This window comes from Salinivibrio sp. MA440, from assembly GCF_001996265.1.
In the GTDB taxonomy this organism is placed as follows: Bacteria; Pseudomonadota; Gammaproteobacteria; order Enterobacterales; family Vibrionaceae; genus Salinivibrio; species Salinivibrio costicola.
In genome coordinates this window covers 1-105192 of sequence record NZ_MUFI01000005.1, presented here as the reverse complement: position 1 = coordinate 105192, position 105192 = coordinate 1, and the positions used below count along the sequence as shown (strand labels likewise).

Genomic DNA, 105192 nt, shown 5'->3' with positions numbered 1-105192 from the left:
TTTATATACTCATATTATCCTTAGAGTGATTACTTCAAACAATTGCTAGAAACGATTCACCGTTTTACCGCTCGAAAACGATACTGTCGGTTTTGAAACCTCCCTTTAACAAATCACCATTTACTGCCACGCTTACTCATGTTCAATATCTGCTCGATTGGCGCCTTCCTGGTAGCAGCAGGAAACGACGCCGATGGCAGCTCCAAACATCAAAAAGCTAATCAACATAGGAGTGAGGCGCGCTATGTCATCACTATTTAAGAAATCGCTAGTGGCAACCAGTTTATCTTTGTTAGCCGTACAAGCACACAGTGCCGGCTTTCAGGTATCTGAATCCTCGGTATCGGGTTTGGGGCGTGCTTTTGCCGGTGAAGCCGCTATCGCAGACAATGCCGCCGTCGGCGCACGCAACGCGGCTGCCCTCACCCGTTTTAACACCACCGCATTCTCGGGCGGCTTGACCATTATTGATCCCGATGTGCATGCAGATGTTAAAAGTGCCAATAACGGCACGGTCCCAAAGGCAGCCTTAGAAGCTAATGGGCTGTCGACGGAAGAAAAAGACTTAGCCCCTACTGAATATGTCCCGAACTTTCATTTGATCCAACCGATTGATGATCGGCTCGCCGTTGGCTTTTCAGCCTTCTCTAACTTCGGTCTATCTACGGAATACTCCAAAGACTTTGCCGCAGGCGTTGGCGCAGGTGATACGGCGCTGGTCACCATGAACTTTAATCCCAATATTGCATATAAATTGAATGACCAGTGGAGTATTGGTGCGGGTATCAGTGCCATTTACGCCGATGCTGAGCTGAACCGCTTTGCGGGTGCTGCCGCATCAACTATCAATGGAATGTTGGGTACATCCTTTACAGGAACAAGTCGGATTTCTCACCTAAAAGGCGACGGATGGGGCTTTGGCTGGAACCTGGGAACGCTCTGGGAAATCGACGAGGATAACCGATTTGGTCTTTCTTATCGTTCCCAATCAGATATCACGCTAGATGGTGACTATGAAGGTACATCAACCATAGCCGTCGGAAAGCCTGGACAGTCAGTTTCAGGGGAACTTGAGCTAAGCCTACCGGAGATTATTGAATTTTCAGGCTTCCATCAACTCAATCAACAAATTGCAATGCACTACAGTGCCATGTATGTCGGTTGGGATAGTTTTAAGGAGCTAAAAGCAACGAGTGCAGCGACTAACTGTAACGATGGTACAGCAGGTCAGTGTCTACAAAAAGACGAAAACTGGAATGATAGCTGGCGTTATGCATTAGGTGCGACTTATACCATGGACGACCACTGGGCGTTCCGCGCCGGTTATGCCTATGACGAAAGCCCGGTGGATGCTAAAGATCGCACATTGAGCATTCCAGATTCTGACCGTCATTGGTGGAGTCTAGGAACGACCTACACAGCAAACGAAAATCTCTCTGTGGACGCGGGTTTTGCCTACCTCGACGGCGACCAAGTTGAAGGCACCGAAGACGGATTTGCGTTCTCAGCCGGTGGCGATGCTTACATCTACGGTTTGCAGCTGAACTACTTGTTCTAAGCCCTGCGACTTCGCCATCACTCAACAAGTCGGCCTACATAGGCCGGCTTTTTTCGATCTATGTTCCGCTATGATCGAATAACGCGCCCAAGCCCAACAAGCATGAAAGAAAGTAACCAAAAAAAACGATTTTTCCTCGACACAGACAAAATTTTGCGCAAACTGGGTAGCTTAATTACAAAATCATAGATAACCCCTGCGGCAATGCTGCAGTGATAACCCCTATAACAGGAACGTTTCCATGAACCCGGTAGTCATTTCAGTCTGTGTCATGCTGGCACTGGCCCTTATGCGCGTCAATGTCGTCGTCGCACTCACCTTTAGTGCTGTCCTTGGTGGCCTGGTCGGTGGGCTCAGCATTTCCGAGACCATCAGTGCCTTTGAAGGCGGCCTTGGCGGTGGTGCCACTATTGCGCTCAGTTATGCGATGCTCGGTACCTTTGCGGTCGCAATTAGCCGTTCAGGGATCACCGATGTTCTCGCGCACTCGGTGATCCGCAAGCTTAACGCGCGCCCAACCGATGCCAATACCGCCACCTTTAAATATGTGGTCTTGGTCTTATTAGGCCTTTTGGCTATTTCGTCGCAAAACGCGATTCCGGTCCACATCGCTTTTATTCCTATTGTGATCCCACCTTTATTGCATGTGTTCCAACGCTTAAAGCTCGATCGTCGCCTGGTCGCCTGTGTGCTGACCTTTGGTTTGATCATGCCGTATATGGTGTTGCCGGTCGGCTTTGGCGGCATCTTTTTGAATAATATTTTGCTGAAAAACCTCAATGACAATGGCCTAAACGTGGTCGCTAGCCAGGTGCCGACGGCAATGTTATTACCGGCAGCCGGGATGGTAGTAGGCTTGCTGATCGCGACCTTTATCAGCTATCGCCAGCCACGCCAATACAGTGAAGGGGACGTCCTCACTGCTGAGCCGGAAAACCACGCCATTCGCCCCCGTAACCTGTGGGTTGCAGGCATTGCGATTGTCGCGGCGTTAAGCGTGCAGCTGATGGCAGGGTCGATGATTGTCGGCGCATTGGCCGGCTTTATGGTGTTTACCTTTGGCGGCGTGATCCGTTGGAAAGACACCCAGGATGTGTTTACCAAAGGGGTACACATGATGGCGATGATCGGCTTTATTATGATCACCGCTGCTGGGTTTGCCGCGGTAATGAAAGCAACGGGTGGTGTGGAGTCCTTAGTCGCTTCTTTGTCAGGCTCAATTGGCGATAACAAACCGCTCGCGGCGTTTTTGATGTTGATTGTCGGTTTGCTAGTGACCATGGGGATCGGCTCGTCGTTCTCGACCATTCCCATTATCGCTACCATTTATGTGCCACTCTCACTGGCGTTTGGCTTCTCGCCGATGGCAACCATTGCCTTGGTGGGAACGGCCGCCGCCCTGGGCGATGCTGGCTCACCCGCTTCGGACTCTACTTTAGGTCCAACGTCGGGCCTGAACGCCGATGGCCAACATGAACACATTTGGGATACCGTGGTCCCCACCTTTATCCACTATAACCTGCCATTAATTGCCTTCGGCTGGTTAGCCGCGATGATGCTCTAGGGCGTAAACGCGCTATGTGAGTAAAAAGGCGGTATAGACAAGAAAAAAAGCCACGTTTTATAACGTGGCTTTTTACCTGATACGGCTCGTTTCAGTGATACGGCGAGAGCCGGATAAACGCGAACAATTACTCGTTTTCACTCGCATCACGACGCGCGGCCGCTTCTTTGACCAGTGGCTGTAACTCACCTTTTTGGAACATTTCCAAGATGATGTCACACCCGCCAACCAGCTCTCCGTCAACCCACAACTGTGGGAATGTTGGCCACTGTGCGTAAACAGGTAGCTCTGCGCGGATCTCTGGGTTTTGCAACACATCCACGTAAGCAAACTTCTCGCCACACGACATCAGCGCTTGAGAGGCTTGTGACGAAAAACCACAGCTTGGTAGTTTCGGCGACCCTTTCATGTATAGCAGAATCGCGTTTTCTTCGATTTGCTGCTTAATTTTGTCCATTGTTTCCATTGCTTCCTCGAACACTGTCTGTGAATCTTATTTTGATTCTACTGGTTAACAGGCTGGAAAAAAATGCCTAAATGTTTTGTGGGATTAAGCGTAAAAATTTTGCTGCGATCCTTTTAATAAAGTAAAAACTTGCTAAACTAGACTTAGCAAAACGAAAATAGTAGTCACACTCGATGGTTAGGTGGCGATAACGGCAATGGGTAGTCAGTGATCATCCGTTGTCAGTCATTCGTATTTGCCCCTGCACTGTCAGTGATCGACTACAGGAAGCACTCTCACGATAAAAACGGAGATATATAGCAATGTCATTCCAACTACCTGAATTACCTTTCGCAAAAGACGCACTAGAACCACATATCTCAAAAGAAACACTCGACTACCACTACGACAAGCACCACAACACCTATGTGGTGAAGTTGAACGGTTTGATCGAAGGCACAGATTTCGAAGGTAAATCACTCGAAGACATTATCAAGACCTCGTCAGGTGGCGTGTTCAATAATGCGGCCCAAGTGTGGAACCACACCTTCTACTGGCACTGCCTAAGCCCAAATGGTGGCGGAGAGCCAACAGGTGACGTTGCAGACGCGATCACCAAAGCATTTGGTTCGTTTGACGAGTTTAAAACTCAGTTCACCAATGCTGCTGTGACTAACTTCGGCTCAGGCTGGACTTGGTTGGTGAAAAAAGCAGACGGGTCGGTTGCAATCGTCAACACCTCGAATGCCGAAACGCCCGTAACTCACGATGGTGAAACGCCATTGTTGACTGTCGACGTTTGGGAACACGCGTACTACATCGATTATCGTAACGTGCGTCCAGATTACCTCGCTGCATTCTGGAAACTAGTTAACTGGGACTTCGTCGCGAAAAACTTCGCAGGCTAAACCAATCGCCAATAGACCGAGCGCGAAAAAGGTCTGTTGCAAGCCCTGGCTCTTGCAAACCTAGGTTCTTGTATACCTAGACTCTTGTAAACCTAGGCGCTTGTAAACCCAGGCTTACCAATCACTAGGAGGCGTTTATCGCCTCCTTTTTTTATGCCTGATACGCTTTGCAAACTCGCATTTTAGGCAAAAAAAACCGCCAACTAGGTTGACGGCTTAACAGAACTTGATAAGTCCAAGAGAATTAATCTTGTTCTTTTTCCGACAAGATAATCCTCAGCGTGCGGCGTAGCGGCTCTGCCGCTCCCCATAACAGCTGATCACCCACAGTAAAGGCATTAAGGAAATCATCCCCCATCGCCAGCTTACGGAGACGACCCACTGGCACAGACATGGTGCCTGTCACTTTCGCTGGGCTCAGATCCGTCATGGTCACGTCACGCTCGTTAGGCACCACGCTCACCCAGTCATTGTGCGACGCAATCATGTCTTCAATCTCATCCATCGGCACCGCTTTTTTCAGCTTAATGGTCAGCGCCTGGCTGTGACAGCGCATGGCTCCCACACGGACACAAGTCCCGTCAATAGGAATCGGATTGTTTTGTAACCCTAGGATCTTGTTGGTTTCAACCGAAGCTTTCCACTCTTCCTTGCTTTGGCCGTTGTCACGCTTGACGTCAATCCAAGGGATCAATGAGCCTGCGAGTGGCGCACCAAACTGCTCGCTAGGAAAATCGCTCGAGCGTAGGGTTTGAGCCACTTTGCGGTCAATATCTAGAATAGATGTTGCAGGGCTTGCCAAGTCAGTGTTCACTGAATCATTGATGACACCCATCTGGCTGATCAGCTCGCGCATGTGTTTTGCACCTGAGCCAGACGCCGCTTGGTACGTTTGCGCGGTCATCCACTCAACCAGACCGTTTTGATACAAACCGCCTAAGCCCATCAGCATCAAGCTAACCGTACAGTTACCGCCGACGAACGTGCGCGTGTCGTTATGGATCCCCGCTTGGATATGTTTGAAGTTAATCGGATCCAAGGTGATGATACTATCATCTGCCATTCGTAATGATGACGCTGCATCAATCCAATAGCCTTTCCAACCTGATTCACGCAGTTTTGCGTAAACATCGTTGGTGTAATCGCCGCCTTGGCAGGTGATAATAGCATCGAGGGTTTTGAGCGTTTCAATGTCATAGGCATCTTGTAACATGCCTGCATCTTTGCCGTAATTCGGCGCTGCAATCCCGACTTGTGAGGTGCTAAAAAACACAGGTTCGATATGGTCGAAGTCTTTTTCTTCTACCATGCGCTGCATCAGCACCGATCCCACCATGCCGCGCCAGCCAACTAAACCTACTCGCATCATAATTTTCACACTCCATGTTGTGTGACCGCCGTTAACAACAGCATATGGTTGCCTGACAGTCAGTGAAAAAACGTTTTTGATACTAACACGTCTTATCACGGTCGTCAGGTTAACGCCTCTGCCTGCTTATTAAATGACCTCATTTTCAAGTTTCCGTCACCTATGTCTAACTTGATTTAACGTACAGGCGTCTAAAAAACAAACTGAAAAACACAGACAAAACAAAATATTGAAACATTTAAACACCTTTAAAATAACCATATATTAACTAATTATGTCAGGATGTAACTTAATTCGCGCGCGACTCACATAAGCGACAAAAATGTTTCCCATCACTTTACTCTGTTAGCTAGAGTAGGGCCCCTCACAAATGGAACAAAGGATACTGAAACAAGGACAGTGATGTGAGTTTGGTTGTTGCTTAAGGCATCGCTAAATCGCGCAGGGAGTAGTCGCGCAATCACAGACGATCCACCTTCCGATAATGATATTGACTCGCTCAACGCTATCGGTAACCCGCAAGCGACCGGTTACCCAGCAAGCGACGTGAAGAAGGTTAAGTTATGACAACACAGCAAGCTCGATTACCCTCCATCATTCAGGTGGTATTAGCACTTGGCGCCTTTTTGGCGCTCGCGTTTTCGTTTACCGCCAAATTAGACCTCCCCATTCAACTGGCCTTATTTATCGGCTGGTTTGTGATTATGGGATTGGGGTTAAAACTTGGCCATCAATACAAAGATCTTGAAAGTGCTGCCACGAAAGGAATTTCTAACGGCTTAGGCGCCGTTTTAATACTTCTATCGGTTGGCGCATTGGTAGGTACCTGGATTGCAGGCGGGATCGTCCCCACTATTATTTACTATGGTCTTAAAGCTATCCACCCTTCTATCTTCCTTTTAGCGACCATGTTGATTTGCTCGTTAACCGCTTTAGCGACGGGCACCTCTTGGGGGGCTGCCGGAACCGCGGGTATTGCCATGATGGGGATTGGTCAAGGCCTTGGGATCCCTGCCCCAATGACGGCAGGTGCCGTTCTTTCAGGGTGCTACTTTGGTGATAAAATGTCGCCATTGTCTGATTCAGTGATCCTTGCCTCGTCAATGTCTGGCGTCGAAATCGTTGAGCACATTAAAGGCATGCTGCCGATTGCACTGATCAGTTACATCATTACCGGTATTCTGTTTACTCTGATTGGCTGGCACTACGCAGGTAATGTGGATATGAGCCAAGTAGAGATGGTGAAGCAAGCGATGCAGGATCAGTTTGTGATTTCACCACTATCCTTTGTGCCGGTGCTGATTGTCCTCGCGCTGCTGGCAATGCGATTACCGTCTTTCCCGGTCATTAGTTTTGGTTCATTACTGGGTGTGGTTTGGGCTGTAATGCTGCAAGATATGACCCCCGTGAACGCCATTAATACCGCGTGGGCGCCGTTTTCTATCTCATCGGGTGTCGACTTTATCGATGCCATTCTCAACCGCGGTGGCATGTCTTCTATGCTCGGTTCCGTGGCTGTGATTGTGTTTGGTCTAGGTTTTGGTGGCTTGCTCGAAAAAGTCGGGGTCTTGCATACCATTGCCAGCTTGTTTGAGCGTCGCGTTAACAGTGCAGGTAGCTTGGCAACCTCCACCATCGGCACCGCCTTTATGGGGAACGTATTCGGCTCGGCCATGTATGTGTCGCTGATCTTAACCCCTAAAATCTGTGCCAAAAACTACGACAGACTGGGTTATCAACGTAAAAACTTGTCTCGTAACGCTGAATTTGGTGGCACGTTAACCTCAGGCATGGTGCCATGGAGTGATAACGGTATTTATATGGCCAGTATTCTTGGCGTCGCCACCTTGTCTTATGCACCCTTCATGTGGTTAAGCTTTGTGTGTATTGCCGTCACCATCGTGACCAGCTACTTCGGTTGGTTTGTCGATAAGGTTGAGCCAAACCAGGCCGCGCAAGCGCAAGAAGATACAACCGCAATAGCGTCTGCGCCAGAGCGTGCCTAACGAGCAATAGAAGCGCTTAAAATAAAGCGGGACACGCTAGCCGTGTCCCGCTTTTTTTATTCATCGTCTCGACTGGATAAACGGCGTTGTAGTTGGTCACGCAAATTTGGGGGCGTCCCTTTTATGGTGAGGGTGTCTGTGTCTGGATCGTAGAACACGCGCTCCCCCATCAACATGGCATCAAAGTTGACCGATAAGCCACCCCCCGATCCGACAAATTTAGTTAACTTGCGCATGGTGGTGCGGTCGGCAGGAAATTGCGCTTCCAGTTCATAGCCTTGCTGGTTGGTGTATTGATAAAAGTCCGTTCCTTCGGGGGTCGCTGGCAATTCCTCCGCGAGCTCTTTGACCACCACTTCATCACCCGCTTTAAGCTGATCGTTACAGTAGTCATACACCTGCTTGCGGTAGTTGTTCTTCTCTTCTTTATCCAAACGGGCATCATCACAGTAATCCTCAACCGCCTGCATCAGCACTTGGTTTTGCTGTTTACTGTCCATGCCCACTTCCGCTTGCAAAAAATCAAGGAAGAAGTCTGCAACTTTGCGCCCAACTCGCCCTTTGATAAACGACAAGTAACGATTTGATGCCGGATCCGTCTCCCAGGTAGACAAATCAATCCGTACCGCGATATCCATTTTGCTGACATCTAGGTATTCGGTGGCGTTAACGTCAAGCTCGTCCGTGACACGTAAACTGTGCTTTGATTCCACCACACCAATAAATACGTAGTCAGTGGCTAAGGCACGATAATGCGCCATCACCAAGGTGCCACTATCGGCAAATGGGTATTTCGCGAGCTCAGCGCGCAGACGTTCAACGGCACGTTCAGAAAAGGCTCGAAAGTCCAGTTCGTCAGCGCGGTAAGCCTTTAACCATTGCTGGAATTCACTCTCGGTGTCGAACAACGCAAACCCTTTGCCTGCTTTTGCATGATAAACCCGATGTACATCGGCCATCAGATTTTCGGTTTGTTCGTTGAGCGGTAATGGTCCGTCGCGAAGCTGAACATTAAGCGAATCATCAGCTTGTTTGACAATTTGATGTAATATTACGTTAGAAAGCGTGAGGGTCATGATTGAAAAGATTTTCAGTAAGACTAAAGTGTGGGTTATTATACGCTGCTTTGGTTTTAAGAAGACAAGACGATTTTATGCCTGTAACCTCAAAATATGATGATAAGCAAGTGGAACGTATTATCAGTGATGTTGTCAATGTGTTAGAGCAACACGATGCATCGACGGATTTATCACTGATGGTGATTGGGAATGTCGCCACCAATATCCTTAACCACAATATTCCTGCCGCACAACGTCAGGCATTTGCCGAGAAGTTCGCCCAAGCATTAATGGCATCCATCGATAACCAATAACGCTTGCAGCAGTATCTAATCAGAGAAGAATAAATTTGTATGGTTGATAGCGGAACATCGTATCGCGACAAAGTATCCCAGCTGATCAGTTGGGGGCATTGGTTTAGCTTTTTCAACATCATTGCCGCTATGTTGCTGGGCACCCGCTATATCACCCAATCTGGGTGGCCAGACACCCTATTAGGGCAAAGCTACTTGATCTTTAACTGGGTCGGCCACTTCGGCTTCCTGGTTTTTGCGCTTTATATTCTAATCATTTTTCCAGCCAGTTTTATCATCCCGTCTCAGCGTCTTATGCGGCTTTTTGCGGTAATAGTCGCGACTGTCGGAATGATGGTATTGCTGCTGGATATTTACGCCTATCAAACCTTACACCTACATCTTAACCCCTTGGTGTGGGAGCTGCTTTTAAGCGGCGAAAAAACCGATATGAATGCCCACTGGCAGTATTTATTTATTGCAGGGCCGGTGATCTTTATCTTAGAGCTGGTCATGGCCGAGTGGGTGTGGCGTAAGCTGCGTAAATTAACCCGTAAACGCGTTGGTGTTCCGGTTGCCAGCGTGTTTGCTCTTTGCTTTATTGCCAGCCATTTAATCCATATCTGGGCCGATGCGTTCATTTATAGCCCGGTCACGGCGCAGCGTTCGACCTTTCCTGTCTCGTACCCGATGACAGCAAAAACCTTTATGGAAAAGTATGGCTTGCTCGATCGACAAGAGTATCAACGCCTACGCGAGCAGCGCGGCCAAGAAACCAGCGAGGTGATTCGTTATCCGTTGGAGCCACTGTCGTTTGCGCCAGATGCCAACAAATACCGCCCAAACTTATTGGTGGTGATGGTTGAAGGGTTGCGTGCCGATATGCTTAACCCAGTCACCATGCCTCACCTGCATCGTTTCGCTACCGATAACCTGTGGTTTAAGAATCACTTCAGTAGCAGCAACGATGATATGGCCGGTTTGTTTGGTTTCTTTTATGGACTGCCGGGCAGCTATGCGCAAAGCGCGCGAACTGAGGGTTTGCGTCCTGTATTGATGGATACGCTCAATCAACGTCGCTATCAACTCGGGCTGTTCAGTGGCGATAACTTTTCTAACCCCATTTACTATCAAAGTATTTTTAGTCGCGCACTCGACCGAGATACACAGTCAGAGGCACCGGCTTGGCAGGCCGATGCCAGTGCGATCACCTCGATGCAAAGCTGGCTACAAGGGCGCCAAGCAAATACACCTTGGTTTGGTTATTTAGAGCTCGCCACGGTGAATGAATATGAGCAAGGCGGCGACTACGCGCAACCTTTCCAACCGGCGCTTAACAGTGGAATGGCCGGTGTCGACCAGCAAACAGGCTTGGTCCTCAAAAATAGCTATAACAATGCCGCTCACTATCTGGATGAGCAATTGGGCGAACTGATTCAACAGCTTGAGACTTCGGGAAAGCTAGCCAATACCGTAGTGATGATTACGGCAAACCACGGCATGGAATTTAATGAAACCGGGATGAATAGTTGGGGGTCGAACTCAAACTACAGCCGTTATCAGCTTCAAGTACCGATGGTGATGCACTGGCCTAATCAACCGGCCGAGCAGATCAATCATTACAGTAGCCACCTTGATGTGGCACCGACATTGATGGAGTCGATGCTATCGGTGAGCTCACCCGCCAACAGTTACAGTAGCGGTGTGAATCTGTTTGAGCTCGAGAGCCAATCACGCAAATGGGTGTTGGCCGGTGACAGTCGCGATATTGTGGTGATACAGCCACAAAAAACCACGGTGGTGGATAAATTTGGCAATTATAAAGTCTATGATCGCCACTACACCCCACTTCCCGAAGGCAAGCCCCAGTTGTCACTATTGATGCAAGTGATGCACGAATTAAAGCGTTTCTATTATCCTGAGGATCACGAGCCGCAATAATGGCCAATAAGTGGCGCATAAGTAGCCAAACAATTGAAAAACCGGGAAACAACCGCGTTTAGCAATTGACAGTCATTAGGTCGATTCGTAATATAGCGCTTAGTCGGTCTGTAGCGCAGCCTGGTAGCGCACTGTCATGGGGTGTCAGGGGTCGCTGGTTCAAATCCAGTCAGACCGACCAATACATATAAGCCCGTCGCTCAATGAGTGACGGGCTTTTTCGTATGGTACGTTCAACAAGGATAAACATCCTGTTCGCGGCGGACACTTATTCGGCTTGGCGCCCGACAAACGCGGCAACAATGGTGTCTTCTCCATATTGCCGGGAAAAGACATACGCGCCTGGTTGAGGGATCACTTGGTGCGTGCCCGCGCCTACCGCAGGGTGGCGTTGCCTAAACTGCCCCACTTTTCGCCAATGGTTTAATAACCCCGCCTGCATGGCGTTACGCTGCCACACCATATCCGAACGTGTTCCTTGGTGAAAGTCATCGCCGTAAGGGCCTAAATCACGTCCAACTTCATCGCCGTAATAGACTTGCACCGCACCGGGCGCCAGAAGTAATGCGTTGGCAGCACCGCGTTGCATGCTGGCATCTTTAAAACGGCTGAAAAAGAGCTCGGTATCATGAGACGACATATAGCTAACCGGAATGAAATCCGCTTCTGTTTGCATGGTCTCAGCGTACGCGTGATAAGTGGTTTCCATTTCACTTAAACAATACGCTCCTTTGTCCATCCGCTTTTGCAGATCAAAGTTAATCAGTGCATCAAAGCCTTGGTCAAAATAAGGACTCCGGTAGGCATTGTGTCCCCATACTTCTCCCATCATCCAAAAGGGCTCGCCCGTTTGATTATTAGCGGCGCGCCAGCTTTTCAATGCCTCCGAGGCGTGTGCTTTTAACGCTCGCCAAACCTCACCACCAACATGCTTGACGGTATCAACACGAAAACCATCAATACCAAAACGCGCAACCCACTGGGTTTGCCATTCGAGTAAGTAATCACTCACTGTGTAATTGTCTCGCACCTTTACCCGCGTGCCGGGATTGTTGAGCAACCATTGTGGCGGGGTCACCGGTTGCGAAGATTCAGTTTTAAAGTCAGGCAATCCGGCTAAGGTCAGCGTTTTATCGCTGCTGCCAGGCTCATCGTACCCCGGTAATCCTGCGCGTACCCAGTCTTTTCCCCACCACTGCTGCCAATTCGTGCTCTTATAATCAATCGCATCATGAAAGTCATGCCAGCTTTGTCCGTCACCGGGCTGCCAATTTTGCCATTGCGCCGGTAATTCAGTGTCATTGACTACCTCAATCCCGTCTTGCTGTAAATCCGCGAGTGTTGCGTAACCTGGGTGATTGACGACCGCGTCCAGAAACACCTTTAGTCCGCGTTGATGCGCTTCGTCGATCAATTTTTTTAGTGTGGCATCATCACCAAAGTTGTTGTCTACTTGGGTAAAATCACGCGACCAATAGCCGTGGTAGGCATAAAACGGAAAGTCCCCTTGGCTGCCACCACCGACAAACCCGTGAACCTGCTCTACGATCGGCGATAACCAGATCACATCGGTGCCGAGCGATTGGATATAATCCAATTTGTCGATCACGCCTTGCAGATCTCCGCCATGAAAGGTACCAATGTTTTGCGCTTTATCCTGACGCCGCCCATAGCTGTGATCGTTACTCGGATCGCCATTACTGAATCGGTCAACCATGACAAAATAAATGTTTGCATTGCGATAGGTAAAATCTGGCTCTGGTGCTGTAACCGGGGCGAGCAACACCAACCCACCACTTTCAGAGGCTGGGGTGAGCGTCACGCTGTGATTTTTCACCGTGACAACCTGCCCACTGAGCGCCTCTTTTAATTGCGTGCCATCGGCAAAACTCTCTCCCAAAGAGAGGGTGACCGGCCCACCTTGATAGCGGTGACACTGGACATCGGGCAACGGGCGTTTAAACCTTGATGCGGTCTTTTTCGGTTCACGTTTAACGCGGATTGTTTGCGTCTCTGGCTGATAATAAAACCCATAATCCCCAGCAAAACGCACGGTAAGTTCAAAGTTTGTCTGATCTTGGCAAGAAAGCGGAATAGGCGTATTAAATTTCGCGTTCTCGGGAGACGCGGCCTGACAGTCACCTGCTATCCCTTCCACACTGATTTGGTAGGTGTTCTTACCTAACGGGAAGACCGCTGGGGCGTTGGGATCAAGCGGTCGGTCAGACTGTGTCGTTGCTGTGGTTACCGTGATATGCGGGGCCGCCGCAGTGGAAAACGACGCTGCCATAGTCAACGAGGCCGCTACCGCGATGGCCAGCCGCTGTCGAGGAAAGAAAAAAGTCATGATTGTGCTCCTTGCCATTTTCTATCAGGGTAAAAAAACAGCAAGGCATTGACATCATTCCTGCCTCTGCGCCCTAAAACTGTGAGCAATGACAGTTAGAGGAGGAGCCGATTACGCGCCGCACTCTCCCTCTGGATCCAGACCTAACAATTCGCTCATCTCCACGGCGGGAATAGGACGGCGATAGAGAAACCCTTGACCAAAGGTGCAGCCCAATTCATGCAAAATCGCCTGTTGATGCAAGGTCTCAATGCCCTCAGCAACGACCCCCATCCCAAGGCTATCGGCCATGGCAATCATAGCCGACACAATTGCCACTTCTTGTTCATCGGGTGATTGGCTTTGTATGTCTTTAATGAAATGACGATCAATTTTTAATTTTGAAATGGGGTAGCGCTTGAGATAAGCCATCGATGAATAGCCAGTGCCGAAATCGTCGATCGCAATCCCAACCCCTTTATCACGTAATTGCTCCAGCACTTTTAACGCGTTGGCTTGGTTTTCTATCAAGGTATTTTCGGTAATTTCTAACTCTAAAAAGCGCGGATCGGCGCCGGTGCGGTCCAAGGCCTCAAACACCACTTGCGTAAAGGCCACGTCGGCAAGGTTGCGCGGCGAGATATTCACCGCCATAGACACGTTGAGGCCCGCATCCTGCCAGGCTTTTAATTGCTGACATCCAGTCTCAACCACCCACTGCGTGATATCGTGGATAATAGAGCGCTCTTCGGCGACATCAATAAAGTGAAACGGTGATAACAGCCCCCGCTCTGGGTGATGCCAACGCAATAACGCCTCGACGCCAATAATATCGCCGGTCACCAGATCGACCTGGGGTTGGTAATATAATTCTAACTCTTCATTTTGCACACACTGACGTAGCTCGACCGCCAAACGTAACTTGTGATTCGCTTCTACCGTCAACGCATCATTGTAAAACGCATAGGTGTTTCGCCCCGATTTTTTTGCGTGATACATCGCCGAATCGGCAAAGGTCAGCAGATCATCAGTACTCGCGGTATTCTCTGGATATTGGGCAATGCCGATACTGACACCGATTTGAGCGTCGATCCCACCTTTGAGCATAAACAGGCGATTCATGGCATGGATCACATCTTCAGATAAGCGAATACAGGCATTATCATCAGCATGAATCACCCGTAGGATCACAAATTCATCGCCACCGAGACGGGCTAAGGTATCGCCCTCCTCTAACAGACCATCTAAGCGCTGACTGACTAATTTAAGGAGTTCATCACCGACGGTATGGCCATGGCTATCATTGACGAACTTAAACTGGTCAAGATCGAGAAACATCAACGCCAGCTGGTTACGCTGGACCGATTGCCTATTCATCGCTTGACGAATGCGCGACGTAAGCAGCAGGCGATTCGGTAATCCGGTTAGCGAGTCATTGTGGGCCAAATCAATCAGTTTTTTTTCTGAGTCTTTAAGCTGGGTGATATCAGAGAAAACACCGATATAATTCACCACGTCACCGGCGTCATCTTTTACCACACTGATCGAGAGAAGCTGTGGATACACGATACCATCTTTACGGCGATTCCAGATTTCGCCTTTCCAATGTCCCTCTTGATGTATCTGCTGCCACATTTCGGCGAAAAAATGTGCGTCATGACGGCCCGAATTCAGGATGGATGGCATTGCGCCGACGACATCTTGTTCTTGATACCCGGTGATCGCACTGAAGCCACCATTGACGGCGACGATAGCACCTTGCGCATCCGTGATCAGCACCCCTTCGCTCGATTGCTCAAAGATTTTCGCATTGAGCATCAACTTACGTTCAACCTCTAACCGTTCAGATACATCGTGGATAACCGAGAACAGCAGGCGGGCGTTACCAACGGTGATCGGGGATGAATGAACCTCGACATGGCGACTCTCACCGTTTTTTAGCCGATGTTCAAAAATAAAGCAGTTTTTCTCGCGCTGTCTCGCCTGTGAAAGGCTTTGTTTGAGGGTGCTGTCGACTTGTGTATTAATCTCGCTGATACTCATCGCTGTGAGCGTTGCATGGTCATAGCCATAAAAACGTTGGGCACTGTCATTAGCATCTAAAATTTCGCCACTTTTGGCATCCAGTAACATCATCACCGCATCATGGCGTTTAAAGATACTCCTAAAGCGGTAACTATCATCAACCATGCGACCAATCGACTGCGCAAAGCTGCGTCCAGCATTTAATCGGGCATATAATCCGCCGAGCCAAAACCCTAAGATAATCAAGCCAACTCCCCATACCATGGGGTGAGGGTGCAAACTTTTCCAACCGTCTTGCGGGATCCCCAATAAGCGCCAGTGGCCGGAAGGCAAGCTCACTGCGACGGATTCAGGGGACTGCGTTAAGATCGAAGGCTCACCGTAAATGGGGGTAAACCTCCCCTCGGCGGTCGATTTTTCTTGCAACACCACACGCACTGGATACGCCTCGCCTTCGGCAAAGCTTGCGGAGAAAAGGCTATCAATATCGAGCACCGTGGATAACACGCCCCAGGGTAACCCTGTGTTTTGATTGATGATCGATTGACGTGCAATTAAGGCGGTTCCGCCTTGAAGAAGATCGACCGGCCCTGAAATCACGGGCTCACTGGAGGCATACGCCGCACGTACACTGGCTAATTGCTCAGGCACATCATGGTAACGCGTCCCGACTAACGATGATTTTAGGTTCTCAGGATACACATGGCTGATCACCCAATTACGCGCGGCACCAAAATTGAGGATATGAGGAGATTTGGCTTTTAACTGGCTGGCAAAGCGAGAAAATTGGTCTTGCGTCAGATCTGGATTTAAGCTGATATAGGTGGTCAGTCCATGACTTAAATCGACATTCTGCGTCACTTTAAGCTCAATCCGCGAGCGGTAGGCCAACAAGGCGTTACGAACGTCTTTTACTTCTTGGTCATGGGCTTGTTGATATAGCCAAAACTCCACGGAAACCACCGCAAACATGAAGACCATCACGGAGATAACCACATTATAAATGAATCCGACTCGCGCCGAGCGGCGGGCGACTTTATCAAGTGCCGATGGAACAGCTTGCTGCATGACCTGGTACAACCTTATCTCGCCCTGCTTATGGAGCGAACATTAACCAAAAACCTCAGGTGTAGCACGTGATTATAAAGGGCATAGAGAGAATCGCCAGTGTTACCGGTCAGTTTCACCGCATTACACAGGCTCTGTATGCGTAGGATCAAACGGTTACATACACATATTGGCGATACAATCAAACCGCCTTTATCCAAAAAACACAAGAGATTGCAAACAAGGAGCGTGTATGGCAATCAGCCTCGAATACAGTTTTATCTTGGTGGTTTTGGGCGTGATCGCCGGGATTATCAATACCCTCGCGGGTGGTGGCTCTAACCTAACATTACCTGCATTGATGGTGATGGGCATGCCTGCCGATGTCGCCAACGCCACCAATCGAGTGGCGGTATGGCTACAGTGTGCGTCAGGGATGAGCGGGTTTCGCCAACATGACAAGCTCGATACTCAGGATATCATTCCGGTATTGATACCGAATTTAATCGGGGGCTTGTGCGGCGCATTGGCCGCTGCATGGTTGCCAACCAGTTGGGTCAAACCCTTGCTACTCGGTACCTTGCTGACCATGACGGTAGTGATGCTGGTTAAGCCAGCCACTTTTGGCCCCCCCGCCGGTACGCCAGTCAAAAAGGTGGCTGACACACCCACCGCATGGTTTGGTCTTATGCTCGCAGGCTTTTATGGCGGATTCGTACAAGCAGGGGTCGGATTTGTTTTGCTCGCCGCGCTATGTGGCACCTTACACTACGACTTGGTCCGTGGTAATGCGCTCAAACTGGCATGCACCTTAGCTTTCACCTCTCTTTCACTGTTGGTATTTATTGCTGATGATCTGGTCCGCTGGGCGCCAGGGCTGATCCTGGCGATAGGGACCATGGTCGGGGCACGGATTGCGGTACGATTTGCTATCTCCGCGAATCCCAAGCTATTAAAACTCTTTTTGTTTGTGATGACGTTGGTCGGTTGTCTCGCCGCCTATTTATTTTAGTGACAGCGAGTCTGTTGTCGGGCGAACACTGCATTTTTTGATCGAGTATACTGGTGCGGTTATTGTGCCGCGGTCTTACCCGTTGATTTCGCCGCTCCTTTACGACGAGTGCTGGTGCGCCGTGTTTTACGTTTAAATGTTTTTGCCGGCGCAGCCGGTAAACCTTGCAAAGAGGCAGGCGGTGGTGAGGTTTTTACACTTTCAATCAAGCCCGCGACCTTGTCGGTTAACGCTTGCATAAAGGGGTGATACGCGCATTGTCGATCCGCCATATCTTGCAGCTGCCGCTCCCAATTAGCGGTCATATCCGGGTAGGTCGCACTGTCGGGTAAGGCATCAATTAATCCCGTTCCACTGGCTGTCGCGTGAAGTGTTTTTCCTTGTCGATTCAAAAGACCACGTTTTACCAACAGCTCAATAATCCCAGCCCGAGTGGCTTCGGTCCCGAGCCCATCGGTTTCTCGTAGTATCTCTTTCAGTGCTTTGTTTTGCACATAGCGGCCAATGCCGGTCATCGCTTGTAACAAACTGGATTCGGTAAACGCAGCCGGTGGCTCGGTCATGCAGTCTTTAATGTCGCCACGCTCACACTGCGCTTGCTCACCTTTCTCCATTAAGGGCAAAGGCGTGGCGTCACTGTCTGCGGTTTGCGTGGAGGGCAATAGCGCGCGCCAGCCCGCTTGAGTGAGCACCTTGCCTTTGGCAATAAAACAGCCACCGGCAATATCGAACACCAGTTTTCCTTCTGCATACTCGGCAGGCGGATAAAACTGCATCACATATTGGCGCGCCACCAGCTGATAAATTTTCGCTTCATCGCCTGACAAGCTCGCAGGCGCAGCTTTCGCGGTTGGAATAATCGCATGGTGCGCACCGACTTTGGCATCGTTCCATGCTTTGCCTTTGCGTTTTGGATCCGCATTGTCACAAGCCTGGATCAGTGTCTGACACCCCTTTTTAATCGCTGCCAACACCTTGGGCGCCTCAGCGAAGTGCCCTTTAGGTAAGTAACGACAATCCGATCGCGGATAGGTAATGATCTTGTGGCGCTCATACAGTTGTTGGCACACATCCAGGGCTTTTTGGGCGCTAAAACCAAATCGCTTTGATGCGTCTATTTGCAAGGCTGACAAGTTATAAGGCAGTGGCGCCGCTTGCTTTCGCTGCTGACGTTCCGCGTCAGTGACCGTGGCTGGCTGCCCCGTAATTCGATTGGCGACATTGTCGGCGAGTGACCGAGAAAGTACGCGCCCTTGCTCGTCTTGCCATTTGGCGCAGGCGTCACTGGGCTGCCATCGCGCGCGTATTTCACTCCCTTGATGAGCAATGATGGCGTCGAGCTGATAATACGGATGGGGAATAAAATGTTTGATTGCTTGATCGCGTCGCACCACTAGGCCAAGCACCGGCGTTTGTACCCGCCCGACCGACAATACGCCTTGATAACCGGCCTGTTGCCCTAGCAGGGTATAAGCACGCGTCAGGTTCATCCCATAGACCCAATCGGCACGTGACCGAGCTAACGCGGAAACAGATAAGGGCATGTAACCCTTATTGTCTTGCATGTTGCTGAGCGATTTTTTCACCGCAGAGAGGTTTAAATCACTGATCAAAAGGCGTTTTATATTGGCTTTTTTGCTCTGACTGACCTTCGCATAGTCAATCACTTCATCCACCAGCAGCTGCCCTTCGCGGTCTGGGTCGCCGGCATGAACCAGCTGATCAAATTGCTTAATCAGTTTTTTAACCACGGACAGCTGGCCCGAGGCGGCTTTGCGTGGGCGCAATTGCCATTGTTGAGGCACGATAGGAAGGTCAGCCAGATGCCATTTTTTATAGCGGCTGTCATAAGCCTCGGGCTCGACTTGTTCGAGTAAGTGGCCAATACACCAGGTGACCACATCGCCTTGCCCTGTTTCAATGTATCCTTTCTGATTTTTATGAGGCTTAGGCAGGCCTGCGGCAATTGCGCGCCCTAAACTCGGTTTTTCCGCAATAAATAATCGTGCCATGACAGAGTCTCTTTATCAGTCGCTGTCCGCATGGTATGCAAAGCACGATCGAGGCGCAATAAAAAACCTGTACATATGCACAGGTTTACTCGATTAACCAAGCCCTTCTCGTGGCTTAAAGATAAGAGACAAACTGGCTAGTATCGCGTTTAGGCGCATTAGCCGCCGCACAATCAGGCGTTCCTAAGTACAAAAAACCCACGATATGATCATCGCCTTCAACGGCTAACGCCTCTCTCACAGCGGGGTGGTATGCAAATGCGCCAGTGCGCCAAAAGCCCTGATACCCTTGTGCGACCGCTGCCATTTGCATCGCATGCGTCGCACATCCCGCAGAAATATGCTGCTCAATGGTCGGAACTTTGTCATGCACACGTGTACGCGCAATCACGGCCACCACCATCGGGGCCCGAAAGGGTGCGTTTTTGGCATTTTTCACTGCCGTTTCATCCGCGCCGTTGGCCTGTGCTGCCTCGGCTAAAATGGTTGAAAGCCGCGTCAGCCCATCGCCCTCGCAAATCACAAACTGCCACGGCGTTAGTGCGCCATGATCAGGGGCTCGTAATCCTGCTTGAATAATGTTTTCTAGTGCTTCACCGCTCGGCGCTGGCGCTGCTAATCGTGGCACAGAGCGGCGCTTTAATAGCAAATCAAGTGCGTCCATGGTTTATCCTTTTTAACCGTTTAGTGCTCACTGCATGAGCGGATATCAGCATATTAGCACAGACTCCCGCCGCTAAAGCGCCAAGGCTGTCTCAATCCCCTGGCGAATGGCTCGCTTCGCATCGAGCTCTCCCGCATGCTCGGCACCACCAATTAAATGGTAAGAGACACTGGCATCATCAAGCTGCTCGGCCAACGTATTTACCGATTCTTGCCCCGCACACAAGATGATCTGGGTGGCAGGGATCAGGTGTGCTTCTCCTTTAACACTGATATGCAGGCCTTCATCGTCAATTTTATGGTAGCTCACGCCACCGACAAGATTCACACCACGCTTTTGTAACGTTTTTCGATGGATCCAACCGGTGGTTTTGCCCGGACCTTTTCCGACTCGTCCTTCGCGACGCTGCAATACCCACACCTGCTTGTCGCTAAGCGTATCGTGCCCAGGGTAGAGTCCGCCTTCGTGGGTAATAGTCTTATCGATTCCCCACTCATTGAGCCAAGCGTCCAAGCTTTGATTTTTGGGTTCGGTAATCATGGTCGCGACATCAACGCCGATCCCTCCGGCACCGATAATGGCGATATGGCTCCCCAACTCAGGCTGTTCACGAATAAAGGTTTGATAATCGATGACGCTCGGGTGATCAATGCCTTCAATGGCGGGACGGCGTGGCTTCACACCCGTGGCGACAACAATATCGTCAAACGCACGCAATGTATCGACATCAGTGGCTTGATTAAGCTTGACCGTCACGCCTGCTTTTTCCAATCGTCTGAGGTAGTAGCGAATAGTTTCTTTAAATTCTTCTTTTCCCGGAATCGTCATCGCTAAATTAAACTGGCCGCCGAGCCGATCCGCTTTTTCGAACAAGGTCACGTCATGTCCGCGTTCAGCCGCTTCAGTGGCACAGCTTATCCCGGCCATTCCGCCACCAATTACCGCCACTTGTTTCACTTGGCGTACAGGCGTTGCCACGAGCTCGGTTTCATAACAGGCTTTAGGGTTAACCAAACAACTGGCACGCTTGCCTTTAAAGACATGGTCCAGACAGGCTTGGTTGCAGGCAATACACGTATTAATGTCATTCGACTGATCGGCTTTGGCCTTCGCAACGAATTCAGCATCGGCTAAGAATGGGCGCGCCATGGAGACCATATCCGCTTGCCCCTTGGCGAGAATCGACTCGGCAACCTCTGGGGTATTAATACGGTTACAGGTGACTAACGGCACCGATACCTCGCCTTTTAGTTTTTCAGTGACCCAGCTAAATGCGCCTCGTGGCACCTGGGTCGCGATAGTAGGCACTCGCGCTTCATGCCAGCCAATACCGGTGTTAATAATGGTGACGCCTGCTTTTTCTAGGCCTTTCGCGAGCGTGACTACGTCTTCAAAGGTATTGCCTTGCTCGACCAAATCCAGCATCGATAGACGAAAAATAACAATAAAGTCATCACCGGCCGCTTGACGCACCGCTCGCATCACTTCAACCGCAAACCGCATACGATTGTCGACTGGCCCGCCCCATTGGTCATAACGGCGGTTGGCGCGGTGGCAGAAAAACTGATTGATCAGGTAGCCTTCAGAGCCCATGATCTCGACCCCGTCATAGCCAGCTTCGCGAGCAAGCGCGGCACTGCGGCCAAAGGCTTTAATCGTACGCCAAATCGCCCGCTCGCTCATTTCAAACGGGGTGAACTTACTGATTGGCGCGCGAATCGCTGACGCACTTTGGGCGAACGGATGAAACGCATAGCGACCGGCATGAAGTAATTGCAGCGCGATTTTGCCGCCATTTTCATGAACAGCTTCGGTGATTGCGCGGTGTGCACGCGCCGCGCGTCCAGAGCTAAACTGGGCACTAAATGGGGTCAGACGGCCACGAAAATTAGGCGAAAATCCGCCTGTTACAATGAGCCCCACCTCACCTTTGGCTCGCTCAGCATAAAAAGCCGCCAATTTTTTAAAACCATCGTTTGCTTCTTCAAGCCCGGTATGCATTGAGCCCATCAAGACACGATTTTTCAGGGTAGTAAACCCAAGATCGAGCGGGGCTAGCATGTGGGGATAAGGGTGCTGTTCCATCGCTTGCTCACTTATTGTTGTGGTCTGACCAGACTATAGCGCTGACGGACACGTGATTTCAAACATTCGTTTACAAGCTGGCAACATAAAATCGTGAATTATTGATCTGGGTAGGACTTTCGCTCGGTATTATAGAACAATGACGCGGTTGATAGCCTATCGATCTGAGCTCTGATCAGCTAGGATATCAGCGACATGCACCGATGGACTCACGTATGAAAAAACTGTTTCGCTTTATTGCATCCCTATTCCGATGGTTGTGGCGTATTCTCAGTTTCGCCCGCCAACTTTTGTTAAACGTCCTTTTCATAGGCGTGATCGTGGCAATCTACTTTGCTTTTACTGCCGATACGCCGCTGACCTCAAAGGACCCCGCTACCGCAAAAGTGGCGCAAAGTGAGCCAGAGCCACGGGCGCTCCTACTCAATATTGACGGCCCTATTGTTGAACAACAACAGCGCTTAAGTCCTGTTGATACCTTATCTCGCAATGCGCTCGGACAACCGATAGAAACCGAGAACGTGTTGTTTGATATTGTTGATACCGTGCGCCATGCCGCGACGGATGAACAGATTAATGGCTTAGTATTAAGCCTAGGCGATATGCCTTCTACCAGTCTGACCAAGCTACGATACATCGCCAAAGCCATCGAGGACTTCAAAAACAGCGGTAAACCTGTGATTGCAATTGGCGGCACCTACAGTCAAAGCCAGTATTACTTGGCCAGTTATGCCGATGAAGTCCTGATGTCACCCGATGGTATGGTGATGTTGCAAGGTTACGGCAGTTACAACTTATATTGGAAGGACCTACTCGATAAGCTCGATGTGAGCACACACGTGTTCCGAGTCGGTACTTATAAGTCATTTGTGGAGCCATACACACGCAACAATATGTCAGACGCTGCCCGAGAAGCCAATCAAGCTTGGTTATCTCAGCTGTGGGATGCCTATGTCAGCGATGTGGCGAACAATCGTGGCATCGAGCCGAGTGTACTGTCCCCGAGCGCGAAGCAATTACTGGCCTCATTGCGTGACTTTGATGGCGATTTTGCCGCCCTCTCTGAGCATCTTGGCATTGTCGATAAGCGCATGACGCGTCAGCAAATTCGTCGCTATTTGGCCGATAAATTTGGCAGTGACGGTGAAGACAGCTTCGAATACACCGGCTATTACGATTATCTGCCAAAAATACAAAGCGGCTTTAGCCTGCCAGGCAGTGATAATATCGCCGTCGTGGTCGCCAGTGGTCCGATCATGGATGGACGTCAGCGCCCAGGGACCGTGGGTGGCGATACCACTGCCGCTATGCTACGCGATGCCCGCCTTGACAGCAGTGTGAAAGCGGTCGTGCTTCGCGTCGATAGTCCAGGGGGCAGTGCATTCGCCTCTGAAATTATCCGTAATGAAGTGGATGCGCTACGCGAAGCGGGTAAACCTGTGGTGGTCTCGATGTCGAGTGTCGCCGCCTCTGGCGGTTATTGGTTATCTGCCAGCGCCGATCGTATTATCGCTCAGCCCACCACGATTACCGGCTCAATCGGTATTTTTAGCTTGTTCACCACCTTTGAGAACACGCTGGGTGATCTCGGCGTGCAGTCTGATGGTGTCGGCACCACACCGTTTGCAGGGGTTGGCGTAACGCGGGCACTGCCAGACGAGGTAGGAGATATCATGCAGTTAGGCATTGAGCATGGTTACCATCGCTTCTTGTCATTGGTCAGCAACCATCGCGATATGTCGATGGAAAAGGCAAACCAAGTCGCTCAAGGTCGGGTATGGACGGGACAAGATGCCTTGAATTTGGGATTAGTTGACAGCTTGGGTGACTTTGACGACGCCGTGTCTGCCGCCGCTGAACTGGCTAACCTCGAAAACTATCAACTAGATTGGATGCAACAGCCACTGACGCCGTTTGAGCAATTTATCAACGAAGTGCTGGGGCAAAGCGCCAACGTGCTCGGTGAAGCGGTGCAAGCGACAATGCCATCGATTGCGCGCCAGTTGACGGCATCGCCTCAGTGGCAGTCGTTAACCTTGCTGGAAAAGTTTAACGATCCGCAAGGTCGTTACTTATTCTGCTTAAACTGTGAGTATCAGTAGGAACCACTCGCCCTGGCCGTTCGGTCAGGGCCTCTTCTCTGTTTTTCTTCTATTCTGTGTGTCGCTCGGTATTACCGATGTAATCGTTACATGTATACTGTGCTCACGCTCATTAAATGCAGATTTGACATGATGGAACGTAAACATATTTATATTGCTTACACTGGTGGCACGATCGGGATGCAAAAATCTGATCATGGTTATGTCCCAGTGTCCGGCTTTCTCCAGCAACAGTTGGAAAACATGCCTGAATTCCATCGTCCAGAAATGCCGCTTTTTACTATCCATGAGTACGAACCACTCATTGATTCATCGGACATGACGCCAACGGATTGGCAACGGATTGCGGACGATATTGGCGAAAATTACCACGCATATGACGGCTTTGTGATATTGCATGGCACAGATACCATGGCATACACAGCATCGGCGCTGTCATTTATGTTAGAAAATTTAGAAAAGCCGGTAATAGTCACCGGCTCCCAGATCCCGATCGCTGAGTTGCGTTCCGACGGGCAAGCCAACCTGCTCAACGCACTGCATATTGCATCGAATTATCCGGTGAACGAAGTGACGCTGTTTTTTAACAACCAACTTCTGCGCGGCAATCGGAGCACTAAGTCGCATGCTGACGGGTTTAACGCGTTTACCTCACCCAACTTGCCAGCGTTGCTTGAAGCTGGGATTCATATTGAGGTAAAAGCGGACAAGCTCAATCAACCTTCGCAAGGGCCGTTTAAGGTCCATACTATTAGCGATCAACCGGTTGCCGTGATCATGATGTATCCGGGCATTTCGCCAGACGTTGTCAGAAATGCGCTTAAACAGCCCGTCAATGCGATGATCTTATTAACCTTTGGGGTCGGCAACGCACCACAAAATCCCGAGTTACTCGATTTACTCAAACAGGCTACGGATCGCGGTGTGCTGGTGTTGAATCTCACTCAATGCTTGGCAGGACGGGTCAATATGGGTGGCTATGCGACCGGCTGTGCGCTGGCCGATGCGGGTGTACTGAGTGGCTATGACATGACACCCGAAGCGGCGTTAGCCAAGCTTCACTTCTTGCTCAGTCAGTCATTACCCTTTGAAACCTTGCGAACTTGGGTGCAAAAAGATTTACGTGGTGAGCTCAGCTATTATTAGCGTGTGAACAGAAGTGACAGTGAACGCTATTGTGACGATTACGCCGGCCGAATGCCGGCGTTTACTTTTTAGCGAGGACACGTTCAGCAAAGCATATCCCACAAGGCGTGCCGCCCAATCTATTCGATCAGCATTGGTGCTGATTGGATTAGCACTAGTGCTTGGTCTCAATATCGATGCGCTGCCCATCTTGACCGGCAAATTCACGCTTGAGTTCGGCTTTTGATTTCCAAGTCACCTGACCCCCTTTCGCGACCGTCATATGCTGAGGCTGGCTGTTATGACGTGATTGGTAAAGCATAACGGCTTGCAAGGCTTGATCGCGTTGTGCTTGATTAAGGCTGGTACCATCAGGCCACTTACCGGTTTCTACCGCGTAACACAAACGATCGTATATTTCAGGCGTCATTGCTTTTAAGACTTGTTCTATATCCATGATTACCTCTGTGTGGTCCGGGTCCGACTATTATGCCTGATCTTGGTCGGTAGACGGCATGTTTAGCACAGTGCGCTTTATCACGCTTTTACGCATCAACTACACTCAAAGATAACGTATACTCGACGTAGTTGACTCAGGATACGACAAATAATGAATTTACGATTACTTACTCGCTACGTTTATCGTCTCGGTATTGTCACGAGTTTACTGCTACTCGTCGGCTGCGATGGACAACCGACCACCAATCAAGTGTGCGAAACACACCCCGAATTATGCGAAGGGCTAAACATTGGCGACGGACAATGCCGATTTGAGCGCTCGGATCTGATTTTCGATCGTTTGGCGGTTGACCAAAAGCCAACCGATCTCAATAAACTCACCGAACTCAAGCAAACAAAAGCCTACTTGCGCTGTATGGAGCTGGTAGCTGAAATTGAGCCTACCACACTCAAACAACGCAAAACCAAGCGTACGGAGGCGGTCTACCATGCTTATGATGCGATTGCTCGTTTGGAAGATGAACTGGAAGCCTCTTATCAACCACCGGTGATTTACTACCGTTGGTCTCAGGGTGACAACGGCGCCCTACCCCAGTTTTTAAAGCTTGAAGGCACTCCCCATCTGGAAACGCCCCAGTTACAACTTGGTCTGGCGACCTATTATGTCTCACGGGATAAAGCTAAAACCGTGGAGATTTTATTGCACGCGTTGGAGCTGTATGACGGCCGCGATCTCACCGTAAAGCAAGACGTGATTCCAGAGGTGATTAAATCACTCGCCACCACCAATCATGCGCTTAAACGCTTTGAACATGCGTATTTGTGGGCGAAAGTGGGGCAAAGTTACAATCTTCCCATTGCCAACAGTGATCGTTTGTCTCGACTTTACACACTGAGCGAACAACAGGAGACGTCACTGCAGCGATTGGCATTTGAAATATCAGCCGCGATCGACGATGGCAATTTTCAAGCGTCATTGCTCGCACCCATTACTCAGTAAAAGGCAACCACTCAGTAAAAGGCAACGCTCAATCAAAGGTAAACCGGTCACGTCAAACTTGTCGTACCAGTTTGCCTTTCGTAATTGCCCTTCTGCTTCTACGCTATCAAGTACCAGTTGTTGCGCCAAGCCTGATTGTTCTTTATCCACGGTTGATTAAAGACAACACAGGCATGGCCGTAAGGGCGCCAAATGTTTAGGCGATGTAAAAAAAATCCGTACTTTTTTTTGATTTTAGACAATTTTGGCTGCGATTACCCTTGCATGGCGGGGTCCTATTCTGTAATTTTACTACCAGTTTAATCTCACTAGAAATTAAGTTGTGGAGCAACATAATGACTATCAAAGTAGGTATTAACGGTTTTGGCCGTATCGGCCGTTTCGTATTTCGTGCGTCTGTAGAACGTAACGACATCGACGTGGTAGCAATCAACGATCTTATCGACGTTGAATACATGGCTTATATGCTGAAATACGATTCAACTCACGGCCGTTTTAACGGCACCGTAGAAGTTGAAGGTGGTAACCTGATCGTTAACGGCAAAACCGTACGCGTAACAGCAGAACGTAACCCAACAGACCTTAAGTGGGATGAAGTGGGTGTTGACGTTGTTGCTGAAGCGACCGGTATCTTCCTAACTGACGAAACAGCGCGTCAACACATCCAAGCGGGTGCGAAGAAAGTTGTTCTTACTGGCCCATCAAAAGACGCAACGCCAATGTTCGTTATGGGTGTTAACCACAGCGATTACGCGGGTCAAGATATCGTTTCTAACGCATCTTGCACCACGAACTGCCTAGCGCCTGTCGCGAAAGTACTGAACGACAAGTTCGGTATCGTATCTGGCCTGATGACCACTGTTCACGCAACCACTGCGACTCAGAAAACCGTTGACGGTCCTTCTGCGAAAGACTGGCGCGGCGGCCGTGGTGCATCTCAGAACATCATCCCATCTTCAACAGGTGCAGCCAAAGCGGTTGGTAAAGTACTGCCAGAGCTTAATGGTAAACTGACTGGTATGGCGTTCCGCGTGCCAACTGCCAACGTTTCAGTGGTTGACTTGACTGTTAACCTAGAAAAAGCAGCGTCTTATGACCAAATCTGTGCGGCAATGAAAGAAGCGTCTGAAGGCGAGCTGAAAGGTGTACTTGGTTACACTGAAGATGCAGTTGTTTCTCAAGACTTCATCGGCGAAGTACAAACTTCAGTATTCGATGCTAAAGCAGGTATCGCGCTGACTGACAACTTCGTGAAAGTGGTTTCTTGGTACGACAACGAAATCGGCTACTCAAACAAAGTACTTGACCTAGTTGCACACATCTCTAAGTAAGTAGCAATTACAATAGTATCGATAAAGGCGGCCTAGAGCCGCCTTTTGTGTATCTGGCGCCTATCCAATGAGCCGGTTTTTGTTCGTAGACACTCCCCGAAGAGGTTTAAGCTATGTCCATGTCTTTGCTTTTTGAACGTCAACTCTCCGCCTCGGTCGATTTATGCTATCGGCAATCGGTCCCGATTCTTCGCGTGAGTCACCCATCGTGCGCCGCCACCATCAGTCTTTTCGGCGGCCACTTACTCTCCTTTGCGCCTACAGGTGAATCCTCACTGGTTTGGATGAGTCGCAACGCCGTCTACGATGCGCAAACACCATTACGAGGCGGCGTCCCTATTTGTTGGCCTTGGTTTGGACTATCGGGCTCGCCTTCGCATGGCTTTGCGCGTCGACAGATGTGGCAATTGGCGCAGGTTGACGAGCAACCGGATGGCGTGATTGTGCAACTGAAGCTGTCTGAATCTGCCCAGTCAATGGCACTCTGGCCCCATCGTTTTGAAGCAACCGTCACTTTCACCCTGACACAAAAAGCCACTATTTCCCTCGCCGTCACCAATACCGATCAGCATTATTGGACGATGGGCGGCGCATTACACAGCTACCTGACCGTCGCGGACAGCGAGCAGGCTTATGTAGACGGGGTTGGTAATCAGTACCTCGATAATTTCAGTGCCGGTGCGGCTCAACCTGCTCCGGGAAAGGTCACGTTTGAAAGCCCCGTGGATCGCATTTATACCGGGGCGCGCGATACACTGTCACTCACCGATCCGGCCGGTAACCGTCGCGTTTATGTCACCAACCAAGGCGCGACCAGCGCGGTGATATGGAACCCTGGACAAGCTGCCTCAGTACAAATGGCAGACATGGATGACGATGGCTATCAACATTTTGTTTGCATTGAGGCCGCACTTGAGCAACCAGATACCCTGGTATCGCCAGGGCAAACCTATACCCTGGCCACAACGTTATGTGATGAAAAAGCGCGACGCTAAACAAAGCGGCCACCTTGGTATAAGGTGGCCGCGTTGTTACATAGAGACTTTTTTATATAGAGACTTTTTTATATAAAGACTTGGTTACATAAAGACTTGGCTACATAAAGACATAATTAACACCGAGATAGCCGGAAGCGGCGGTAGATTGGTCCACCATTGGGCTGTTCGCTATTTCATCATCGAGGTTGGTATAGCGCACGCCACCAAGCAGTTGGATGCGCTCGGTCAGCATAAAATAGCCACTGGCACCAACAAAGTAATGGCCCGCAGAGCCTGGCTCATACGCCTCAATGCCTGAAACACGCGATGCTTCAGTGGCGCTGACCCCATAAAGGTGCTTATTTAACTCATGGCTATTGTAGGCATACCCTACTTCCGGAGAGACGCCCCAACGCGGGTGATTAAATCCATATTTCCAACTCACTTCGCCATATACCCCGTCCCTATCCTGGGTCACGCCTTCGCCAACAGCCGCCTGAAAACGTCCGATAGGTGAATGGTATTGGTAGGCAAGCGCTGCCACAATCGATGCATCGCGCTTGTCGAGCTGGCTCAATTGCGGATCGTCGGTATCGGCAGGATCGAAACGACGAGGGTCATAGGTCGCTGATACGACGAGATTGTGTGTCGAGTCTTTCGGTGCCAGACGTGCGCCGGCAGTGAGACCGCGAAAGTAAAAGTGGTCGGTATCAAGGTTGACTGTCGGTACCACAAGTGGGTCGGTATCCGTGTCTTTGTACACCTGGGGTGAAAACGCGCCGATCACCCCTGCTGATACCCGCGTGTCTGCATAAACATTGCCGGAAGTCAGTGCCAACGCACACACTACCCAAGCCGTTTCTCTTGCTATATTCATCATCCTTTCCTTTATTGTTTAACGGCTGGCCAATGTAAGCCCAGTCCCCCTAGCTGGCAAAATAATCACCACCAGCATATCTCACTAGCTTGAACACCCGCTGTCAATATATTGGCAAGACAGGCATACAAATCACTCAACAAAAATTATCGAAAAAACAAACAATTCTTTCACGCAAGATCGAGCAATGCGGTCTAACCTTATAAAAAGGAAAGGGAACATCCAGCCAACTTTGCGCCTTTTCTTTTCGAGTTATCAGACGATTTAGGGGGCAAGACCATGACTATTTTTGATCACTATCGTCAGCGCTACGAAGAAGCGAAAGACGAAGAAATGAGCCTTCAAGCATTCTTGGATCTATGCCGAGATGATCGCGGCGCGTATGCCAATGCCGCGGAACGTTTGCTGATGGCGATTGGCGAACCGGAAAAGGTTGATACTTCGCTCGACCCTCGGCTCAGCCGACTTTTCTCTAACCGTGTCATTTCACGTTACCCAACGTTCAAAGACTTTTATGGTATGGAAGATTCGATCGAGCAAATCGTCTCATACCTTAAACATGCCGCTCAAGGCTTAGAAGAGCGCAAACAAATTCTTTACTTACTGGGCCCTGTCGGTGGGGGGAAATCGTCATTGGCCGAGAAGCTAAAAAGCTTGATGCAGCAGATGCCGATTTATGTACTAACCGCCAATGGCGAACGTAGCCCAGTGAATGATCACCCATTTTGCCTGTTTGATGCGACTGAAGATGGCCACCTACTCGAACAAGAATATGGCATTCCACAGCGCTACGTTCAACATATTATGTCGCCTTGGGCCGCTAAGCGATTAAAAGAATTTGGCGGCGATATCAGCCAATTTAAAGTGGTTAAGCTCCGTCCCTCTATTCTCAATCAAGTTGGCGTTGCCAAAACGGAGCCAGGCGATGAAAACAACCAGGATATCTCTGCCTTGGTTGGTAAAGTGGATATTCGCCAACTTGAACATTATTCACAAGATGATCCTGATGCCTATTCTTACTCCGGTGCGCTTTGCCGGGCTAACCAAGGCATGATGGAGTTTGTCGAGATGTTTAAAGCACCGATTAAAGTGCTTCATCCCCTACTCACGGCAACGCAAGAAGGTAACTACAACGGTACAGAAGGGCTTTCGGCATTGCCATTTGACGGCATCATTCTGGCCCACTCAAATGAATCCGAATGGCAGTCATTCCGCAATAACAAAAATAACGAGGCCTTCCTCGACCGGGTTTACATTGTCAAAGTACCCTATTGTTTGCGAATTTCGGATGAAATCCATATTTACGACAAATTGTTGGCGACCAGTGAATTACGCCATGCGCCTTGCTCGCCAAGCACACTCGATATTCTGGCGCGCTTTACGGTATTGTCGCGCTTAAAAGATCCTGAAAACTCAAGCATTTATTCGAAGATGCGTGTGTATGATGGGGAAACACTCAAAGATACCGATCCAAAAGCCAAGTCTTACCAAGAATACCGAGATTTTGCTGGGGTCGATGAGGGTATGAATGGACTATCAACCCGTTTTGCCTTCAAGATTTTGTCACGTGTTTTCAACTTTGATCACGCCGAGGTCGCGGCTAACCCTGTGCATTTGTTCTATGTCCTGGAGCAGCAAATCGAGCGGGAGCAATTCCCACAAGAGGTCGCCGAGCGCTATTTAGAGCACTTGAAGGGCTACTTAATTCCTAAATATATCGAGTTTATTGGCAAAGAGATCCAAACCGCCTATCTCGAGTCTTACTCTGAGTACGGCCAGAATATTTTTGACCGCTATGTCACGTATGCCGATTTCTGGATTCAAGATCAAGAATTCCGCGACCCAGATACTGGTCAGCTGTTTGATCGTTCAGCGCTTAATGGCGAGTTGGAGAAAATCGAAAAGCCAGCGGGTATCAGTAACCCGAAAGATTTCCGTAACGAAATCGTTAACTTTGTGCTCCGTGCTCGAGCGAATAATGAAGGCAAGAATCCGGCGTGGACCAGTTATGAGAAGCTGAAAACCGTGATTGAGAAAAAGATGTTCTCCAATACGGAAGATCTGCTGCCGGTGATTTCGTTCAATACTAAGACCTCAAGCGACGAGCAGAAAAAACACGACGACTTTGTCGCCCGAATGATGGAAAAAGGCTATACCCGCAAGCAAGTTCGCTTGCTCGCCGAATGGTATTTGCGCGTGCGTAAATCGTCGTAGCCTACGGGTTGACGCAGATGACGGGAGAAAGTTATGGCGCATTTTATTGATCGTCGTCTCAATGGCAAAAACAAAAGCACTGTCAACCGGCAGCGCTTTCTACGCCGCCACAAGCGGCAGATAAAAGAGTCCATTGCCGACGCCGTCAACAATCGCTCGATCACCGATATCGAAAGTGGTGAGGACATTTCGATTCCATCACGCGACATCCGTGAACCCACGTTTCACCAAGGCAAAGGGGGACAGCGGGAGGCTGTCCACCCGGGTAATGACCAATTTAGTCCTGGCGATCGTATCGCTCGCCCACCGGGTGGCGAAGGCGGCGGCGCCGGTGAAGGGCAAGCAAGTCCAGATGGTGAGGGACAAGACGAGTTTGTTTTCCAAATTTCGAAAGACGAATACTTGGACCTGTTGTTCGAAGATCTCGAACTACCGAATCTAAAAAAGAACCAGATGGCGAAAATGGTGGAGTACAAAACACACCGCTCTGGGTATACCTCAAACGGCGTGCCTTCCAATATCGCTATCGTCCGTTCTTTACAAAATTCGCTTGCGAGGCGAACGGCGATGTCAGCCGGAAAACGCCGCGAGCTCGCTGAGCTTGAACAAGCACTCGGACAGATTCAACGTGCTGAGCCTGCTCAACCGTTAGAAGAAAAACGCCTCGAAGAAGAGATCGCGGCACTCAAAAACAAACTTGCTGCCGTGCCGTTTATCGACACCTTCGATTTACGCTACAAAAACTACGAGAAGCGACCTCAGCCAAATAGTCGGGCGGTGATGTTTTGCTTAATGGATGTGTCTGGTTCGATGGACCAAGCCACCAAAGACATTGCTAAGCGTTTTTATATTCTGCTGTATCTGTTTCTCTCACGGACTTACAAAAATGTCGAGGTGGTATTTATTCGCCATCACACGCAGGCGAAAGAAGTCGACGAACATGAGTTCTTTTATTCGCAAGAAACCGGCGGCACCATTGTGTCTAGCGCCCTGCGACTGATGGATGACATCATCAAAGACAGGTACAACCCGACAGAATGGAATGTTTACGCCGCTCAAGCCTCAGATGGCGATAACTGGGCTGACGACTCACCGGGCTGTCGCGAGTTGTTGCAAAAAACGCTGTTACCGGTGAGCCGCTATTACGCCTATATTGAAATAACACGTCGTGCGCACCAAACACTGTGGCGTGAGTATCAGTCACTCGCCGAAAGCCATGACAATTTTGCTATGCAGAACATTCGCTCCGCGGAAGAGATTTTCCCCGTATTTCGCGAATTGTTTAAGCGTCAGGTCGAAGCCTGACGCCATACCGGCATAGACGCATTTTATCAGGGAGGCATGGTATGGCTGTCACCAAAGGTAAACACAAGACTCCACTCCACGATGGGCCGGATTGGACCTTTGACCTGCTTGAGCAGTATCACAAGGAAATTAAACGGGTTGCCGAACACTACAAGCTCGACACCTATCCCAATCAAATCGAAATCATCGCCGCCGAGCAGATGATGGATGCTTACTCCAGTGTGGGAATGCCCATCAACTATAACCACTGGTCATTCGGCAAAAAATTTATTGAAACCGAGCGCAACTATAAGCATGGGTACATGGGGTTGGCGTACGAGATTGTGATCAACTCGGACCCGTGTATTGCCTACCTTATGGAAGAAAACACCATCACCATGCAAGCGCTAGTCATGGCGCATGCCTGTTATGGTCATAACTCTTTCTTTAAAGGCAACTATCTGTTCCAAACCTGGACCGATGCCGGCTCGATCATTGATTACCTGCTGTTCGCCAAACACTACATTAGCGAGTGTGAAGAAAAGTACGGCCTCGCGGAAGTCGAAAACCTGATCGACTCCTGCCACGCGCTGATGAACTATGGCGTCGACAGGTATAAACGTCCGCAAAAGATCTCACTTGCCGAGGAAAAAGCACGCCAGAAAGCCCGAGAAGATTATCTGCAAACCCAAGTTAACGAACTGTGGCGGACCATCCCAGGCGGGAAAAAAGAGCAGGAGGCAGAAACGCGCCGTTTTCCATCAGAGCCACAAGAAAACCTGCTGTACTTTTTTGAGAAACATTCCCCACTCCTAGAGCCTTGGCAGCGTGAGATTGTGCGGATCGTCCGTAAAGTGAGCCAATATTTTTATCCGCAAAAACAAACGCAAGTGATGAACGAAGGTTGGGCGACCTTCTGGCATTACACCATTCTTAACCACCTTTATGATGAAGGCTTGGTCACGGATAGCTTTATTATGGAGTTTTTACATAGCCATACGAATGTGGTCGCGCAGCCGCCCTACAATAGTCAGTTTTATTCCGGCATTAATCCCTACGCGCTAGGGTTTGCCATGTTTCAGGACATTCGCCGCATGTGCGAAGAGCCAACCGATGAGGATAAATACTGGTTTCCTGACATTGCCGGCAAAGACTGGCTTGAGACGGTCCATTTTGCGATGGCAAACTTTAAAGATGAGAGCTTTATTAGTCAGTTCTTGTCCCCCAAGGTGATGCGGGATATGAAATTTTTTGCGGTCAATGACGACGATCGACAAAACTATATTGAAGTCACCAGCATTCATAATGAACAAGGGTATCGTCAGCTACGTGAAGACTTATCAGCACAATATAACCTGAGTAATCGCGAGCCAAACATTCAAGTCTTTGATGTCGATTTGCGCGGTAATCGTTCACTCACACTGAGGTATGTGCCGCATAACCGTATTCCGCTCGCTAACTCTCATGAAGAAGTGTTAAAGCATGTCCACCGACTCTGGGGGTTTGAAGTGGTTTTGGAAGAAGAAACCAGCGAAGGACGTGGAAAAATTCTTAGCAGTTGTCCCAAGCGTCCCCAGTTTGATCCTGATATGTTAATGGGTAGCCATTAGGAACAGCCCCCAGCCTAAGGGACATCCAGCGCCATTAAAAAAGCCGCCCTGATGCTTTCATCACGGCGGCTTTTGTTATGCACGCTCAGGTTTATGTGCCTTTACGCTCAGGTTTATGCGTCTTTACGCCAAGACCTATGCTTCTTCTTCAGCCATGTGAGAGGCAATGGTCTCGCGGTTACTAAACCATAAGCCCCCGCACTCACGTCCGTATTGTTTTACCCGGTCACCAATGGCTGGATGTTGGTTATTGGCCACCATTTCGCGTAGATCACTATAAAAGCTCAGCGCATTTTCACAGGCACGGCGGTCCATAAAGTAATAGCCCCCCACGCGTGAATAAATTTGGCGCATACCATTAATCGTCAACACATAGACTTTATTGCCAGAGAAGTGCGCCATGCCTTGGAACAAGCGATAATCGAAATGATTAAAAGCACGGCCCATACAAATACGCTCACACAGCTCAGGATCCTGCTTACCATATTTGTCCTGAATTTTTTTGACGTCTTTCAGAACTTCGCTTTTCTCATCAATCAGATCTAAGAACTGTTCAAAGCGCTCGCACTCAAGCACTTGTTGGCAGCGCTTAATAACCAAATCAATTAGGTCCAAGCAGTCTTGCGGGCGATTTTTAGCTGCATAACGCATATAGACACCGCTGATGTCTGTCCGCGCCGCAAGTAAATCCTCGAGAACCCCGTGCACGTCCTGCCCTTCCAGGGTCACCAGCGTATCAAGAATACTGAGCCCCGACGTTCGCATGTAATCATTGACCCGAGTAGGTYTGCCATGTTGAATGGTTAACCAACCATCGCGGGCGAGGCGCTGAAGCACCTCCCGTAACGTGGTGCGCGTCACGCCAATGAGTTCAGACAATTCACGCTCTGCGGGTAAAATAGAGCCCTTTGGGAAGTGATTGTTCCAAATACTTTCAATTATATATTTTTCAGCAAATGTTGCTGGGCTATCCGCCTTTATAACCATTGAATCTAAATTCCAATTTGCTTCTTGCTCTGATTAATAAGTCATCATACCACTAGTCATGAGTTGCAGAAACAGCTCTGTGATATCGCCACCAATCGCGTGACATCTGCTATCTTTTTGTACCAGATCAATGAAAATTTGGGCATAACTCGCAAAACTACGTCATACAAGATGTAACAAAATATGTCTAAGGCAAACTGGCGCACACTTACTGTCTGACAAGGCTATCCTTCGTTGCTCTGAACGGGTAACTCATACCGATAGTCGTACCGTCACTTTTAACTGTCACCCTCTCGCGTGCGAGCTTTATGGGCTCGCCACACTAAGCGATGTAGCACGTAACTCGCCCATCCGTGCGCGTTAAGAGACATAGATAACAATGAGACTATCATTATGGCTAAGACCATTACGCTCAGCACCGCGTTTTTAAAGAACTTTCTCGGCAAAGCCCCTGATTGGTACAAGCTGGCCATTGTTGGCTTTTTAATTATTAATCCGATCGTTTTCTCGATTAACCCTTTCATGGCCGGTTGGCTACTGGTGGTCGAGTTTATTTTTACTCTGGCCATGGCGTTAAAATGCTACCCACTTCAGCCTGGCGGGCTATTGGCGATTGAAGCGGTCGCGATAGGGATGACCAGCCCAGATCAAGTTAAGCACGAGCTGGTAGCCAACGTAGAAGTTCTGCTGCTGCTTGTTTTTATGGTCGCCGGCATTTACTTCATGAAGCAGTTGTTGCTTTTTATTTTCACCAAAATACTACTGGGCATTCGCTCTAAAATTGCCCTTTCATTAGCATTTTGCAGCGCGGCTGCAGCGCTTTCGGCCTTCCTTGATGCCTTAACCGTGATCGCGGTGGTGATCAGTGTCGCCGTCGGCTTTTACTCCATTTATCACCGCGTTGCCTCGGGGAAGGAGCTTGGTGCCGCCCATGACCACACCTCAGATGACAGCTTAAGTGATGAGCTTAGCCGCAACGATCTGGAGAATTATCGTGCCTTCTTGCGCAGTCTATTGATGCATGCCGGGGTGGGAACTGCACTCGGGGGCGTGATGACGATGGTCGGTGAGCCGCAAAACCTGATTATTGCCGATCAAGCTGGCTGGCATTTTGGTGAATTTATCCTTCGCATGGCACCGGTGACCCTGCCCGTTTTCTTTGCTGGTTTGTTAACCTGCATAATCGTTGAAAAGTTTGGCTGGTTTGGATACGGGGCAAAATTGCCGAATAACGTTCTAAACATATTGGTCGAGTACGATAAAGTACAACGCGCCAAACGCACGCCACAAGATGAGGCCAAACTCGTGGTTCAAGCATTAATCGCCGTATGGCTAATCGCCGCCCTTGCTCTTCACTTGGCCGCGGTCGGTTTAATTGGTCTCAGTATTATTATCTTAGCCACCTCCTTTACCGGGGTGATTGACGAACACCATATCGGCAAAGCGTTTGAAGAGGCACTTCCTTTCACTGCGCTATTGGCGGTCTTTTTCTCAATAGTCGCGGTGATTATTGACCAGCACTTGTTTGCACCGGTGATTGATCTGGTGCTGTCATTGGAAGGCCATTTGCAACTTACCATGTTTTATGTAGCAAACGGCTTGCTGTCCATGGTGTCTGATAATGTCTTTGTGGGGACCGTCTACATCAATGAGGTGAAAACAGCGCTCCTCAATGGGGTCATTGATCGCGAGCAGTTTGATATGTTGGCGGTCGCTATCAATACAGGGACTAACTTGCCGTCCGTTGCGACCCCTAATGGTCAAGCTGCGTTTTTGTTCTTGCTTACTTCGACGCTGGCTCCCTTGCTACGCCTGTCATACGGGCGCATGGTGTATATGGCACTGCCCTATACCATTGTGATGGGCTTATTGGGCGTGATGGGTATCGAGTTCTTTTTGGTGCCAGCAACCGAGTGGATGCTACACCAAGGCTGGATATCTGAAACCATCCATATGACCCAACAAGCGATACCCAGTGCGCACTAACGCATTTCTATCATTGACCTTCGTCTCAACAAACGATTGAATAGCAAGGCTCTCAGTGTAGAGCCTTGTTTTTTATCAGGAGTGAGTTATGTGGCGCGCCTTAAATCAATTTTCTCGCAGCCGAGCGTCCTGGCTGTTGTTGCTTCTCTGTGTGGTTGGCCTCGAAGCAACCGCGCTGTATTTCCAACATGGCCAAGGACTTGCGCCCTGTGTGATGTGTATTTATGAACGTGTCGCCTTATTTGGTGTGGGCACGGCAGCGTTACTCGGACTGATTGCTCCCGAGGAGCCCTTTTGGCGCACCCTAGGGTTGCTGGCCTATGGCATCACCGCCGCTTGGGGGCTAAAGCTTTCATTAGAGCATGTCAGTTATCAATTCCCCGATCCTAACCAACTCTTTGGCCCCACCTGTGATGTGGCGGTAAACTTCCCTTCTTGGGCCCCTTTAAATCAGTGGCTGCCTCAGGTGTTTGAAGCGTCTGGCGATTGCAGTAAAGTGGTCTGGCAATGGTTAGGTTGGTCCATGCCACAATGGCTGGTGGGCATCTTCTCAGCCATGCTCGTGATCTGGGGGCTGGTGGTTATCGCCCAGTTTATCGGTCGCCCACCGCGTCGGATTTTTTCTTAATAACACGCGGCTATACGCTAAGCACTAGGCACTAGGCACCAAGATAACCGGATAAAAAAAGAAAACGCCGATTTACTCGGCGCTTTGCATGAGTTGATGGTCGCTTACTGAATGACACAACTGACGTATTAACGGCCGATCTGCGGCGCTAAATACCCCGGGGTCAAGCCGCTGGGGGTCGCTCCAGTACACGGCCTGATGCTGTTTCAACGTTAATGGCGTATCCAGGATCTCGCACCAATAGCTGCACAGTAAAATCACCTTGTCACCATAATCGTATTCGGTTTCGACGATGGCTGCGCCGACGTTGATTTCAACGCCGAACTCTTCAAGCCATTCACGCTTAAGTGCCTGCTGGTCGGTCTCGCCTTGCTCGACTTTGCCGCCAGGAAATTCCCACCAGCTGATAAAATGCGAATCTGGCTGTCGTTGCGCCACTAAAACGTGGTGACTGTGCGTGGCCACACCGGCCACTACGCGAATTGCAGTCGTCTGCGCTGCTGATATCATCCGATTAACGCCCGCAGCATTTTTTGAACTTAGCGCCACTACCGCACGGGCAGGCATCATTACGACCAACCGATTTGAACGGATTCACCTGATGCGCACCGTGCGTTCCTTGTTGTGCTTCATCGGCCGCTTTCGCGACTTCTTGGATCATAAGATCTAATTGCTCTACATATTGGCCAGGCTCAACATCAATCCCTACCTCTTTCATTTGCGCTAAGGTGCCGGCCTCGTCATGCAGTAGCAGCATAGTGGTCACTAATGCGGAAAGCATACGGCGGCTACCATCATTGAGTGTGACATCATGCCAATGCGGCTCAATATGGGGCCATACGGCAAGAAACCCTTCCGAAAAGGCTTGTGCGAGCTCGCCGCGCATCGCAATCATTAACGCGTCAGGCAAGGTGTAATCATTACGCATCAACGCATGATATTGCTGCTCCAGGTGCGCGAGTATGGCCTGCTTGTCCTTGTCATTAAGCGCCACGACTTCATCGTCTTCAACCCCGGCGGTCAATAACACCGACAACCAAGTATCTGGGTCCATCGGCACAGGACAAATGTTGGCAGCCAGCAGCGCCCCTTCAACAAAACTGGCCGGCATGCCGTCCCAGTCATCAGAGAGTGTCATAAGTGTTGACATAAGGTTTCCTATTTTATGAATTCTGTTTGCGCACGCGCGTTATCGAGCGCTCTGGCTATCTCATCAGCGCGATTAAGGACGCGAATAACCTTAAAGCACGCGTCAGCCTGCGGATAATACTGACGCAAATACTTAAACCATTGCTTAATGCGGTTAGGGAAATACACCGCCTTGTCTCCTTGGCGCTCCTGTGCGCTATAGCGCACTAACAAGGCCAACACCGCAGGCCAATCCATGGGCTCAACATTGTCACGAATATGTTGACCCAAGTTGGGCATATTTAGCGCGCCACGGCAGACCATTAATGTGTCACAGCCTGTAAGTGCTTGGCACTTAAGCGCGTCATCCCGTCCCCAAATATCACCGTTTGCCGTTACAGGGATCGCAAACTGTTGGTTAATCTCCGCAATTAAATCCCAACGAATCGTCCCTGCCTTGTAACCGTCGCGCTTGGTACGGCCATGGACCACCAGCTCGTCGGCTCCCGCATCATTAACCGCTTGGGCAATGTCTAAATAGTCATCCAGATCATTGAATCCTAAACGCACTTTTGCACTCACCGTATGTTCAGGCGCGACGCTTTCACGCACCGCTTTCACCACCTCGTAGATATGCTCAGGCGTCTTTAATAACGCTGCGCCGCCGCGGTTGCCATTCACCGTTTTAGAGGGGCAACCAAAGTTAATGTCGATCCCTTGCGACCCTAACTGAATCGCGTGCTGCGCGTTACTGGCCATCGCATCAACATCTTGCCCCAGTAGTTGGACCCGAACCGGCGTCCCCGCATCGGTAAAGCCACCTTGATGTAACTCAGGGCAGAAGCGATAAAAGACTTTTTCCGGTAAACGCTGATCCACCACACGCACAAACTCAGTCACGCAGAGATCATAGTGATTAATCTCAGTCAGTAGCTTGCGCATTAAGGGATCAAGTACGCCTTCCATGGGGCCTAATACAATGCGTGGTGATTGATAATTCGTTTGACTCATGCCGTACCTTTACCGTTAAGGCGCGCTATTTTGCCAGCTTTTCCTCCAAATCGCAGCACACAAAAAAAGCCAGTCATCTTTTGACTGGCTTTCAAATAGTTAGCGAGTATCACTCACGCTTAGCCTTCTTGTTTGGCCGCCTTAACCATGGCTTCTAGCTGTGGATAGGGTAGATAGCCAGGTGCAACTTGATCGCCAATAATCATCGCTGGTGTACCACGCAACCCAAGCTCCATGAAGGCGCGGTAGTTGTCAGCTACCGCTTCTCCGGTTCGCTCTTTGCCCGCAAGCAGTGATTCGGTATCGGTTTTTTGCGCAATTTTCTCTAAAGAACGAGCATCATGCATACCGCGCTTTTTCATCAATAATTCATGAACCTGCGCAAAGGCCTCAGGTTTTTCCAGCCACACATTCATCGCATACACGGCAGAGTTGGTATCAAGCGATTCGATATTCTGCTGTTTTAGCGGCACGGCAATATTAATCACCTTCACATCGTCGTGGGCGGCAACCAGTTTCTGTAGCTCGTCTTCAAGCTTTTTACAGTATGGACAGTTGTAGTCCATAAAATTCACCACGGTGACTTCAGGCTTCTCTGCGCCAATCCAGCTGTGGGTGTCCGATTCAAACCAGTCTCGGCGCGCGGCGAGGTTTTGTTTTAATGTCTTTTGCTGCTCAACATATTTTTGCAAGCTTTGGTTAAGATTCGCAATCAGCGCAGGATTCGCTTCGAGCAAATCGACGATTTCATCCAGCTGTGTTTGCTCCGTATCAGATAGCGTATTAGCACTCACCGGAAAAGCCAGCATAAGAAGCACCAGCCAAGGTGCAAAAAAACGAGATAGGGACATTCGGTTTCCTTTTTTAACGTTTGTCGTCATCACAACATTCTTAACCATAGGCCAACCGGTGAGGTAAAGCCTGTTGTTATCGCGGTGATTTTTCCTTGCTCAACCACCATTACCGTCGGCGTCACTTTCACTGACAATCGACGTGAGAGTTGTCCATCTGGATCATTGACGACCGAAAAATCGTAACCATGATGAGCAAGGTATCCATTTACTTTTTTCGCTGAGCCCGAGCGTAACGCGATCGAGACCACCTGCGCATGATCACTCAACCAATCTACCGAGGGAGTCACAAAACGGCACACACCGCACCAACTCGCCCATACATAGATAAGCACGGGTTCGTGCTGCGACATGGCGAGCAAATCCTGTTGGCGGCCATCCAGCAAGCGGACCGTGTCCACAGGAAACTGACTGGTGTCGATATCACGGCTTCGCCACCAATCGACGGCAGTGCCAGATATCAGCACAAACACGATGAGCCAGCACACGTCACGCGCACCACGTTTGACCCGCTCACGCCACGACCGTTTCATTTTACTGCTCGTCATGGTGTTTTTGCCTGCTCAAGCGCGCTCATGACGGCCTTATCGGTCAAAATTACCGGCAGTGCAATGCCGTTTGGTGCACCTGGACCATAAACAATATTAAACGGCACACCATAGCGCTGGTGCTTTTGTAAATATTGCGTCACACGTTCACTGGGTCGGGTCCAGTCACCTTGCATTGCTACCACATTAGACGCGGTAATGGCATCATAAACGGGCGATTGCAATATCACACCCACTTTGTTGGCATGACAGGTAATACACCAATCCGCGGTGACATCGACAAACACCAGCTTGCCCTGGTCCACCGCTTGAGCGATCACAGCTTCGTCCAGCGCCACCCAATCCGGATCCGAGTTCATCGGCGTTGCCCAACGCTCTGCCGTCAAGGAGGCGCCAACAATCGCTAATACCATAACGGCCAATAGTCCAGCTGCGCCTTTAATCGCGGCAAGCTTACCAAGGGTACGATATGTCAGCCACACACTGGTAGCAAGCAACAGTGCCCCCACTGCGATAGCGCCAACAACGCCCAGATAAGGCATCCACAGCCAGAATAGCCACACCGTGGTAGCAACCAGCAAGAGCGCAAATACCCGTTTCACGTGATTCATCCACGGCCCTGGTTTGGGCAATGCGCGCGTCAGCCCCGGGAAAGCGGCAACCAGCAGCCACGGCAGCGCCATGCCAACGGCGAGTGCGGTAAAGATAAGCCACAACGTCGTCAACGACCCACCCAGCGCATATGCCACCGCAGTGCCTAAAAAAGGTGCCGAGCATGGCGTGGCCAGTAAGGTGGCAAATACCCCTTGGACAAAGTGACCGCTTGTTGTGTGGCCACCGCGTGTCGCAAGCCAAGTTTGCCAGCTTGATGGCAAATCAATACGCAGCACATCAAACAAGCTCAGCGCGAATAGCCAAATGACCAGCGTCATGACGCCGATAAAGATTGGACTTTGAAACTGGACGCCCCAACCCACGGCTTGCCCCGTTAGCTTTAATGTCATCAGCAGCCCAGCTATCGCCCAAAACGACACCAGAATACCGGCAGCAGAGGCCAGGAACTGGCTACGAACCGCCCGACGGGTGGCATTCGGGTTGGCGACAATGCTGTTAAGTTTGAGTCCAAGTACAGGGAGCACACAGGGCATCACGTTCAAAATCAGCCCCCCTAAGAGGGCAATGCCACCAATCACCCAAACAGATAATCCGGCTTGCGACGCGACACTTCCGGCACGCACTGTGGTGCTATGCTCAGCCAGAAGCTGCTCATCAATAACAGTGACTTGAATCGGTTTACCGGTCAGCTTGGGGGTTTCTATCCAATTGGTGACATCAAAGGTCGCGGTCAGGGTGTCGCCATCACGGTGGAGACTGGGTACACCAAAGGTGTCATCAATAACCGCCTCGCCATCCACCAGCATATCTGGCTGTTGCCAAGCTTGGTTACCGGTGACAGTGACGGCGAGCTGCTGCTTGTTAGCATCCCAGACCGCAGACTCAACCTGCACACTGGGTAGCGGCTTAGGCACCTGACTCATCGCTTGGTTGAACTGATACATCCGCTCACCATCAGCCTTTAGTGCGCTGGGCGTCACGTCGAGCGAGATGGGGTAGTCAGTGATCACGCACACACTGGTGCACGAGGACAAGCGCAAGGTGGCATCGAGCGACACCGGCTGTTGCCATGTATCAACCTTGAAGGTCAGTGGGAAAGTCACTTGCCCTTTGTAGCCCAACATGGTCAAGCCAAGTAACTCATGGCGCTCAGGTGCCGGCCAATGCCAGATAATATCATCCAAGTTTTGGCTATCGTTAATGATAAGCTCTGGGGCGACCCCGCCCTCGCCTGGCGAGCGCCAATAGGTTTTCCAATCGCCTTGTAAACGGACGGAAAGCAAGCCATCGAGGTGGTGAGTCTCTGGATTACCTTGACCAGTGAGCGCTAAACGCGCCTCAACGGGGGGGTGATCAGGGTTAGACAGCCAACCTGTATCGGGCGTATTTGCCAGTACAGAAGGGCTGAGTAACAGTAAACATAAAGACAAAAGCGGTAGTAAGACCAAAGCTTGCCATACGCTACTTGGTGTTACGCTGCGCCAATAGTGATTGATTCGAGTCATAAATCTGTTCCTTGTTGAAAATAAATACGCCATGGAAAGAAAAGGCGCTTTATTCTCGGAACACACAAAAGCAAAGATGCCGCCGTCGATACGTGGGTGGGTCATGCGTGGGTAATACCACCGCGAGGCTGACGGTTGCCATAACGGCAAGCAACACAATCAACCACCAAAGTGGAGAAGGCAGCCAATCTAGGGTCAGAACAGAAGGATGCATCAATTGCTCAGACAGCGAACATTTCTTGCCCACTGTATTGACCTCATCACCATGCTCTCCCAAGTTGCCAACTTGGCAGGCAGCTTGCGCCCCTGATTGCAGGCTAAGCTGATTTTGCAAGGCACACACTGCCAGAACCCATAACGCTATCGCGAGGGCCCAGCCAGCTTTAGAACGACGCGTGTACCTTTGCATTCCACCTCCTGTCGAGTTGGCACTCATTATGCCCCACGCTCGAAAATAAACAATGGGTTAGCCTTGATGCCAGGCAAACGGGAGGCTAACGGTTCGCATCCCTATCTTGGCCGCGTGGTGAGCTGAATATGATCTTCCCAGTCAATCACATCAATTTCATACACCACGCTGTCTTTGACCGAAATCCCCGCTTTGTGCATTGCCGCTTTTGATCCGGTGATCAGCGGGTGCCAATCAGGTAGCGGTTTATCTTCTGCCAACAAACGATAGGCACAAGTTTCTGGCAGCCAGTAAAACTCGTCGATTTTGTCGCGGGTAAGCTTCAAACAGGACTCTTCATACGAGAAACGATTAGGATAGTCTTTGCATGAGCAGGTTTTATCATCCAACAAACTGCAAGCAACGTTGGTATAGTAGAGTTCATCAGTTTCTTCATCGATCAACTTATGCAAACAACAACGGCCACAACCGTCGCATAACGACTCCCACTCCTCATCGCTCATTTGCGTTAAGGTTTTTTGTTGCCAAAAGGGCGTGCTCATGATGCTGGCTCTCTTTTTATAATAAAACCGCGCGGAGCGGCAAGACATTGCGCCGCTGTTATAACCATCATAGCGATAAAGTGCAAGCAGGCATTAGGATGGGTTGGAGAGTGTGCAGCCGAATGATAAAGTGCCCGCCCCTGCACATTGAGGAAGCCGACAATATGCCCACTGCATCGACATTTTCGTGCCGTCTAGGCTGTGGTGCCTGCTGCATCGCGCCTAGTATTTCATCTCCTATTCCGGGTATGCCTTACGGTAAACCTGCAGGCACTCGCTGTGTGCTGCTCGATGACAACAATTTATGCCAGCTTTTCGGTACGCCCGACCGTCCAGGCGTTTGCGCCGCATTTGACGCCGAACCAGATGTCTGTGGCGATCATTACCAACAAGCGCTCGACAACTTGATATATCTGGAAGCGGCGACATAAAAAAGCGCTAGCTCACTACAAGCTAGCGCTTTTATCATATTGGCTTGTTTTTACCGCAGTACTAGCCTTTCTGTATTATTGGCGCTTTTCTGCAGAATTAGCTTTGGATACCCACAATCAGCCAAGGCGCATTGGCTTGGGACAAGTCACGCTCAAGATGCCAGATATCAGTAATATCTTCTTCGACACCCTCCACACGGTCACAATAACGGCCGGTGAATTTTAAGCTTAACTGTGCGCGACGGCTGTCGTGATCAGCACGGACAATCTCTGCATCGACGTACATCACTTCGGTATGTTGCTCAGTACCTAAACGCGCGCGTTCTGCCGCTAAGTCGTTGTATAGCTCAGGCGTGACGTATTCTTGGATCTTTTCTAATTCATTGTGGTTCCATGCACCTTGCAAAATACGATAGTGCTCACGCGCACCACTTAAAAAACTTTGCATATCGAACTGTGGCGGAAAGTTAAACGGCACATCATTTTGCGTGTCGGCACCAAAACCACCTGTCGCAGCCCCGCTTGAGCCATCAGCCGCATGGTTTCGAAAGGCATTAGGTTGCTGATGATAATAACCTTTACTCTCACCCGCATAGGCTGGCCCTTGTGCTTGGGCACCCGCTTTCGCTTGCGTCAATCCGCGTAAAAACTTCAGTGCAAAGTAGGCAATCAGACCCATGATCAGGATGTCCATAAACTGGATCCCCTCAAAGGCGCCGCCAAAGAAGGCCGCGAGCAGGCCACCAGCAAGCAAGCCACCCAGCAGACCACCTGCGAGCCCTTTTTTGCCGCTTTTGGTGGTATTTTGCTTGAGCGTGTTAGTGTTTGTGGTGTTATTTTTTGGCGCTGGCGCCGTTTTGAAGCTTTTACCGAAGGACTTGCCGCCGCCAAAGCGCTTCGCTTCTGCATAAGGCGCTGTGACAACAAAGACAAACATCAAAGCTGCAACAGAGAATAATTTTTTCATGATCGCATCATCTGTGGTTTAAGACGCTTCTCATGCTAGAGTCTTTATCGATGAAGTCAATTAAAGGGGTAAAGAAATTGTTACCAAACATCACCTCTTCGCCGTTGTTTTTGCGCGTTAAGGAACCATTTGACGCCACTGCACTCCAAGCCATTATCTAACTTAAAGACACATACAGGCCCGAACCATGAATGATACACACAGCAAAGTCGTCGGTTACCTACTCTGGATCTTTGGTTTTCTTGGCTCACACCGCTTTTATTACGGTAAACCGGTGACCGGCACTATTTGGTTTTTTACTCTAGGGCTGTTTTTAATTGGTTGGATTGTCGATTTGTTCTTAATTCCGGCCATGGATAAAGAAGCCGACCTTCGTTTTCGTAGCGGTTCGACTGACTTTACCATTGCTTGGCTTTTGCTGACTTTTCTAGGGGTCTTAGGCATTCACCGTATGTATATGGGAAAGTGGATCACGGGGATTATCTACTTGTTTACGGGGGGCTTTTTCTTAGTCGGTATTCTCTACGACTTTTGGACCTTGAACGAGCAAGTCTCGATTAAAAACATGCAAACCTTTTCGTAATCATCGCTAATCCCCCGCTAACGTTATGACGGCGCAATCTTTAATGGGTTGCGCCCTCGCCTCGCATTGCTAGTATAACGCGCTGACCGCCTTGCTAAAATGGACCAATGCACTCATGAGCCAACAGTTTCAACTTTTGCGCGAGCGACGCTTTTTGCCTTATTTTATTACTCAGGCACTGGGCGCCTTTAACGACAACGTTTATAAAAACGTATTGGTGATTATGGTCGCGTTTGCCTCCGCAGATCAGCTCCCTATGGATGCCACCTTATTTATCAATGCGGCTGCCGGGCTGTTTATTCTTCCCTTTTTCTTGTTTTCAGCGTTTGCTGGTGAGCTTGCCGATAAACACGATAAAGCGAGGATTATTCGACGAGTAAAGTGGCTGGAAGTGCTGATTATGTCTTGTGCAGCCGTCGCACTGTATGTCCAAGCGTGGATCATCCTCTTGGCGCTCTTGTTTTTAATGGGCACTCAATCGGCCTTTTTCGGTCCGGTGAAATATGCGCTGTTACCGCAAACCTTGAGTGATAAAGAGCTGGTCTCTGGCAATGCGTTGGTGGAAACGGGGACATTTTTATCCATTCTGCTCGGGACATTATTAGCGGGCTTTATCGCCCATCATCCTGATTCCAATCTTATTGCGGGGATTGCGGTACTCGTCTTTGCTTTACTGGGGGTGCTCTCCGCTCATGCTATCCCCCCCGCGCCAGCAGGTAACCCCGGACTCAACTTACGCTACAAACCCGTATCACTGATGCGGCAAACCTTGCGCTTTGCGCGTAAAGATAAGGTAACCCTGCAAGCGATACTAGGCATAAGCTGGTTTTGGTTTTTAGGCGCAAGTTATCTCACACAATTTCCGAAATACACGGCACTGCTCGGGGGCGGTGAAACAGGTGTCTCGTTTTTATTGACGCTATTTTCGATTGGGATCGCGGTCGGCGCATTATTGTGCGACAAACTCTCTGGCCATCGTATCGAACCTGGGATTGTGCCATTGGGCAGCATCGGTTTAACGGTGTTTGGACTGCATCTATTTTTTGCTACTCCGGCCAACCCAACACCTCACGCCGATTTGCTCGCTTTTGTCACCGACCCGGCGTTAACTTGGGTGTTTATTGATCTGCTGATGATCGGCGTTTTTGGTGGCATATTTATTGTGCCCCTGTATAGCTTGATGCAACAACGCGCCGATAAAGCCGCACGTGCGCGTGTGATTGCCGCGAACAATATCTTTAATGCCTTGTTTATGGTAGCCAGTGCCATACTGGGGATCACCATGTTGGTGGTCGTTGAGCTCTCGATTGCTGAATTTTTCCTGTTGCTCACCTTACTCAATCTGGTGGTCGCGCTTTACGTCAGTAAGCTCGTGCCTATTTTTGCTCTACGCTTTTTTACCTGGATGATCACGCACACCTTATACCGAGTGACGCACAAAGATCTGCACCATATTCCCGACAAAGGGGGCGCACTGCTGATTTGTAATCATGTCAGTTACATGGATGCCCCTTTACTCGCGGGCGCCTGTCATCGCCCTATACGCTTTGTGATGTTTGAAGATTTATACAAGATCCCGGTTCTCCATTGGTTTTTCCGCACCTCAAAAGTGATCCCTATTAGTCATCGTGGCCGCACAATTCGTACCGCGATGAATGAGATCCAACGTGCGCTGGATAATGGCGAAGTCGTGCTCATTTTCCCTGAAGGACACCTTACTTATGATGGGGAGGTTGATCAGTTCCGCCGGGGTATGGACATGATATTGCAACGCTCACCGGTCCCCGTTGTGCCCCTTGCATTGCAAGGATTGTGGGGCAGTTACTTCAGCCGCCATGGCGGCAAAGCGATGTTAAAGCTTCCAAAACGGTTTTGGTCTAAGGTGACGGTTGCCGCCGGGCCAGCGGTTGAACCTGAGCAAGCAAATGCTGACTATTTGCGTGACGAAATGATTCGCCTCCAAGAAGATAACGCTTAACTCTTCATATAAGCTTGCGCCCATTGGGCCAAAGCGTGACGAGACGGTTTGATTTGGCCGTCTTGTTGCGTCTCAGGCCAACAAAGGTAATGTGCTGGGCGCTGATACGGCGCCAGTGAGGCACAATGCTCGGCCAATATTTGGGGCGAAAAAGGGCTCGCGCTCTGCACAATGGCTAGTGGGCGATGACCGAATTCGCGATCGACAATCGGGACAACCATCGCTTGCGTCACGCCTCTCAACCGCTGTAAATGCGCTTCGATCGCTTCAGGTTGAACATTCTCGCCGCCGCAAATAAATTGATTATCTAGACGTCCGACAATGCGTAGTACCGATACCGCCTGCTGGGCCTGCCAACGGCCGAGATCCCGCGACGCAAGGCCTTGCTCGGCATCTAAGCGGTGTAGCTGGCCCGCTTGCCAATATCCCAAAGCTAACGTCTCACCACGATGGATAATCTCACCATCGTCACGTATCTGCACATCACGATAAGGCAGCGGCGCGCCGACATCATCTTGACCATCGGCACGCTTTAACGTCACGGTTGATGCCGTTTCCGTCATACCATAGCCGCACCAGCAGGCAATGCCCATCGCTTCGGCGTCTTGGGTTAAAGCGGTGGGGATCGCCGCACCGCCTAATAATACATGGACCAAACGCCGTGGTTCGGCCTCGTCCTTCAATGCGGGCAAGACACGATAGAGCTGGGTTGGGACCAGTGATGCATGGGTCACCCGTTTTAACGCATTGACTAAGTGCTCGCCTCGACACGGATAAATGCCAAGCTCCCCCCCGGCTAACAACCAACGCCACACAATGGCAAGACCAGAGACGTGATAAAGCGGTAAAGAAAGCAACCAACGATCCGGCGTTTGAGAGGCACGGACGCCTGTAAACGGTAGCCGCTTTGTCAGACCGGCAGCACTGGCAAGATGCTGACGCGCGCCGTGTACCACCGCTTTGGGCGCGCCAGTCGATCCTGACGTCAAGGTAAGGGTTAACGGCATGTCGATATGCCAAGGCGCCATATTGCGTGCCGATTGCGCGTCAGGCACCGATTGGTGAGTGTGGGCCCATTGAAAAGGACCTAGATTATCGAGCACTGCCGTTTGTACATCCGCACTTAATGCCTGATTTAACACCAAGGTTTGTTTACCGGCTTGCCAAGCAGCCAACAAGGTGACCACCAAAGACTGCAGGGCATCGTGGCTATTTAATACCACCACTGGCGCATCATTGAACGTCCGATGCTGGGCATCGACTAAAGCACGCAACGCCTGCCATGTGAGGGGGGTCTCGCTATCTATCGCGATGGCATCAGGCGCGTCAGCCGCCCAGTAACGCCACGGCCAGGTGTTAAAAGCAAAGCATGGCGACGTCACAAGGTATTGACCCAAATTAACGGCTGGTCATCGAGTGGAATCAAAGGCTGATTGGCGCCAGGCCAGGTTCGATCCAGCTGTTGTTCAAACACGCACAAAGTATCGAGCCCAGGCACAACATTCGGGGTGAGCGAGCTGGCAACGCGCGATAATTGCGTCAGTCCCAAGCTGGTTTCAAGTGATGAGCTAATAACGGCTATTTTACCGAGTGCGTGTGCGCGTGTAACGGATTGATTCACCTGCGCGAAATCACCCATCATTGTTGGTTTGATCACCCAAGTCCTTACATGATCACTTTCTTTTAACCCTGTGTCGTCGCTATCTCGCAAGGTTTCATCCCATGCTAATGGCACCCCTAATGCCTCTGCTTGAGCAAGAGACTGATAAGGATCACAACAGGGCTCTTCAATCCAGCTTATTCGCGCTTGATGCGCCTGACTCAGACCACACCAAAAGGCCGCAAGTTGTTCAGGCCGCCAACGACGATTGGCATCAAGACGCAACCTAAGGTGAGGAATGGCATCGAGCAACGTGGTCACCATTAAGCGATCACGCGCCACTTCATACTCACCCACTTTAACTTTGGCTTCATCGGATGGATCATCCGAGTGCGGGCCACCCGACACATGTCCCAGTGCGGCGAATAGCGCGTCCGGATCGCCGGTACACACGGGCACCGTCTGAAACGAGGACGGGGTCGGCAAGCGTTGATCCAATTCCGCTTGGGCAATGCTTAACCCCCATGCAACCGAAGGTGGCAATTGGGGCATGGCGATATTACGGTGATCACACCAAACAGCAGTCGCGGCAATCAGAGCGTGCCGTGCTTCGGCGAAGGTTTCCTGACTAAATCCAGGCAAAGGGGCAATTTCGCCCCACCCGCGTTGTGCGCCTTCGCTTAATTCCACCACCAAGCCTTCACGCTGGGTTAAACGCTGGTCACGTAAAAATAGACCGGCAGTGACCGGCAAGGTGTATTGATATATCCGTGCCTGTCTCATAAAGACCTCTATGGGTTGCGTGGGAAACGATCAAACTCTGGCCGACGTTTCTCGTTAAAGGCATTTCGCCCTTCTTGCCCTTCGTCGGTCATGTAAAACATCATGGTGGCGTTGCCGGCTAATTCTTGAAGCCCTGCTTGACCATCGCAATCGGCATTGAGTGCCGCTTTTAAACACCGCAATGCCATTGGGCTATGCTGCAGCACCTCGCGACACCAGCGTACGGTCTCTCGCTCGAGCTCGTCCAAGGGCACCACTGTATTGACCAGTCCCATGTCCAACGCTTCTTGCGCATTGTAAAAACGGCAAAGGAACCAGATTTCACGCGCTTTTTTCTGCCCCACAATCCGCGCCATATAAGAGGCCCCCCAGCCGCCGTCGAAACTGCCTACTTTGGGGCCTGTTTGACCAAATTGGGCGTTATCGGCCGCAATGGTTAGATCACACATCATATGCAGAACATGACCACCACCGACAGCATAACCGGCAACCGCGGCAATCACAGGTTTGGGACAGGTGCGGATCTGACGCTGGAAGTCGAGCACATTCAGGTGATGAGTGCCTTCGTCGTCTTGATAGCCGCCATAATCACCACGTACCGATTGATCGCCCCCAGAACAAAATGCTTTTTCGCCTAAACCGGTCAGAATGATCACGCCTACTCGGCTGTCATAGCGCGCATCAGCGAGCGCTTGCATCATTTCTTTAACGGTTTGCGGACGAAACGCATTACGAACCTGAGGGCGGTTAATGGTGATACGCGCAATACCATCGGCGGATTTGTGATACAAAATATCGCTAAACGTTAGCTCAGTCGGCATCCAGTCAATGGGTGCATACAGTTCTTGTTCGGTCATTCCCGGCGTTACAGCCATGGCTTTCCCCTTAATTGGTTGATGGGGTACAAGGCCCCGAAAATTGGAAGATAAAAATCGTTACGCTGATAACCGGTCGTTATCTGATAGCACCTGCACAAACGACGACGGATTGGCCCAATGACAATTATGTCCCGCCCCTTTTATCAAAGTGAAGGGGATCCCGGTTGTGCGCTGTAGCGAGTGGGCCAACGAGATAAACTTAGGATCTTGCTCCCCACAAAGGTAGTCAATCGACAACCCTTGTCGCAACGCATCACCTAATGCGGGACGCAGATCAGCTTGCCGACCGAGCGATGTGGCATCGAGCATAGCGGCAATCGCGGGCCCATGGTTGTCACCACGCACTGTCATCAGTTTGGCGCGCTGCGTCGCATCAAGGGATTGAAACACCGATTGCTGATACCAATCGTTTAATACCATCGAGAGCGGCTCATGCGTAAAGCGCTGAGCCCAGGCTTGATCGTGGGCCAACCGTTGATGACGTTCATGGCGATGCAGTAAACCAGGGTGTCCCGCTTCGAGGAATACGCCCTGCCAACGAGCTGGATACGCGGTGGCTAAATGCATCGCGATGCGCGCACCAAGCGAATACCCCACTAAATACGCTGGCTGATTCCCCCACACCTGGTCACAGGTCTGGCGCACCGCGTCGACAGTAGTGGTAAAATCAACGCTTGGACAATCAACACTGTCACCATGGCCGGGTAAATCAAGACAGAGCCAGTGACAAGCTTTTAAGCGCGAGGTAACACCTTGCCAATCTTGTTGACTCCCCAGCAAACCGTGCAAAAAAACCACCTTGGGACCGTCCACCTTGCCCCCCTGCTGATACCCCAGCATCACCCCTCCTGCGCTGCCATATTGGCAAGTTGCTCTGTTAAGATTTTCCCCGCTTCACCCGCGGGCGTCACCACTTCAATCACATCAGTCCCTGGTGTATTAAACGCTTGGACGAGCGCAGCAGCGAGATCAGATTCGCAGGTTGGTTGTTGATAGTTCAAGGAAAACTGCGCGGCAACCTGCTCAAAGCGCAGACCGTGCGGCATGCGATAATAGGCGTCACAAAGCTGCGGATCGACTGGCAAGGAATCAAAAATGCCGCCGCCATTGTTATTGAGGATAAGCATGGCTGCCGGGGCAGCCGTCTCACGCCATAGCGCAAGACTATTAAGATCGTAAAGCGCGCTCGTGTCGCCAAGCACCACCAGCATCGGCTGACGTCGGCATCGCTGAACGCCTGCAGCGCAGGCAAATAGCCCGTCAATGCCTGACGCACCGCGATTGGCAAACACCGGATAGGCGCCAAGTTGCGACCAAATATCCGCCAAACGAATCGCTAGGCTGTTGCCGATAAAAATATCGACGTGCTCGGGAAGCATCGTGGGTAATTGTTGAAATAAGCGGTGCTCTGACAGCAATGAGGGAGAAAGTCTGTCAGTCGCTTTCTCCATCTGTGCTCGCGCCTCATTCGTCAATGTTTGTTGCCAAACAAGGGGCGAGTCCGCCGACGAGGTGAGCCCTTCAGACGTTGAGCACGCCGCACTCACCTGGTCAGTCAGTGCATCAAGCCATAACGACCAGTGGCGCTTGTCGACAACGCACTGTTCAACCGCCCGATGATGAGGGTCAAGTGGCTGCGCGCTATCCGTCACCAACCAATATTGCGCCGAGGTTTGCGCCAACCATTGTCCCAAGCGTTTTGACACTAAACGCCCGCCGAGCTGGATCACCCATTGCGCCTGAGACAACTGCGCCTGCAAGTTGGGATGGTTTAACCAAAGATCGTAGCCAGGTGCCGTGCTCGTGATGCCCGATTGCGGGTCGGCTAATACCACCGCATTCAGCGCTGTGGCTAAGCGGTTAACCGATGCTGATAATCCGTGCGGCAGCGCACCCGCCACAATCACCGTTTTTACGGGGCGATCGGATGGCAAACTGGGCGGGAGGCTATCTCGCTCTATCGGCGTAGAAAACCGTCCATGATGGCGCGTATAGCTTTGTTGGCTTTGATACCAGTTAGCAATCGGCGCACGGATCTCAGCCTCAAGCGCTGCATCTCGTTCGCCATAGAATGGCTCTCGAAACGGGCAATTAATATGCACACTGCCACCACGTGCCGCTTGATGGGCAAGCACCTGATCCACCTTGGTCAATAAAGCACTCAGTGGCATCCCCGCGTCTGGCGTAGGTAAATCCAGTTGGGCAGTAACATGGGACGAAAACAGATCGCGCTGCACAATCGCTTGGTTCGCCCCGCAATCGACCAATTCAAACGGACGATCTGCAGACAGAATAATTAATGGCTCACCGGTTAACCCGCTCTCGACTACCGCAGGCAAACAATTCGCCACCGCGGTTCCGGAAGTGACAATCACTGCCACCGGTGCCTGTCCGGCTTTGGCTAAGCCTAAGGCAAGATAACCAAGACCACGTTCATCAAAGTGACAATGTAAGGTCACCGGACGCTGAGGGTGCTGACTTTGTTTCACGGCGGCCAGTGTGAGCGGCGTCGATCGCGATCCTGGGGCAATACAAATATGTTTGACGCCCAAGCGCGATAACTCGTCGATAAGGGTTTCGGCCCATATATGCGTGAGTGTCAGCGACATTAACACACTCCAACAATGGCGTCGTCGTGCTCGTGAGCATGACGATAAGGGAGACACTGACGCATGGTCGTCAGTTTGTTATCTAACTCATGCCACTCAGCCTCAGGATCAGAGCCGGGAACAATTCCTGCCCCCGCAAATAAATCCACCGTATTATCGGTCAATTGCGCGCTTCGGATCGCCACACAAAATTGGCTTTCACGTTGTGAAATATAGCCCACGGCTCCACTGTAACGACCGCGTGTGATCCCTTGTTCGGCGAGAAACGCGCGGGCCGTATCACGAGGAAGTCCCGCCACCGCAGCAGTCGGTTGAAGCGCGCCCAAGATCACACTGTCATCGACACCAGGACCAACGATGGCACTAATACGACGACGCAAATGCTGAAGATGACGGAGCACAATCAAATGGGGTTCAGGATCAACGGTAATCGTTAACGAATGACGCCGTAAGCCGGCAAAAATATCATCAACGACCAACTGATTCTCATGAACGTTTTTACTGTCGTTTAGCAACCACTCACCGAGATGATGATCTTCACTAAAGCTCGCGCCGCGACGTACGGTGCCCGCGACCGCTTCTGTGGTCACGCGACAATCTCGACGCCGATAGAGTCGCTCTGGGGTCGACCCGACAAAAGCATCGTCCGGTCCCGTTGCGAACAGAAAATGGAAACTCTCGCTGTTATGTTGTTGGCTGTGGCTAAGAAGCTGTCCACCGCTCACCGTCCCGTCCAAGGTTAAACGGGTTTGCCGCGCAAGCACCACTTTTTTCAGCTCAGTGTGGGCCATGTTTGACAATGCACGCGTCACCGAGTGACACCATTGATGATGGTTTGGGGTATGTACTTCTTGACGGATCCGTCCAGCCATCGGCGCGAGGGGGCGGCCTTGCCAGATAATTTGGCTGAGAATAGCTTGGCTGTCGGTTTCAGCGATAAGATTGACACAAAGCTGCCACTGCTTATCGCGACGAATAAGCTCCACCACGGGAAGAAAGAAATCACCACTGCCTGGTGTATCATCAAACGCAACGCATCCCCAGATTCGCTGCTCGGGTAATAAGCTAACCTGCGCCTGCTGAATTTGCGTAAACTGACGACAAGCGCCCAGTACTAGCACCTCTTCCCGGCCATCACGCGACTGCCAATAGCTTTTCGGGTAGACAGGCTGGGCGTCTAGCCACGCAATCGGTGATAAATCTCCTGGCCAAGTAAAATCGGTTTGCAACTGTGTTGGCGCTTGACTGATCGCCAACTGGCTTTGCAAGTGATTGGCCGCTTGAATCAAGGTAGTCACGACATCCTCCAACCGCCTAGGCGGCAGTCCTATTCGCAAGTCTGTACCTGCTGCTATTTATGTAGCACGTTATTCTTGCTTGTCAGTCTAACCTGTCAGGGCATAAGACAAATATGCGCTAGATCAGTCTTCGGTTAAAATTGGCTGATTTTTTGCCGACACAAGCGAAACAGCACTCGATTCAACCAATGCTTATCAAATCGATCAACCATCTTTCGAAGAGGGTGAGAAATAGTGTAAGTTACTTAAAAAGCCTAATAACAATTTTCACCTTTGATTGACAGGAAGGGTAATGCAACCAATCGGTATGTCCGCCAAGCTGGATAATGTCTGTTATGACATTCGCGGCCCAGTGATGAAAGAAGCCAAACGGCTAGAAGAGGAAGGCCACCGGATTTTAAAGCTCAATATCGGCAATCCTGCGCCGTTTGGTTTTGATGCCCCAGACGAAATCCTGGTCGATGTGATTCGGAATTTGCCGACCTCGCAAGGATATTGTGATTCGAAAGGCCTTTATTCAGCCCGAAAAGCCGTTGTACAGCACTACCAAAAGCGCGGCTTGATGGATCTGGATGTCGAAGATGTCTACCTGGGCAATGGCGCCTCCGAACTGATCGTCATGGCCATGCAAGCGTTACTGAATAATGGCGATGAGCTACTCGTGCCCTCGCCGGATTATCCACTTTGGACAGCCGCAGCATCGTTATCAGGCGGTAATCCAGTCCACTATCTGTGTGATGAGGAGTCTGATTGGTATCCAGATTTAGACGATATCAAGCGCAAAATTACGCCAAAGACTCGCGGACTGGTGTTGATTAACCCCAATAACCCGACCGGCGCCGTCTATAGCCGTGACTTTTTGTTGCAGGTTGTCGAGCTGGCCCGCCAGCATAATTTGATCATTTTTGCCGACGAGATTTACGATAAAATTCTCTATGACGGGGCGCAGCATTATTCTATCGCTACCCTCGCTCCCGATGTGCTTTGTTTGACCTTTAACGGTTTGTCTAAAGCGTATCGAGTCTGTGGTTTTCGTGCCGGTTGGATGCTCGTGACCGGGCCCAAACAGCATGCGCGTGGTTATATCGATGGGCTTGAAATGCTGGCGTCGATGCGCCTGTGTGCCAACGTACCGATGCAGCATGCAATTCAAACTGCGCTCGGCGGCTATCAAAGCATTAACGAATTGATCCTGCCGGGCGGTCGATTACTGGAGCAGCGCGACAAAGCCTATGAGCTGATCAATCAGATCCCTGGTGTCAGTTGTAAAAAACCCAAGGGAGCATTGTATTTGTTTCCTAAAATCGACACCAAGCGCTACAGCATCCATAACGACGAAAAGCTGATGCTCGACTTTTTGTTGCAAGAAAAAGTCCTCATGGTGCACGGCACCGGCTTTAACTGGCAACAGCCGGACCATTTCCGGTTAGTCACGCTCCCGCGGGTGGATGATTTGGAAATGGCAATCAGTCGTTTTGAGCGTTTTCTCTGCGGTTATAGCCAAGCCACCTAACGGCTTGATCGACCTTGCGTTTATTATCAAGCAGCGGTAAAACGCTGCTTGATTCCGTTATTAAACAGTGACCATCATGTCTCGATACTGCTCATCTTGCCATAAAGCGAAAGCCATTTGCGTATGCGATGCCATTACACCAATCACCAATACAATCCCGGTGATTATCTTGCAGCATCCCGATGAAGTCTCGCACCCGAAAAACAGTGCTTGTTTACTCGCGTTAGCATTAGAGCATTGTGAGCGTTGGATAGGAGAAGATTTTAGCGAGCACCGCGCGCTGAATGAAAGGCTCGCACGGTCCCAGCGCCGCTACGCAGTGTTATATCCGGGCGAGCATGCTATCGCTCTATCATCGCTGACCAAGCCATTAGCATCAGCCAAAGAAAGCGGCCGCGAGATACCATGGGGGATCATATTACTCGACGGAACATGGAAAAAAGCTTACAAACTGTATCAGTTATCAAAGAATCTCCATGATTTACCCACAGTCAAGATTACCACCATGCCACCGAGCCAATACACCATCCGCAAAAGTAGTAAGCTAGGGGCCCTTTCGACCCTTGAGGCCGGATTTGCTGCACTGAGTGAGTTAAGTGGTGATCGTGAACATTATCAGCCCTTACTCACAAGCTTTGAGGCGATGATCGAACGCCAGCTTGCCTTTATGCCGGTATCATCCAATCATCCCCGTCCTAGCGAATAGCGTACAAAGGACCGTTGCTCGCGGCGGTAAACATGGTGCTGTGTAGCTTCTGGGCAAAACTGTCTGTCATCGACGATAAGTAATCGGCAATCACGCGCATGCCCGACTCCCCTGCGGTTTGTGCTGTTAACCAATCTTGTCGATAGTCTTTAGGCAACAGGCGCTCGGGATCAGAGGCAAAAGCGTCAAACAACTCCATCACCAATTGCTGACCTTTATACTCAACCACCTGAAGCTCAGGCTGCTTCACTACAAATTCACTGACAAATCGCTTCAGTACCTCCAGCACGCCAGCCATCACCTCGGTTAGATAGGCGTTCCAGGCTAACAAAGGAGACGTAAAGCGGTAGGTACCATCTTGAACCGTCGGGGCCACCTCGACGGAGGTTAATAAGGTGTTGACCAAGGCCCCGATCGCATCTTTGCGCTCATACGGAGGACCGAACATTTGTTCGCTCAGTTCACCAATATTGGCTTCTAACCAAGGATCGCCGCATTCAGCGATATAACTTGCCACGGCCTCTTGCCACTGCTCACGGGTGACCAATCCCATCACAATTGCATCTTCTAGATCATGGACGCCATAAGCGATGTCATCCGCTAACTCCATAATGGAGCAATCCAACGACTTATAACGCGTCTTGCGATGCTGGTCAGCAGGCGTGTTGTCTCTGAACGTCAAAAATAACGCCCGATCGGCGGCACTGAACGGCTCAAGTACCCAGTTTCGGCGTACACTGTCATGATCATAAATACCTTTAGCAGGTTGCCAATCACGCGCTTTGAGATGACGAAAGTCGCTGACAGGCGTTGGCTGTGAACCATTGTGTGCGGCGCTGATAAACGCGGGGTATTTCATTACGCCCAGCAAAGTGCGACGCGCCAAGTTCATGCCATGATGTTGGGTATAAGGTTCAAGCAGCGTCACGATCCGAAATGTCTGGGCATTGCCTTCGAAGCCACCGTCGTTTCGCATCATATAATTTAATGCCACTTCACCACCGTGCCCGTATGGCGGGTGGCCAATGTCATGGGCAAGACATAAGCTTTCCATCAGCCCAGTAGACGGTAAAAGTGGCCGAAACTCAGGCTGTCTTTCTTTAAKCTGCGCAACAATGCCGGTGCCAATTTGTGACACCTCGAGCGAGTGGGTTAAACGGGTGCGATAAAAGTCGCTATGCTCAGCCCCCAACACCTGTGTTTTGGCTTGTAAGCGACGAAATGCGGCTGAATGTAAAATACGCGCACGGTCACGCTGATAAACGGTACGCTTATCGTGACGGCGCTTCTTGTTCTCATTGCTCATCTGGCGTGTTTGCCAGGTATCTGGTAGTTCAAAATCCATCGTCACTGATCTCATCCAGCGATAAGGTGAAGCTATCCACGAAGGTGGCCATAAAATAATCGGTGGCTGGAGAACGACGCTTTTCTAGTGATGCTTCAAGTCGCTTCTTGGCTTGCTCAAATTCATGGTTACCGGCGGCGATTTCTTCCAAACACTTTAAGTAAGCACATAAAATATCCGCTTGTTTCACCAACAAATAATCATCTGGATCAATATGGTCTGAATCAATTAACCCGCTGTATTCATCCTGCAGCTCTGGCGGCAGCATGGCGATCAACTTTTTCTCCGCCATTTTCTCGATTTTTTTATATTCAGCGGCAATCGACGGATTAAAGTATTTGACCGGGGTGGGTAAATCGCCTGTGATGACTTCGCTACAGTCATGAAACATCGCCAGTACCGCAATACGTTCTGGCTGGTACTGCCCTTCAAAACGTTTATTGTGAATAAGCGCTAAGGCGTGGGCGACAAACGCGACTTGTAAACTGTGTTCAGAGATATTTTCGACGGAAACATTGCGCATCAAAGGCCAACGGTAAATAAGCTTCATCCGGGCAAGATGAGCAAAAAAGTGACTTTGTTTGTGAGTCATTGCGTCCTGCTACTTTCCTACAACCAGATTTCATTGTGTGCATTCCGGCCGGCAGACACAAGGATTATTCGCGCAAAGACGGTGACGCCTTTGCGCTGAACTCTCCATCACTATGACGACACGTTAATCCGGTCGCGGTTTTTCTCCAGTGTCGATGCGCCAATGCCTTTTACTTCGACTAAATCGTCTGGTGAGGCGAACTTTCCGTGTTTCTGGCGATAGTCGACGATGGCTTTCGCTTTGGCAGGGCCAATACCGCGGAGCTGCTCTGAGAGGATTTGTACACTGGCAGTGTTAATATCCACCGAGCGCGTCTCAACCTGTTCAGAGGACTGAGACGCATCTTGACTGGCGCTTAGCACAGTGGGTGCAGTCACTAGTGCCAACACAAATAGAATACTGGATAGTAGGTGTTTCATTTTTGATCTCCATGTCATCAATATCGCCGACACGGTAAATCACTGCTTGCGCCTTTTCATGTCCCCGCAAACAGAAAAACGACGCAGGACAAAATCCTAGCGTCGTTTTTCTATTTTCACACAAACGAATGCGAGAGACGTCTAACTCTCTGCGATCCTGTTAAGCGCTCACGCTGAGCGCTTTCTCGCGTTTAAACGCTCACTGCACTCGCTTATTGTTGTGCGTCAACCTCTGCATAAGTCACATCCACTTGCTCACGCAGCGCTTCGAGTGTGGCAGACAAAGACATATTGCTCATCGCACGTGCAACGCGATCGGCCATTTGGCTTTGTGGGCTAATGTCTGGCATCGCAGGGTTAATCACGTTATCCAGCGCAACCACCACAATATCGCCCTGACGGTTCTGCGTCACCCCATAACTTGCGCCTGTATCGTTAGGCTGAGGCAACGAGAAAGCGAGCTCCGACACCGCTTGCTGCTGAGAAACACGATTGATCACTTGCGCATCACTGAACACATAATCACCCTGATCTAGCGTACCGGTCTGCTCAAGTTGCGCGACCAATTGGTCCGCTTTTTCTTGCGCCTGCTGACGGCCTTTTTCTGCCGCGAGCGTCGCCTGCACCTGGTCTTTTACTTCGGCAAAACTCAATTGCTTTTCAGGCTTCACATCGTCGAGACGCACTACAATCGCGTGCTCACCTGACAGCTCAATCAGCTCAGAGTTAAGGCCATTTTCACGCACATCATAGCTATCAAGCGCTTGCTGAATTTGAGGGCGCGCCATTAAGCCTTGGGCATTATCGAGCGCAAAGTAATCCGTAAACTGCACCTTCGCATTCACCGCCTCTGCGGCTGGCTCAAGGCCATTCGCCTCTTCAAACGCCACTTCAGCCAGTTGCGTTGACTGTGCATAGAAACGATCCGCCGCTTGCTCTTGTTGCAGAGCAAGACGAATGTCGTCTTTTACGTCAGACAATGGCGTAACATCGGCTGGGTCAATGTCATCTAAGCGAATGATATGATAGCCGAAATCAGATTTAACTAAGCCACTAATATCGCCTTTTTGCGCCAGTGCGTAAGCGGCTTTTTCAAACGCAGGATCCATCACACCGGGTTCAATCCAATCCAATGATCCGTTTTGCTCGGCACTAAAGGTGTCATCAGAAACTTCCTTGACCAAGGTCGCAAACGCTTCACCTTGATTGAGGCGATCTAACGCTTGTTGAGCACGAGCTTTGGCGTCGTCTCCTGTTCCTTCAATTAAGATGTGGCTAACCTTACGGCGCTCTTGTGAGCCATACTGAGACTGGTTGTCTTGGTAGTAAGTGGCGATGTCTTCATCCGTGACTTGAATGTCACTGGCTAGCCCTTCACCGGTTAATTCCACATACGCAACTTTCACCATACGTGGCTGAATATAATCATCACGATTCGCTTGGTAATAGGCTTCCAGCTCCTCATCCGTTAACGACACCTGGTTGGCAAAGTCCTCAACTGGCAAGGTTAAAGTGCGCACTTCACGGCTCTGTGCTTCGAGACGGTATAAGCTTTCCAGTTCGCTAGGTAATACGAATGCGGTTGTTTGTAAGCCATTGACCAACTGCTGGCGCATTAAATCTGTGCGCATATAGTTAGCAAATTCATCTGCACTCATACCGGTTTGACGCAATGCCGCTTGATAACGCTCGTTATTAAACTGACCCGCCTGACGGAATTGAGGCATGGCACGGATCGCCGCTTTCACTTGTGCGTCACTGACGCGTAATCCTAATTCACTGGCTTCGTGCTCTAAAAGCAAGTCATTCACCATACGATCAAGAATATTTTGGCGAAAACGTTTTACGTATTCGGGGTTACCGAGAAGCTGATTGAATTGCTCGCCCGCTTGTTGCTGCATACGTGCACGCTCATTTTGATACGCGCGATCCAGTTCCGCTCGGCTAATTTCTTTATCACCGACGGTTGCAGCAGGCGGTGTGGATCCACCGGCCAGATAACTACCGACACCGGCAAAAGCAAAGGAAAAGATAATAAGGCTTAAAATGATCTTAACCGGAAGACTATTGGTGCCTTCGCGTATACGTTCCATCATAACGGGCCGGTACTCCAACTGGTTTGGACTGGTTGTTTTTCAACTAAAAAGGCGCATCTTTTGATGCGCCTTTACGCTCTTGTGCACCGAATTATACGCGGTTGTTAGTGGCTTTGCAGCTCCAACACCCTGTCAAACGCGAATAATTCGGCACGACCTCACGTGATAATTACTCGTTTACCGCGTCTTTTAACGCTTTACCGGCTTTAAAGCCCGGTACTTTTGCAGCGGCAATGTCAATTTCAGCACCGGTTTGCGGGTTACGTCCCTTACGTGCGGCACGTTCGCGCACTGAAAAGGTACCAAAACCGACGAGTGCGACTTGATCACCTGACTTGAGTGTGTCAGAGACAGAGTCTACGAACGCATCCAGTGCTCGCCCCGCCGAGGCTTTAGAAATATCAGCACTCTCTGCAATATGATCAATCAGTTCCGACTTATTCACTTTTTCATCCCCTTAAATAACTTCTCCGCAAATCCTATGCGCATTGCGGTTTCAATAACAGACGCTTTGTCGACGCAAGACGTTGTAAGCAACTGCCTGCCCCATGCAGACAGTACGCCAGAGCAACGTTAGCGAGCAAAAAAAACGCTGACAAGCCTTTTGCGGTCTGTCAGCGTTTTACGTTGCTTAATTTTGCTGCATGTCACTCTTTTCAGCGTCAACCAGCTCAATCCCAAGCGGATTATTCACTAATGCAATGGTTAACACGTCATCAATCCATCGTACTGGATGAATCGATAATTCTTCTTTCACATTGGCTGGAATGTCTTCCAAGTCACGCTCATTTTCTTTTGGAATCACCACCGTTTTGATCCCACCGCGCCGTGCCGCTAGCAGCTTCTCTTTCAATCCACCAATCGGAAGCACTTCGCCGCGCAGCGTGATTTCGCCAGTCATCGCTACGTCGGAGCGCACTGAGTTACCCGTGAGGCTTGAGACCAAAGCTGTACACATCGCGATGCCCGCGCTGGGGCCGTCTTTCGGTGTCGCACCTTCTGGAACGTGCACATGGATGTCACGCTTTTCATAGAAGTCGCTATTAATCCCCAACTTATCGGCTCGGCTACGCACCACTGTCATGGCCGCTTGCACCGATTCTTGCATCACATCACCCAATGAGCCGGTATGTGTCAGTTTACCTTTACCAGGCATGGACTCGGTTTCAATCGTTAACAGATCACCGCCCACTTCGGTCCAAGCGAGACCGGTAACTTGACCGATACGATTTTGCTCATCGGCTTTACCATAATCGAAGCGACGCACACCCAAATAGTCGGATAGATTGTCATTGGTTACCGTGACTTGCGTTAGGTCTTTATCGAGCAAAATTTCTTTAACCGTTTTACGGCACAGCTTAGAAATTTCACGCTCTAGATTACGCACGCCCGCTTCACGAGTGTAGTAACGAATAATGCCGATAATCGCCGAGTCTTCGATAGTGATCTCGTGCGGCTTCAAACCATTCCGTGAAACTTGTTTATCCACTAAATGACGCTTGGCAATATTCAGTTTTTCATCTTCGGTGTAACCCGATAAACGAATCACTTCCATCCGATCCAACAATGGGCCAGGGATATTCATCGAGTTCGATGTTGCTACAAACATTACATCAGAAAGGTCATAGTCCACTTCTAAGTAATGATCGTTGAAGGCGTTATTTTGTTCGGGATCCAACACTTCTAACAACGCAGAGGAAGGGTCGCCACGCATGTCAGAGGAGACTTTATCAATCTCATCCAACAAAAATAGTGGGTTACGCACGCCAACTTTTGACATTTTCTGGATCAATTTACCGGGCAACGAACCGATGTAGGTACGACGATGACCTCGGATTTCCGCTTCATCGCGAACCCCGCCCAGTGCCATACGGGTATATTTACGTCCCGTTGCCCGAGCGATAGATTGCCCCAAAGACGTTTTACCGACACCCGGAGGGCCGACTAAACAAAGAATCGGACCTTTTAGTTTTTTCATCCGGTTTTGAACCGCGAGATACTCCAAAATCCGGTCTTTGACACGCTCAAGGCCGTAATGATCGGCATTCAATACTTCTTCAGCGCGCGCTAAATCTTTCTTCACTTTCGAGCGTTTCGCCCAAGGTACGCTGATCATCCAGTCAATATAACTGCGTACCACTGTGGCTTCGGCAGACATCGGCGACATCATTTTAAGCTTTTGCAGTTCTTGCTCGGTTTTTTCCCGTGCTTCCTGCGGCATTTTTGATTCTTCGATTTTCTGCTTTAGCGTTTCAAACTCATCCGGCGCATCGTCTAGCTCACCCAGTTCTTTCTGGATGGCTTTCATTTGCTCGTTGAGATAATACTCGCGCTGGCTTTTTTCCATCTGTTTTTTGACGCGACCACGGATCCGCTTTTCGACTTGCAGCAAGTCAATCTCAGATTCCATCATCGTCATCAGATATTCTAGACGCTCGGAAATATCAACAAGCTCAAGAACTTGTTGCTTATCTTCAAGCTTAAGCGGCATATGGGCCGCAATGGTATCGGCGAGACGGGCCGCCTCTTCAATCCCATTTAGCGACGTCAGTACTTCCGGCGGAATCTTTTTATTGAGCTTAATAAAGCCTTCAAACTGGCTGATCGCCGTCCGTACCAGGACTTCTTGCTCGCGCTCATCCAAACTTGGCGTGGTCAGATAATCAGCTTGCGCGGTGAAGAAATCGTCTTCACTAAACTGGTCAATACTTGCACGCTGCATCCCTTCGACCAGAACTTTTACCGTTCCATCTGGAAGTTTAAGAAGCTGTAGGATGGTTGCTACCGTACCAACGGTATATAAATCTGAGATACTTGGGTCATCGGTTGCCGCATCTTTTTGCGCCACCAATAGAATCTGCTTATCGTTGTCCATCGCCGCTTCAAGGCAGCGTATCGACTTTTCCCTTCCCACAAAGAGCGGGATCACCATGTGAGGATAAACCACCACATCCCGAAGTGGCAGCACCGGAATGTCAATGCGCTCGGAACGCTCCAAGTTCATATGCTTCTCTCTTCCGTTCAATCTGATTAAGAGTATATGGGGTCTGTTGGACAGGTTTCAACGGCTCAACCGTCAGAAAATAAAAAAGGGAGTGATAACTCCCTTTTTTCTTTATCGCTGATAAAACAAGTGAAAGCGTTATTCACCGCCTGCGGCTTGATTCTCAGTGTGCTCATACATCAATAGAGGTGCGGATTCGCCTCGGATCACTGAGTCATCAATGACGACCTTGGTCACCCCTTTCATGGATGGCAGATCATACATAGTATCTAGCAGCACAGATTCCACAATCGAACGCAAACCTCGTGCACCTGTTTTGCGGGTCATCGCTTTTTTGGCGATCGCACGTAGGGCGTCATCACGGAACTCAAGCTCGACACCATCCAGCTCAAGCAGCGCACTGTATTGTTTGGTGATGGCATTTTTTGGCTCACGCAAAATCTGTACGAGTGCGTCTTCGTCAAGCTCTCTAAGCACAGCAGTCACTGGCAAACGGCCGATAAACTCAGGGATCAGGCCATATTTAACCATATCTTCTGGTTCTACTTTACCGAAGAACTCATCGACTGACCGTTCAGTCGCGCCTTTTACTTGCGCGCCAAAACCAATGCCAGAGCCGGTATCAACACGCTGCTCTATCACTTTGTCTAGTCCTGCAAACGCACCACCACAAATAAATAGAATTTTCGAGGTATCAACCTGGAGAAACTCTTGTTGTGGATGTTTACGTCCACCTTGTGGCGGGATCGATGCAACCGTTCCCTCGACCAGTTTAAGCAGGGCTTGCTGTACGCCTTCGCCAGAAACATCACGGGTAATCGATGGATTATCCGATTTACGTGACACCTTGTCGATTTCATCGATATACACGATGCCGCGCTCTGCTTTAGCGACGTCGTAGTCACACTTTTGCAGCAGCTTTTGGATGATATTTTCGACGTCTTCACCCACATAACCGGCTTCGGTTAATGTCGTTGCGTCAGCCATCGTAAATGGCACATCCAAGAAGCGGGCGAGGGTTTCAGCCAGCAGTGTTTTACCACTCCCTGTGGGGCCAATCAGCAGGATATTACTCTTACCTAGCTCCACGCCCTCGGCGCTTTTATCGCCGTTTCGCAAGCGTTTATAGTGGTTGTATACCGCAACCGAAAGCACTTTTTTGGCTTGCTCTTGGCCAATGACATAATCGTCCAGATGCTCGCGAATTTCGCTTGGCGCAGGCAAAGAATCACCTTCACGCTTCGGCATCACTTCTTTGATCTCTTCACGGATAATGTCATTACATAGGTCAACACATTCGTCACAAATGTAGACCGATGGCCCAGCAATTAACTTGCGAACTTCGTGTTGGCTCTTACCACAGAATGAGCAGTAAAGCAGCTTTCCGCTTCCACCGTCTTTTCGCTTGTCTGTCATTCGCTAACCTCTTTGGGGCACTTGCCCGTCGTTGCCTTATGTTGAGTTTACAACAAATCGGCCACTTTTTCCGACCCAACAACCATCAAGCCTTGGCTAATGAGCGAAGTTTGTCTCATTTCAACGCTCTGCGGCGAATTGGGTTTAGTCTCGTTGACTCAATACGGCGTCAACTAAGCCATAGTCCACCGCTTCTTGCGCCGCCATGAAATTATCACGGTCAGTATCGCGCTCGATCACTTCCATCGGCTGGCCAGTATGTTCAGCCAATATAGTGTTGAGACGGTGCTTCGTTTTGATCATTTCCTGCGCATGAATTTCAATATCAGACGCCTGGCCTTGGAAGCCCCCTAGCGGCTGGTGAATCATCACGCGCGAGTTTGGTAAACAATAACGCTTACCTTTGGCGCCACCCGCAAGCAGGAAAGAGCCCATCGAACAGGCTTGGCCTGTACATAAGGTGCTCACGTCCGGTTTAATAAACTGCATGGTGTCATAAATCGCCATCCCCGCAGTCACCACGCCGCCTGGTGAGTTAATATACAGATAAATGTCTTTTTCTGGGTTCTCAGATTCCAAGAACAGCATCTGCGCCACAATCAAGTTCGCCATTTGGTCTTCCACTTGCCCTGTCAGGAAGATAATGCGTTCTTTGAGTAGGCGAGAGTAAATATCGTAAGAGCGCTCACCGCGCGAGGTTTGTTCCACCACCATAGGGACAAGGGCGTCCGTAATGGGTGGCATGGCATTTCTATCTTGATGGCTCATAACGTAATATCCCTAATCGAATTTGTTATCACTCTTGCCTTAACCAAGGTTTAGCACAAAATGCTGTAACAGGTCACTAAAATCTTATATCGGTGTATGCAGCTTGATGATCCATCGAGAGTTTTTACTTAAAAACAAGGCTCTCTAACGTCGATTGGCTTCATCACCATTGCGACCAATAGATGGAAAAAATGGCCCGAATGACAAGTCATTAGGGCCATTGTAAGCAGATACGTTTACGCAGTGTCAATAAAACACAGACGTTTTTTAATCCGAATTACGCTTGCTGAGAAGCGTTCATTAGATCACTGAAACCGACTTCAGCTTCAGTAACGGTTGCTTTTGCTAATAACGCATCGATCGCTTGCTCTTCAAGCGCAACGTTACGCATATTTTCCATCAGCTTCTCGTCTTTTTCATAGTAAGCGACAACTTCTGATGGGTCTTCATACGCAGACGCCATTTCTTCGATCAGTGCTTTAACGCGCTCATCATCGGCTTTAAGCTCTTCAGACTTGATCACTTCGCCAAGCAGTAGGCCGACGCTAACACGACGCTTCGCTTGCTCTTCAAATAGCTCACGCGGTAGCTGAGAAGCGCTATCCATGTTGCCACCAAAACGTTGTGCCGCTTGCTGACGCAATGTGCCAATTTCTTGGTCAATCAAGGCTGACGGTACGTCGATTTGGTTTTGCTCAACCAGACCGTCCAGTACTTGTTCTTTTACCTTGTTTTTGATCGCTTGCTTGAGTTCGCGGTCCATGTTTTTGCGTACTTCCGCTTTCAGGCCTTCAACACTGCCATCTGCAATGCCGAAGCGCTGAACGAATTCTTCTGTTAGCTCAGGCAGCTCTTGCTCTTCAACTTGATGCAGTTTAATCGCGAACTGAGCCGCTTTGCCTTTCAAGTTTTCAGCATGGTAGTCTTCAGGGAAGTTCACATCGATGGTGAATTCTTCGCCCGCTTTTTTACCAACAAGACCGTCTTCAAAGCCTGGGATCATGCGACCCTGACCCATTTCTAGCTGGAAGCCTTCGGCTTTGCCGCCTTCAAATTCTTCATCGTCGATGGTGCCGACGAAGTCCAGCGTCACACGGCTGTTATCTTTCGCTTCGCCTTCTGCTTCTACCCAGCTCGCTTGTTGCTTGCGCAAGGTGGTGAGCATTTCTTCAACGTCGCTTTCTTGCACGTCCGCTTTTGGCTTTTCGACGCTGATCGCGTCTAGGCCTTGTAGCTCAACCTCTGGATACACTTCAAAGTCAGCTTTAAATACCAGATCTTTTCCTGCTTCGTTCTCTACAGGGGTAAAGGTTGGTGCGCCCGCTGGGTTCACTTTTTCTTGGATCATCGCTTCAATAAAGTGACGCTGCATCACTTCGCCCAGCACGTCTTGACGCACGGTAGCACCGTACATACGTGACACCATTTTCAATGGCGCTTTACCTTTACGGAAACCATCAAAACGACGATTCTTAGCGATATTGCGTAGCTCTTTAGTGACTGCATCATCGATATTGGCAGCAGGCACTGTGATGGTCATTTGGCGCTTAAGGCCTTCGGTGGTTTCAACGGTAACTTGCATTATAAATTTAACCTCAAATTTACTCAGGGGTACTGAGTGATGTTTACCAGTTTGACTGGTGGCATCATCCGAGCTATGAGTCCGTCATAGCCCCTGCGAATCCGGATACACGCAATTGGCGTATCGAGCTATCTCATCCGAGACTGAAAATTAAGACGCGCTATTATAGCGGCACCCGTCAACTGAGTCGAGACAAGGGGCAACCGATGGCGTTTCAATATCGAAATTGGGGTGATATCTCACAATTCAACCGCGTAAGATCACAGATTTTACTGTTTTGTGCGCGATTGATTATTTTCAGAGCACTCAGACAAGGCAAATACGGGGAGACGCATAAAAATGGCGCGCCCTACAGGATTCGAACCTGTGACCCACGGCTTAGAAGGCCGTTGCTCTATCCAACTGAGCTAAGGGCGCAATAACGATATGCAGCGTGGATTATAAAGCGACGTCAGGTCCCGTCAACGCTTTTCCCTAAAATGTTGACCTAGTTGCTCAAAACCGCGCCATTTTATTGTCAATCACCACCTATCGCCTTTTGGGGCCACTTTGCCAACCTAATGACGCGAAGGGCTAGACAATGACGTGATATTCTCTCTCAATAGGATATCTGGCATATTCCGCCATCAAAACCAAGGCAAACGTTTGCGCAATAGCTTTTAGCCGCGATTTTTGTCACAATACTGACGAATATTGCTTTAGCCAAAGGATAGTTATGGCCGCACAATTGATTGATGGAAAGCTGATCGCGCAAACGGTGCGTCGTGAGGTCGCTGCACGCGTCGCCGCCCGCACAGAAGCAGGTCGCCGCGCACCTGGTTTAGCCGTTATTTTGGTCGGCTCGGACCCTGCATCACAAGTTTACGTGGGGAGTAAACGCCGAGTCTGTGACGAAGTCGGATTTGTATCACGCTCCTATGACCTCCCAGCCTCTTGCTCACAGCATGAGCTCCTCTCGTTGATTGACACTTTGAATGACGATGACTGCATTGATGGCATTCTCGTTCAACTGCCGTTGCCTGCTGGGATTGATGCCACGTCCGTATTGGAACGAATCCGCCCAGATAAAGATGTAGATGGTTTTCATCCTTTTAATGTGGGCCGCTTGTGCCAACGTATGCCGACACTACGCTCGTGCACGCCGAAAGGAATTATTACTCTTCTCGATCGTTATAATGTACCGCTACGTGGTAAACATGCTGTGGTTGTGGGAGCATCCAATATTGTCGGTCGCCCGATGACGTTGGAGCTGTTGCTCGCCGGCTGCACCACCACCACCTGCCATCGATTTACCCAAGATTTAGAAACGCATGTTCGACAAGCCGATGTGCTCGTGGTTGCGGTCGGTAAACCTAAGTTCATCCCTGGCGATTGGATAAAACCCGGGGCAATCGTGATTGATGTGGGCATCAACCGCATGGATGACGGTAAATTAATCGGGGATATTGAGTACGATGTCGCGTATGAAAGAGCCAGTCATATCACCCCTGTACCTGGCGGGGTCGGCCCTATGACAGTCGCCACCTTGATTGAAAACACACTCATGGCGTGCGAGCAGTATCACGACGTTGGCTAGCATCACAAGGTGGCGAAGTCAATTTGATTAGCTTTCACACATTGATTTCGCCCATCTTTTTTGGCCTGATACAACGACCTATCGGCACGCTGTATAAGCGTATCGATACTAGCATCTGCATGCACCATACCAATACTAATGGTGATAGAAAACGCCTTATCATAAGGTTCCCATGTCGTATTAGCCAATTCTTCACGCATCGCTTCAAGCCGTCGCTCAAACCCTTGCTCATCATTGCCATAGAGAACACAAAATTCCTCGCCGCCAAAACGTGCGACTATGCCTTCAGGGAAATATCGTTTCATCATTTTGGCTAACTCGATTAATGCAATATCACCAATGTGATGGCCGAACTGATCATTGATTTTTTTAAAGTGGTCTACATCAATCAAGGCCAAGTTGCGAGGTCCTTTCTGAGATCGTGTATGGGGATGCTCGAAAAAATACCGCCGATTCCATACCTGCGTTAGATAGTCAATATTCGCCATGTTGAACAAACGACGTTCAGTGTCCAGCGCGTTGAGCGTACTGTGTAGGCGGCAATAAAACTCTTCTTGATTGAATGGCTTGGTCAAAAAGTCGTTCGCACCTGCTTTTAAAAACCGCGCGGTCAAACTTGCATCTTCTTCACCAGATAAGCCTATAATTGCTAACTGGCCATCGGTTTTCAGTTTACGTAATGCTTTGACAACACTGACACCGTCCATTTCAGGCATCGTATAGTCTGTGATTACTAATGAAATCCGATTATCACGCCTAATCATCGCCAACGCCTCTTGGCCGTTTTGCGCTTCGAGTACATTTAAGTACTGTCGCTCTAGCAAGCTACGCACATAACGACGAGCCGTAAGGGAGTCATCAACTACTAACACATGATGCTGATTATTCTTTTCCAATCGACTTAACAAAGGCGCGACCGAAGAAACACAAGATGGGCTGTCTTTGGGAATATAGTCGATCACGGTTTTTGCCAACACACGTTCACGGGTGCGAGCATCCATCATAGCGGTGAGTACTATTACCTTAATATCAAGGGAGAGACAAACATCAATGATTTCGCCATCTTGGCCATCCGGCAGACAATAGTCTAGGATGGCACACAGGAAGTCAGTATCTTGATTAAGAATCGTCTCCGCTTGAGCAATTGAGCTGGCAATGTAGGGAATGTAGCCGGCCTTCCGGATCTCAGCTTCGAGTAACCGCCTAAAAGGTCGGCTATCTTCCACGACCAAGACTTTATGTTCCATGATCAAAGCACCACGTTTGAAGTAAATTTTGCGCAACTGACACACACCAGAGTCGGACAGCACTGTAGGATAAACGGGGATATCACCGAAAAGCTCAAAGTTGCGTAAAAGTCTCACTACTGAGACAGATATCCTAAAAAAATAACGCTAACCCTTACTTCTATGCCTAGAGATCAGAAAAATTGTCTTTTTTTCTCCACCAGTTCGATAGTTCTCTCAGCTAAGTCCACTAGGTGTTTTCTTGTTTTCGCTAACTATTTATTGATTATAGCCGTAATACGCGTAAGTCACTTAACATGACGCTTTTATATCTGAGTTATTGATCCGTAACTCGGTTTGTTGATTGAGTATTTTGATTAAAAGGATACAGCGTTTTTCGCCGTCTTTTTCTTTAAAAATCGCTTCAGTACCGGCGAATTGGCCACTCTCAACGGTTACTTTTTGACCAGGCTTGAAGCCTTGATACAGTAATTCTCGTTGCTCATCACTGTCTTCCATCATCATCAAGTGTTGAATTAATTGAATATCGACGTGGATCGGCTTCGCACCTTGGCGAACAAAATCAACAACGCCACGTGTAGAGCGAACAGACGTGTATTGAACCGATTCAGGATCAAAACAAGCAAAGATGTAATTCGGAAAGAGCGGTTCTTCAACTTGCCGGTATTTGCCTCGACGCAACTTTTCGACTGTGACTATCGGGTAGTAACAGTCCACGCCTTGCCGCTTCAAGTTTTGTTCCGCACGTTGTTGTTCCTTGCGTTTACAATAAAGTAAATACCAATGTTTCATGCCGATCTGTCCCTGATATCTATCGAAGGTAAGGTAACAACCCATCCAGAGCGACGTGAGTATACGGATGTAAATCATCACCAGCAAGCAGAGCGGGACGTGCATCGCTTGAACTGGTGATATGGAGATGACGGGACACCACAATCATTGGTGGCCTATATTAGGCAATCTTTTGAATATCAACGCTAAAGCTGTTCAAGCCGACTTCGTTTAAAGACACACGCGCATCGCCTGATTGCATATCCACAGTTTGGAATTCACTGCTAAAGGCATCGCGACCTAGCCAATGCTCACTACGAACTAATTTCGTGGTTCCGCTACTATCAATCGTGGCTTTTAAACCTGCTGGCAGAATATCAAGTTGGCTATCAACCATGTTTAAGACACCAAACATGGCACGGACCGGTGATGTATAAGCCGATGCACGAATCGCATCTTCAATCCGTTTTACCAGCGTCAGGAATCCGCGTTCATTCACATCACTTGAGCGGACAAAATCATTAAAAAAGGCCCGAATCATCAAAGTCGTTGCCGTCCCATCTTCTTCAGCTGACGCTGAGTCAACCACATAGAACGCCATTTTCCCGCCGAGCAGCCAAGCATAATCGAGCACAATAGGATTGGCGTCTGCCGATTGCAGCGAGTGATATGACAAACGCCACGCGCCTTGTTGTGAGTCTGGCTCAGGCATCAACCCCATCAGCAACTCTCGCGCACTGCCAGGATTATGACGTAGCGCATCAAGGTGCCATTTTAGTTCGCTTTCTGAGGCGCCTTTGTCCGCATCTTCACTCACTTTAAACCACTGTTGACTAAAGTCATCACTGGCATGCACATCATCGTTGGCATCATCAATCACCGCTTCAATGGCTTTTTTAACCGATTTGATGTCTTCAATGGGCTTGAGTAAAAAATCCTTTACTCCAAAGCGAAGCGCCTGGGCAACGTCGGCCATGCCTCCGGTACCTGAAATCACAATCATGGGCAGCATCGGGTATTCGAGGCTCACTTCCTCAACGAACTCAAGCCCCGTCATGACCGGCATGGAAAGATCGCTGATCAGTAAATCAGGGATGGATTGCCTCAATGCTTGTAGCCCTTCTAGCCCGTTTTCTACTTCACGGACCGTCGCACCTTCTCTTTCAAGAAACGAGGCAATCATTCGACTAAAGACGGGATCATCTTCAACAATTAAAATATCTTTACTGTGCAACACGACGCTCTCCTCCCGGACTGCAAAGCAGCGGCTGTTTTAAATCGCTCTGTACTAATCGTAGCTGAACTCAGACACCCCGTGCCTGCTTATGATATTTAATTTGATAGCGAACAATAAACAGCTGTTTAAAATAACAATTTTATCAATATAAACTCACATGCATCTTAACGTACAACAAGGAGTACGATAAAAAACACTTAAAAATCAGCAACACTCCAGGGTACGCCACTCTGTATTAAAAGTGAGATGTTCAACAATTAATACATGACAATCATCACATAATGCATATTTTCCTCACTTTATTTCCGAGCGACTTCGCCCTTTGCCTCGTGAGGAAGGTTGTTATAGCGCACAAAACTTGCCAATTATGATGTCAAGAGCTATTCGTTAGGTAAGGAAAGAAGATTTGGGCATCTGTCTTCGCACAGCCGAGCTAGCCGTTACCCAGCTGTCGTGCGCCGACCATTGCACCTTTGTTTATATTTAGGGAATAACGAGCGGGGTTACTATGATTTTAGGTCACTTAGTCGGGTTATATACCCATCCCAAAAAAGAATGGAAAACAATTGGCGAACGACACGAGGGCGTTTCAAGTAGCATCGGACATGCGCTATTGTTAGCGTTGATCCCACCTGTGTGTGCCTACTACGCGAGTGTCAATATCGGCTGGCAAATCGGCGCGGGAGAGCCCATTTTCATGACGCCACAAAGCGCGCTTTTTATTGCCAGTGCTATGTATTTAGCGTTACTCGGTGGGGTTGCTGCCCTTGCCTACCTAACCTTGTGGATGAGTCGAACATTTGGCTCTGCGCCTAACTATACGCAATGCCTTGAGCTGGCCGCTTACACGGCGACGCCGATTTTTATGGTCGGGCTTGCAACGCTCTATCCGGTGGTATGGTTTGTCATGATTGTCGGCTTGATCGGTGTCGCTTATTCCGTTTATCTGCTGTATACCGGCGTGCCGATACTCATGGAGATCCCTGAAGAGCGCGGTTTTATTTATGCAAGCTCCGTCGTCACCTGCGGCTTAGTCCTGTTGGTCGCTATCCTTGCCGCCTCCGTGATTCTGTGGAATGTCGGCATGGGGCCTGTTTTCACACACTAAGACCTTCTCTCGCTAAAAAGACAAATACGCCGCGATAATCTCGCGGCGTATTTGTTTAATCTTCGTTATGTATCTCTAAGTTCGCAAGCTCTTGTTGCTGCTCTCGTACAGTTTTAGCATCATCACTACGTAAGCTTTGTAAATACTCGAGGTACGCCTGATCCACATCTTGGGTGACATATTCGCCACTAAACACCGATGTTTCGAAGCGCTCAATCGCTGGGTTGGCCTCACCAACAGCGGCGACAAGATCAGGCAGATCTTGATAAACCAAGCCATCGGCACCAATTAATTGGCCAATTTCATCCACTTCGCGACCATGAGCAATCAACTCGTTGGCGCTCGGCATATCAATGCCATAGACATTGGGGAATCGTACTTCAGGGGCCGCGGAGGCCATATAGACTTCTTTGGCGCCTGCTTCACGTGCCATCTCGATGATCTGCTCTGAGGTTGTGCCTCGCACGATCGAATCATCGACCAAGAGTACGCGCTTGTCTTTAAACTCTGAACGGATGGCATTGAGTTTACGACGTACGGATTTTCGACGCATCTGCTGCCCCGGCATAATAAACGTACGACCTACATAGCGATTTTTAACAAAGCCTTGGCGGTAGGGTTTACCTAGCACTTGCGCAATTTCTAACGCGATATCACAAGATGTCTCAGGGATAGGAATGACGACATCAATATCCACGTCTTCCCACTCGCGCTGAATTTTAGCGCCAAGCTTTTGACCCATACGAATACGCGCCCCATAAACAGACACTTTATCGATAAATGAGTCGGGACGAGAAAAGTAAACGAACTCAAAGATGCAAGGGTTAAGACTCGGTGAGTCCGCACACTGACAGGTATGAAGTTGTCCCTCTAAGGTGATATAAACCGCCTCTCCGGGTGAGACATCACGCACGAAATCGAAACCCACGGCATCCAATGCAACGGTTTCAGACGCAACCATATACTCGGTACCTGTTTGCGTATCGCGCTTCCCTAAACAAAGCGGGCGGATGCCTTTAGGATCACGAAAAGCGATAACACCATGCCCAATCACCATTGCCACAACGGCATAAGCGCCGGAGACTTGTCGATGGACCGCTTTCACCGCGGTAAACATATCATCAACAGTAAGAGGATGAGAAGTCGCAGTCGAGAGTTGATGGGCAAGGACATTGAGGAGAATTTCAGAGTCAGACGTTGTATTAAGGTGACGACGATCTTTTTCAAATAAAGATTGGCGCAACGCCTCAGCATTGGTCAAGTTACCATTGTGGGCGAGAGTAATCCCATACGGCGAGTTGACATAGAAAGGCTGTGCTTCTGATGCACTAGAGCTGCCCGCTGTTGGATACCTTACATGCCCTATTCCAACCTGGCCTTGCAAGCGCTGCATATGCTTCAGTTGGAACACATCCTGGACTAACCCATTGGCTTTTCGAAGCCGGAAACGATTGTCATCGATAGTGACAATGCCGGCTGCATCTTGTCCTCGATGTTGAAGCACAGTCAGTGCATCGTAAATGGACTGATTGACCGGAGTGTTACCAACGATTCCAACAATACCACACATGTCAGCGATTCCTTGTTACGCGAATATCAGCCTAAGATCCTGCGATCTCAGGTAAGAAACTGGAACTGTTCTCGAGATAGTGGAAGAACCATTCGATCACTACCGCAAAGTTAGGAATAAGTTGCGATTGTCCCCACGCTTGGTTGTTGGCGACCGATGTAAAGGCATCGAGGAAGAAAAGCACCGCCGCGATGATTAACACGCCGCGCACACTGCCAAACACCATACCAAGCACTCTATCCGTGCCAGACAATCCCGTTTTTTCTACTAACTGGGCAATCACATAATTGACTACTGCGCCGACCAATAAGGTGGCAATAAACAACAAGGCGATAGCACTACCATTACGGATAACCGCATCTTGGATATTGGTCAAATACACCGCTAGCTGCGTGTAGAATTGGCTGGCAATAAAAAACGCCCCAAACCAAATCACTAATGACAAGGCTTCTTTTACAAAGCCTCGAATCACACTCACTAACGCCGAAAAACCAATGACGCCAATAATAAGATAATCAATCCAATTCATCGTATTCACTTGCTCGAGACGTGCGCATTCTAACAGAAAAAATGCTCACGCAAACGTTTTCTTATTGGGTAAGTGGGTCAAATTTGCGCAACTGTCCTTTCAATCCTGTCAGCGATTGCAGATCAGTCAGTTGCGATTCGAGTGTGGTTTTAGAAACATGTGGCCCGACGACCACTTTTGCTAAGTCACCGGGTTGAATGTCTCTGGGTAAGATATGTGCTTGATACCCTTTGTCACGTAATTGCTTAACCAAGCGACGAGCATTCTCTTGGTTACGGAAGGTCCCCAAACGGATCATCCATGCGCTGTCTCCGTCGTTGACTGACGCTGTACTTGATGGCGTGGGCGTTGGGTCACTTTTTTCCGTCTCAGCCTGCGCATTTGTGTCAGCTGAACGCGTATCGTTTACCTGGGTATCGGGCGCTGTCACCTCAATCACCTCGGGTTCTTCAACCGGCATTTGGCTCACTGTGCCATCAAAGTCATCCCGCAGGGGGATGCTTTGATAGTTTTCTTGGTAATGCTCTTTTTTGCCATCGAGCACATCAGGTAGCACTATCACACCGATAGAGACTAACACTAGGGTGCCGACCACTCTTTTTTGTAACTTACTGGCCACAATGACTCCGTTTTAATTAAGCGTTTCCATCACCTGCCCAACGGTATGGAACGACCCAAATACGACCACACAGTCTCGCTCAGGTTCAGCCTGACTCAACGCATGTTGATAGGCGTCACTCGGTGAGCTGAATTGCATTGATGCCACCACCGGCAATTTATCGGCTGACGCGCCACGAGGTACGGCTAAAGAAGCGGGGTACCAGCAATCCACAATGCCATCAAAACAGGCTAAGGTACCCTCTATATCTTTGTCTGCTAACATCGCCACCACAGCATGCACGCGTCCTGTCAATCTCGCTTTTTGCTCAGCGAGTTTCTTTGCTAGGTAAGCGGCAGCATGCGGATTATGGGCGACGTCAAAAATCGTGTAAGGGGCGTCAGCAATAACTTGCATCCGACCAGTAACCGCGACAGACGCTAATCCCTCAGTAATGTGTGTATCAGCAATGTCGAGGTCAGCGACGCCCAGCGCCATTAAAGCCGTTGCCGCATTTTGTAGCGGAATAGCCGGAATAGGTAGCTCTGTCAGTTCAAAAGCACCGGCCGCCCAACGCCACGTATCGCCTGTCATGGCATAGTGGTACTGATAGCCTAACTGATTTAATTCCGCGCCAATCGCATCAGCATGCGCGGCAACACTCGCAGGTGGCGCAGGCTGACCACATATCGCCGGTTTATCTTTCCGGAATATGCCTGCTTTTTCATAGCCAATCTGATTAATGTCATTGCCCAGCCAATCACAATGATCGAGCGCGAGACTGGTGATCACTGATACGTCATGATCCACCACATTGGTGGCATCTAAACGGCCACCGAGACCCACTTCGAGGATCACGACATCAAGCGCATGATGTTTAAATAGCTGTAACGCGGCTAAGGTACCAAATTCAAAAAAGCTCAGACTGGTTTGGCCACGTGCCTGGTTAATTACCTCGAACGCTTGAGTATGCTCACTATCGGCCAGCACGTCGCCATTGATACGGACCCGCTCATTGTAATGAATAAGATGTGGTGAGCTGTAAACCCCCGTACGGTAACCCGCGTGCTGTAATATTGCCTCTAATAAGGCGCAGGTGGTCCCCTTGCCATTGGTCCCTGCAACGGTAATCACTTTAGGCGCAGGCTTGGTCAATTGGGCGTGCTCCGCAACTGCCGCGACGCGTTCAAGGCCAAGATCGATGGCACTGGTATGGATATTTTCTAGATAAGACAGCCACGTATCCATTGAGGATGTGGCTGTTGGATGCTGTAGTTCAGACATTGACTTGGTCAGTTACTCGATGATGGGCAAATGATACCAAGGATAACGCCATGGAACACGGTCAATTATTGCTCTTGAGAGGAAGGTGCCACTTCAGGCTCTTCTGGAGGTTGAGGTTTATCTTGCTCAACATCGACGACTAATGGCGACTTAATGTTACCCAGCTTCGCCAATAGGCCCGCCAAACGCTGGCGCATCTCACGACGATCAACAATCATGTCGATGGCACCATGCTCAAGCAAGAACTCACTGGTTTGGAAATCGTCTGGCAGATTCTCGCGTACGGTTTGCTCAATGACGCGACGGCCAGCAAAACCGATAATCGCTTTTGGCTCTGCGACATTAATGTCTCCGAGCATAGCAAAGCTCGCGGTCACCCCACCGTAAGTTGGATCAGTGAGTACCGAAATGAATGGCAAGTTGTGACGCGATAAACGCTCAAGTGCCGCACTGGTTTTCGCCATTTGCATCAATGACATCAAGGCTTCTTGCATGCGCGCCCCACCACTGGCCGAAAAACACACCAGGCCACAATGGTTTTCGATCGCGTGCTCGACCGCTTTAACAAACCGTGCGCCGACGACTGCGCCCATCGAACCGCCCATGAACTTAAATTCAAACGCACAAGCAATCACGGGCACGTCTAGCACACTGCCTTTCATGACCACGAGTGCATCTTTTTCCCCACTGGACTTTTGCGCGGCTGACAGGCGATCTTTATACTTTTTCGAATCACGAAATTTTAATACGTCTTTAGGCTCCAGTTCACCGGCAATCTCTTCACGTCCTTCAGGATCCAAAAAAACATCCAGACGACGGCGTGCTGGCATACGCATATGGTGGTCACACTTGGGGCAAACTTCCAAATTACGTTCGACATCAGCGTGATAAAGTACTTGATCACACGACGTACACTTGGTCCAAACCCCTTCAGGGATCGACGCCTTGCGTGATGAACCAATATTACTTTTGGTTAATATTTTCTCTAGCCAGCTCATGGACAACCTTTACTTAGTCATGGCTATCACAATTAGACAACCATCTTGGATTCGTAACAAATTAGACCGAATTAAATCACAAGTCTGCCAGACTTGGGATAAAAAACTGGTACTACCTATTCTGTCTCCGTACGCTTTGCGCCGAGTATGCTCTCGGATTCCATCACCTGATCGGGCAAAAACAAAGGCCCTATCGGCGGGCGTGGTAAGCCATATTGATCCGGATAATCTACCTCGACCAAATACAAACCTTCCGCTTTGCCCGTCGCGGCCGCCAAGGTGCGATCTTTCTGTGCCAGTAGCCATGCGATCCACTCTGGCGGCTGTTCTTTACGACCGACAGCCATGAGGCTGCCCGCGATATTGCGCACCATGTGATGCACAAAGGCATTCGCTTTTATATCGATCACGATAAACCGCCCCTGACGCGTGACAGATAAATGCATCACATTCCGCCATGGCGAGTGAGATTGACATTGTGCCGCACGAAATGACGAGAAATCATTCTCACCTAGTAAGTACTGACCCGCTCGCGCCATTAAGGTTTCATCCAACTCGCTATGATAGTGACTGACACCTTTACCCAGTATCGCTGGGCGCAAAGAGTGGTTGTATATCACATAGCGATAGCGGCGTGCTGTCGCACTGAATCGCGCATGAAAATCGTCTGGAACAGGCGTGGCCCAACGTACGGCAATCGCATCAGGCAAGTTTGCATTCACTCCCATCGTCCAGGCTTTTAATGGCCGTTGGCTATCGCTATCAAAATGCACCACCTGTCCGGTGCCGTGGACTCCCGAATCGGTACGCCCCGCACATTGTACTGCCACAGGGTGATTAGCGACGGTCGACAAGGCCTTTTCCAAGTGTTCTTGGACACTGGTGACTTCTCGTTGCCTTTGCCAACCGTAAAACTGGGCGCCGTCATATTCAATGCCTAACGCGAATCTCATGCCTGTGCCTTTTTAGTTACTGCTCAACAAGGCGCAGCATTATACCCATAAAGCCGGCCTGTTGCAGGTCTTAACATCGACTGTCTATTCTGAGGCCTAATAAGCAATCAGGTAGCCTGTGCTACCTGATTGTGGTGTTACCTAAGTTGTTCAAGCAGTTGCCGAGCCTCTTGCTGCAAGGCCTTGTTACCTGACTGGATCACTTTTTCTAATAAGGAAATCGCGCCATCCATATCATTCATTTCCAAGTAAGCTTTCGCCAAGTCGAGATTGGTCGATGCCTCTGTGCTGGCGGTGTCGCCATCAACATCAATCGCACTAATGTCTTCTAACACATCAGGGAATTCATCCAACCCTACGTCAAGGTTCATCTCCGCCTTGTCGGGATCAATATCTGGCGTCGAGCCGTCATCGCGCATAAGCTCTTCGATACTAATGTAGTCGTCATCTTCCTGCTCTTCGCCGATAAGCTCACTCTCAGCATCACCCTCACCGAGCAGATCATCATCCAAGGCCTGTTCCAGTTCAAAGGTTTCAAGCGAGGCCGGATCAATGGCGGGTTGTTGGCTCCAATCTTCACTTTCGGCTTCTGGCTCTGGCTCATTATCGGCTTGCCAAACCGCTGCTTCTTCGTCGGATAAAGCGGAAAGATCGAGAGGCTCATCGTCATCGGATTCCGATAGCAAGGCCTCCATATTCAGACCACCGACCTGGTGATCATCGTCATCCAGATCACTGATATTGCGTGTATCGCGCTCGGGCGCCTCAGAGGTTGGCGCATTGTCTTGCTGCTCATTGAGATAAGACTCGAGCTCTCGTTGTTCATCGAGTGCCGCCCCTAGCGCATCGTTTTCATCAAACTCACCCAAATCGTCTAACGACAGAGAATCAAACGTGTAATCACGTTCCTCTTTTGAGGTGGGCTCTGGCTCTGGCTCTGGCTCTGGCTCTGGCTCTGGCTCTGGCTCTGGCTCTGGCACGCTATCAAGTGCAGCTTGTTCTTCTTCGTCAACCGGTTCTGCATCTGCCAGTGCGGCTTCTTCGTCATATTCAGGCAGATTGGTTAAATCGAGTAAATCTTCCTCTTTAATATCATCGAGATTTTCGCCTTGATCAGGCTGCTCGTCGGCGACGGGCGCTTCATCTGTATCGTTCTGAGCCTCGGCCTCGGGTTCCGCGGTGTCCTCGCCTGGCGCATCCTTCGTATCATCCTGTGCGTCGTCGTCAGTCTCGGGCTCTGCAGTGTCATCGACTGGCTCTTCAGGCTCAGCGTCGGGTGTGTCTTCAACCTCAGCGGCGTCATCCGATTCAGCCGTTTCTTCGGGTTGAGCGTCTTCTGGCTGATCATTCGCGATTGGCGCTTCGTCCACGTCATCCTGTGCATCGGATTCAGCGGTGTCATCGTCTGGCGCTTCGTCCTTGTCATCCTGTGCGTCGTCCTCAGTCTCGGATCCCGCAGTGTCCTCGGCCGGCTCTTCAGGTGCAGTGTCGGATGTGTCTTCAATCTTGGCGGCGTCATCCGGCTCAGCCGTTTCTTCGGGTTGAGCGTCTACTGGCTGATCATTCGCGATTGGCTCTTCGTCCACGTCATCCTGTGCATCGGATTCAGCGGTGTCATCGCCTGGCGCTTCGTCCGTGTCATCCTGGGCGTCGTCCTCAGCCTCGGATTCCGCAGTGTCCTCGGCTGGCTCTTCAGGTGCAGCGTCGGATGTGTCTTCAATCTTGGCGGCGTCATCCGGCTCAGCCGTTTGTTCGGGTTGTTGGTCTGCTAGTGACTCGTCGGCGACGGGTGCTTCATCTGTATCGTCCTGAGCCTCGACCTCGGGTTCAGCAGTGTCCTCTGCTGTCGCTTCGTCCGTGTCATCCTGTGCATCGTCGTCAGTCTCGGGCTCTGCAGTGTCATCGACTGACTCTTCGGGCTCAGCGTCGGGTGTGTCTTCAACCTCGGCGACGTCATCCGATTCAGCCATTTCTTCGGGTTGAGCGTCTTCTGGCTGATCATTCGCGATTGGCTCTTCGTCCACGTCATCCTGTGCATCGTCCTCAGTCTCGGGCTCTGCAGTGTCATCGACTGACTCTTCAGGCTCAGCGTCGGGTGTGTCTTCAACCTCGGCGGCGTCATCCGATTCAGCCGTTTGTTCAGGTTGTTGGTCTGCTAGCGACTCGTCGGCGACGGGTGCTTCATCTGTATCGTCCGGAGCGTCAGCTTCGAAGGTGTCATCCGGCTCAGCCGTTTGTTCCGGTTGTTCCGGCTGTTGGTCTGCTGGCGACTCGTCGGCGACGGGTGCTTCATCTGTATCGTTCTGAGCCTCGGCCTCGGGTTCCGCGGTATCCTCGGCTGACATTCCATCCGTATCATCCTGAGCTTCGGCCTCGGGCTCTGCAGTGTCATCGGCTGGCGCTTCATCCGTGTCACCCTGTGCGTCGTCGTCAGTCTCGGGCTCTGCGGGCTGTTCTGCTTTACGGGGATCAGGCTCTGGTTCACCCTCTGATTCATAAAGCAGTTTTTCGAGTTCCGCTTCATTAGGATCGCTGTCTTCAGCTTCTTCCCATAGTGCAGGATCATCTTCCTCCGCAAGTGGATCGGATTCGTCGTCGTCACCTAACACTTCCTCCAACAAGGCGTCAGAGTCTTCAAGGTGCGGATCATCGTTGTCTAATACTTCATCCAGTAAAGCATCACTGCTTTCATCAAACTCAGTCTCCGTATCATCTTGATCATTCAACCAGCTATCATCATCGTCATCATCATCACCGACAAGCTCATCAAGAAGCTCGGTCGTGTTGTCGAGCGAAACGCTGTCTTCGTCGTCGTCATCTGATAAATCAATTTCTTGGCTGAGATCTAACGCTGGCTCATCGGCAAGGGCTGAGTCAAATAATGCATCATTCGGTGCTTGCTCTTCCGACGCTTCGCTTGATTCAGGGTTATCATCCGATGTCGCCTCAGTATCACTCTCTACGTCTGCTTCTGATTCACGCGTGGACTCAGAGGGGTCCTCCGACGTAGATTCAGTGCCCGATTCCCCGGCGAGCAAGGCATCAATGTCATCTACATCACTGTCGTTACCTTCTTCTAGCGCTTTCGCCCACTCTGCTGCAAGCGCCTCGTCTGCACTCATTTCCTCTTCAGGGAGGGCTGCGTCGTCGGTTTCACTTTCGCTGTCGGTCGACGTTTCGGTATCGGCAGGCGGTGTATCCGCCAATTCATCTAACGCACGCTCCATGTCCTCGAGTCCAATGGCATCGTCACTGGTTGGCGCAACGCTCGATTCGTTACCAGACATGTCGTCCAGTTCATCGTCAAGATTGAGATCATCAAGGTCCGTGTCATCACCGAATACCGTGTCATCACCAAATGCCACGTCTTCATCACTACGACCATCCTCAGTGATCTCTAACTCATCGTCAGATTGATCTTGGTGACTCTCCCCTTCCTGCTCATCTTCAGGATCGGGCACCATGATAACCGGCATATCATCTAGCTCATCATGGTCGAGTGAGGCGGGCTCGTCATGCTCTTCGTTTTGTTTCTTACGACGCGCCAAGAAGAAGAAAACCCCACCGGCAATTAACGCGCCAGGAATGATCGCGAACATGGCGAGCAGGAGTGGATTATCCAATAAAGAGTCGACCGCAGAGGGAGGCTGCGTCTCTTGTTTCGCCTGCTGCTGACGTTGTTGTTCTAGGAAAGCACGTATTTCCTGATTCAACTCGTCATCACTGCTCATTTTTTCTTTCAGCGCATTCAGTTCGTACTGAACTTCGGATAAGCGCACTTTGAGCACATGATTACTCTCAACCAAGCGGGTCATTTCTTGATCTGAGTTTTGTAGCTGCGATTGCAACGTTTCTACCACTTCAGGTTGTGGTGTCTCAGGCTCACTCGCGTCAGCGTCCTGTGCCTGCTCTGTTTCTGAGGCGCTTTGTTGCGATTCTGGTTCAGCTTGCTCGGGGTCGACTTGCTCTGATGCTTGAGCGTCAGGCTGGGTGACTTGATCACTCAATGGTGTCGTCGTTTGTGCTTGCTTACGTGCGTCATCAATTTCAAGACGATTTACGACATCTTGCGTACTTTCTCGTTCGATTTGCTCCAAGGTTGGCATCACTAATGTGCTACCTGGCTGCAAGCGATGGATATTATTATTGGCAAACGCGTCGGTATTGAGACGGAAAATCGCGCCCAATGTTTGGTAAACACTGACTTGTGTATTGGGACGCATTTGCGTCGCAATCGACCACAAGGTTTCGTTTGCACCTGTTGGGCCATATTGCTGCGCGGATTGCACCGTAGGCGATTGTTGTGCGGATGACGACTCGGTCGTCATTTCCTCTTGCGGGCCCAGAATACGAATGGCCGCCTCGACCGGTAAGGTAGACACGCTGACGAGACTGATCGCCAATAACCCCACGACGGCAAGAAGATGCCGCCTCACTGTGTGCGAGATTATCGTCAATCGCGTTTGAGAAGAAGACTGTTCACTTTGCTGTGCGTTGGACACACCCGCACTCCCTATGGCAGAAATGGCCTCACTAAATATCTAACTATATCGGAAGCCATGCGAAAAACTGTAGTTTGATGATATAAAAGTGTGTTGTGCGATCAAACTGTGGGCGCTCTGCCTCAGTTTTGCCTCGATGATAGCATGCCCACACTTCGCGTATCGTCATCTGTGCAAATTTAATGCCTAAAAAAATACCCCATCAACGGATGGGGTATCAATCAAACTGACATGGTGATGCGTGGACCATCACGCTCTTGTCATCGTCACACGCTGTCGATTAAAGATAATCGCGCACTAAGACTTCAGCAATTTGTACCGTGTTGGTTGCGGCCCCCTTACGCACATTGTCAGCAACCACCCAGAGGTTTAAACCATTTGGATGGCTAATGTCGTTACGGACCCGTCCCACAAGCACCTTGTCTGATCCCGTCCCTTCTTTGACTTGGGTTGGATACTCTTCGCCTTCAAAGACTTCAATATGCTCGTGCTGGCTAAGGATTGCCATCGCCTCTGTTGCGTCAATGGGTTGACGGCATTCGATATGCACCGCTTCTGCATGGCCATAAAAAACAGGCACACGCACACAAGTAGGGTTAACCCCAATCATCTCATCAGCGAAAATCTTTTGCGTTTCCCACACCATCTTCATTTCTTCTTTGGTGTAGCCGTTATCCATAAATTGATCGATCTGAGGCAAGCAATTGAAAGCAATTTGTTTGCTATAGAGCGAAGGTTCGGCATCTTGGCTATTGAGCAGTTTCACCGTTTGGCCTGCGAGTTCGTCGACACCCGACTTTCCAGATCCTGACACCGATTGATAGGTAGAGACGTTAATACGTTCGATCCCCACGGCATCGTAAATGGGTTTTAATGCGACCAGCATCTGAATCGTTGAGCAATTGGGATTTGCAATAATATTGCGGTTACGAAAATCACCAATCGCGGCTGGATTAACTTCCGGCACCACCAAGGGCACATCGAAATCATAGCGGAATTGTGAGGTATTATCGATCACCACCACTCCTGCTTCTGCGGCAATAGGCGCCCAATGTGCGGTGGTTTGCGCGCCTGCCGAAAACAAGCCAATTTGAACTTGGGTCCAATCAAAGGTGTCGACGTTTTGCACACGCAAACTTTCGCCTTTGAAGGTAATGGTTTCACCGGCACTGCGCTCGCTGGCAAGCAGGTGGAGAGTGCCAATAGGAAAATCGCGCTCTTCTAAAATGTCGATAATGGTACGGCCTACCGCACCTGTTGCGCCCAAAACCGCAACATCAAATGCTTGTGTCATGCGTGCTCCTCAATACTAAAGCCCAGCTTAGCCAGCGACTGTAACCCGAAATCAGCGTGTCCGGCTACCGTGATCGCACTGTACTCACGTCGATCCCAGTAATTTTTTCGTAATTGGTCAAAGGCTGTACGCTGTGCCGGTTTGTTCTCCCCTGCTTGTGTCATCGCTCGGCGAAAATCACTATCGTCGCGACGGATATCATAAACAAGTTGGGTTAACGCCATAAGATCAGTCTGCTGCCAAGGCGCGGCTAGTTGCACAGAAGGAATGGGCGCTGTCGGCAATAGATCGGCGGCGTCAGCGCGCTGTGGTAACGATAAATGTTGGCATAAGGCATTAAACACCATAGTAGTACCGCGCGCTTTTCCTTCCAATCCATAGCCAGCGATATGTGGCGTTGCAAAGGTTAGCCGTTCGACCAACGCAAGATCGACCTCGGGCTCATGCTCATACACGTCCAAAACTGCATCCATATCGCCTCGTGCCAGCCGTGTCTTAAGCGCTTGATTATCAACAATCGGGCCGCGTGCGGCATTAATCAAAATGCTTCCCGGTACGAGTGCATTTAAACGAGCGTGATTCATCAAATGATGAGTAGGGTGCTCACCAGTCGACGTCAGAGGCGTATGAAAGGTCACCACATCCGATTGTGCAATCAGCGTATCAATATCCACCATATCCGCGCGATTCTCACGCGCCTGACGCGGCGGATCGCAGAGCAAGGTTTTAATGCCCAGTGCAGCTAAACGATCAGCTAAGTAACTCCCAACGTGACCGACACCGACAATACCGACGGTTCGGTCGGTCAATTTAAATGCTTGCTGTTGCGCCAACACCAATAAGGCACTGATCACATATTCCGCGACCCCAACTTTGTTGCAGCCCGGCGCTGCCGTGGCATATACGCCTTGTGCTTGCAGTGCATCAAAATCAAGGTGATCTTCTCCCGCGGTAGCCGAACCGACAAAGCGTAATTGCTTGGCATCTTTAATCAACGCGTGATTAACATGCGTGACACTGCGCACCAACAAAGCGTCGGCATCTTGGATATCTTCCGCACCGATCGCCCGGCCAGGTAAGGCAACGACTTCACCTAATTGGCTAAACAATGCCTGGGCATAGGGCATGTTTTCATCTACAACTATTTTCACGGTCAGCATCCTGTTTTTAACGTCGCGTACGAGCGCTGAAAAATAACGCCCATTGTATCGCCCTACCTGTAAGAAAACATCCGCCAAAAAGCATGCCCCCACGTCAGGCCAATAATAAAAAAACCCGGCCGTGGCCGGGTCCATTGAGAACCTGAAAAAAAGGCGCGATATTAGCCGCGATACTTTTCAATCACCAAGGTGGCGTTCGTTCCGCCAAATCCGAAGCTGTTTGACATAACACGAGTGAGTGCTTGCTCACGTGGTTGTGTCACAATATCTAGCCCATCAGCGGCCGGATCCAAGTTATCAACATTGATACTCGGGGCGACAAAGCCGTGCGCCAGCATTAGCGTCGAGTAAATGGCTTCATGCGCCCCAGCAGCACCGAGTGCATGGCCTGTCATCGACTTGGTCGCGGAAATAGCAGGGCTCTTACCACCAAAGACTTCTTGGATGGCACCAAGCTCTTTGACATCACCCACTGGCGTTGACGTGCCATGGGTGTTGATATAATCCACCTCGCCATCAACATCTTGCATCGCCATGTTCATACAGCGCACCGCCCCTTCGCCGGATGGCGCGACCATATCATAGCCGTCAGACGTTGCCCCATAGCCGACAATTTCACCATAAATGGTGGCACCACGCGCCAGCGCATGCTCAAGCTCTTCAACTACTAGCATACCGCCGCCGCCAGAAATCACGAAACCATCGCGATCGGCATCATAGGTACGTGACGCTTTTTGTGGATCATCATTGTATTTGGTTGAGAGTGCGCCCATGGCGTCAAACATCATGGTGAGCGACCAATCAAGCTCTTCGCCGCCACCAGCAAACACGACGTCTTGTTTACCCAATTGAATCAGCTCAAGCGCATGGCCAATACAGTGTGCCGATGTCGCACAGGCCGAGCTCATGGTGTAGTTGACCCCTTTAATTTGAAACGGGGTCGCCAGGCACGCTGAGACCGTGGATGACATAGTACGTGGCACCATATAAGGGCCGACGCGTTTTACACCTTTCTCGCGTAAGGTATCAACCGCCGTGACTTGGTTGACCGATGATGCGCCCCCAGAACCGGCAACTAGGCCCGTTCTCGGATTAGAAACTTGCTCAGGGGCTAAGCCTGAGTCTTCAATCGCCTGCTCCATGGCTAAATAGGCGAAGCCAGCCGCGTCCCCCATAAAGCGCATTTTTTTACGATCAATGTGGTCGGCTGGGTTAAGTTTGAGATCCCCCCAAACGTTGCTGCGCAGCTTCATATCTGCAAACTGCTGAGAGAAGTTAATGCCAGATTTCCCCGCTTTGAGCGACTCCAGCACTTCTTTGACGTTGTTACCAATACTGGAAACAATCCCCATGCCTGTAATGACAGCTCGTTTCATGATTCTTTCCTAGACGTTAATTTCGCAGTGGATGATAGCGTTTTTAAAGCTGATAAGTGGTCAGCTTTCCTTTCTATCAGTACAATTTCCATCTTCTCTTTCCTGTGTATGAGGCATTTGTGAGCACTCCCTCAATCGACCATGCAAAAATCAGCTGGAATGATACAGGTACGCCTGTTGCTGATCAGTTCGACGACGTCTACTTTTCCAGTCACGACGGCTTAGCTGAGACGCGCTACGTGTTCCTGGGGCAAAATCAGTTACCCGAACGTTGGCATACGGCAACTCAGTCACGCTTTGTGATTGCAGAAACCGGATTTGGGACCGGGCTAAACTTTCTCGCCACCTGGCATGCCTTTGACCAATTCCGCCATGCTAACCTTGATAGCACCGTCACGCACCTCCACTTTATCAGTTTTGAAAAGTACCCTTTGACCGTAGAAGATCTCGCGCGTGCCCATCAAGCTTGGCCAGAGCTTGCAAACTATGCTGAACAACTTCGCGCCCATTACCCCGTACCGTTAGCGGGTTGTCAACGTATTGTATTAGCTGATGGTCAGATTACACTCGATTTGTGGTTTGGGGATATTAAAGATTGGTTACCACAAGTACCAACAGGTCAGAAAGGGATTGTTGATGCCTGGTATTTAGATGGTTTTGCCCCAAGCAAAAACCCTGAAATGTGGAACCAGGATTTATTTAATGGCATGGCAAGACTTGCGCGAGAGCAGTGTACCTGCGCGACTTTCACCGCGGCCGGCTTTGTCCGCCGTGGACTGATTGACGCCGGCTTTGACATGAAAAAGGTAAAAGGCTTTGGTCACAAGCGAGAAATGTTAGCGGGCGCTTTGCCTGCTCGCCAAGCCACTGCCAGCCATCCACCTTGGTATGCGCGCACACCCGCCGCAACAGCGGATGACATTGCCATTATTGGCGGTGGTATTGCCAGTGCAGCCTTGATTAGCGCATTACTTCAGCGGGGCAAGCAAGTCACGCTTTATTGCCAAGACCCGCAGCCAGCGGCAGGCGCATCCGGAAATCAGCAAGGAGCGGTTTATCCACTCCTTAATGGTAACAACGACAACTTGAGTCAGTTTTTTGCGCCCGCTTTTTTATTTGCTCGGCAGTTTATTCGCCAACAGGCTGAACAAGGCATCGCCTTTGAACATGACTGGTGTGGTGTTACCCAACTAGGCTATGACGAGAAAAGCGCCTCTAAACTCGAAAAAATGCTTCATGGCGCATTTCCTGAGGCACTGGTCATGCGCGTAAGCCAAGACGCAGTGACAGAAAAAGTGGGAGTAGAAACTGGGCATGCCGGTGTGTTTTACCCGCTGGGCGGCTGGCTCAGTCCGCAACAGTTTACCGCAGGCGTGATTGGTGCCGCTATCACCCGCGGACAGCTAAGCGCGCATTTTGATTGTCACATCAAGGCGTTAACACAAACGGACAATGGTTGGACCCTGAGTACCGCCAACGGTGAGCTGTGTCACCAGAACGTGATTATCGCCAATGGGCACCAAGCGGATAGCTTTGATCAAACGGCGCCCATTCCGGTTTACCCCGTGCGCGGCCAAGTGAGCCATGTCCCCACCAATGCTGACCTCCGCGCACTGAACACGGTGTTATGTTTTGAGGGCTATTTAACACCGGCAAATCAGGCTGGCGAACATTGCTTAGGCGCAAGCTATGTGCGCAACAATGCCGACCTTGAATTTCAATCGGCCGATCAGGTTGAAAACCAGCAGCGCTTAACCGACTGTATTGACACTGATTGGGCGCATCATGTACCTGTTGCCGAAACAGGACGCGTTGGTGTGCGCTGTGCCAGTCGCGACCACCTGCCATTTATCGGCAATGTGTGTAATTACGACGCACTGCTTTGGGCCTACCAAACCCTGCAAAAAGACAAGGAAAAAGCCGGTTCCGTCCCTGTTTACCCTGGGCTATATTGCCTTCTGGGGCTTGGTTCTCGCGGTCTTACCTCCGCGCCTCTCGCCGCAGAAATCCTCGTCGCTCAGTTATGTGATGAGCCCTTGCCTTTGCCACAGTCAGTACTCGATACCCTGCACCCGGGACGCATGTGGGTCCGCAAACTGCTAAAAGGTAAAGCGGTGTAGCGAATGGTTAGTTATATACCGGTAAAAACAAGCAAGTGTGGGTAAAAACAACCAAGCCATCGTCGAGGCGATGGCTTGATAATCACTCGATACCGCAGAACAGGAGTTGAAAAGCGCAGTTATTGAGAAGCGCGGTATTGCAGTATTAAGCCGATTTTTCGACTTGTTGCTGAAGCAGATCCCAAAGCGCCCCGACCAAGCGTTGATCGCCCGGTGAGAGTTCACTCGCATTTTTCGACAAGCTAGTATCCACGCGCGCTTTTAATGACGCCACTTCATCCATGCCCTCTAACTCACAATCCGCAGCCGCCAGCGAGACGTGGCCGCGTAAATAGCCACTCGCAAATAATTCATCGTCTGAGGCAGTGTCTACCATCTCATCGATTAATGCCAAAATGCGTGCTTCATAATCTTGAACTTTCATCTTATTAACCTTAGCTGGGCAACGTAAAGTCATCGGGCCCCAGAGCAGAGACACCGTAAAAGTCTCGCAAGGTATCAGAAAACTGCTTAGCGCGCACGGGCAAAGCCGGGCTTGCCTCTACGTCAGATAAATAATCAATGACTTGCTGACGGACTTTGCCCGCAAAGGCATGGCGATCGGGCTCTACACCACTTAAGTTGTCGCAGCTGACTTGAAAACGAAAACCACAACTTGCCGCAAGGATCCACTCAATCGCTTGAGGCTTCACTTCTACCGCTTCAAACGCGGCTTGCGTATCAGCATCGCGGCCATCGGGGTGATACCAATAGCCATAATCTTCCAGTTGACGGCGTTTCTCACCGGCAATGGTCCAGTGTGCGATTTCGTGTAGCGCTGAGGCAAAAAAACCACGCGCAAAGATCACGCGGTGATGCGGGTGATTTGAATTCGCCGGCAGATAAATAGGCTCATCGCCGCCCAATAACAGCTCGGTGTTAAAAGTCGCGAGAAAGGTTTGGTTAAACAGTTGAATTAAATCGTGATAGTTATGAGTCATAGGGGAAAGTTACAAACATGCCCCGCCAACGAATGACGGGGGGAGCGTCAACAAATAACAAGATACATGAGGCGTGTGTGAATTGGCGGGCCGGCTTTTAACGGCCAACTTGCCCACGATGACGGAGTAAATGGTCCATCAGTACGATTGCCACCATGGCTTCGGCAATCGGCACCGCGCGGATCCCCACACAAGGATCGTGACGGCCTCGCGTCACCACATCGGCAGCGTCACCATGAACATCAATACTCTTACCCGGCACTGTGATGCTAGAGGTAGGCTTTAATGCCAAGTGCGCGACCAGTGGCTGCCCTGAAGAGATACCGCCAAGAATGCCACCGGCATGGTTCGAGGCAAACCCGTCCGGGTGGATTTCATCACGATGCTCACTGCCACGCTGATTCACCACGTCAAACCCATCTCCGATTTCGACCCCTTTCACCGCGTTAATCCCCATCAATGCATGGGCAATATCGGCATCTAAACGGTCAAACACCGGCTCGCCAAGGCCGACAGGAAGGTTTTCTGCCACCACGGTGAGCTTGGCACCGATTGAATCTCCGTCTTTTTTCAGTTGACGGATCAGCGCATCCAATTCCTCAAGTTTATTCACATCTGGGCAAAAGAAAGGGTTTTGCTCAACTTGCGCCCAGTCGACGGTATCGATAGTGACCTCGCCCATTTGCGCCAGATAAGCGCGCACTTGAATGCCGTGCTCTTGCGCAAGGTACTTTTTAGCCACCGCACCGGCTGCCACGCGCATGGCTGTCTCACGCGCCGACGAACGACCGCCGCCACGATAATCACGGACGCCATATTTATGGTGATAGGTGAAATCAGCATGGCCTGGACGAAACACATCTTTGATTTTCGAATAATCTTTTGAGCGTTGATCTGTGTTTTCAATCATCAACCCAATCGATGTGCCGGTGGTTTGGCCCTCAAACACGCCAGAGAGAATTTTGACCGCATCGGGCTCACGGCGCTGCGTGGTGTACTTAGACGTGCCCGGCCGGCGACGGTCTAGATCCTGTTGCATGTCTGCTTCCGTCAGCGCTAACCCCGGTGGGCAGCCATCAATAATAGCGCCTAACGCCACGCCATGACTTTCTCCAAAGGTGGTGACGCGAAAAATTTGTCCAATCGTATTGCCTGCCATGCCTTCCTCTGTTTGCCTGATGGGCATTGTTGTGTTTTTGCATACTTTGTTAGCAATTAACCATAAAGCAACCAAAGACGCAAAAAAATCCGCTGACTCGCCCCCTAAATAGAAAAAAGCCAGCACAAGGGCTGGCTAAGTAACACGAGCAAAGGCACGCATTAATCGCGATAAAGGGCAAATTCATCGGCACAGGCGACTAAATCGCGACGCGTGATCATAAAGACACCATGGCCTCCCTGCTCGAATTCAAGCCAATGCAAGGGCAAATGACCATACTGCTCTTGCATATGCACCATGGAGTTGCCCACTTCACAGATCAACACACCGTCTTCGCTAAGATAATCCGGCGCATTGGCAAGCATTCGACGCACTAACTTCAATCCATCCGTCCCCGCGGCGAGGCCCAGTTCCGGCTCATGACGGAACTCATCCGGTAAGTCGTCCATGTCTTCTGCATCGACATAAGGCGGGTTGCTCACAATTAAATCGTATTTGTCTTGTGGCACTTCTTTAAGCAAATCGGAACGGATTGGGATCACTTGCTCTTCCAAGCCGTGATCCTGAATATTGATTTCGGCAACATCGAGCGCATCGGTGGAAATATCAACCGCGTCTATCTCGGCATCGGGGAAGGCGTAAGCACAGGCAATCGCAATACAGCCACTGCCGGTACACAGATCCATTATTCGGTTCGGTGCGTGCGGCAAAATACCGGCAAACTCTTGTTGGATGAGCTCACCTATCGGAGAGCGAGGCACCAACACCCGTTCGTCGACGAAAAACTCTAAGCCACAGAAATAGGCCTTATTGGTCAAATACGCGACCGGCGTTTTATCGTTAATACGCGCAATCACACGCTCAACAATACGATGCTTTTCACTGGTTGTTAGGCGAGAAAAACGGGTTTCAGACGGGACATCAATAGGAAGATATAAGGTCGGGAGTACCAGCTGAACCGCTTCATCCCAAGCATTGTCAGTGCCATGGCCGTAAAATAACCCTGCCGCATTGAAACGACTGACTGTCCAGCGCAGCATGTCTTGCAGCGTATGTAACTCACTGACCACTTCTTCAGTAAAAATCGTATCCACATTGGCCTCCATCGGCTTCATGCAATTTGGGGTCGCCCTTTGACGCTAGGTCAGTACAATAAGCAGCATTTTGAGCTGGCTGATTGTACAATGAGCCTATTACCTCGGAGACAGTTTTTTTATGAGCAAAAAACCATCGATGACGGAAGAGGAGTTAGCACTATTCCGTGATGCCGTCAAAGGCGCAAAAAAGTTGGAGCAGGATACCATAAACCCGCCACAACGCCAGATGAGCAAACCACGTAAACAACGCCAGTTTGAGCGGCAAAGTAGCGACCATGCCTTTTATTTCTCCGATCAGTTTGAGCCACTTTTAACGGAGTCAGGGCCCATGCACTATGCGCGGCAAGACGTCTCTAAGTACGAAGTCAAACGGCTTCGTCGTGGCGTCTATGTGCCCGATATCTATTTAGATTTACATGGCATGACCCAAACCGAGGCAAAGCGAGAGCTCGGGGCGATGCTCGCCGAGTGCGTCAAAGAGGGGACCGGCTGTGCCAGCGTGATGCACGGTATTGGTAAAGGCATCCTCAAAGAAAAAATCCCCCTCTGGCTCGCCCAGCATCCCAGCGTGATGGCGTTTCATCAAGCGCCACGCGAGTTTGGTGGCGATGCTGCCCTCTTGGTATTAATCGAAGTGCCTGAGCGTTAGCGTCCGAGCTGACGTGGCGACATCAGGGTAGCCAGTGACGCCTGTTGCGTCGCTGTGTCAACGTCAATGATCGCCATTGCCGAGGTGGCAAACATTGGCGGTTGGCCCTCTTTTACCCATTCATTGGTCAAGTAGCCAACCAGCGGTAAATGTGAGATCAACAAAATCACACCGGGATTATCTACCTCTATCATCGCGCTTAGATACGTATGGACCAGATCGCTGTTTCCATACGGCGTAATACCCTCTTCAGTGAGTACTTCGCCAGCGGCAGGCAATAGAGGCGCACATGCTTGCCATGTCTGTTGCGCGCGTAAATACGGACTGACGAGTACTTTATCAATGGCCTGCCCGTTAAGCTGCTGCTGGAGCCAGGTTGCCATTTGTTGGCTTTGTTGCTCGCCATGCGCGGTCAATCCGCGTTCACTATCACTGGCCGCGAAAGCTTGTGCTTCGCCATGACGCATTATGATCAATTTCATCGCGTTAATACCCACACTTCTATACTGAGATTTGCTGCATGCTACCAAGGTAAAACACCAAAGACCAAATAAGTGGTTTGCGACTCTGGTCAGTGGTAGTCATACTTAACCTTAACTTATTTACTTTAAAAGTGAGTTGCTTGTGTACGTCAGCCCAAACGACAACAAACACTACCGTTATATCACGCTGCCTAATGCATTGCGTGTTTTACTGATCAACGATCCACAGGCGCATCGCAGCGCCGCGGCCTTGTCGGTCAATGTGGGGCACTTTCATGATCCGGTAGACCGACAAGGGCTCGCTCACTTTCTCGAGCACATGCTATTTTTAGGCACTGAGTCTTATCCAGTGATTGGCGATTTTCAGCGATTTATCAGCCAACATGGTGGCCATAACAACGCCTGGACGGGGACAGAAAATACCACCTTCTTTTTCGATATTCGTCCCAATCAGTTCGCTCCCGCCTTAGATCGCTTCAGCGCTTTCTTTATTTCACCGCGTTTCGACGCAGATGCCGTGGATAAAGAACGTCAATCAGTTGACGCTGAATATCGCATGAAGCTCAATGATGATGTGCGACGTATCTATCAAGTTCACAAAGAAACCATTAATCCTCAGCATCCGTTCGCCAAATTCTCCGTCGGTAGTGTAGAAACATTGGCTGACCGTCCGGATCAATCAGTGCGCGATGATTTGATCGCATTTTATCACGCCAATTACAGCGCGAATTTGATGACGGTTGCGCTCACCGGACCACAATCGCTCGATGACCTTGAGGCGCTGGCCCAGCAATATTTTGCCGCGATTGCTAATCATGATTATCCCGTGCTTACCGTTGACGCACCGCTAGTGACCAAGGCCGAGCGCCATCAATGGGTCACCATTGCGCCGCTTAAAGAGGTGCGCAAACTCACCCTCGCTTTCTCCGTGCCAGAAAGCCCTGATCAATATCGTACCAAGCCTTTATCTTACATTGCCCATCTGCTCGGTTATGAAGGCCCGGGTAGCCTGATGTCATTATTAAAAAATAAAGGCTATATCAACACACTCTCAGCAGGCGGCGGGATCAGTGGGCGAGACTTTCGCGAGTTTACACTTGGCTTTGCGCTCACCGAATTGGGCTTAAGCCACATCGACGATATCATCACCCATGTTTTTGAAGCGATCGCATTGATTCGACAGAACGGTGTCCAAGCTTGGCGCTATCAGGAAAAGCGGCAAGTGCAAGAGTTAGCTTTTCACTATCAAGACGCACTTCGCCCTATTGATACCGTGAGTCAGTTGGTCATGAATATGCACCATTACGCACCGGCCGATCTCTTGTATGGGGATTATATGATGGCCGGCTTCGATCACACTCAAATTCAAACCATGTTGCAGCATATGAGCGTCGATAACGTTCGAGTGATGCTGGTGGCAAAAGGCTTTAGCCATGATCAGCAAGCAGAATGGTATCAAACGCCTTATTCCATCAAACGGTTTTCTGCTAAGCAAATCGCACAATGGAAAACAGACTCGATATCGCCAGCGCTCGCCCTACCGGATCCAAACCCCTATATTGCCGATGCACTGCACCCGCTCCCCGTTGAGCCCGACCAAAGTGACACCCCGCACTTAATCGAGACGTTGCCAGGCTTTCGTCTCTGGCATGGCCAAGAGCCACACTTCCGCGTGCCGAAAGGGCATGTCTATATTGCCATTGATAGCCCACATGCGGTCGCGACGGTTAAAAATATTGTCATGACCCGGCTTAGCGTTGAGATGTTATTAGAAGCATTGAATGAGCAAGCGTATCAGGCCGAAATTGCGGGCATGAATTACAATTTGTATGCGCACCAAGGCGGCGTGACCTTAACCCTCAGTGGCTTTAACGATAAGCAACCTTTATTACTCAAGCTGATTTTACAGCGATTTTCTCAGCGCAGTTTTAATCCCGAACGCTTTGAAACGATTAAAGCGCAGCTAAAACGAAGCTGGGAAAATGCCGAGAAAAATAAACCACTCAGTCAGCTGTACAACAGTATGACCGGCTTATTGCAACCCAATAACCCACCATATCATGCCCTTTTAAGTGCATTAGAGACGGTGACATTGCGCGATCTACCTGAGTTTGTCGAGGCCATGCTCGCCACCCTCCATGTCGATATGTTTGTCTATGGCAATTGGCACCTTAACCATACGCAAGCACTGGCCAACACCGTTAAAGATGCGCTACGCGTAGAAGGGCAAGCCTATCAAGAATCGGTGCGACCGCTGACCTTGCTCGACGGTGTTGGCACCGTCAGTTATGAGCGCACTCTTGGACACGCAGAGTCCGCGCTCTTGGTGTATTATCAAAGCGCATCTACCGACCCGGAGGCGGTGGCGACCTATACCCTCGCGAACCATCTCATGTCGTCCGCTTTTTTTAACGAATTACGGACTAAACAACAACTTGGTTATATGGTTGGCGCGAACAATTTACCCCTCAATCGTCACCCTGGATTGATTTTTTACGTGCAATCGCCGTTGGCAGGCCCTGAGTTATTAATGGGGGCGATTGACGATTTTTTGAATGCGTTTTTTATGGTGCTCTTGGAGATGAGCGAATCGCGTTGGCAGAGCAGCAAACAGAGCCTACTCGCCCAGGTGCGAGAGCCAGATAATAATTTACGCGCGCGTGCGCAACGTTACTGGATCAGTATTGGCAACAAAGATTATCACTATCAACGTCGCGAGCAAGTGGCCGACGCCATGGCTGAGCTCACACGCGCTGATATGGTACGCTTTGTGGTCAATACCTTAAAACCAAGAACCGCCGATAGACTTGTGATGCACAGCTGTGGCATTGACCACCAAGACGATGCCACCTTAGACGGCGCTTACCCGATTACCGATATTGAGGCTTTCCGCGCACGATGTCGGCGCAGTGAAGACTAACCTACCGTTAAAATATAAAAAAACAGGGCCGCGCTTTATGGCCCTGTTTTTTGCTTGGCGCTCGCTCTTTTTTAAGCGACGCGCTTATTCGGTATCGGGATAGAAGACATCGCCTTCTTTCGCCATTGCCAACAGGCGTTCACAAGGCGCAAACCGTTCACCGTAACGATTTTGATGCGCTTGGAGCAAGCTCACCACACGTTCGATACCAATATGATCCATGTAGCGGAACGGTCCGCCCAAAAATGGCGGAAAGCCAATGCCAAAGATCGCACCAATATCGCCATCTCGTGCGGAGCGAATGACGCCCTCGTCGAGGCAACGTGCCGCCTCATTCAGCATCATCAGCGCGCAACGCTGGGCTACTTCATGACCCGACAAACTCGCATTGAGTTTAATGTTCAATAAGCTATAGATCTTTTTATCAACCTGCTTACCTTTGCTGCCTTTTTTACTGGCATCGTAGCGATAAAAGCCTTTACCGGTTTTACGCCCTTTACGGTCATCATTTAACAGCACATCAAAGACATCTGGCGCTTCAAAGCGCTTACCCAGCTCCTGGGTGAGAATTGGCGCAATTTTAGCCCCAATATCAATACCCACTTCGTCAAGTAACGTAATAGGACCGACCGGGAAACCAAAGTCGAGCAATGCATTATCGATATGCTCAATCGTTTCGCCAGCCAATAACACACGCGCCGCCTCGTTCATGTACGGGGCAAGAATCCGGTTCACATAGAATCCAGCGCTATCCCCCACCACAATCGGTGTTTTCCCCTGTTTGCGAGCAAGCTCAACCACGGTAGATATCGTCTTATCACTGGTCCCTTGGTGTGGAATTACCTCGACTAAAGGCATTTTTTCCACCGGGCTGAAGTAATGCAAGCCAACAACCTTCTCTGGCCGCTGGCTGCCTTCGGCAATTTGGTGGATAGGCAGTGAAGAGGTATTGGTGGCAAAAATAGCGTCTTTACTTGTTATCGACTCCATCTCTTGCACCATGCGGTGTTTTAGCGATAAATCTTCAAACACCGCTTCAACCACCACGTCAGCATTCGACAAGGTCGTGGCTTGTGTGTCACCAGACAGTTGCATCATGGTCGCTTGCAACTCAGCTTTACTGATTTGCTTGCGCTTCCGCTTTTTGTTGAGCAACGCGTAACTGTAGCGAAGCGCGTTTAAAATGCCGTCTTCACTGACATCTTTCACTCGCACGGGGTAACCGGCTTTGGCAACGGAGACATGGGCGATGCCCGCCCCCATCAAGCCACCACCGAGAACACCGACTCGTTCAACCTGACCTGGCTCAGCGTCCGCGCCATTTTCTTTTTTCATCGCGGTCGTTGCAAAGAAGAGACTGCGTAATGACTTTGATTCAGGCGTCATCACCAGCTCGCCAAACTGTCGAGCTTCTTCCGCGAAACCTGTTTTTAGTCCTTTATCTAGGCCTTTTTTGACCACCGCTAAGATAGCATCCGCTGCCGGATAATTACCCCGCGTTTTGGCACGCGCTTTTTTACCCGCTTGATCAAAGACGAGGTTACGCCCTACCGAATTTCCGCTTAACATCCAGCTTTGCCATGTCCGGCTACGTTTCGGCTTGGACTTTTGCGCCAACGCTTCGGCGACATCAAGCAGAACCGTATTCGGGACACAATCATCAATCACGCCGAGTTTTTTCGCTTTCTTCGCCCGAAGCTGCTTACCGGTTAGCATCATGTCCAATGCATCGGGGACGCCTATTAAGCGCGGTAAACGCTGCGTACCGCCCGATCCGGGAAGCAGACCAAGTTGCACCTCCGGCAAGCCCAGTCGCGTTTTATCCCAATCAGTAGCAACCCGACTGTGACAGGCAAGCGCTAACTCTAACCCACCGCCTAAACAAGGACCATGAATCGCAGCCACCACATGAAAAGGCAGTTTTTCAATACGTGAGAATAAGGCTTGTCCTTGCCCCGCGATCTCACTCGCTTGTTCGGCACTTTCACACGCCTCTAGCATGCGCACGTCAGCGCCTGCGACAAAGTTGTCCGGTTTGCCAGAGTGAATCACCAGTCCTTTAATCGACTGGTTGCCCTCGAGTTGATCCAGCACCGCTGAAACGCCCTCGACAAAACTCGCTTGCAAGGTGTTCATGCTCTCGCCAGGCACATCAATGGTCAGCCAAGCAATGTAATTATCAGCAATCGTTAGCGTAAAGGCTTGTGTATTATCGGTTGTCATTATTCTGCCTCCAAGATCATTGCAGCACCTAGCCCACCAGCCGCACACGCGGTGTTAAGCGCTAATCCTCCACCACGACGTTTAAGCTCACGCAGTGTTTGAGTGATCATGCGCGCGCCTGTAGCAGCAAAGGGGTGGCCGTAAGCAAGCGAGCCGCCCAGCACGTTGAATTTGTCCATATCAATTTCACCGATGGCGCGATCACGATTGAGGTGCTCACGGGCAAAGGTATCAGAGGCAAACATTTTCACATTCGATAGGGTTTGCGCGGCAAACGCTTCGTGCATATCAATTAAGGTGAGATCCGCCAACGTGATCCCCGCGCGGTCTAACGCCATCGGGGTCGCATACGAAGGGCCCATCAACATATCTTTTTGTACGCCAATCGCCGAAAACGCGTAGGAGCGTATATAGCCTAAGACCTCGAGTCCAAGCGCTTTAGCACGGCTTTCTGGCATCATTAATACTGCCGCCGCACCATCAGTAAGCGGCGTACTGTTTGCCGCGGTCACAGAGCCATGTTTACGGTCAAATGCAGGGCGTAATTTGGCATAATCTTCCAGGGTGGAATGGGGACGCAAGTTATTATCTTGTCCAATCCACGCTTTGTATGGTTCAGGGTACGCCGTCATGACTTCATCACTAAGCAAGCCTTCATCCCACGCTTTACTGGCAAGCTGATGAGAGCGAAGCGCGAGTGCGTCTTGATCGCCTCGTGAAATTTGATGTGACTTCGCCATTTGTTCAGCGGTCTGCCCCATGCTGAGGCCGGTTGAGTATTCGGCGACGGCCGGTGGTACAGGGGCTAAATCTTTAACCGATAGCTTACTGAGCAGCTTTAAGCGCTGACTCATGGTTTTCGCTTTGCTTAAATCTAACAAGGTACGGGCGAGCTTTTTGCTTACGCCAATCGGCAAGACCGATGACGAATCCGCGCCCCCGGCAATTCCCACTTGGATATTGCCTGCAATCATGCTTTCTGCCACATTGGCGACGGCTTGAAAGCTGGTCGCACAGGCACGGGTGACACTGTAGGCATCGGTGTGAATGTCCATCCCCGTACCCAATACAATTTCTCGCGCAATGTTGGGGGCTTCAGGCATTTGTACTACCTGCCCAAACACCACTTGATCAATGTCTTTTGGGGAAATACTGCTGCGGTTCAGCAGTTCTTGTACCACCATTTTGCCCAAATCAACCGCTGGCACATCAGTGAAAGCGGTTGATTGGCGCGCAAATGGCGTACGCAGCCCAGACACAATGGCAATACGATCGCCATTGCCGGTTTTAAGATGTTGCTGAGACGTCATCACTGCTCCTTAGGATGTTCTACAGGTCTGACCAGGATTGTAACCAAATTGTTACTAGCTTAAAACACCCGTTTTAATTGATTGGTAAGATTGCCAACAAGCGCACAGTTCCGTGTACCCTGTACCGAGAGTGATTTAATAACAGCAGATTGAAAAGAAACTACGGCATAAAAAAAGGGGCTACACGCTAGCGTGAGCCCCAAAAAAGATTGGAAAGCAAAACGATAATCTGGGAAGTGTGCAGTGCTTTTCCCGCACCCAGATCCGAACAGAAAGTCATATCATTCAAAAAGGAAACGCCGTTCACTCAACCTCACGAGTGTCGACACATGGCCGATAACGACAGGGTTAACTTTACCGATTTGCAGGGATTCAATATTGAAACAGATCAAACTTGTGCCGATTTTTCACCTAAGCTGAAATTAAATGACAAATCACTCGGTCTATAGACGGACGCATCGATTAAAAAGGTTCATCCTGCATGACTCGACAAGCCCGCTACGAGGCATTGGTACGCGCTTGGCACCGTGATCTCTACCGGTATGCCTATTGGTTGGCCAAAGATCCACATATCGCCGAAGACTTAGTTCAAGAGACGTGCCTGCGTGCCTGGCGATCCTTGGACAGTTTGCACGACGAGAAGGCAGCGAAAGCCTGGTTGATCACTATTTTGCGCCGAGAAAACGCACGACGTTTTGAGCGCAAACAGCACGATCATATCGATATACAAGACGGAGAATGGGAAGATAAAACCCGTCCCAGCCAAGAAGCTTCAATGGAGCAGCGCTGGTTACATCGACAAATTGCCGCCCTCGCCCCGGAATATCGCGAACCATTGGTGCTCCAAGTGATTGTCGGCTTTAGCGGTGAGGAAATTGCGCAACTGTTAGATTTAAATAAAAACACCGTGATGACACGCTTATTTAGGGCCCGTGCACAACTCAAAGAAGCGCTTGATAATCCAACGGCAGGAGGGCAACAGTATGGACGATCTTGAATTTCGACGCCGTCTTTTGGCCGACCCGTCTGATCCCGAGCTACAGGCATCGAAGGCGGCCTCTCCTCGTCATCAACGCTATGCCGAGGATGTCGCCAATCTCGATAGCAAAATAGACCAAGCGCTTCGCGTTGATGTGCCTGAGGACTTAGCCGATAAAATTCTATTTTCACAAACCAACGATACCGAGCAACCCAAGCGCCGAACTCGCGGGTACCTTGCTATGGCAGCATCCATTGCGTTTGTGTTTGGACTGACACTCGGCCAGTTAAATTGGGGCATTACGACGCCGGATCTAAATCGTACTGCACTGGATCACTACTATCATGAACAGACATTTATTGCGGGCATCAACGAAGCCGCGACGGTTGAGCAAGTGAACGCCAAATTGCAACCTTTTGGAAAAGCCTTCAGTAAGTTGCCAGGCGAGATCACCTATATTAATCATTGCAGCTTTGGTGGCCAACACGCACTGCATATGGTGATGCGAGCCAGCGGGCAGACCTATACGGTGTTTGTGGTGCCATCGGCCAGCCAAGCGCCAGCCGAGAAAAGCGATGGCACAATGCACTCGGTCAGCCTGCCGGTACAATCGGCCAATGTCATCGTGGTGGGCAAGACCAGCGGCCAGGCCGCTCCACTGGCTGAGCAGCTACAGCAACAACTCACGCCCACTGCAATCTAGTATCAAGCTGCGGATAATCAGCGACAGCTTACGCTGTTAACAGACAGGCTCCTGGACAACAAGGTGCCTGTTTTTAGCGACGATTCTCATCATCGACGTTAGCCAACCCGCTAACTCCCCTCTCTTTCGTTACAGCTGTTCGCTGAGTTTCCTTTCACCTGATGCGAATTCCATCAACTTATTAGATTATTCAACTGAAAAATAAAAAATTACAAATTATTATTTTATTTTAATCCATTTTGGCAGCGCTAAATTGATTTGCGCGCACGAGCTTTTACTCTAGGCCTCCCTTTAAAC

At 50.1% G+C, this 105192-nt stretch carries 85 protein-coding genes and 2 tRNA genes; 30 read left to right on the top strand and 57 right to left on the bottom strand.

All coding sequences use genetic code 11. From position 1 onward, the window contains the following. The first annotated feature begins 244 nt into the window (after window positions 1-244). On the top strand, window positions 245-1558 hold the full coding sequence (locus BZG80_RS02755) for an outer membrane protein transport protein (protein WP_077678687.1): 1314 nt from the start codon (window positions 245-247) through the stop codon (window positions 1556-1558). A gap of 241 nt (window positions 1559-1799) precedes the next feature. Next, window positions 1800-3122 (top strand): Na+/H+ antiporter family protein, encoded by a 1323-nt coding sequence (locus tag BZG80_RS02750; RefSeq protein WP_077678686.1) that lies wholly within the window; start codon window positions 1800-1802, stop codon window positions 3120-3122. A gap of 127 nt (window positions 3123-3249) precedes the next feature. Here the strand turns inward: BZG80_RS02750 and grxD are convergent, their stop codons facing one another. Further along, window positions 3250-3588, bottom strand: coding sequence for a Grx4 family monothiol glutaredoxin (gene grxD / locus BZG80_RS02745; protein WP_021022303.1), 339 nt, complete (start codon window positions 3586-3588; stop codon window positions 3250-3252). Window positions 3589-3890: 302 nt separating this feature from the next. Between grxD and sodB the strand changes: the two genes are divergently transcribed. After that, window positions 3891-4475 carry a superoxide dismutase [Fe] gene (gene sodB, locus BZG80_RS02740; protein WP_021022302.1) on the top strand — a complete coding sequence of 195 codons (585 nt, stop codon included), beginning with the start codon at window positions 3891-3893 and terminating at the stop codon, window positions 4473-4475. Window positions 4476-4719: 244 nt separating this feature from the next. Here sodB and asd read toward each other — a convergent pair whose 3' ends face one another. Next, window positions 4720-5844, bottom strand: a complete 1125-nt coding sequence (gene asd, locus BZG80_RS02735; RefSeq protein WP_021022301.1) for an aspartate-semialdehyde dehydrogenase — start codon at window positions 5842-5844, stop codon at window positions 4720-4722. 563 nt (window positions 5845-6407) lie between these two features. Here asd and nhaC point away from each other — a divergent pair. After that, the gene (nhaC, locus tag BZG80_RS02730) at window positions 6408-7850 is read left to right on the top strand and encodes a Na+/H+ antiporter NhaC (protein ID WP_021022300.1); all 1443 of its coding nucleotides are present in this window, start codon (window positions 6408-6410) and stop codon (window positions 7848-7850) included. A gap of 56 nt (window positions 7851-7906) precedes the next feature. Here nhaC and yejK read toward each other — a convergent pair whose 3' ends face one another. Beyond that, window positions 7907-8926, bottom strand: a complete 1020-nt coding sequence (yejK, locus tag BZG80_RS02725) for a nucleoid-associated protein YejK (RefSeq protein ID WP_077678685.1) — start codon at window positions 8924-8926, stop codon at window positions 7907-7909. A 77-nt stretch (window positions 8927-9003) separates the two neighbouring features. Here yejK and BZG80_RS02720 point away from each other — a divergent pair, with 77 nt between their 5' ends. From BZG80_RS02720 to BZG80_RS02710, 3 genes are all read left to right on the top strand, one after another. Next, window positions 9004-9222, top strand: coding sequence for a YejL family protein (locus BZG80_RS02720; RefSeq protein ID WP_021022298.1), 219 nt, complete (start codon window positions 9004-9006; stop codon window positions 9220-9222). Between the two features lie 39 nt (window positions 9223-9261). Then, window positions 9262-11142, top strand: a complete 1881-nt coding sequence (locus BZG80_RS02715; protein WP_077678684.1) for a DUF3413 domain-containing protein — start codon at window positions 9262-9264, stop codon at window positions 11140-11142. A 104-nt stretch (window positions 11143-11246) separates the two neighbouring features. After that, window positions 11247-11323, top strand: a tRNA-Pro gene (locus BZG80_RS02710). 87 nt (window positions 11324-11410) lie between these two features. Here the strand turns inward: BZG80_RS02710 and BZG80_RS02705 are convergent. Continuing rightward, a complete protein-coding gene (locus BZG80_RS02705; RefSeq protein ID WP_077678683.1) occupies window positions 11411-13489 on the bottom strand; it encodes an alpha-amylase in 2079 nt (692 codons plus the stop codon). A gap of 111 nt (window positions 13490-13600) precedes the next feature. Continuing rightward, window positions 13601-16561 carry a bifunctional diguanylate cyclase/phosphodiesterase gene (locus BZG80_RS02700; protein ID WP_077678682.1) on the bottom strand — a complete coding sequence of 987 codons (2961 nt, stop codon included), beginning with the start codon at window positions 16559-16561 and terminating at the stop codon, window positions 13601-13603. A gap of 232 nt (window positions 16562-16793) precedes the next feature. On the opposite strand from BZG80_RS02700, the gene BZG80_RS02695 reads away from it, so the two are divergent. Then, window positions 16794-17552 carry a sulfite exporter TauE/SafE family protein gene (locus BZG80_RS02695; protein ID WP_077678681.1) on the top strand — a complete coding sequence of 253 codons (759 nt, stop codon included), beginning with the start codon at window positions 16794-16796 and terminating at the stop codon, window positions 17550-17552. Window positions 17553-17611: 59 nt separating this feature from the next. On the opposite strand, the gene BZG80_RS02690 is transcribed toward BZG80_RS02695, so the two are convergent. The 3 genes from BZG80_RS02690 to BZG80_RS02680 all read right to left on the bottom strand — a co-directional run bounded on the left by BZG80_RS02690 (window position 17612) and on the right by BZG80_RS02680 (window position 22313). Then, a complete protein-coding gene (locus BZG80_RS02690; protein WP_077678680.1) occupies window positions 17612-19564 on the bottom strand; it encodes a DNA topoisomerase III in 1953 nt (650 codons plus the stop codon). A 115-nt stretch (window positions 19565-19679) separates the two neighbouring features. Next, the gene (locus BZG80_RS02685) at window positions 19680-20228 is read right to left on the bottom strand and encodes an NAD(P)H nitroreductase (protein ID WP_021022292.1); all 549 of its coding nucleotides are present in this window, start codon (window positions 20226-20228) and stop codon (window positions 19680-19682) included. Between the two features lie 72 nt (window positions 20229-20300). After that, window positions 20301-22313 carry an NADPH-dependent 2,4-dienoyl-CoA reductase gene (locus BZG80_RS02680; protein ID WP_077678679.1) on the bottom strand — a complete coding sequence of 671 codons (2013 nt, stop codon included), beginning with the start codon at window positions 22311-22313 and terminating at the stop codon, window positions 20301-20303. A 215-nt stretch (window positions 22314-22528) separates the two neighbouring features. On the opposite strand from BZG80_RS02680, the gene sppA reads away from it, so the two are divergent. Next, entirely contained in the window at window positions 22529-24415 is a 1887-nt protein-coding gene (gene sppA / locus BZG80_RS02675) for a signal peptide peptidase SppA (protein ID WP_077678678.1), read from the top strand. Between the two features lie 132 nt (window positions 24416-24547). Continuing rightward, window positions 24548-25561: an asparaginase gene (gene ansA, locus BZG80_RS02670; RefSeq protein WP_077576339.1), complete on the top strand. Its 1014-nt coding sequence runs from the start codon at window positions 24548-24550 to the stop codon at window positions 25559-25561. 154 nt (window positions 25562-25715) lie between these two features. On the opposite strand, the gene BZG80_RS02665 is transcribed toward ansA, so the two are convergent. Beyond that, window positions 25716-25997 carry a YeaC family protein gene (locus BZG80_RS02665; protein WP_077460372.1) on the bottom strand — a complete coding sequence of 94 codons (282 nt, stop codon included), beginning with the start codon at window positions 25995-25997 and terminating at the stop codon, window positions 25716-25718. A gap of 153 nt (window positions 25998-26150) precedes the next feature. Between BZG80_RS02665 and BZG80_RS02660 the strand changes: the two genes are divergently transcribed. After that, complete coding sequence (locus BZG80_RS02660) at window positions 26151-26999, top strand: DUF2989 domain-containing protein (RefSeq protein ID WP_077678677.1); 849 nt, start codon at window positions 26151-26153, stop codon at window positions 26997-26999. On the opposite strand, the gene BZG80_RS15855 is transcribed toward BZG80_RS02660, so the two are convergent. Then, window positions 26973-27149: a hypothetical protein gene (locus tag BZG80_RS15855; protein WP_158011523.1), complete on the bottom strand. Its 177-nt coding sequence runs from the start codon at window positions 27147-27149 to the stop codon at window positions 26973-26975. The genes BZG80_RS02660 and BZG80_RS15855 overlap by 27 nt on opposite strands. Before the next feature lie 185 nt (window positions 27150-27334). Between BZG80_RS15855 and gap the strand changes: the two genes are divergently transcribed. Further along, a complete protein-coding gene (gene gap / locus BZG80_RS02655) occupies window positions 27335-28330 on the top strand; it encodes a type I glyceraldehyde-3-phosphate dehydrogenase (protein WP_021022285.1) in 996 nt (331 codons plus the stop codon). Between the two features lie 113 nt (window positions 28331-28443). Next, window positions 28444-29325 (top strand): D-hexose-6-phosphate mutarotase, encoded by an 882-nt coding sequence (locus tag BZG80_RS02650; protein ID WP_077678676.1) that lies wholly within the window; start codon window positions 28444-28446, stop codon window positions 29323-29325. 100 nt (window positions 29326-29425) lie between these two features. Here the strand turns inward: BZG80_RS02650 and BZG80_RS02645 are convergent, their stop codons facing one another. Then, the gene (locus BZG80_RS02645; protein ID WP_158011522.1) at window positions 29426-30184 is read right to left on the bottom strand and encodes a MipA/OmpV family protein; all 759 of its coding nucleotides are present in this window, start codon (window positions 30182-30184) and stop codon (window positions 29426-29428) included. Window positions 30185-30463: 279 nt separating this feature from the next. Here BZG80_RS02645 and BZG80_RS02640 point away from each other — a divergent pair, with 279 nt between their 5' ends. The 3 genes from BZG80_RS02640 to BZG80_RS02630 are packed head-to-tail and all read left to right on the top strand — an operon-like array spanning window position 30464 to window position 35292. Next, window positions 30464-32398, top strand: coding sequence for a PrkA family serine protein kinase (locus BZG80_RS02640; protein ID WP_077678674.1), 1935 nt, complete (start codon window positions 30464-30466; stop codon window positions 32396-32398). Window positions 32399-32431: 33 nt separating this feature from the next. Next, window positions 32432-33703, top strand: a complete 1272-nt coding sequence (locus tag BZG80_RS02635; RefSeq protein ID WP_077460368.1) for a YeaH/YhbH family protein — start codon at window positions 32432-32434, stop codon at window positions 33701-33703. A gap of 41 nt (window positions 33704-33744) precedes the next feature. After that, on the top strand, window positions 33745-35292 hold the full coding sequence (locus tag BZG80_RS02630; protein WP_077576297.1) for a SpoVR family protein: 1548 nt from the start codon (window positions 33745-33747) through the stop codon (window positions 35290-35292). A 135-nt stretch (window positions 35293-35427) separates the two neighbouring features. On the opposite strand, the gene fadR is transcribed toward BZG80_RS02630, so the two are convergent. After that, the gene (gene fadR, locus BZG80_RS02625; RefSeq protein WP_077678673.1) at window positions 35428-36279 is read right to left on the bottom strand and encodes a fatty acid metabolism transcriptional regulator FadR; all 852 of its coding nucleotides are present in this window, start codon (window positions 36277-36279) and stop codon (window positions 35428-35430) included. Window positions 36280-36672: 393 nt separating this feature from the next. Between fadR and nhaB the strand changes: the two genes are divergently transcribed. Beyond that, a complete protein-coding gene (gene nhaB / locus BZG80_RS02620) occupies window positions 36673-38265 on the top strand; it encodes a Na(+)/H(+) antiporter NhaB (protein WP_077678672.1) in 1593 nt (530 codons plus the stop codon). Between the two features lie 88 nt (window positions 38266-38353). Further along, complete coding sequence (dsbB, locus tag BZG80_RS02615) at window positions 38354-38893, top strand: disulfide bond formation protein DsbB (protein WP_077460364.1); 540 nt, start codon at window positions 38354-38356, stop codon at window positions 38891-38893. Window positions 38894-38965: 72 nt separating this feature from the next. Here dsbB and BZG80_RS02610 read toward each other — a convergent pair whose 3' ends face one another. From BZG80_RS02610 to BZG80_RS02575, 8 genes are all read right to left on the bottom strand, one after another. Then, window positions 38966-39403 (bottom strand): (deoxy)nucleoside triphosphate pyrophosphohydrolase, encoded by a 438-nt coding sequence (locus BZG80_RS02610; protein ID WP_077460363.1) that lies wholly within the window; start codon window positions 39401-39403, stop codon window positions 38966-38968. Between the two features lie 4 nt (window positions 39404-39407). Next, a complete protein-coding gene (locus tag BZG80_RS02605) occupies window positions 39408-40043 on the bottom strand; it encodes a YecA family protein (protein WP_077460362.1) in 636 nt (211 codons plus the stop codon). Window positions 40044-40051: 8 nt separating this feature from the next. Then, the gene (dusC, locus tag BZG80_RS02600) at window positions 40052-41032 is read right to left on the bottom strand and encodes a tRNA dihydrouridine(16) synthase DusC (RefSeq protein WP_021022274.1); all 981 of its coding nucleotides are present in this window, start codon (window positions 41030-41032) and stop codon (window positions 40052-40054) included. 119 nt (window positions 41033-41151) lie between these two features. After that, complete coding sequence (locus BZG80_RS02595) at window positions 41152-41883, bottom strand: DsbA family protein (RefSeq protein ID WP_158011521.1); 732 nt, start codon at window positions 41881-41883, stop codon at window positions 41152-41154. 29 nt (window positions 41884-41912) lie between these two features. Further along, on the bottom strand, window positions 41913-42431 hold the full coding sequence (locus BZG80_RS02590; protein WP_077678671.1) for a protein disulfide oxidoreductase: 519 nt from the start codon (window positions 42429-42431) through the stop codon (window positions 41913-41915). After that, a complete protein-coding gene (locus BZG80_RS02585; RefSeq protein WP_108744096.1) occupies window positions 42428-44551 on the bottom strand; it encodes a protein-disulfide reductase DsbD family protein in 2124 nt (707 codons plus the stop codon). The genes BZG80_RS02590 and BZG80_RS02585 overlap by 4 nt, the downstream gene beginning before the upstream one ends. A 49-nt stretch (window positions 44552-44600) precedes the next feature. Further along, window positions 44601-44960, bottom strand: coding sequence for a hypothetical protein (locus tag BZG80_RS02580; protein WP_077460358.1), 360 nt, complete (start codon window positions 44958-44960; stop codon window positions 44601-44603). A 101-nt stretch (window positions 44961-45061) separates the two neighbouring features. Next, window positions 45062-45502, bottom strand: coding sequence for a YcgN family cysteine cluster protein (locus BZG80_RS02575; protein ID WP_077678670.1), 441 nt, complete (start codon window positions 45500-45502; stop codon window positions 45062-45064). A gap of 164 nt (window positions 45503-45666) precedes the next feature. On the opposite strand from BZG80_RS02575, the gene BZG80_RS02570 reads away from it, so the two are divergent. Continuing rightward, window positions 45667-45933, top strand: coding sequence for a YkgJ family cysteine cluster protein (locus tag BZG80_RS02570; RefSeq protein ID WP_077678669.1), 267 nt, complete (start codon window positions 45667-45669; stop codon window positions 45931-45933). Window positions 45934-46030: 97 nt separating this feature from the next. Here the strand turns inward: BZG80_RS02570 and BZG80_RS02565 are convergent, their stop codons facing one another. After that, window positions 46031-46900, bottom strand: a complete 870-nt coding sequence (locus BZG80_RS02565) for a Tim44 domain-containing protein (RefSeq protein WP_077678668.1) — start codon at window positions 46898-46900, stop codon at window positions 46031-46033. 187 nt (window positions 46901-47087) lie between these two features. On the opposite strand from BZG80_RS02565, the gene BZG80_RS02560 reads away from it, so the two are divergent. Together BZG80_RS02560 and BZG80_RS02555 are read left to right on the top strand one after the other, a co-directional pair. Further along, on the top strand, window positions 47088-47483 hold the full coding sequence (locus BZG80_RS02560; RefSeq protein WP_021022265.1) for an NINE protein: 396 nt from the start codon (window positions 47088-47090) through the stop codon (window positions 47481-47483). Window positions 47484-47598: 115 nt separating this feature from the next. Next, on the top strand, window positions 47599-49461 hold the full coding sequence (locus BZG80_RS02555) for an MFS transporter (protein WP_077678667.1): 1863 nt from the start codon (window positions 47599-47601) through the stop codon (window positions 49459-49461). Here the strand turns inward: BZG80_RS02555 and BZG80_RS02550 are convergent. Genes BZG80_RS02550 through BZG80_RS02525 form a run of 6 tightly spaced genes read right to left on the bottom strand, consistent with a single transcriptional unit; the run spans window position 49458 to window position 56629 of the window. After that, a complete protein-coding gene (locus tag BZG80_RS02550; RefSeq protein WP_158011520.1) occupies window positions 49458-50843 on the bottom strand; it encodes an AMP-binding protein in 1386 nt (461 codons plus the stop codon). The two genes, BZG80_RS02555 and BZG80_RS02550, sit on opposite strands and share 4 nt — an antisense overlap. Continuing rightward, complete coding sequence (gene menC / locus BZG80_RS02545) at window positions 50840-51844, bottom strand: o-succinylbenzoate synthase (protein WP_077678665.1); 1005 nt, start codon at window positions 51842-51844, stop codon at window positions 50840-50842. Before menC ends, BZG80_RS02550 begins: the two co-directional genes overlap by 4 nt. 8 nt (window positions 51845-51852) lie before the next feature. Next, the gene (gene menB / locus BZG80_RS02540; RefSeq protein ID WP_077576286.1) at window positions 51853-52719 is read right to left on the bottom strand and encodes a 1,4-dihydroxy-2-naphthoyl-CoA synthase; all 867 of its coding nucleotides are present in this window, start codon (window positions 52717-52719) and stop codon (window positions 51853-51855) included. A 60-nt stretch (window positions 52720-52779) separates the two neighbouring features. After that, window positions 52780-53562, bottom strand: coding sequence for a 2-succinyl-6-hydroxy-2,4-cyclohexadiene-1-carboxylate synthase (gene menH, locus BZG80_RS02535; RefSeq protein WP_077678664.1), 783 nt, complete (start codon window positions 53560-53562; stop codon window positions 52780-52782). Continuing rightward, entirely contained in the window at window positions 53562-55331 is a 1770-nt protein-coding gene (menD, locus tag BZG80_RS02530) for a 2-succinyl-5-enolpyruvyl-6-hydroxy-3-cyclohexene-1-carboxylic-acid synthase (RefSeq protein ID WP_077678663.1), read from the bottom strand. The genes menH and menD overlap by 1 nt, the downstream gene beginning before the upstream one ends. Beyond that, window positions 55331-56629 carry an isochorismate synthase gene (locus tag BZG80_RS02525; RefSeq protein ID WP_158011519.1) on the bottom strand — a complete coding sequence of 433 codons (1299 nt, stop codon included), beginning with the start codon at window positions 56627-56629 and terminating at the stop codon, window positions 55331-55333. The genes menD and BZG80_RS02525 overlap by 1 nt, the downstream gene beginning before the upstream one ends. A 292-nt stretch (window positions 56630-56921) precedes the next feature. Between BZG80_RS02525 and BZG80_RS02520 the strand changes: the two genes are divergently transcribed. Both BZG80_RS02520 and BZG80_RS02515 read left to right on the top strand, forming a co-directional pair. Further along, on the top strand, window positions 56922-58142 hold the full coding sequence (locus BZG80_RS02520) for a pyridoxal phosphate-dependent aminotransferase (RefSeq protein WP_021022257.1): 1221 nt from the start codon (window positions 56922-56924) through the stop codon (window positions 58140-58142). Window positions 58143-58218: 76 nt separating this feature from the next. After that, entirely contained in the window at window positions 58219-58848 is a 630-nt protein-coding gene (locus tag BZG80_RS02515) for a tRNA-uridine aminocarboxypropyltransferase (RefSeq protein WP_021022256.1), read from the top strand. Here BZG80_RS02515 and BZG80_RS02510 read toward each other — a convergent pair. From BZG80_RS02510 to BZG80_RS02465, 10 genes are all read right to left on the bottom strand, one after another. After that, window positions 58838-60193, bottom strand: a complete 1356-nt coding sequence (locus tag BZG80_RS02510; protein WP_077678661.1) for an anti-phage deoxyguanosine triphosphatase — start codon at window positions 60191-60193, stop codon at window positions 58838-58840. The genes BZG80_RS02515 and BZG80_RS02510 overlap by 11 nt on opposite strands. Continuing rightward, on the bottom strand, window positions 60183-60785 hold the full coding sequence (gene yfbR, locus BZG80_RS02505; RefSeq protein WP_021022254.1) for a 5'-deoxynucleotidase: 603 nt from the start codon (window positions 60783-60785) through the stop codon (window positions 60183-60185). Before yfbR ends, BZG80_RS02510 begins: the two co-directional genes overlap by 11 nt. A gap of 110 nt (window positions 60786-60895) precedes the next feature. Then, complete coding sequence (locus BZG80_RS02500; RefSeq protein WP_021022253.1) at window positions 60896-61204, bottom strand: ComEA family DNA-binding protein; 309 nt, start codon at window positions 61202-61204, stop codon at window positions 60896-60898. A gap of 212 nt (window positions 61205-61416) precedes the next feature. Further along, entirely contained in the window at window positions 61417-63300 is a 1884-nt protein-coding gene (gene ppiD, locus BZG80_RS02495) for a peptidylprolyl isomerase (RefSeq protein ID WP_077576280.1), read from the bottom strand. A 169-nt stretch (window positions 63301-63469) separates the two neighbouring features. Beyond that, window positions 63470-63745, bottom strand: a complete 276-nt coding sequence (hupB, locus tag BZG80_RS02490; protein WP_077460346.1) for a nucleoid-associated protein HU-beta — start codon at window positions 63743-63745, stop codon at window positions 63470-63472. 186 nt (window positions 63746-63931) lie between these two features. Then, entirely contained in the window at window positions 63932-66304 is a 2373-nt protein-coding gene (gene lon, locus BZG80_RS02485) for an endopeptidase La (protein WP_077460345.1), read from the bottom strand. A gap of 138 nt (window positions 66305-66442) precedes the next feature. Beyond that, window positions 66443-67720, bottom strand: a complete 1278-nt coding sequence (clpX, locus tag BZG80_RS02480; RefSeq protein ID WP_077576279.1) for an ATP-dependent protease ATP-binding subunit ClpX — start codon at window positions 67718-67720, stop codon at window positions 66443-66445. 144 nt (window positions 67721-67864) lie between these two features. Then, entirely contained in the window at window positions 67865-68488 is a 624-nt protein-coding gene (gene clpP / locus BZG80_RS02475) for an ATP-dependent Clp endopeptidase proteolytic subunit ClpP (protein ID WP_021022248.1), read from the bottom strand. Window positions 68489-68765: 277 nt separating this feature from the next. Further along, window positions 68766-70070: a trigger factor gene (gene tig, locus BZG80_RS02470; protein WP_077678660.1), complete on the bottom strand. Its 1305-nt coding sequence runs from the start codon at window positions 70068-70070 to the stop codon at window positions 68766-68768. 340 nt (window positions 70071-70410) lie between these two features. Continuing rightward, a tRNA-Arg gene (locus tag BZG80_RS02465) sits at window positions 70411-70487 on the bottom strand. 298 nt (window positions 70488-70785) lie between these two features. Here BZG80_RS02465 and folD point away from each other — a divergent pair. Beyond that, complete coding sequence (gene folD / locus BZG80_RS02460; protein ID WP_077460343.1) at window positions 70786-71646, top strand: bifunctional methylenetetrahydrofolate dehydrogenase/methenyltetrahydrofolate cyclohydrolase FolD; 861 nt, start codon at window positions 70786-70788, stop codon at window positions 71644-71646. 2 nt (window positions 71647-71648) lie between these two features. On the opposite strand, the gene BZG80_RS02455 is transcribed toward folD, so the two are convergent. The 3 genes from BZG80_RS02455 to BZG80_RS02445 all read right to left on the bottom strand — a co-directional run bounded on the left by BZG80_RS02455 (window position 71649) and on the right by BZG80_RS02445 (window position 74901). Further along, window positions 71649-72893 carry a response regulator gene (locus BZG80_RS02455; RefSeq protein ID WP_077678691.1) on the bottom strand — a complete coding sequence of 415 codons (1245 nt, stop codon included), beginning with the start codon at window positions 72891-72893 and terminating at the stop codon, window positions 71649-71651. 291 nt (window positions 72894-73184) lie between these two features. Beyond that, the gene (gene rfaH / locus BZG80_RS02450; protein WP_077678659.1) at window positions 73185-73685 is read right to left on the bottom strand and encodes a transcription/translation regulatory transformer protein RfaH; all 501 of its coding nucleotides are present in this window, start codon (window positions 73683-73685) and stop codon (window positions 73185-73187) included. 160 nt (window positions 73686-73845) lie between these two features. Further along, window positions 73846-74901 carry a response regulator gene (locus tag BZG80_RS02445; RefSeq protein ID WP_021022880.1) on the bottom strand — a complete coding sequence of 352 codons (1056 nt, stop codon included), beginning with the start codon at window positions 74899-74901 and terminating at the stop codon, window positions 73846-73848. 508 nt (window positions 74902-75409) lie between these two features. Here BZG80_RS02445 and BZG80_RS02440 point away from each other — a divergent pair. Next, complete coding sequence (locus BZG80_RS02440; RefSeq protein WP_077460340.1) at window positions 75410-76009, top strand: Yip1 family protein; 600 nt, start codon at window positions 75410-75412, stop codon at window positions 76007-76009. Between the two features lie 55 nt (window positions 76010-76064). Here the strand turns inward: BZG80_RS02440 and purF are convergent, their stop codons facing one another. From purF to fabB, 10 genes are all read right to left on the bottom strand, one after another. Continuing rightward, window positions 76065-77579: an amidophosphoribosyltransferase gene (purF, locus tag BZG80_RS02435; protein ID WP_077576276.1), complete on the bottom strand. Its 1515-nt coding sequence runs from the start codon at window positions 77577-77579 to the stop codon at window positions 76065-76067. 31 nt (window positions 77580-77610) lie between these two features. After that, entirely contained in the window at window positions 77611-78108 is a 498-nt protein-coding gene (locus tag BZG80_RS02430; protein ID WP_021022877.1) for a CvpA family protein, read from the bottom strand. A gap of 61 nt (window positions 78109-78169) precedes the next feature. Next, on the bottom strand, window positions 78170-78727 hold the full coding sequence (locus tag BZG80_RS02425) for an SPOR domain-containing protein (protein ID WP_021022876.1): 558 nt from the start codon (window positions 78725-78727) through the stop codon (window positions 78170-78172). A 12-nt stretch (window positions 78728-78739) separates the two neighbouring features. Beyond that, the gene (gene folC, locus BZG80_RS02420; protein ID WP_077678658.1) at window positions 78740-79990 is read right to left on the bottom strand and encodes a bifunctional tetrahydrofolate synthase/dihydrofolate synthase; all 1251 of its coding nucleotides are present in this window, start codon (window positions 79988-79990) and stop codon (window positions 78740-78742) included. A 65-nt stretch (window positions 79991-80055) separates the two neighbouring features. Further along, complete coding sequence (accD, locus tag BZG80_RS02415; protein WP_077576274.1) at window positions 80056-80988, bottom strand: acetyl-CoA carboxylase, carboxyltransferase subunit beta; 933 nt, start codon at window positions 80986-80988, stop codon at window positions 80056-80058. A gap of 116 nt (window positions 80989-81104) precedes the next feature. Continuing rightward, entirely contained in the window at window positions 81105-81941 is an 837-nt protein-coding gene (truA, locus tag BZG80_RS02410) for a tRNA pseudouridine(38-40) synthase TruA (protein WP_077678657.1), read from the bottom strand. A gap of 137 nt (window positions 81942-82078) precedes the next feature. After that, complete coding sequence (locus BZG80_RS02405) at window positions 82079-86443, bottom strand: FimV/HubP family polar landmark protein (protein WP_131827541.1); 4365 nt, start codon at window positions 86441-86443, stop codon at window positions 82079-82081. 280 nt (window positions 86444-86723) lie between these two features. Then, window positions 86724-87737 carry an aspartate-semialdehyde dehydrogenase gene (locus BZG80_RS02400; RefSeq protein WP_077678655.1) on the bottom strand — a complete coding sequence of 338 codons (1014 nt, stop codon included), beginning with the start codon at window positions 87735-87737 and terminating at the stop codon, window positions 86724-86726. Then, the gene (locus tag BZG80_RS02395; protein ID WP_077678690.1) at window positions 87734-88888 is read right to left on the bottom strand and encodes a 4-phosphoerythronate dehydrogenase; all 1155 of its coding nucleotides are present in this window, start codon (window positions 88886-88888) and stop codon (window positions 87734-87736) included. Before BZG80_RS02395 ends, BZG80_RS02400 begins: the two co-directional genes overlap by 4 nt. 170 nt (window positions 88889-89058) lie before the next feature. Further along, a complete protein-coding gene (gene fabB / locus BZG80_RS02390) occupies window positions 89059-90273 on the bottom strand; it encodes a beta-ketoacyl-ACP synthase I (protein WP_021023107.1) in 1215 nt (404 codons plus the stop codon). Between the two features lie 119 nt (window positions 90274-90392). Between fabB and mnmC the strand changes: the two genes are divergently transcribed. Next, window positions 90393-92393 carry a bifunctional tRNA (5-methylaminomethyl-2-thiouridine)(34)-methyltransferase MnmD/FAD-dependent 5-carboxymethylaminomethyl-2-thiouridine(34) oxidoreductase MnmC gene (gene mnmC, locus BZG80_RS02385; protein WP_077678654.1) on the top strand — a complete coding sequence of 667 codons (2001 nt, stop codon included), beginning with the start codon at window positions 90393-90395 and terminating at the stop codon, window positions 92391-92393. A gap of 145 nt (window positions 92394-92538) precedes the next feature. Here the strand turns inward: mnmC and BZG80_RS02380 are convergent, their stop codons facing one another. From BZG80_RS02380 to prmB, 4 genes are all read right to left on the bottom strand, one after another. Next, entirely contained in the window at window positions 92539-92817 is a 279-nt protein-coding gene (locus BZG80_RS02380; protein ID WP_021023105.1) for a YfcL family protein, read from the bottom strand. Between the two features lie 10 nt (window positions 92818-92827). After that, window positions 92828-93373, bottom strand: a complete 546-nt coding sequence (locus BZG80_RS02375; RefSeq protein ID WP_077678653.1) for an elongation factor P hydroxylase — start codon at window positions 93371-93373, stop codon at window positions 92828-92830. Window positions 93374-93470: 97 nt separating this feature from the next. Further along, on the bottom strand, window positions 93471-94532 hold the full coding sequence (aroC, locus tag BZG80_RS02370) for a chorismate synthase (protein WP_021023103.1): 1062 nt from the start codon (window positions 94530-94532) through the stop codon (window positions 93471-93473). Window positions 94533-94693: 161 nt separating this feature from the next. Further along, the gene (gene prmB / locus BZG80_RS02365; protein ID WP_028569641.1) at window positions 94694-95626 is read right to left on the bottom strand and encodes a 50S ribosomal protein L3 N(5)-glutamine methyltransferase; all 933 of its coding nucleotides are present in this window, start codon (window positions 95624-95626) and stop codon (window positions 94694-94696) included. Between the two features lie 121 nt (window positions 95627-95747). Between prmB and smrB the strand changes: the two genes are divergently transcribed. Further along, entirely contained in the window at window positions 95748-96278 is a 531-nt protein-coding gene (smrB, locus tag BZG80_RS02360) for an endonuclease SmrB (RefSeq protein WP_021023101.1), read from the top strand. Here smrB and sixA read toward each other — a convergent pair. After that, complete coding sequence (gene sixA / locus BZG80_RS02355) at window positions 96275-96760, bottom strand: phosphohistidine phosphatase SixA (protein WP_077678689.1); 486 nt, start codon at window positions 96758-96760, stop codon at window positions 96275-96277. The two genes, smrB and sixA, sit on opposite strands and share 4 nt — an antisense overlap. Window positions 96761-96902: 142 nt before the next feature. Here sixA and BZG80_RS02350 point away from each other — a divergent pair, with 142 nt between their 5' ends. Continuing rightward, the gene (locus BZG80_RS02350) at window positions 96903-99680 is read left to right on the top strand and encodes an insulinase family protein (protein WP_198532911.1); all 2778 of its coding nucleotides are present in this window, start codon (window positions 96903-96905) and stop codon (window positions 99678-99680) included. Between the two features lie 84 nt (window positions 99681-99764). Here BZG80_RS02350 and fadJ read toward each other — a convergent pair whose 3' ends face one another. Together fadJ and fadI are read right to left on the bottom strand one after the other, a co-directional pair. Next, on the bottom strand, window positions 99765-101903 hold the full coding sequence (gene fadJ, locus BZG80_RS02345; protein WP_077678652.1) for a fatty acid oxidation complex subunit alpha FadJ: 2139 nt from the start codon (window positions 101901-101903) through the stop codon (window positions 99765-99767). After that, complete coding sequence (gene fadI / locus BZG80_RS02340; RefSeq protein WP_077460329.1) at window positions 101903-103213, bottom strand: acetyl-CoA C-acyltransferase FadI; 1311 nt, start codon at window positions 103211-103213, stop codon at window positions 101903-101905. Before fadI ends, fadJ begins: the two co-directional genes overlap by 1 nt. Before the next feature lie 481 nt (window positions 103214-103694). Between fadI and BZG80_RS02335 the strand changes: the two genes are divergently transcribed. Both BZG80_RS02335 and BZG80_RS02330 read left to right on the top strand, forming a co-directional pair. Next, window positions 103695-104210 (top strand): sigma-70 family RNA polymerase sigma factor, encoded by a 516-nt coding sequence (locus BZG80_RS02335; protein ID WP_077460328.1) that lies wholly within the window; start codon window positions 103695-103697, stop codon window positions 104208-104210. Next, a complete protein-coding gene (locus tag BZG80_RS02330) occupies window positions 104197-104895 on the top strand; it encodes a DUF3379 family protein (RefSeq protein ID WP_077678651.1) in 699 nt (232 codons plus the stop codon). Before BZG80_RS02335 ends, BZG80_RS02330 begins: the two co-directional genes overlap by 14 nt. The last annotated feature ends 297 nt before the right edge of the window (window positions 104896-105192 follow it).

Bases quoted from the DNA above. Each gene is read 5' to 3' on its own strand.
- ansA (WP_077576339.1), top strand. From the start codon at position 24,548: ATGGAACGTAAACATATTTATATTGCTTACACTGGTGGCACGATCGGG.
- yejK (WP_077678685.1), bottom strand. From the start codon at position 8,926: ATGACCCTCACGCTTTCTAACGTAATATTACATCAAATTGTCAAACAA.
- rfaH (WP_077678659.1), bottom strand. From the start codon at position 73,685: ATGAAACATTGGTATTTACTTTATTGTAAACGCAAGGAACAACAACGT.
- BZG80_RS02605 (WP_077460362.1), bottom strand. From the start codon at position 40,043: ATGTCAACACTTATGACACTCTCTGATGACTGGGACGGCATGCCGGCC.
- aroC (WP_021023103.1), bottom strand. From the start codon at position 94,532: ATGGCAGGCAATACGATTGGACAAATTTTTCGCGTCACCACCTTTGGA.
- ppiD (WP_077576280.1), bottom strand. From the start codon at position 63,300: ATGATGGAACGTATACGCGAAGGCACCAATAGTCTTCCGGTTAAGATC.
- BZG80_RS02580 (WP_077460358.1), bottom strand. From the start codon at position 44,960: ATGCAAAGGTACACGCGTCGTTCTAAAGCTGGCTGGGCCCTCGCGATA.
- BZG80_RS02715 (WP_077678684.1), top strand. From the start codon at position 9,262: ATGGTTGATAGCGGAACATCGTATCGCGACAAAGTATCCCAGCTGATC.
- BZG80_RS02630 (WP_077576297.1), top strand. From the start codon at position 33,745: ATGGCTGTCACCAAAGGTAAACACAAGACTCCACTCCACGATGGGCCG.
- grxD (WP_021022303.1), bottom strand. From the start codon at position 3,588: ATGGAAACAATGGACAAAATTAAGCAGCAAATCGAAGAAAACGCGATT.
- BZG80_RS02575 (WP_077678670.1), bottom strand. From the start codon at position 45,502: ATGAGCACGCCCTTTTGGCAACAAAAAACCTTAACGCAAATGAGCGAT.
- nhaB (WP_077678672.1), top strand. From the start codon at position 36,673: ATGGCTAAGACCATTACGCTCAGCACCGCGTTTTTAAAGAACTTTCTC.
- BZG80_RS02380 (WP_021023105.1), bottom strand. From the start codon at position 92,817: ATGAAAGTTCAAGATTATGAAGCACGCATTTTGGCATTAATCGATGAG.
- yfbR (WP_021022254.1), bottom strand. From the start codon at position 60,785: ATGACTCACAAACAAAGTCACTTTTTTGCTCATCTTGCCCGGATGAAG.
- BZG80_RS02690 (WP_077678680.1), bottom strand. From the start codon at position 19,564: ATGGCACGATTATTTATTGCGGAAAAACCGAGTTTAGGGCGCGCAATT.
- nhaC (WP_021022300.1), top strand. From the start codon at position 6,408: ATGACAACACAGCAAGCTCGATTACCCTCCATCATTCAGGTGGTATTA.
- fadJ (WP_077678652.1), bottom strand. From the start codon at position 101,903: ATGACAACCGATAATACACAAGCCTTTACGCTAACGATTGCTGATAAT.
- menH (WP_077678664.1), bottom strand. From the start codon at position 53,562: ATGCTGGGGTATCAGCAGGGGGGCAAGGTGGACGGTCCCAAGGTGGTT.
- purF (WP_077576276.1), bottom strand. From the start codon at position 77,579: ATGTGTGGTATTGTTGGAATCGTTGGTAACACTCCGGTCAATCAGTCC.
- BZG80_RS02695 (WP_077678681.1), top strand. From the start codon at position 16,794: ATGGCAATCAGCCTCGAATACAGTTTTATCTTGGTGGTTTTGGGCGTG.
- BZG80_RS02755 (WP_077678687.1), top strand. From the start codon at position 245: ATGTCATCACTATTTAAGAAATCGCTAGTGGCAACCAGTTTATCTTTG.
- sodB (WP_021022302.1), top strand. From the start codon at position 3,891: ATGTCATTCCAACTACCTGAATTACCTTTCGCAAAAGACGCACTAGAA.
- dsbB (WP_077460364.1), top strand. From the start codon at position 38,354: ATGTGGCGCGCCTTAAATCAATTTTCTCGCAGCCGAGCGTCCTGGCTG.
- BZG80_RS02330 (WP_077678651.1), top strand. From the start codon at position 104,197: ATGGACGATCTTGAATTTCGACGCCGTCTTTTGGCCGACCCGTCTGAT.
- clpX (WP_077576279.1), bottom strand. From the start codon at position 67,720: ATGACAGACAAGCGAAAAGACGGTGGAAGCGGAAAGCTGCTTTACTGC.
- BZG80_RS02335 (WP_077460328.1), top strand. From the start codon at position 103,695: ATGACTCGACAAGCCCGCTACGAGGCATTGGTACGCGCTTGGCACCGT.
- BZG80_RS02660 (WP_077678677.1), top strand. From the start codon at position 26,151: ATGAATTTACGATTACTTACTCGCTACGTTTATCGTCTCGGTATTGTC.
- BZG80_RS02635 (WP_077460368.1), top strand. From the start codon at position 32,432: ATGGCGCATTTTATTGATCGTCGTCTCAATGGCAAAAACAAAAGCACT.
- menC (WP_077678665.1), bottom strand. From the start codon at position 51,844: ATGAGACAGGCACGGATATATCAATACACCTTGCCGGTCACTGCCGGT.
- BZG80_RS02685 (WP_021022292.1), bottom strand. From the start codon at position 20,228: ATGGACGCACTTGATTTGCTATTAAAGCGCCGCTCTGTGCCACGATTA.
- BZG80_RS02500 (WP_021022253.1), bottom strand. From the start codon at position 61,204: ATGAAACACCTACTATCCAGTATTCTATTTGTGTTGGCACTAGTGACT.
- asd (WP_021022301.1), bottom strand. From the start codon at position 5,844: ATGATGCGAGTAGGTTTAGTTGGCTGGCGCGGCATGGTGGGATCGGTG.
- smrB (WP_021023101.1), top strand. From the start codon at position 95,748: ATGAGCAAAAAACCATCGATGACGGAAGAGGAGTTAGCACTATTCCGT.
- BZG80_RS02430 (WP_021022877.1), bottom strand. From the start codon at position 78,108: ATGAATTGGATTGATTATCTTATTATTGGCGTCATTGGTTTTTCGGCG.
- folC (WP_077678658.1), bottom strand. From the start codon at position 79,990: ATGTCTGAACTACAGCATCCAACAGCCACATCCTCAATGGATACGTGG.
- BZG80_RS02650 (WP_077678676.1), top strand. From the start codon at position 28,444: ATGTCCATGTCTTTGCTTTTTGAACGTCAACTCTCCGCCTCGGTCGAT.
- BZG80_RS02680 (WP_077678679.1), bottom strand. From the start codon at position 22,313: ATGGAACAGCACCCTTATCCCCACATGCTAGCCCCGCTCGATCTTGGG.
- folD (WP_077460343.1), top strand. From the start codon at position 70,786: ATGGCCGCACAATTGATTGATGGAAAGCTGATCGCGCAAACGGTGCGT.
- fabB (WP_021023107.1), bottom strand. From the start codon at position 90,273: ATGAAACGAGCTGTCATTACAGGCATGGGGATTGTTTCCAGTATTGGT.
- BZG80_RS02585 (WP_108744096.1), bottom strand. From the start codon at position 44,551: ATGACTCGAATCAATCACTATTGGCGCAGCGTAACACCAAGTAGCGTA.
- BZG80_RS02705 (WP_077678683.1), bottom strand. From the start codon at position 13,489: ATGACTTTTTTCTTTCCTCGACAGCGGCTGGCCATCGCGGTAGCGGCC.
- BZG80_RS02560 (WP_021022265.1), top strand. From the start codon at position 47,088: ATGAATGATACACACAGCAAAGTCGTCGGTTACCTACTCTGGATCTTT.
- truA (WP_077678657.1), bottom strand. From the start codon at position 81,941: ATGAGATTCGCGTTAGGCATTGAATATGACGGCGCCCAGTTTTACGGT.
- BZG80_RS02645 (WP_158011522.1), bottom strand. From the start codon at position 30,184: ATGAATATAGCAAGAGAAACGGCTTGGGTAGTGTGTGCGTTGGCACTG.
- menD (WP_077678663.1), bottom strand. From the start codon at position 55,331: ATGTCGCTGACACTCACGCATATATGGGCCGAAACCCTTATCGACGAG.
- BZG80_RS02565 (WP_077678668.1), bottom strand. From the start codon at position 46,900: ATGAAAAAATTATTCTCTGTTGCAGCTTTGATGTTTGTCTTTGTTGTC.
- BZG80_RS02520 (WP_021022257.1), top strand. From the start codon at position 56,922: ATGCAACCAATCGGTATGTCCGCCAAGCTGGATAATGTCTGTTATGAC.
- BZG80_RS02720 (WP_021022298.1), top strand. From the start codon at position 9,004: ATGCCTGTAACCTCAAAATATGATGATAAGCAAGTGGAACGTATTATC.
- BZG80_RS02700 (WP_077678682.1), bottom strand. From the start codon at position 16,561: ATGCAGCAAGCTGTTCCATCGGCACTTGATAAAGTCGCCCGCCGCTCG.
- BZG80_RS02570 (WP_077678669.1), top strand. From the start codon at position 45,667: ATGCCCACTGCATCGACATTTTCGTGCCGTCTAGGCTGTGGTGCCTGC.
- BZG80_RS02640 (WP_077678674.1), top strand. From the start codon at position 30,464: ATGACTATTTTTGATCACTATCGTCAGCGCTACGAAGAAGCGAAAGAC.
- lon (WP_077460345.1), bottom strand. From the start codon at position 66,304: ATGAACTTGGAGCGTTCCGAGCGCATTGACATTCCGGTGCTGCCACTT.
- gap (WP_021022285.1), top strand. From the start codon at position 27,335: ATGACTATCAAAGTAGGTATTAACGGTTTTGGCCGTATCGGCCGTTTC.
- BZG80_RS02400 (WP_077678655.1), bottom strand. From the start codon at position 87,737: ATGACACAAGCATTTGATGTTGCGGTTTTGGGCGCAACAGGTGCGGTA.
- tig (WP_077678660.1), bottom strand. From the start codon at position 70,070: ATGCAAGTTACCGTTGAAACCACCGAAGGCCTTAAGCGCCAAATGACC.
- BZG80_RS02555 (WP_077678667.1), top strand. From the start codon at position 47,599: ATGAGCCAACAGTTTCAACTTTTGCGCGAGCGACGCTTTTTGCCTTAT.
- BZG80_RS02750 (WP_077678686.1), top strand. From the start codon at position 1,800: ATGAACCCGGTAGTCATTTCAGTCTGTGTCATGCTGGCACTGGCCCTT.
- BZG80_RS02440 (WP_077460340.1), top strand. From the start codon at position 75,410: ATGATTTTAGGTCACTTAGTCGGGTTATATACCCATCCCAAAAAAGAA.
- BZG80_RS02455 (WP_077678691.1), bottom strand. From the start codon at position 72,893: ATGGAACATAAAGTCTTGGTCGTGGAAGATAGCCGACCTTTTAGGCGG.
- BZG80_RS02375 (WP_077678653.1), bottom strand. From the start codon at position 93,373: ATGACTCATAACTATCACGATTTAATTCAACTGTTTAACCAAACCTTT.
- fadI (WP_077460329.1), bottom strand. From the start codon at position 103,213: ATGACGTCTCAGCAACATCTTAAAACCGGCAATGGCGATCGTATTGCC.
- BZG80_RS02610 (WP_077460363.1), bottom strand. From the start codon at position 39,403: ATGATATCAGCAGCGCAGACGACTGCAATTCGCGTAGTGGCCGGTGTG.
- sppA (WP_077678678.1), top strand. From the start codon at position 22,529: ATGAAAAAACTGTTTCGCTTTATTGCATCCCTATTCCGATGGTTGTGG.
- accD (WP_077576274.1), bottom strand. From the start codon at position 80,988: ATGAGCTGGCTAGAGAAAATATTAACCAAAAGTAATATTGGTTCATCA.
- menB (WP_077576286.1), bottom strand. From the start codon at position 52,719: ATGGCTGTAACGCCGGGAATGACCGAACAAGAACTGTATGCACCCATT.
- BZG80_RS02595 (WP_158011521.1), bottom strand. From the start codon at position 41,883: ATGTCCCTATCTCGTTTTTTTGCACCTTGGCTGGTGCTTCTTATGCTG.
- clpP (WP_021022248.1), bottom strand. From the start codon at position 68,488: ATGAGCCATCAAGATAGAAATGCCATGCCACCCATTACGGACGCCCTT.
- BZG80_RS02515 (WP_021022256.1), top strand. From the start codon at position 58,219: ATGTCTCGATACTGCTCATCTTGCCATAAAGCGAAAGCCATTTGCGTA.
- sixA (WP_077678689.1), bottom strand. From the start codon at position 96,760: ATGAAATTGATCATAATGCGTCATGGCGAAGCACAAGCTTTCGCGGCC.
- BZG80_RS02665 (WP_077460372.1), bottom strand. From the start codon at position 25,997: ATGGATATAGAACAAGTCTTAAAAGCAATGACGCCTGAAATATACGAT.
- dusC (WP_021022274.1), bottom strand. From the start codon at position 41,032: ATGAGTCAAACGAATTATCAATCACCACGCATTGTATTAGGCCCCATG.
- BZG80_RS02590 (WP_077678671.1), bottom strand. From the start codon at position 42,431: ATGACGAGCAGTAAAATGAAACGGTCGTGGCGTGAGCGGGTCAAACGT.